We start from the raw sequence: 115343 nt of genomic DNA on the forward strand, positions 1-115343 counted from the left end.
GCGATGAATTATGAGCCAATGGGAAGAAGCTTAAGGGTGAACCACAAGCCTGTTTGCGCGATGCCAAGCCCGACAACCCATTTAATCAGTACAAACTTCATGTCCGACATTTCTTGCCGTAATCCGGCTGCCATTTTCTCAAGTTTGGCGTCGAAGCGTTGCTCCATGCCCGCAAACTTGGCATCCATATCCTTGCGCAGATCGCCGATTTCATGGCGTAGTTCCGTGCCGAGCTTGTCCAGATCAGCCTTGGTCGCTACCTCCAAAGACTCATGTGATTTACGTACAGCCCAGGATATCGCTCTGGCCTGTTTCTCAGGAACACCAGATTTTTCCAGCTCATCAACGAACTCAAGCGTATCGAATGCAGCGAGTGCCATAAATGCAATCTCCTTCAAGAAAATTCTAGCACGACGTTTGATCGCCGTCCTTCATGAGCGGCGGAATATTCTTGTTGGGAGGGTGACGCCTTGAGCGCCGCGCTGTACAAAGAGTTCGTGTTGCGCAACGGCGGCGTCTGGGCGGCCTTGATCGAGTTCGTGAAGACGCATGCCAAAGCCTGCGTCGATCAGGGCGCGCCGCTGCGGGTCATTGTCACCGCCGAGGAACGCAAGCGGAACGCGGAACAAAACCGCTACTACTGGAGCGCGGTGCTGCGCCTTCAACCGAAATCTTCGTTCAGCTTCAGCTCCAGTTTAGGGCGGCTACAGCAAGACGTGGATGCGCGGGTCTGCCAGTACAATGAGCAACGCCCTCATACGGGGAATTTCTGCTTTGGTAACATCCCTTTGCAGACTTTCATCGATCGCAAACCCATCGCATTTGAAAAACAACTGGATCAGGCAATGCCGACAATGGTTCTCAATTCCGTTGCGCTCTAAGTGCAGTACTGTCAGATCAAGTCCTGGCGCACACTTTGACGCAGACCAAAACACTGAGTCGAAGCCAAGCAGGGGCAATGGATAAAGGAATGCGTTTGCTGGGGCGTGTCGGTTTGCGCGCGCATGCGGATAATATCCGGGCGATTCATCGGCGAACAGCGGCAACGCACTGCGATTGCGCGCGCCGCGGGTTAGAAAGCGGTGCCGTGCAAGCCGCTGAGAAATGCTCCAGAGAGGATATGGACATGAATTCCAAGCAGATTCAAGTGATTATCGCGGATGATCATCCTGTGGTCATCGCAGGCATTACGCGGGTGCTGGAAAGTCTTCCGAATTTCAAGATTGCCGCAGCCGTCCATTCTGTGAAAGAGATGTTCGATGCGCTCGCGCAAGTCCGCTGCGATGTGTTGATCTGTGATTTTGCTTTTGATGAAGACTCTGAACCGGATGGTTTGATCATGTGCGAAAAAGTGGCGCGCCGTTTTCCGGAGGTCAAAATTATCGTCGTCTCGCAGCACGACAATCTGGCGCGGGTCAAGCGCATTATGATGTCCGGCTGTTCCGGTTTTGTCAGCAAATCCAGCGCGATTCAGGCGCTGCCGTTCGCCATTGAGGAAGTGCTGCGCGGTGCGAAATATATCGACCCTGAGACCTCAAAGGCATTGATCGGCTCTATGTTTGACGCCGGAGGCGACCGGCCGGACGGTCAACTTCTGAGCGCACGCGAAATGGAGGTCATGCGGCATTATGTGCAAGGCATGAGCGTCACGCAAATCGCGCAGCGTACCAAACGCAGCATGAAAACCATCAGCGCCCAGAAACAGAGCGCGATGAAAAAGCTCGGCGCCAAGAATGATGTGGAATTAATTGATATTTTTAAACAGATCGCTGAATAACTGCTGCAATTCACCAGACTGCGCCATTTCCGCCATAATATCCACGCCGCCGATGAACGCTGCATCGACATACAGCTGGGGAATCGTCGGCCAATTGGCAAATGCCTTCACTCCCTGACGAATTGCTTCATCTTTCAGCACGTCAACGGCGTGCATCTTCCTGACGCCGCACATCTTCAGAAGCTGGACGGCGCGGCCCGAAAATCCGCACATCGGAAACTGCGGCGTTCCTTTCATAAAAAGCACCACTGGATGCTCGGCAATCAGTTGCTGGATGCGTTGTTGTGTGTTCATAGTGAGTCAATCTCAATAAATCATTCCAGAAATCCGAAAAGGCGCTCATGCACGCCGCCGCTTACACGCTCAATCCCCGCCAAATCGCGCGTTGAGCGTATCCGCGTAAAACCCTGCGCAAACAATGCCGCGCGCACCGCATCTGCCTGATCATAGCCGTGTTCCAGCCATAGCGCGCCGCCTTTCTTGAGATATCTATGCGCGCCCGCAATCACTGTTTCAAGCGCAGTCAAACCATGCGCGCTATCCGTCAGCGCGCTGCGCGGTTCAAAGCGCAGATCGCCTTTACATAGATGGGGATCATCCGCCGCCAAATAAGGCGGATTGCTGACAATCACATCGAACTGGATATTAAGACCGGTTAAAGCTTGATACCAGACGCCGGCGATGAAGCGCAGCGCCCCGCCGCGGCGGGCGCCGGACAACAGGCGCTGCGCGTTCAGCGCAGCCAGCGCGAGCGCGCGATGCGAATCGTCTGTTGCGATGATCGATGCCTCTGGACGCTGAGACGCAATTGCGACGGCAATCACGCCACTGCCGGTGCCCAAATCCAGTACGCGCGGGGCCTCTATCATTTCGATGGCATGAAGCGCGCACTCAACCAGCAATTCTGTTTCCGGGCGCGGAATCAGTACATCGGGCGTGATCTGAAAATCAAGCCCGAAAAATTCACGCTTTCCGACCAGATAGGCCATCGGTTCTCCGTGATCGCGCCGCTGCTCCAGACGCCGGAAGGTATCGGCCTGCGTTGGCTCAAGCTTCTCATGCGCGCGCGTCATCAGCTCGGTGCGCCGCCAACCCAGTGCATGCGCGAGCAGAATGCGCGCCTCCATCGCTTCCAATGCGGACGCACGCAGCAAATCATCCGCTGTGACGCCCTTATTCATCCTCATTGGCTGCGAGCAATTCCGCCTGGTGTTCGCTCACAAGCGCGTCGATCAGTTCATCGAGTGCGCCGTCGAGAATGGCATCCAGTTTGTACAGTGTCAGATGGATGCGATGGTCGGTCATCCGGCCTTGCGGGAAGTTATAGGTGCGGATGCGCTCGGAGCGGTCGCCGGAGCCGATCAAGCGCTTGCGCGTCGCGGAAATCTCAGCGTTCTGTTCCTGTATTCTCCGGTCCTTCAACCGCGCGGCGAGCACTTGCAGCGCGCGCTCCCGGTTGCGATGCTGCGAACGGTCATCCTGGCATTCAACGACCAGCCCCGTTGGCAAATGCGTAATGCGCACCGCCGAATCGGTTTTATTGACGTGCTGGCCGCCTGCGCCGGACGCGCGGAAGGTATCGACCCGCAGATCGGCCGGATTCATATCCACTTCGCCGATTTGATCTGCTTCCGACAATACCGCAACGGTACAGGCCGAGGTATGGATACGCCCTTGCGCCTCGGTTTCCGGCACGCGCTGCACGCGATGCCCGCCTGATTCAAATTTTAGACGCGAATACGCGCCATGCCCGGCAATACGCGCAATGACTTCTTTATAACCGCCCGTTTCAGACAGACTTTCAGAAAGAATTTCGACCTGCCAGCGCTGACGTTCGGCATAGCGCAGATACATCCGCAGCAACACGCCCGCAAACAGCGCGCTTTCCTCACCGCCGGTGCCAGCGCGGATTTCGAGGAAAATGTTGCGCGCGTCGTCTGGGTCTTTGGGCAGGAGCAGCGTCTGCAACTGGGCTTCAAGCTGCGCCATCCGGTCGCGCGCCTTGCGCGCCTCGTCTGCGGCAAAATCGCGCAATGCGGGGTCGTCCAGCATGCCGCGCGCCGTCTGTTCGTCGGCGTGCGCTTGCTGCCATTGCGCATAGTGTTCAACCAGCGGCGCCAGTTCGGCGTGCTCGCGCATTAGAGCGCGATACAGATCAAGCTTTGATGTGATATCTTCCTGGCTGAGCGTCTGGTTCAGTTCATCGAGCCGCTGCGCGAGCTGCTCGAGTTTGCGCTGCATATTTTGCTTCATCAGGCGGATATCCCGAACAACTGCACAAGACGCGCGCGTTCTTCATCCTGCGCCTGGGTTAAAGCGCGGGTTGGCGCATGCAGTAAAGTATGGGTCAGCCTGTATGAAAAGGCTTCAAGAACGGCCTTGGGGTCTTCTCCGCACGCCAGTCTTTGTTGCGCGCGAGCGAGCGCGGCAGATCGCAGACGATGCGCCTCCTCATGCAGTTTACAAATCGCCGGCGCGCCGCGGCGCGCATCCAGCCAGCGCATAAAGCGTTCGACGCGCGTCTCAATAATCGCTTCCGCCTGTATGGCCGCTGTTTGGCGCTGCGTATGCGCTTTCTGTACGACTGCGCCCAAATCATCCAGGGTATACAGAAACACATCCTGCAATTGTGCGACTTCCGCCTCGATATCGCGCGGCATCGCAAGATCAACCATCAATACCGGCCGCCGTTTGCGCGCGCGGAGCGCGCGTTCGACCGCCCCTAAACCAATGATCGGTAAAACGCTTGCAGTGCACGACACCACGATATCGAACTCGTGAAGCCGCGCGGGCAGACTGGCAAGTGCAATCGCCCTCCCGTTCGTGCGTTCAGCCAGTTTCAGACTGCGTTCAATTGTGCGATTGGCAATGACGAGCGCATGCGGGCGTTGCGCGGCAAAATGCGCCGCGCACACTTCAATCATGCTACCTGCGCCAATCAGCAATACGCGCTGGCTCGATAGCCGCTCAAAAATGCGCTGCGCAAGTCGTACCGCAGCGGATGCGATGGAAACAGAATGCGCGCCGATTTGGGTTTGTCCGCGCACCGCTTTTGCGGCTGAAAAACTATGCTGGAACAAGCGGTTCAAATAGGCGCCAAGCGCGCCCGCATCCAGCGCAGCGCGCGCCGCCGCTTTCAACTGGCCGAGAATCTGCGTCTCTCCCAATACCATCGAATCCAGTCCGGAGGCGACGCGGAAGACATGGCGGACTGCACTGGAATGCGGAAGCGTGTACAGATGCGGCGTCAATTCACTGAAAGGAATCTGGCGGCAGGCGGATAGCCAGCGCGCGGCGCACTGCGCATATCCGGCATCCATTGAAGCCTGCATGGATGATGCGTTGCCCGTCAGCGCAGCGCCGTAAATTTCAGTCCGGTGACAGGTAGACAAAATGGCCGTTTCAGCGGGCAGCCCCGCATGTGGGTTGGATAAGCCGTTCGAGCCCCAGGTTGCGTTGAGCGCTTGCAATGCGGATTTGATTTGCTCTAGAGGAAACACAACCCGTTCGCGCAGCGCAACCGGCGCAGTGCGATAGTTAATGCCGATAGCGAACAATTGCATGGAAGAGGAAAAGCCCCGCCTTAAAAACAGCCCGTCATTATAGGCCTGACATTCAAAGGGTGCGGAGCATAAATTACGATGTAACCCTAGCGTATATTCCCTTAAGTTGTTGATTTGAACTTCTTTCTACTGTCATATGCATGTCATCAAACACCTCTGCCGCGCAAGTAAACTCGGACCGAACATTCTGGCCCAGCAATCTGTTACACCAGACCTTGGCGGATGATAAAGCATGTTCTCCAGGGTTAAGCTCGCATGCAACATTGAGCAAGGCCACAACATAGCAGCGCAGCGGAACAAGCGATTCCCCTTCTGCGCCGAACATATAGTTGGAAGAATATTTTGTAAACAATATGGCGAGACTAAAGAATAAGTATGACTGGTTTTTCCTATCGCTGATGTTAATGTCTTTAAACGAATCGGTATAATGCGTAATAATCTGATGTTGGTGTTCAGGCGTAATTTTAATGCGCGTGTCGATGCCTTTTTTGCCTGCGCCTTCCCATAAAGAACCAAAAATGTTTTGCAAGGCTTCGGTATGCTGAGAATCAGTCAGATTCGTAATGCGCCAATAGGCATGGAACGCAATCTGAAAAATTTCCAAATAGTGCACCCGCGATGTTCCGGGATTCCGGTTGACTTTTCCCCAGGGTAGAATTTCTAGGAACTTCTGGGTCACTGAAAGATCAGCCTGCGAATATATTTTATCCAGCAACGGATAATCTTTTAAAAACAAAGCCATATTTTCTGGTATAAAAGATTTATATTCATCGATCTTTCTTTCGAAAAAGAAAGCGTTTCCCCACTTTTTCTCCTTGTTTCCAAGAATATTGCTTTGATAGTATTTCTCATCAGAAATAATTCCAGTGCTCTGGTTTTTGGAAATAAAGACGAAATAATGTGGATCAGTGAAGTAGCCAACGGGATATTGAACCCCTTCTTGTTCTTCACTCCATACCCTCACAAGGTCAAGTTGCTTAACCAATGTTGGGGGCAGCGCTTTGTAGTAAAGTTCTCTCAATGCCTCCGCTTTATGACTAAGCGCAAATGCTTCTGGAGTCAATGCGGCTTGCGCCGATTCCGGGTTCATGCGCTTTTCATTTTCAAAACGCGCGTATTCTGCATGATATAACAATTGGTTGATGCCGCAGCTATGTTCAATCGCCCAGCCAGGGCTTTTTCTGATTTCGGTGTGTGCATACGCCAATAAGAAATCAAGCTTTTTTGGATTCCCGCTGAAATTTAATAGGGTATCTTCAGCGGAATTCATTTCGTACGGAGTCAGAAAGGAATTAATACGGGAAGAGAGTCCATTATTTTGAAAATAAATTGGGTTGCGCAATAGAATATCCTTAAATGACGCATAAGTGCCTGTAATATCCTCTCCAGACGCATTTATTTCAATCAGTTTTTGAATCACCTGGTCCATCAGGCTGAATTTAACTTCGGCATATTGATTATCAATGGAATCGATGGATTGGAGAAGAGTCAAACCTATCCAATCATGGGAATGTTCCAGCTGTTCTTCTCTATACGCTTTGCACTTAAATTGTATGAGCTGAGTCTCGCTTAACGCGATAGATGAGTCTGCAAGCTTAGCCGTAGATAAATCCGTATCGAACAAAAAAACATTCTGCAACTTGGCACCGGACAGATTTGTATAGTTCAGCTTTGCATGGACGAGTTTGATATCATCAAATGAGGACGAAACCAGATTGGCATCGTCTAATGTGCAACGCTTCAGGTCGATTGTTCTCCCTTCAGTGAAGGACATATCAGCGCCTGTCAGGTTCGAAGAAGTAAATTGCACCTCATATAAAAAGGCATTTTTCATCACAATCCTGGACAGGTCATTGCCTCGTAACTGCACCTTCTCCATTCTGGCCCCAGAAAAGTCCAACTCTGGTAATTGCACATTATTCATTTCCCAGTCTTTTAGAGTGGCCTCCCGTAGATCCATTAAGCAAAATGCGCGCGCTGCCGCCTGCGGTATATGAAATGAATCAAATACATCAGAGATCGATAGAGGGAATTCATCCAATATATTGAGTATGATCTCAGGGGCTTGGCTTAATAAATGCCTTTCTAGAGCATGCGCAGCCTCAAAATCATTGGAATTTCCGTCAGCTAAACTGGGTTTAAATAAGGCCAGCAATTCGTCGCGGATCGCAGAAGAGAATTGTGTATCACACATTAATCGAGTTTCCAGATAGCGTTTCAGCGCATTGGGATCAATGTGAAATTCATTTTGTTCATTGGAAAATGGAGTGTAAGGAAAGCGTCCAGAACTATTGTTGTTTTGGATATTGATCATTTCACGCGCATTTGGATATTTTCTAAAAACAATTTCAATGCAGCGAATGGTTTTGCATAATTCTGTTTTCTGCTCAATACTCATCCTTCGGATCCACGGATCCAGATTTTTATTTTTATCGAAAAGAGCGCCAAATGTGGAATCATAAATATAATGAATGCTACTGGATATATTCAGCATGATAAAAATATTAATTTTTAAACAGAAAAGACAATTTTTTTAGGGCGCTCGGAATGTCAGCATTCACCCGCTGCGCAACCTCGCCGTAGCGCGCGACGATATTGAATCGCTTCGGCAATATGCGTTGCATCGGGTTGCTCAGCCGCGGCGAGATCAGCGATGGTGCGGGCAACCTTGAGCACGCGGTAATAAGTGCGCGCGGACCATCCGAAGCGCGTCCCCGCTTTATGCAATAGCGCTTTGCCAGAAGCATCGGGCTGGCACAGGCGCTCTATTTGAGCGTGGGCGAGCGCGCGGTTGGAACAGTGTTGGCGCTTTATCTGGCGCGCATAAGCTGCCCGAACCCGCGCGGCAACCACAGCGCTGGATTCAGCAGCTGGGCGGTTCATCAGCTCAGCGGGCGCAAGCGCTGGCACTTCGATTTGCAGATCGATCCGTTCCAATAAAGGACCGGAGAGTTTGCGCTGGTAGCGCGCAACCACATCAGGGGCGCAGCGGCACCGTCCTCTGGAATCTCCAAGCCAGCCGCACGGGCACGGGTTCATTGCGGCGACCAGCTGGCACGCCGCCGGGAATTCAGCGCGGCGTGCGGCGCGCGAAATGATAATGAAGCCTGTTTCCAGCGGTTCGCGCAGCATTTCAAGCACGCGCCGGTCGAATTCGGTGAGTTCATCCAGAAATAGTACACCATGATGGGCGAGCGTAATTTCGCCTGGATGCGGAGGATTGCCTCCGCCCGCCAGCGCGGCGGCGCTGGCGCAGTGATGCGGCGCTCTAAAGGGGCGGCGCTTCCATTGCGCGGGCGTAAAACCAGCGGCGCTGCTGCTCAGTAATGCGGCGGAAGTCAGCGCTTCTTCATCGGTCATCGGCGGCAAGATGCCCGGCAGACGCATCGCCAGCATCGATTTTCCAGCGCCTGGCGGGCCGATCATCAATAGGTGATGCGCGCCTGCGGCAGCGATTTCAAGCGCGCGCTTGGCGGCGCTTTGCCCGATGATTTCGGCCAGATCAGGCAATGGTCCAGCCGGTGCGGATGCAGCCGGCGCAACCGGCTGCAATCTCTTGTCTGGAACGCCGGATAGATGGGCGCACAAGGTGGGAAGATCGGGCGCGCCGAAGACCGCAATGCCAGGAATCAGCGCCGCTTCAGCCGCATTGGTCAGCGGCAGATACAATTCCGGCGGGGTCGTATGCGAATCTGAATCAGAACGGTGTTGGAACTGACGGGCCAGGCCGCAAGCCATTGCGAATGCGCCGCGAATCGGGCGCAGCGCGCCGGTGAACGATAATTCGCCCGCAAATTCTCTTGCGTGCAGCGTATCCAGTGGCAATTGTCCACTGGCCGCCAGAATGCCAAGCGCAATCGGGAGGTCGAAATGACCAGATTCTTTGGGCAAATCGGCGGGCGCAAGGTTGACAGTAATACGGCGCAGCGGGAATTCAAAATGGCAGTTCTGAAGTGCGGCGCGCACGCGCTCCCGGCTTTCTCGAACTTCGGGATCGGGTAACCCAACCACTGAAAACGACGGCAACCCATTCGCAAGATGCGCTTCGACCGTCACTTCGGGAGCGCTTGCCACCGTCAACGCCCGGCTGCGTACAATGGCAATCGACATTTAGACGCGCTCATTTTGTGGAACGATGCGCCTCCTCCTCAAATTGAGCCAGACGACGTTCAAGCGCTTCGAGTTTTGCGCGGGTGCGTAACAGGATTTGTGTCTGAATATCAAACGCTTCGCGGCTGACGAATCCATAGCTTGAGATGCGCTGCGTCAACCTTGCTTTCAGATTCTGTTTAATCTCCTGCGTTGGCTCTTTGAAGAGACCCGCGACAGATTGCATATTTTGAAAGGCTTTATGTATATTCATGGTGCACCCTGCTTAAAAGCTGAGCCCAAAACACTCTAGCATAAAGGTCTGAACCCGTTTTACAGAATATGGATAGATTCGCCGTCCGGGAGAGGGCGGCAGAAAATTTTTAAGCTGCCTGCGTACGGATGGCTTGTTTGGTGCGCTGAATCCGAATCACGTCCGGATTATTGCGTGCGCGGCGCATCACTCGCGCCAGGTGCGCCCGATCCTGAACCTGAATAAGCAGGCGTAAAACAGCCGATTCATGGACAAAATCTTCATCCATCGAGATATGCGTAATATTGGCGCCGGCTGAGGTGATATCTGCGGTAATGCGCGCAAGGATTCCCTTTGATTGATGTACAAGCGCGTTGACCCGGACGTCGAACAAGCGGCCAGGCGCGGGCGTCCAGCTGACATCAATCCACTGGTTGGGATCGCGCCGGTGAATCTGCTGCGCAACGCGACAATCAGTGGTATGAATGGCCATTCCTAAACCCGCGCCGATACATCCGATAATTTCATCGCCTGGAATGGGAGAGCAGCATTTCGACCATTGCACTGACATTCCTTCTGTGCCGCTGATGGGTACGCGATCAGGCATTTGTCCACCCGCGGCTTGCTCATCCCCCTGCGCATGATTGCTGAGCAAGCATTTGAGCCGCGTCGCGAAAACGGCAGCGGCGCCCCGGCCTAAACCAATATCCGCAAAAATTTCTTTGACATCCCGATGGCCGGTTTCGGCCAGGAGCTTTTTCCAGATATTCGGCGGCAACTGCGCGAGCGATAAATGATGGCGTTCAAGCGCCTGATTCACAAGAGATTGTCCCAACTGGATGGATTCATCAAAGCGCATCGTTTTTAAATAATGGCGAATGGCTGTACGCGCTTTGCGGGTGCGCACGAAACTGAGCCAGGTCGGATTTGGCTTGGCCTCAGGCGCGCGGATGACTTCGACAATATCGCCGCTCTGTAATTCTGTGCGCAATGGAAGTTTTTCGTGGTTGATTTTGACTGCGACGCATTGATTCCCCAGTTCGCTGTGCACCGAGTAGGCAAAATCAAGCGCGGTTGCGCCGCGCGGCAACGATATAATTTCTGCATTCGCGGTAAAAACATATACCGCATCCGGAAACAGATCGATCTTGACATGCTCAAGGAACTCGCTGGCATCGCCCGCCTCAAGCTGGATATCCAGCAATGACTTCAGCCATAAGTGCGCGCGCTGCTGCATATCGCTCAAGCGTTCTCCATCGCCCTTGTAAATCCAGTGCGCGGCAACGCCCGCTTCGGCGATGGCGTGCATTTTCCGGGTCCGGAGCTGAAATTCGATCGGCATGCCGAACGGGCCGACCAGCGTCGTATGCAAGGATTGATAACCGTTGATTTTCGGCACCGCAATATAGTCTTTGATTTTTCCCGGGACCGGTTTGTACAGAGCGTGCAGCGCGCCCATGCATAAATAGCATTCGAGTGGCGCCTTAACTACAATCCGGACGCCGTACACGTCCAGAACTTGCGAAAACGACCGTTGCTTGTCTCGCATTTTTTTGTAAATGCTATAAATTGTTTTTTCGCGTCCGGTGACTTCGCAATCGATCTGCGCACTGGATAACGCTTGTTTGACGGCTTCCAGAACTTTGCGAATCACCTCGCAGCGATTGCCGCGCGCCGCCCTGACCGCTTTTTCAAGCGTCGCGTAACGATAGGGATAAAGGTGCGCAAAACTCGCATCCTGCAATTCCAGATAGGCCGCATTCAATCCAAGCCGATGCGCAATCGGCGCATAAATATCCAGCGTCTCGCGCGCAACGCGCAGGCGTTTTGCCTCCGGCACCGCGCCGAGCGTGCGCATATTGTGTAAACGGTCGGCGAGCTTGACGAGCATCACGCGCACATCGCGGGCCATCGCCAGCATCATTTTTCGGAAATTTTCCGCCTGCGCGTCTTTGCAGCGGCGCAGCTCCACTTTGTCGAGCTTCGATACGCCATCGACCAGCTCAGCCACTTTCGCTCCAAAACGCCCGGCCAGCTCCTCCTTTGTGACATCCTGATCTTCAATGACATCATGCAGCAGCGCCGCCATAATGGGTTGCGCGTCCAGATGCCAATGCGCGCAAATCTCTGCGACTGCGAGCGGATGGGTGATATAGGGCTCGCCGCTTTGCCGGTACTGGCTCAGGTGCGCTTGATCGCTGAACTGGAAAGCCGCCTCGACCGCTTCGATTTCGGATTTTTTTAAATACGCAGAGAGGATTTTTGTAAGCGGCGCAAGTGAAACGACTGCCGCTTTACGCGGCAGTTCAGGCGCTGCGGTGGGGCCAAACAGATGCCGTGCAGAGGGTTCGCCGGCAGTGCGAATGGAAGCGCGCGGCAAACGCCGCGGCTTTAATCCTGAAAACACGGGCGAGGAAGCATGGCGCATACTGCCTCCCAAGAAGGTGAGCGTATTTTTCAGTCGATTTTCCACTGGGGCGAGCGCCAAGCGATGCAGGGAAAATCACCGCAAAAATGCGCTAGAAATTATTTCAAATTGGCGCTTTCTGCAAAATTTCAATTCCGATCTGACCGCTTGCGATTTCATGCAGCGCCATCACCGCGGATTTGTGATGACTATTGGTTTTGGATTCAAGGCCCTTCATGATCTGGCGCGCGCGCATGGATGCCACCAGAATCAGATCGAAAGGGTTAGGAATACGGCGCAGGCAGTCTTCAACAGTGATACGGGCCATCGTAGATTTAACGGTAATAATTTTTAAAAAGGTTACAAAAAACAGCTTCCTGAGAATTGGCATTTTACCGCTCGGCGGCAATACCCAGCGCAGCAAGTAACCCGGCTTCACGCCGTTGCACCGATGCGAGGCGCAACCGCGCCGCGGTCACAATACTATGCAGTTGACACAGCGCATCTTCCAAGCGGTCGTTGACAATGACGAAATCACACTCCTGCACGTGCAGCATTTCACGGCGCGCCGCGCGCAGACGGCGTTCAATGACTCCGGGCGTATCCTGGCCGCGTTTGTAAAGCCGCTCTTTGAGCGCTTCCAGAGAAGGCGGCAGGATAAAAACGCCGACTGCATCGGGAAACTCTTGTCGCACATTCCACGCGCCCTGCCAGTCAATTTCGAGCACGATATCCTGACCGCGCCTCAACTGTTCTTCAATCCAGAGGCGTGAGCTCGCATAATAATGACCGTGCACCTCTGCGCTCTCTATGAACTCACCGCGCGCGCAACGCGCCCTAAATTCTTCCAGACGGATAAAGTAATATTCGCGTCCATTCACTTCGCCCGGACGCGGCGCGCGTGTGGTATACGAAACCGATAAATGGAGTTGCCGGTCTTTCTGGAGCAGGGCGTTGACCAGCGTTGATTTGCCCGCTCCGGAAGGCGCAACGATGATGAATACATTGCCAGTCATGCTGCCGGCACTCATGGCGCACGATCGACGCGGAGATAGAGTTGAAAACGCTCATCGCGATCCGCGGGCCGGTGACCTTCCCAAATGGGTTGCCAGACCTGCGGAGAAAGACTAGAGCATTTTTCAGTCGATTGGCCCAAGGAGCGAGCGCGAAGACAGTATGCACAATACGGCGAGCGCGAAGCGACACAGGGAAAATCACTGAAAAATGCTCTAGATGCAGGCGCATTGCGCGCGCTTTGACGCAAGGCGGTATCGCAGGCTGGATTGTCGAAAGAAAAGCGCATCCGGCCAAAATAGGCGAAGGATGCAAGCTGCGCATCACCGAGCCGCACTGGCCGGATGCAATGATAGCCGGCGGGCAAATGCGCTGAGATGCGCGCCGCAACCTCCCGGTATGTGCGTCCGTAATTGACAAATGGCAGCCATAAGGTCGTCAGCAATACCCACATCAACGTTGTGCCCGCGCTGGACAGGACAACGCTGCGCCAGAGCGCTTTGGGATGGCAGGCCAGGCGCCAGCGTACAAGCAGCATCCAGCAGCCGGTTGCGCATAGGGCAATCACGCATGCCGATGCATTGAAATGCGCTTGAAAACCCGGCACAAGACGGCCCAGATTACGGGCAAGCGGCGGCGGAAAGCCGGTTTGCGCCGCAAGCCAGACCATCCAGACAAAAGCAGACAGTCCTGTAAAGCTGAGAATCGCAAACCAGTCCATCGCATTCATCGCGCCGCGCTTAAGCGTCGGCAGGCCAAAGGCCGCGAGTATGGACAAGGCGGGCAAAAGCAGCAGAAACAGCCGGTTTGTCTGCGCTGTCTGCAGACCGATCAGCGCCAGTAGCGGCAGAATAACCGACAATGGCAGCGCAATATGCGGCGCGCGGCGCAGCCCCGGCCAGCAATACCAGGACCACGCGGCCAGGGGCCAGGCTGGCCAGGCGAACAGCGGCAGATTTTTAAGGGCATAGATGAGCGCGCGGGCGGAAAAAGCGTTGAAGCGCTCCACGCCGCCGGCGCTCCAGGCGCGCAAATAATGGTGTGTGTTTTCTGGAAAAGCAGACCAGGCCGCGCCGAGCCAAAGGACCATCACGCCGAGCGCAATCGCAATCCCAAGCCTGAATGAAAATGCTGGGCGAAATTCTCGCGTAAACAGCATCCACAAAAGGCTGCCAGCCAGCAGCGCAACAGCAAGCGGCGGACTGGAAGCAAGCGCGAGCAGCCCCAGTGCGCCCCCCCACCAGAGCGCGCCCTGTACTGGACAGTCGAGGCTGCGCACCCATCCGTAGAGCCACATTGAAACGCACGCAAATTGCATGACTTCGGGCGTCGTTTCATGGCCACGTTCCGCAAGACCGAAACAGGCAAGCAGAATCAGCAGCGCGCCATCGGCAATCGTCCGGCCATAATCACGCGGCGCGGGTTCGCCGCCAAACGCATATTTGAAGGGTTGCACCTCGGACCGGCGCCCAAGCAGATCAGCGCTGTACCAGACAAAGGCGCAGCCGATGCAGAACAGGAGCGCCGTTGCAATGCGCGCGGCGTCCGCGGGCGTCAGCCAGAATGCGAAGAGGCGTATGCTGGCGGCGCCCGGCCAGTAGCCAAGCGGCCCGCTGCCAGTGATGGCTTTTCCCAGCAGATTGGGAAACAGCCAGTCGTGCCAGCCGCCTTCCGCGAGCGTCCACATGACGCCAAATCCAGCGGCGTCTTCATTTTTCCACGGGTCGCGTCCCCACAGTCCGGATAAGGCATACACAACACAGATCGCGCGCAGCATCCAGCGCGGCAACACCGGCGTTACGGAAGCAGTGAGGCGGACAATGGCCGGCTTCATGCGCGCTTTGCCAGACGCAGGCGGGCAGGCCCTTTAACTGCGCCTGAAGCCAGCATGGTGCCAACCAGAATAATGGCGCATCCAAGGATCATTTTCAGCGTCACCCGCTCGCAGAGGAAGCACACGCCCCAGAGCGTGCCGAATATCGGCACAAGAAAAATGGACGACATCGCATAGGCGGCCCCAGCGCGTTTGACGAGCCGGAAATAAAGCATGAAACCGATCCCGGTGCACAATATGCCGAGCGCGCCAACGGCATACCACGCTGCAGCGGAAACGGGCCGCGCGGGCCAGAATAAAAGGGCGAGTGGTAATAAAACCGCCGAAGCGGACAAATGTCCGCCGAAGGCAACAACGCCTGGCAACACATGCGCCAACCGCTGCTTTGCGTAGTTCGCAGCAAATCCATAACACAATGTCGCGCCCAGCGTTGCAATGATGGCCGCCCATGCTGAGAGACCGTGCGCGCCGCCTTTGCCATCCCAAACCAAGGCGGCGACGCCGGCCAACCCAATCAATAATCCCGCGGCCTGAAGCCAGGTCAGCGGAACGCGCAGCCATACATACGCAATCAGCGCGCCCCAAAGCGGGGCCGTTGCATTCAGAATCGACTCAAAGCCGGCGCTCAGGCTCAGCATCGCATAGGCGAACAGGCAGAATGGCATAGCAGAGTTGGTCATGCCGACGACGAAGAGCGGCTTGACATGCTGGGCCAGTTGCGTGCGCGCGGTGGTCGAACACAAGACTGGCGAGAGCACCAGCGCAGCGATCGCAACGCGCAGCGCGGCGAGCGCAAACGGCCCGAATTCGGGCGCGCCAATACGCATAAAAAGAAAGGACGCGCCCCAAATGGCGCCGACCAGCGCGCGCTCGATAAAGTTCATCTGGACTTCGCCTTTTCCTCTCCGGCATTCTCCGCAGCCTGATGACGGATGGAGCCAGCGCATACATCGCCTTCCTCAGCGCCGCTTTGCCATTCCTTCAGCGTTGCAGTGCGCGCGCGCGTCAATGCCTCTAAATAACCATTCCTGCACATTGAGAATGAAGAGCCATAGGCATCGGGCGCTTCGGGATATTTCATTTTGATCTGGGTCTCCCGGAATCGAATCCAGGCGCGTTGCGCGCGCCTGAGTGCGTTAAGGAAGACTGGATCGTCCCGATACTGTTTTCGGATGTCCAGATACAGTTGATTCAATTCACGATCCGGCGCGCGCGCCTTGGATGCCGCGCATTGCGTCATCTCGGCCTGGTTTCGCGCGGTTTCCATGCAGTCTTTGGGTTCTAGAGCATTTTTCAGTGATTTTCCCGGTGTCGCTTCGCGCTCGCCGTATGAGCTCGCTGCGGGGTCGCCTCCATCGCTTCGCGACGGAGACCTGCTCCGCCCGCATCGATCTCCATACTGTCTTCGCGCTCGCACCAGTGGCAAATCGACTGAAAAATGCGCTCGCTTTTGTTCCGGTTGCGATTCATTTGCCCAGGCCGCATTGCATAACACAGCGGAGCAAAGCAGTAAGGTTGGCAATTTTATTGGATTCCCCTAATCAGTTTGTAGAAAGTATGCGCATGATCGCCCGCGCCACGGTATCGATATTTTCTGTATTCAGCGCCGCCAGACAAATGCGGCCGGTACTGAGCGCGTAAATGCCGAATTCGTTGCGCAGACGCTCAACCTGCGGCGCGGTCAATCCAGAGTATGAAAACATGCCGCGCTGGCGGCGGATAAACTCAAAACGGTCTGCCGCGCCGAGCTCAGTCAGCTTGTCCGCCAGCGCGTTGCGCATCTGATTGAGCCGCGCGCGCATGGCTTCAAGCTCCTCAATCCACTGCGCGCGCAGTTGCGCGCAGTTCAAAACCATTGCCGCGAGCGCAGCGCCATAGATGGGCGGATTGGAAAAATTGGTCCGGATCACGCGCTTTAACCGCGACAGCACGCGCGCGGCTTCGTCTGCATTTGAAGCCACAATCGAAAACGCGCCGACCCGTTCTCCATATAATGAAAACGATTTGGAAAATGAGCTGGCGATAAAACAGACGATACCGGCGGCGGCGAACCTCCGTACCGCGCGCGCGTCCGCCTCAACGCCCGCGCCAAAACCTTGATAGGCAATATCGATAAACGGGATGAGTTCACGCTGCCGGACCATCTGCACAATGCACTCCCATTGCGCATCGCTTAAATCGACGCCGGTCGGGTTATGGCAGCAGGCATGAAAGACCGCCACTGTGCCCGGCGCCATGCGCTGCAATGCCTCGCTTAAGCCATCGAATTGCACGCCATGCGTCGTTGCGTCATAGTAGGCGTATTCGCTGACTTCAAACCCTGCCGCTTCAAACAGCGCGCGGTGGTTTTCCCAGCTGGGAGCGCTGATGGCGGCTTTTGCATTTGGATTCAAAAACTTCAGAAAGTCCGCGCCGATTTTCAGCGCGCCGGTGCCGCCGAGCGCCTGCACCGTCACGATCCGGCCTTGCGCGATCTGCGCTGAATCCGCGCCGAACAGCAGCTTTTGAACCGCGGCGTTGTATGCGGCGTTGCCGTCAATCGGTTGATAATCGTGCGGCGCGGCCGCTTCAAACAGGCGTTGTTCGGCGGCGCGCACGGCGCTCAGCAAGGGCAGCCGGCCTTTATCGTCGGTATAAACGCCGACGCCAAGATTCACTTTGGACGGGCGCGGATCGGCGTTAAAAGCTTCGGTGAGCCCTAGAATCGGGTCGCGCGGCGCAAGGGTCAGCGCGGAAAAGAGTGACATGGCAGAGCTTGAAGAATAAAACGCATCATTCTAGAAGTCATTTCATAAATAGGCGAGTGGTCGTCAGGCAGGGGAGGACGGAGCGCAGGAAGCGGAGCATATAGGTAATATGTGAGCATTCCGAGCACCGCCCGACCCTGCATCACGGCCTCGCAGTCATTTATGAAATGACTTCTAATGAAAACTGCTGAATCTCATGACCTACATCCTAAGTCATTGGAAGCGTCGAAATTCGCGACCTTCGATGCTTCACCGTACCAGTTATATCAGCCTTTTCCGCCCGCCGGTGATCAACCGCAGGCGATTCATCAACTGGTTGAAGGCATTCGCTGCGGACTCTCGTTTCAGACGCTGCTGGGCGTGACCGGCTCGGGCAAAACCTACACGATGGCCAACGTCATCGCGCAGTTGGGGCGGCCTGCGCTGGTGTTTGCGCCCAACAAAACGCTTGCGGCGCAGTTGTACGCCGAGTTTCGCGAGTTCTTTCCGCGCAATGCGGTCGAGTACTTTGTTTCGTATTACGACTACTACCAGCCGGAAGCCTATGTGCCGCAGCGCGATCTATTTATTGAAAAGGATTCGTCGATCAATGCGCATATCGAGCAGATGCGCCTGTCCGCAACCAAAAGCCTGCTGGAGCGGCGCGATACGATTATCGTGGCGAGTGTGTCGGCGATTTACGGCATTGGCAATCCGTCCGAATATCACCGCATGGTGCTCACGCTGCGCGCGGGCGATGCCATCAGCCAGCGCGATGTGATTGCGCGCCTGATTGCGATGCAATATACGCGCAACGAGACGGATTTTCAGCGCGGGACGTTCCGCGTGCGCGGCGATATGATCGATATTTTTCCCGCCGAACACGCTGAAATGGGGTTGCGCGTCGATCTGTTCGACGATCAAGTCAATGCGCTGCATCTATTTGATCCGTTGACCGGTCAAATCCGGCGCGCCATCGCGCGCTTCACCGTCTATCCTTCTTCGCATTATGTGACGCCGCGCGACACCGTGCTGCGCGCCGTCGAAACGATCAAGGCCGAATTGCGCGAACGGCTGGAATTTTTTCAGCGCGAAGCCAAACTCGTCGAAGCGCAGCGGCTTGAACAGCGCACGCGCTTTGATCTGGAAATGCTGCAGGAACTTGGTTTTTGCAAAGGGATTGAACATTACTCGCGGCATTTATCCGGCGCGGCGCCCGGCGAGCCGCCGCCAACGCTGATCGATTATCTGCCGTCCAACGCCTTGATGTTTCTCGACGAATCGCATGTGTTGATCGGACAACTGAACGGGATGTACAACGGCGACCGCGCGCGCAAGGAAAATCTGGTGGAGTATGGTTTCCGGCTGCCGTGCGCGCTCGATAACCGGCCTTTGACCTTTGACGAATTTGAGCGGCGGATGCGCCAGACGGTGTTTGTATCGGCCACGCCAGCGGAGTATGAGCGGCGCGCTTCCGGTCAAACCGTTGAGCAGGTCGTTCGACCGACCGGGCTCGTCGATCCAGCGCTTGAGGTGCGGCCTGCAATCACGCAAGTGGATGATGTACTGGCTGAAATCCGCGCGCGGGCGGCGGCGAGTGAACGGACGCTGGTCACCGTGCTGACGAAAAAGCTGGCCGAACAGTTGACTGAATTTCTATCCGAACAGGGCGTTAAAGTGCGCTATCTGCATAGCGATATCGATGCCATCGAACGGGTCGAAATCATCCGTGATTTACGGCTCGGTCTATTCGATGTGCTGGTCGGGATTAATCTGATGCGTGAAGGGCTGGATATTCCAGAAGTATCGCTCGTTGCCATTCTGGATGCGGATAAGGAAGGCTTTCTGCGTTCCGAGCGTTCGCTGATTCAGACAATTGGCCGCGCTGCGCGCCATGTAAACGGTACAGCGATTTTGTACGCGGATACCGTGACCGGCTCGATGCAGCGCGCGATTGATGAGACGCAGCGGCGACGCGCTAAACAGATGGCCTATAACACCGCGCATGCGATTACGCCTAAAGGCGTGGTGAAACGTATCAAAGACATCATCGACGGCGTTTATCAGCGCAAAACCGGGCCGCGCGGCGCGCTTGAAGCGGCGCAAAACCGTATGAAATATGCGCCGCTCAGTGAAAAGCAGCTTGCGAAGGAAATCCGGACACTGGAAAAGCAGATGATGAGGCATGCTCAAAATCTCGAATTCGAGCAGGCCGCGCAGGCGCGCGATCAACTTGCGCAATTGCGGCGGCAAGCGTTTGGCGTGAATGCCGCGGAGGGCACGCCGGCCTAAAGTGTGCTGTGGAATGAACCGATGAGTATTGCTGAAAACAAAAAGGCGTTCTTCGACTATTTCATTGAAGAGCGTCTTGAAGCGGGGCTGAGTCTTGAAGGGTGGGAAGTCAAAGCCATTCGCGCGGGCCGCGCGCAGATCAAGGAAGGCTATGTAGTGATTCGCAGCGCTGAACTGTTTTTGATTGGCGCGCATATCAGCGCGTTGCCGACCGTCTCGATCCATATCCGGCCCGATCCGGTGCGCACGCGCAAACTGTTGCTGCATGCCGCGCAGATTCGCAAACTGATCGGCAGGGTTGAACGACGCGGTTACACGCTGGTGCCGCTGAATCTGCATTATGCGAAAGGGCGTATTAAGTGCGACATCGGTCTGGCAAAAGGAAAAAAACAATACGATAAACGCGCCGCCGAGAAAAAACGCGATTGGGAGAGGGAAAAAGCGCGTTTGATACGGGGTTAAGACAAACGGAAACGGGCCACATGATTACTTCGATTTCTGAAGCGATTCAGCTTTTTAATTCTGAATTTCAAAGAAACAGCCAAGTAAAAGAACTGTATACAAAGATTGAAGCGATCATTTATAAGGACAGATCGGAATGGCCTTGTTCTCAGAACGAAAAAAATGCTTTATCGAATGAGGATATCGATGAGATTAATCGTCTATTTGATAATGAGATTCTTGGGTTCAAAGGCGAGGCCCTGAAAAAACAATTCTTCAACCATTACTTTTTCAGAAGTAATGGCAGCGCTTCTAATTGGGATGAAATCACGATTTTCCCTCAACTATGTAGCTGCGCCCACATCACTGCGCTTGAGTATGCGCTGCCTTATATTGAAAATATCGATGCTCCAACCCAAAAATTCAAATGGTCGCCTTTGATGATGGCCATGATGGACGCGTTCATGACGGACTCGTTTGAAAAAATGGAGCTTCTCATAGACTATGGCGCAAATGTTCAATATGTCAGTCCGGAAAGCTTTCTATCGCTTCCGCTTCTTTGTGTGCTGATAAAAGCGGAGTGGCCTGAGAAATGTGAAAAAATGTACGCCTTCCTTGTGCAGCATGGGGCCAGAATCATTAGCCCGACTTTTTTGAAGGCGGTGGAAGCGTTTGAAGACCCACAATCAAGGGATACAAAACTCTGGGGACTTAGAACAACATTGACTGCGCGGTTCAATCTGGAGCCGGATCATCTTGCTCAATTCGGGCGGGAGGTGAAAGAAAAAGCGGCGGAAGAATTGCGCGAAAAGCTATATATGTGTCTGAACAATGGCGAGTATTTGAAACTCTTTAAGGCCGTCGAAGATTTGCAATCGGCAGGCCCAAAAGCAGCGGAAGTCGTCAATTTTGAATTCAAGAAAGGCGGCACCCCTTTTATATATGCGTGCACCCTCTTTAAGGGCATGATCGTCGAGTACGAAGAAGACGAAGCGCTGCTTAAGGACGTGTGCAACCATGTTTTAAAAGCGCTGGTCGACTGCGGCGCTGAATTTCATGAAGATTGCGCGGCATATCAAATCTTTGATTCGGTAGACCCGTCCTTGCAAAACAAGTTGAAGGGATATTGCCAAACGCTGATAGAGCACGTCATGCTCAGAGAAAAAGCGCTCACGCAAAAAGCATTTGCGGAAGCATTCGTCTAGTCGCGGAATAGGGATAGCTTAAAGTAAATGAGCGCATTTTTCAGTGAGATTGCCACTGGCGCGAGCGCGAAGCGACATAGGGCAAGCCACTGAAAAATGCGCTAATTCATGAACATTCCGCCATTCACATGCAATATTGCGCCGGTAATATAGCCCGCCTGCGCGGACGCCAGAAAAGCCACTGAATGCGCGACGTCTTCCGGAAGGCCAAAGCGACCCACCGGTATTTGCGCAATCAATGCATTGCGCTGTTCGTCCGTCAGCGCGCGCGTCATATCCGTATCGATAAAACCCGGTGCAACACAATTCACCGTAATTCCGCGGCCCCCCACTTCGCGCGCCAGGGCGCGCGTCATTCCCGTCACCCCCGCCTTTGCAGCCGCATAATTCGCCTGACCCGCATTGCCCGCCGCGCCAACGACAGAAGTGATATTCATCATGCGCCCATAACGCGCCTTGAGCATCGGACGCAGCGCCGCCCGCGAGAGCCGGAACACGGAGTTCAGATTGGTGTTGATGACCGCATCCCAATCTTCGTCTTTCATCCGCATCATCAACTGATCTTGCGTGATTCCCGCGTTATTCACCAGAATATGCAGTCCGCCGAACTCCTGCGCAATCGCTTCAACAAAGGCATTCAGCGCAACATCGTTGACGTCCAGAATTCGCCCGCAGCCTGCAAGACCGTGCGCAGCTAGGTCTTCGCCAATGGACATCGCGCCGCTTTGCCGGGTTGCGGTGCCAACCACTACCGCGCCCGCGCGGGCAAGGGTTAACGCAATCGCGCGGCCAATTCCGCGGGACGCGCCCGTCACCAATGCAATCTGTCCAGTCAGCGTGTGAACCATACGGCCATCTCCATTCAAAAGTATAAAAAGATGGTATAAATATTGCCAATTGGTTTTATTTTACTTGAAAAGCATTTTTTGATGCTCCGGCTAGCGCCTGGTGATGCGCCATTCTATAGACAGTCTCCGCCTTTTAACGTTAAAGGCTGCCAAAATTCACTGAAAATCATCGAAAATGTCTATTCCAGAGCTATTGAGGAACCATCGCAGGGTAGCCGGTCCATTGCTGGCGCTGCACGGCCCTAATTTAAACCTGTTGGGCGAGCGGGAACCCCATCTGTACGGCCGGGTTACACTGGCTGAACTGGATCAATATTTGATTCAACATGCCCGCGCGGCGGGCGCAAGCTTGCGCGCTTTTGCTGGACTGACCCATACCAGTATTGCATTGCGCGATGCGCTCGATGATTGCGCATCAGGAGCGGAGAACAGGCATCAGGGATCAGAAGACAATGGATTTACGCAAGCTTAAAACTTTAATCGACCTTGTTGCGGCATCGGGTATTTCCGAACTGGAAATGAGCGAAGGCGAAGATAAAGTGCGGATTGTCAAGGATGCGCTGCCGGCCGCGCCATTCACACCCGCCCAGACGCCGCCTCATGCCGTCAGCGCATCAGATGCGCATGAATCCGCCAGCGCGCCGCCTGAGCAGGCGCCGCCTCAAGGACACGTACTGACATCGCCAATGGTCGGCACTTTCTATCGGGCGCCGTCACCGGAAGCCGCGCCTTTCGTCCAGGTCGGCGACCCTGTAGAAAAAGGCCAAACCATTGGTATTATCGAAGCGATGAAACTGCTCAATGAGATTGAGGCGGATGAGGCCGGCATTGTGAAAGAGTTTCTGGTTGAGAATGGGCAGGCGGTTGAGTATGGCCAGCCGTTGCTCAGAATAAGCGCTTAAATAAAATCCAAATGTTTGAAAAAATTCTGATTGCCAACCGCGGCGAAATTGCATTGCGCATCCAGCGCGCCTGCCGTGAGCTGGGCGTGAAGACAGTGATGATTTACTCACAGGCCGATCAGGAAGCGAAATATGTGCGGCTTGCCGACGAGGCTGTCTGCATTGGCCCCGCGCCGTCCGCTTCATCGTACTTGAATATGCCGGCGATTATCAGCGCCGCCGAGGTCAGCGACGCTGAAGCGGTTCACCCGGGTTACGGTTTTTTATCCGAAAACGCGAATTTTGCCGAACGCGTCGAACAATCCGGTTTTATCTTTATCGGGCCGCGTCCGGAAACCATCCGGCTGATGGGCGACAAAGTGACCGCCAAGCAGACGATGCTGAAAGCAGGGGTGCCCTGCGTGCCGGGCTCCGAGGGCGTCTTGCCCGAAGAGCCCAAAGAAATTATTCAAATCGCGCGCCGTATCGGTTATCCCGTCATCATCAAGGCGGCGGGGGGAGGAGGAGGACGCGGGATGCGCGTCGTGCACACTGAAGCAGCGCTGCTGGGCGCGGTCAATATGACGCGCGAAGAAGCGCAGCGCGCCTTTGACAATGCGCAGGTCTATATGGAGAAGTTTCTTGAAAACCCGCGCCATATTGAAATCCAGGTCCTCGCGGACACTTTTAAAAATACGCTCTGGCTCGGCGAACGCGATTGCTCGATGCAACGGCGTCACCAGAAAATCATTGAAGAAGCGCCCGCGCCGCATATTCCGCATCGCCAGATTGAACGCATCGGCCTGCGCTGCGCCGACGCATGCAGAAAAATGGGCTATCGCGGCGCAGGCACCTTCGAGTTTTTATATGAAAAGGGTGAGTTCTATTTTATTGAAATGAATACCCGTCTACAGGTTGAGCATCCGGTCACTGAAATGATTTCGGGCATTGATCTGGTGCAAGTGCAAATCCGGATTGCCGCGGGTGAAAAATTAGGTCTCAAGCAGCGTGATGTGGTATTCAGGGGCCATGCCATTGAATGCCGCATCAACGCGGAGGATGCCGCTACCTTCTCCCCCTCGCCTGGGCGCATTACCGCCTGGCATACGCCTGGGGGGCCGGGTATCCGGGTCGATTCGCACGCCTATAACCAGTATTTCGTGCCGCCGCACTATGATTCAATGATCGGCAAATTGATTGCGCATGGCGCAACGCGCGAACAAGCGATCCAGCGCATGCGCATCGCGCTCTCTGAAATGGTCGTGGAAGGGATCCAGACGAATATCCCGCTGCATCGTGATTTAATGCTCGACGCAAAATTTGTTGAAGGCGGTACCGGCATTCATTACCTTGAAAACCGGCTTGCCGCGCAGCAGGGGGGGTCCCCGGAAAAGTGAGCGCGCCAAGCTATAATCTTTTGTCCTAACCTGTTGTCATTCTTTGGAGCACAGTATGAAAACAATAAACCGGATGAATCGCATTGCACTCGCTGCATTACTTGCCGCTGCGGCTGGATTACAGGGCTGCATGCCGAGCACTTCAGCCGATGTATATACGGCGCAACAGGCGCAAAGGGAGCAAAGCGTGCGTATGGGAACAGTTGAGTCAATACGCCCGGTCAAGATTCAGGCAAATGGCGGAAAACCCAGCGGAGTCGGCACGGTCGGCGGCGCCTTGGCAGGCGGCGTTGCGGGCAGCACGATTGGCGGCGGAAGGGGATCCACTCTGGCCGCGGTTGGAGGCGCACTTGCGGGCGCGGCATTGGGCACTGTGGCCGAAAGCCAGCTTGGAGTCCGTAATGGCGTCGAGATTACGGTGCGGCTGGACGACGGGACGCTGCGCGCGGTCACGCAGGAAGTGACCAAAGAAGTGTTCCGCGTTGGAGAGCGCGTCCGCTTGTTAACTGCGAATGGCGTGACGCGCGTCACCCACTAGAGCATTTTTCAGCGGCTTGCACCGCGTCGCTTCGCCGTTCGGTATGTTCGGGATGTAAGCTATCCCTCGTTCCTCTCTCCTGGCGAGGAGAGAGGAAAGGGGCAGCACAAAAGTAAAACATGGCTCAGGGACGCGCGTTGGTTGGAAAAGGCCAGGCGGAAGCGGGATTGAGCACTGTTTTGACCGCTGACGCGGCGGCTTTCTTAACCGGCGCGGTTTTCTGAACAACGGCTTTTTTTGCAACGGACTTCTTCACGGCGGCCTGTTTTGTCGGCGCTTTTTTCACGGCTGCGGTTTTTTTCTCAGCGACCTTCTTGACCGGAGTTTTTTTGACAGCGGCTGTTTTAGCTGCTGTCACTGTTTTTAACACTGTTTTCTTCACAGGCGCTTTCTTTACCGCAACCGTTTTTTTAGCTGCGGTTTTCGCCGGTGCAGCTACCGCTTTTTTTACAGCAGGTTTCTTCTTGGCAATGGCCATTACCTTCTCCTTCAGTGTTCAGATAAAAATCCAGCAACTGTTTTTTCTTCTTTTAAAAACCTGCAAAAAAACTTGAGCGCATTTTTCAAATGGGTTTTAATCCCAGTTTAACGCTCCGCCTGTCTGATATTCAATCACGCGCGTCTCAAAAAAGTTGCGCTCTTTTTTCAGATCAATCATCTCGCTCATCCACGGAAAAGGATTTTCTTCATCCTCTGCAAAGAGAAGCGAGATGCCGATCTGCCGGCAGCGCCGGTTGCAAATAAAGCGCAGATATTTTTTGAACATCAGTGCATTCAATCCCAGTACGCCGCGCGGCATCGTATCTTCCGCATAACGGTATTCGAGATCGACCGCCTGACTGAACAGTTCACGTATCTCAGCGCGGAAATGGGGCGTCCACAAATGCGGATTTTCCAGCTTGATCTGGTTGATGAGATCGATGCCAAAATTGCAATGCAGCGATTCATCGCGCAGGATGTACTGATACTGCTCGGCGGCGCCGGTCATTTTGTTCTGCCGCCCTAACGCCAGAATCTGCGTAAAACCGACATAGAAAAACAAACCTTCCATCATGCACGCGAACACGATCAACGATCTTAATAACGCTTGATCTGCGTCCGGCGCGCCCGTTTTGAACATCGGATCCGTTAAGGTATGGATAAAAGGAATTAAAAACGCGTCTTTATCGCGAATCGATTCGATCTCATGATAGGCATTAAATGTTTCGCCTTCATCCAGGCCAAGCGATTCCGCAATATATTGATAGGCATGTGTATGGATGGCTTCTTCAAAAGCCTGGCGCAATAGATACTGGCGGCATTCGGGCGCGGTGATATGGCGGTAGGTGCCGAGCACAATATTGTTGGCCGCCAGCGAATCCGCGGTCACAAAAAAACCGAGGTTGCGTTTGACAATACGGCGCTCGTCTTCCGTTAAGCCATACGGGTTTTTCCATAGCGCGATATCGCGGGACATATTGATTTCCTGCGGCATCCAGTGGTTCGCGCAACCGGCCAGATACTTCTCCCACGCCCATTTATATTTGAACGGCACGAGCTGGTTGACATCTGTTTTGCCATTGATGATGCGCTTATCGGCGACGTTAATGCGCGCCGGCGTCTGTTCTTCCTGCTTTTCTTTCAAAGTCTGCGCCTGATGCGCGAATTCCTTTAAAGTGTCCGACTGACTCTTCCGATTCTGATTTAGATTCAACATCCTACTACCCTCAATTGCAGCCGGTTTTTTTTTACCCTGTATTGCCCGCTACTGGCACACCTCGCATGCTTCAAAATTTACATCGTCCGGGCGCAATGCGCAAACTTGCGGCGCACTGTGCGCTGAAGATTCAGACGACATCGCAACCGCGTTGAGCGCGCCATGCGCGACGGTCGATTTCTCGATATGCGTGGCTGCCATCGTGCGCAAATAATAGGTCGTCTTCAATCCGCGCCGCCATGCGAGTCTGTAAATTTCATCGAGCTTTTTGCCCGACGCGCCGGCCATATAAATATTGAGCGACTGAGACTGATCAATCCACTTTTGGCGGCGCGCGGCGGCTTCAACGAGCCATTTGGGATCGATCTCGAACGCGGTGGCATATAAGTCACGCAAGTCTGCCGGCACCCGGTCGATGCGCGCGAGCATGCCGTCGAAATATTTCAGATCGGCGATCATCACTGCGTCCCACAGGTCGCGCGCTTTTAGATCGCGCACCAGATATTCGTTGACAACGGTAAATTCGCCGGACAGATTGGATTTCACAAACAGGTTTTGATAAGTCGGCTCGATGCAAGCCGAAACGCCGACGATATTGGAAATCGTCGCAGTCGGCGCAATCGCAACGCAATTGGAATTGCGCATCCCATACCGCGCAATGCGGCGGCGCAATGCTTCCCAGTCCAGTGTGCCCGATTCGTCCACTTCGACATGACCGCCGCGCGCCTGCGCCAGCAATGCCAGCGTATCTTGCGGCAGAATGCCGCGCGACCATAATGAACCGTCGTAACTCGAATAGCGGCCGCGCTCTTGCGCCAGTTCGGTTGAGGCCCAATACGCGTAGTAGCACACCGCTTCCATCGAACGGTCGGCAAACTCAACCGCCACCTCCGACGCATAGGGAATGCGCAGCGCATGCAAACAATCCTGAAATCCCATAATCCCTAGACCGACGGGCCGATGCTTCAGGTTGGAATCGCGCGCTTTGGCGACCGCGTAGTAATTGATATCAATCACATTGTCGAGCATGCGCAGCGCGGTTTGAATCGTCTTTTTCAGTTTGTCATGATCAAGCCGCAAAGCGCCGTTGTCCGCAGCGCGCAGATGCGCGACCAGATTGATGGAGCCTAAATTGCAGACAGCGATCTCGGAATCATTCGTATTCAGCGTGATCTCCGTGCACAGGTTCGACGAGTGCACCACGCCGACATGCTGCTGCGGCGAGCGGATATTGCACGGGTCTTTGAAGGTGACCCACGGATGACCCGTTTCAAATAACATACCGAGCATCTTGCGCCATAGCTGCGCGGCGGGCATTTTCTTGAACAGTTTGATTTCGCCGCGCGCTGCCTTTTCTTCGTAATCCAGATAAGCGGCTTCAAAATCGGCGCCGTATTTCTCGTGCAGATCAGGGCAATCGGATGGCGAGAATAGCGTCCATTGCGCATCGGCGAGCACGCGTTTCATAAACAGATCGGGAATCCAGTTAGCGGTATTCATATCGTGCGCGCGGCGGCGGTCATCGCCGGTGTTCTTGCGCAGTTCAAGGAATTCTTCGATATCGAGATGCCAGGTTTCCAAATACGCGCAGACCGCGCCCTTGCGCTTGCCGCCTTGATTGACGGCGACCGCTGTGTCATTCACCACTTTCAGAAAGGGCACAACACCCTGAGATTTGCCGTTTGTCCCCTGGATATGCGCGCCGAGCGCGCGCACGCGCGTCCAGTCGTTCCCCAGACCGCCAGCGAACTTCGACAGCAGCGCGTTCTCTTTCAGCGCTTCGTAAATGCCTTCCAGATCATCCGCGACCGTCGTCAAATAGCACGACGACAATTGCGAACGGCGCGTCCCGGCGTTAAACAGCGTCGGCGTCGAACTCATAAAGTCGAAGCGCGATAACAGATGATAGAACTCGACTGCGCGCGCATTGCGGTCCGCCTCATTCAGCGCTAGCCCCATCGCAACGCGCATTAGAAAAGTTTGCGGCAATTCAAGCCGGGCGCCGTCAATATGGAGAAAGTAGCGGTCATAAAGCGTTTGCAGTCCCAGATAACTGAATTGCAGATCGCGCGCGGCAACGAGCGCTTGCCCGAGCATCGCCAGGTCAAACTGGAGCAGTTTTTCATCGAGTAATCCGGCCCTGACGCCGCGCTGCACAAAAACCGGAAAATAGCGCGCATAGCGCGCGGCCATCTGCGCATGCGTGACTTCTTTGCCCAGCGCTTCGCGGCGCAGAATATGGAGCAGAATGCGCGCCGCGGCCCGGCTGTACGCGGGCTCTTGTTCGATCAGCGTGCGCGCCGCGAGAATCGCACTGTCATATATTTGCTTCAGCGGCGCCCCCTCGTACAGATTTTTGAGCGTCTGCTCGATGATCGGCTCCGGCTTTACCGCCGCGCCCAGTCCTTCACACGCCTGCGCAATCAGCGCGGTCAGCGCGTCCAGATCGAGCGGACGCCTGACCCCATCATCCAGCACATGGAGCTCCGCTTTTGGCGCAGCGGTAGCGCTTGCCTGCCGCGCCTGCGCGCGTTGTTCCCGATACAGCACATAGGCGCGCGCAACATGGTGTTCGCCCGCGCGCATTAACGCCAGTTCGACTTGATCCTGAATATCTTCGATGTGGAAGGTCCCGCCATGCGGACGGCTGCGTATCAGTGCGTTCACCACGTTCCGGGTCAATTGATGGACCGTCTTGCGCACGCGCGCCGACGCCGCGCTTTGCTCGCCGTGGACAGCCAGCATCGCCTTGGTCATTGCAACGGAGATTTTGGACGGCTCGAACATCACCACCGCGCCATTGCGGCGAATCACGGTGTAATCGTCCAGCGCTGGCGACGCTGCATTCAAAGCGGCGCGTTCACTCATTGACGCGCTAAGCGCACTTTCATGGGCTGGCATAAAAACTCCTGCGATTGCTTAATGGATTTCACCGATTTCTATAGGGTATTAAAAAGACTATATTTTCCTTGCGGGAGCATGATGGGTGACACCCTTAGAACCTGTTCACGATCTGTGACGAGCGCCCGTCAGCCAAGGAGGACGGAGCGCAGGAAGCGGAGCATATATGAAATATGTGAGCATTCCGAGCACCGCCCGACGCAGGCTCACGGGCGCGCAGTAAGATCGTGAATAGGTTCTTAGAGCCGCATTCTCAAAGGAGACTGGACATACGCACCAAAATTTTTCTGCAACCTTCTTTTAAATGGAGGAGATTATGCTACCGGCAATCCACCTTGCAGAATTGTCTACTTTATCCACACGCGCTTTTAATGCCTTTTCTTCACTATCTCGCGCCCACTCGACCCTTCACCATGAAAGAGCGTTCCATCGGCTTTCTGAGGTCGCCCAGCAGTTTGTATCGGGCGCTTCTGAAATGCCCTTCATTATGAAGATTCCGCCATCGTTCCGTTTGACCAAGGTCACACAGACGGACTTCGCGCAAGCGCTCACAACAGAACCTCTCTTGAGTCGATATTTCAATACGCAGGAAGAATCGAGCGCAATCTCTTCAATGAAAAAACAATGGCTGCAAGACACCGCCCATGTGGTCAATCAACGCATTTCAGACATGCCATCGGAAGACCGCGGCATCGAACTCTCTTTCCGGTTCCGGAAAGCGTATGGCGACAAAATACATCATATTGCGTTAGGTACGCTGTGGCGCGGCAACGGCAGCGGTTTGCAGTTTGGCGTAGTGCATCAAGAAGCCATTCCTTTTAAAAGAAATACAGAAACCATTCACCAATCGCTGATTTTTAACCATTTTGATACAGGCGCTTATTTTCGAGACGCTCGCTCTCCTGTGCAAAATTCGCTCGAAAAATATGGACCGCCCGATGTGATGATCAGAACCTGTTCTCATCCTGAAAATATACTGGTCAGTCAGTGGCTCAGCAGTGAGAATTGCATACATCCCTATGGCTACCGCGGCAAGCAATGCGAGGGGGGATTCCATGAGTTGTCCTGCTTTTCAGTCACTCGGACCTTCCAAAAGATTGTGCGCGGCAATGAGGTTTGTATGGATACCCGGCCTCATGTACCGGATATGATCAAAGAGGTTGTGACAGACCTTTTTGGAACAGAGAGCTATGAAAAATTGAGGCAGTTTGAGTTCAAGGGACGAAAAATAGATATTGAAGATCCGCTTCTATCCGAAAAAGAGTTCTATTACGCCTTTATCAGCGCGACTTCAAGATGGGGGGACAATGAAAAATGGGATGTCAGTCCTATAACGCCCGCACAAGAAACTGTTGGGACGGATAGACTCCAGTTGTCAAGATGAACGACCGCTCATTCATCCGGTCCGACCCTGAGTCGCCGCCTGCGCCGGGCCGTTATTGCCAGCTTTTCAGCGAAGTGGCCCAGATGTTAGGCGCACCGCCGGTTCCAGCCGATGCGGTGACGAAAATCTGGTCCATTGGCACGGACGGCCATTTGTTTTCCATCGTCGCAAAAGACGAATCCGCGCCGCCTGGCATCATCGTCATTCAGGATTTTGGAGAAGTGAGCGAGGCCGCCGATTCATTGTGTATCCGTATGCACCATGTCAATTTCAGAAATACGCTGGACGGCGGTCCGTTGCACAATGCGCTGTTTTCAATCGACCCGCGCACCCAGTCCGCAGTGCTGATTCAGACGCTTGTCCTGGATGAATTAAATGGTCCGTTACTCATCCGCGCCCTGCAAAAACTGGCTGATTTTGGTCATCGCTTCAGGATGGATGCTGATCGCATGACAGATGATACTCCGATCAAAGGTGATCTGAGCGCTCTGCTTTAGAACCTGCTCACGATTTTACTGCGGTTTCCTAATGGCTCTAGGTGTTGTAGCCGCAGGCGTTCAAACCCAACGCCTGCGCGCATTGATGGATCAGCGCCGGACCTCGATAAATGAATCCTGTATACAACTGCACAAGAGACGCGCCTGCCGCGCATTTGGCGCGCGCGTCGTCGGCTGAAAAAATACCGCCCGCGCCGATCACCGGAATCTCATGACCGAGCGCCGCAAAAAGCGCGCGAATCACGCGCGTCGACGGTTCAAATAACGGTTTTCCAGACAATCCGCCCGCTTCATCCGCATGCGGCAAGCCAGTCACTGCGGCGCGCGCGCTTGTCGTATTCGTCGCAATCACGCCGTCAACGCGATGCCGCAGCAGCGTATCCGCAATGATGCGGATTTGCGCGTCGTCGAGATCGGGCGCGATTTTCAGCGCCAGCGGAACGTTTTTGCGATGTTGATCGGCCAGGCGTCGCCGCCTGTCTTGCAACGCGGCCAATAGCGCATCCAACGGCGCTTTGTCTTGCAGTTGACGCAAACCCTGTGTATTCGGCGACGAAATATTGACCGTCACATAATGCGCGACCGGATACACGCGCTCCAGACAATACAGATAATCGCGCGCAGCGTGTTCGAGCGGCGTATCGGCGTTTTTTCCGATGTTCACGCCAATGACGCCTTGATAACGCGCGGCCCGAATGCGTTGAACTAATGCATCGACGCCGCCGTTGTTAAACCCCATCCGGTTAATCAACGCGCCCGCATCCGGCAAACGGAACAGGCGCGGACGCGGCTGGCCGGACTGTGCGCGCGGCGTTACCGTGCCCACTTCGATAAAACCGAAACCCAGCGCCGCCAGTCCGTCGATACAGAGACCGTCTTTGTCGAGTCCGGCGGCAAGTCCAACCGCATTGTCAAAACGCAATCCCATCACCGTGCGTGGCGCGTGAACGGTCGATGTCTCTAAACGCTGCATGATGCAGCTTCGTTGCGCGGCGCGCAGAGCAGACAATGTCAAATGATGCGCCGTTTCAGCGTCGAGATGGAATAAAAACGGCCGTATCCACGGATAAAGGTTCACTCTGTTTCCATTACAAAAAGCCGTCGATACTCCGCCAGCGCATAGCGGTCGGTCATCCCCGCGATGTAATGCGCGATTTTGCGCGCCTGAGCGTGCATATCCATCGTCTGAATCTGGTAATCCGGCGGCAATAGGCGGGGATCGTGCTGAAATGCGTTAAATAATTGACGGATGATCTGCTGCGCTTTGCTCGTCATCCGCATCACACGGTAATGACGATACAGGTTTTTGAACAGGAACTGTTTGAGTTGCCGCTGCTGCGCGGCTATCGCATCACTGTGCGCCACCAGCGGCGGCGCGCGGCGGACATCGTCCGGATGCGCGGGGGCAACGCGCGCGATATTGCGCGCGGTCGCCGTGATCAGATCGATAATCAGCGTATGAATGATGCGCCTGACTGTCTCGGCCACCCGCCGCCGTCCGCGCAGCGCCGGCCAGGCGCGCACCGCTTCGCGGCGATGCGCGCGCCACAGCTCGACCGCTTCCAGTTGCTCCAGCGTCAGCAAGCCGGAGCGCACGCCGTCGTCGATATCGTGATTGTTATACGCAATCGCATCCGCGAAATTCGCGATTTGCGCCTCCAGCGTCGGCTGCGCGCCGTTCAAGAAGCGCGCGCCGATATCGCCCAGCCGCCGCGCGTTCTCGCGTGAACAATGTTTCAGAATACCTTCGCGCGTTTCAAAGCAAAGATTGAGTCCGTTAAAACCGCCGTACCGCTCTTCGAGTTCATCGACCACCATCAGACTTTGCAGATTGTGTTCAAAGCCGCCGTATTCGCGCATGCATGTGTTGAGCGCGTCTTGCCCGGCATGGCCGAACGGCGTATGACCGAGATCGTGCGCGAGCGAAATCGCTTCGACGAGCGTTTCATTCACGCGCAGATTGCGCGCGACCGAACGCGCAATTTGCGCCACTTCCAGGCTATGCGTGAGCCGGGTCCGGAACAGATCGCCTTCATGATTGATAAAAACCTGCGTTTTGTATTCCAGCCGTCGGAACGCAGCGCAATGAATAATCCGGTCACGGTCACGCTGGAATTCGGTGCGCGCCCACGCGGCTGGCTCCGGCCGCTGCCTGCCGCGCGATTGAGACGAGCGCGCCGCATACGGCGCCAGATGCGCCTCTTCAAGCGCGGTTAAATCAGGCAGATCAGAATATTCCTGTATCATGGGTCAGAGTATTGATGACTGTTGGAACAGGCGACTTCAGAGCCAAATGCTCGAAACTCCTGATATTGTGTCTGAAAAACTGCCCTATTTGCGCACAGAATACTCGCGCGCTTCCCTCTCTAAAACCGAAGTCGATGCAGACCCCCTGCGTCAATTCAAACGTTGGTTCGCGCAGGCGTTCGAGGCGGGGATTGCTGAACCGAACGTGATGACGCTTGCAACCGTCGGCGAAAATGGACGCCCTTCAGCGCGTATTGTGCTGGTTAAAGAAATTGATGCGCGCAGTTTGATCTTTTTTACGCATTATGAAAGCCGTAAAGGCCGTGAACTTGCACATACGCCTTACGCAAGCCTGCTTTTTCATTGGATGAAACTGGAACGGCAAGTGCGTATTGAAGGCGCTGTCGAGAAAATGGAGGCTGCCTACAACGATACCTACTTTGAATCGCGGCCGCTCACGTCGAGAATCAGCGCCTGGGCTTCGCAGCAGAGCGCTGTTATTCAAAGCCGCGCCGAATTAGAGGCGCGCTTTACGCACTTTGCCAAGCGGTTTGGCGAACATCCGCCGCGTCCGCCGAATTGGGGCGGCTACCGGTTAATTCCTGATGTCGTCGAGTTTTGGCAAGGCCGCCCCTCACGTCTGCACGACCGTATTCAATATACACGGACCACAGGCGCAGATTGGAAAATCGTGCGCCTCTCCCCTTAGGAATTTCTATATTTACAAAATAGTGTTTGCTCTTTAGAATCGCACATCTTTTAGGGTTTGTGCACGTAAACGATATGCAGAATTCTTGCGCATAAAAGCGTGAAATAGGGTGATGCGCCGAGCTGGCCATCTCAACCCTAGAGCATTTTTCAATGAGTTTGCGATCAGTTCATAGGACTTCATGGCAAGCTAAATGAAAAATGCTCTGGAAGAGGGGGTATAGCTCAGATGGGAGAGCGCTTGCATGGCATGCAAGAGGTCAGCGGTTCGATCCCGCTTACCTCCACCATTCTTGTCCCCTTCGTCTAGAGGCCCAGGACACCACCCTTTCACGGTGGGTACAGGGGTTCGAATCCCCTAGGGGACGCCATCCTTGGACTGGAGTGGTAGTTCAGTTGGTTAGAATACCGGCCTGTCACGCCGGGGGTCGCGGGTTCGAGCCCCGTCCACTCCGCCAATAAAATCAGTAGGTATCATTGCCTTGTTGCCTTTTCTGGACGTTCCGCTTGAATACATGCGAAACGATTTCATTGAGTTGGCGAAACGTTCATCGAATTTTTAACGCTTCCTGCATCCCAAATCTTGAGCCGCAGCTTATCAAGACACAATGGGATACATCGCCTCAAGCGGGCGCGTCTGCCACTGTTCCACTTCCGCCCGCACTTCATCGGTGAGGGCCGAAATGTATACTGATCAATTCTGTTATGGATAGCGGACTCTTCCATGCTTGATTTCATTCGCAACCATAAGGGCCTGATGATGGTCTGTCTGGTTTTATTTATCGTGCCAGGTCTGGGACTGGTCGGTATCCAGGGATTTCACAGTTTTTTTAGCCAGGACGCGAATGTTGCGCGCGTGAATGGCCAGCCGATCAGCCGCCAGGAGTATGAGGCGACGCTGCGCGATGTGCTTAATCAAATTCAGCAAATCTCAGGCAAGGCGCCGGACCGGGCGGAAATGTCCGAGATACGCACCCATGTGCTGGATCAACTGATTCAGCAACGCTTGATCTCTGCTGAAGCGCGGCGCGAGCGTCTGATCGTATCGGACCAGGCAGTCCGCCGGACGATTCTGAGTATTCCAGCAATTGCGTCGCTGATCCAGTCCGACGGGTCAATAGATGCTCAGCAATACCGGAAATTACTTGCGGCGCAAGGCTTAACGCCGGAGCAGTTGGATGCGCGCGTGCGGCACAGTTTAGCCTCCATGCAGATCGTTCAGAGCGTTGCCAACAGCGCATTTGTGACAGAAGGCGCGTCGCGCCGTCTGAACGCCTTGCTTGAACGGCAGTGGAAGATACAAGTCCGCACATTTCGCCCTGCAGACTATGAGGCGCGAGCGCAACAAATACCTTTGGACGATGCTCAGCTCAAGAAATACTACGATGCGCACTTGAGCGAGTTTGAAGTGCCGGAGATGGCGACGATTGATTATGTTGTCTTGAGCCCGGAAGCGCTCGCCGCATCGTTTTCGCCTTCTGAAACGGCGCTTGAAAAAGCGTATCAGGACAAAATTGTCAACAACCGCAGCGGCGATCAAATTCGCGCCCGCCATATCCTGATTGCGCTGCCGTCCAAACCCGCATCCGAGGCGCGCAATAAGGCGCTGGCAGAGGCGCGCGCCATGCTGGCCCAGGTGCGCGCTCAACCGGAACGCTTTGCGGAAATGGCGCGCGCGCATTCCCAAGACCCAGGTTCTGCAAAGCAAGGCGGCGACCTGGGTTATTTTAGCGCTGGCATGATGGTCAAACCCTTTGAGGAAGCGGCCTTTAAGCTGAAGAAGGATGAAATCAGCGATTTGGTCGAGTCGGAATTTGGCTATCACATCATTCAGGTCACGGATATCAAGCCAGCAACGCCCCCGGCATTGAGCGCAGTGAAGCCTCGTTTAATTGCTGAGCTAAAAAAACAGTACGGCGTACAGCATTTTTCCGAAGCGGCCGAGCGTTTTTCTGATCTAGTTTACAAACAGGAAGGCCGCCTGAATTCTGCGGCGGAGCCATTCGGGTTGAAGATTCAAACCGCAAAAGTCAGGCGTGAGCCAGAGGCATCATTGAGTGCAACGGATCCGTTGAATCATCCGAAATTTCTTGAAGCCGTCTTTTCCAGCCAGGAAGTATTGAACGGCACATCCAACACCGCAGCAGTGGATATAGGCGGCAGCGTTTTAATCGCGGCGCATGTGAGCCATCATCAACCCGCCTTCAGACAGCCATTTGAATCAGTGAAACCACATATCCGACAAAAAATCTTCTCTTTGCGCGCCATGCAGGCAGCCCGCGTAGAAGGGAAATCACAACTCAACATACTGCGCAACACGCGCGCCATACAGGGCTTTTCCGCGCCATTTGAAGTGTCGCGCATAAACCCGCAAGGCGTGCCGGAAACCGCGCTGAACGCGCTCTTTAAAACAGGCGCGCAACCATTCCCGCAATATGTGGGCGTTGAACTGGGGGATGATTCAGACGGCGGATACGCAATTTACCGGATCAACGCTGTTCGCACCCCATCCCCGGATACGCAAAAAATCAAAACGATGCAACAGCAACTGGCGCAACTGAAACTTGAGTGGGACGCATATCTTGCGTCGCTGCGCGCGCGTTCAAGCGTAAAAATTTATGCGCTGCCGGAGCTACATCCCTAGGGGGTGTATGGTCCGGTGTGGTGATTAAGTTTTAGCGCAAGCCGGCAATGTAATCAGCCACTGCCCTGATTTCTGGTTCCAGCAAACGCTTCGCAATGGTTTGCATCGTGAGGTTGTTATGGCGCGCGCCGCTTTGGAACGCTTTGAGTTGCTCAATCGTGTAATCCTGCCATTGTCCAGCCAGGCGCGGGTATTGCACTGGAATTCCAGCGCCCGTTGCGCTGTGACATGCAGCGCACGCAGGTACCCTGCGTTCTTGAATGCCGCGGCGCCAAATTTTCTGGCCAAGTTCAATATCCTCTGGATGCTGCGCAAAAGCGGTCGATACAGGCTGCACAGCAAAATACGCAGCAACATCCTGCATATCTTGGCCGGATAACGCTGCCGCAAAGCCCGCCATCACTGGACTGCTGCGTTCAGGCGCGGTTTCATTGGGTTTGGTTCTATAGTCAGCGAGTTGTTTATAAAGATACTGTGCATGTTGCGCTGCCAGCTTTGGCGCAACACTCACCGCGCCGCGGCCGTCGTTCTGATGACAGGCAGCGCACACTTGCACCGCAATCGCCTGGCCGCGTTCGAGATCGGCGTTTGCCCACCCGCTTTGTATGCTCCATCCGCATACGCTCCATCCAATCCCTGCTATCAACACACGCAATGCGCGTCTGGATATCCGTGGCTGACTCATTGCAATACCCCGTTCAAAAATGCTCTAGCCTCGATTCAGCGGTCCTTTGAGCTTTTTGTTGCGCACAAGTTAACTGCTTTTGCGCACAATTCCATTATGGAAGCATTGTCTCGCAGAGAGAACTCCCGTGCGCTCACTGTATGGTCCCAGAATGTGGCGGGATGGATGGGATTCTAAAGTTCAGAATGCGTTCAGACTTTCATCGATTGCAAACCCGTTGCATTTGAAAAACAACTGGATCAGGCAATGCCAACAATTGCTTCCAATTCCGTTAAGTCTTGGTTAATACACTTCTACTGCAGCTTGATTTTGACATCTACCCCGGCAGATAAATTCAATCTCATCAATGCATCCACTGTTTTATCGGTCGGGTCAACAATATCGACCAGTCTTTGATGTGTGCGAATTTCAAGTTGGTCGCGCGCAGTTTTATTCACATGCGGCGAGCTCAGGATATCAAAGCGCTGAATTTGGGTAGGCAATGGCACGGGGCCCTCGATAATTGCGCCTGTGCGTTTTGCGGTATCCACAATTTCGGCCGCGGATTGATCGATCAAACGGTGGTCAAGCGCCTTTAAGCGAATCCGGATTTTCTGCTTTTGCATTTATTGTCCTTTAAAGAGCGGGCAACAGATATGCTGCCAAACAAAATAAGTTAGAGCATTTTTCAGCGAGATTGCCACTGGCGCGAGCGCGAAGCGACACAGGGCAAGCTGCTGAAAAATGCTCTAGAAGTCATTTCGGAGTGACTTCTATCTGCCTTTTGCACAAATAATCGCCTCAGCCACATGACGCGGCGCTTCAGCATAATGCTTGAATTCCATTGTATAAGTGGCGCGCCCCTGAGTCAGCGAGCGCAGCGAGGTGGAGTATCCGAACATTTCCGCAAGCGGAACTTCGGCGCGCACCTGTTTGCCTCCGCCCGCCATATCGTCCATGCCTTGCAAAATGCCGCGTCTCGATGACAAATCGCCCATGACATTCCCCATAAATTCTTCCGGTGTCTCCACTTCAACCGCCATCATCGGCTCAAGCAGCACCGGATGCGCGCGCCGCATCCCTTCCTTAAACGCAATCGAGCCCGCGATCTTGAAGGCGTTTTCATTTGAATCCACTTCGTGATAGGAACCGAAGAATAAAGTCACTTTGACGTCAACCACTGGATAGCCTGCCAGCACCCCAGATTTCAATGTTTCCTGAATGCCTTTATCCACCGCCGGAATATATTCGCGCGGCACTACCCCGCCCTTGATCTCATCAACAAATTCATAACCTTTGCCCTGCTCCTGCGGCTCCAGCTTGAGCGCCACGTGACCGTATTGGCCACGTCCGCCCGACTGTTTGATGAATTTGCCCTCAACCTCTTTGCATATGGAGCGTATCGTTTCCCGATAGGCGACCTGCGGTTTTCCGACCGATGCTTCAACACTGAATTCACGTTTCATCCGGTCAACCAGAATTTCGAGATGCAGCTCACCCATTCCCGAAATAATGGTTTGCCCCGACTCCTCATCGGTCTTTACTCGAAATGAAGGGTCTTCTTGCGCCAACCGGGAAAGCGCAAGGCTCATTTTCTCCTGATCGGCTTTTGTTTTGGGCTCAACCGCCTGGGAAATCACCGGCTCTGGAAACTCCATTCGCTCCAGTACAATGATATGGTTTGGATCGCAGAGCGTATCGCCGGTAGTGACTTCCTTGAGTCCGACCGCTGCGGCGATATCGCCAGCGTAAACTTCCTTGATTTCATCGCGCTGGTTGGCGTGCATTTGCACGATCCGCCCCAAACGCTCTTTCTTCTGTTTGACGGGGTTATAGAGGGTATCGCCCGAACGGACAACGCCTGAATATACGCGGAAGAAGATCAGTTGACCCACGAAGGGGTCGGCCATAATTTTGAATGCGAGCGCAGAGAATTTTTCGTTATCCGCAGCCAAACGCTCAACGCGTTCTCCATTTTCGAGTTCACCCTGAACGGGCGGAATATCCACCGGCGACGGCAGATAATCGATCACGGCATCGAGCATCGCCTGCACGCCTTTGTTTTTGAAGGCGCTACCGCAGAGCATCGGTACAATCTCGCCCGCAATGGTGCGCGCGCGCAATGCGCTTTTGATTTCCTGCTCGGTCAATTCCTCTCCGTCTAAATATTTATCCATCAATGCTTCGGATGATTCAGCGGCGGCTTCAAGCATTTTTTCACGCCATTCATCCGTTACCCCTGCAAGCGCCGCCGGAATCTCCTGATATTCAAATTTTGTCCCCTGGCTGGCTTCATCCCAGATGATCGCGCGCATCCTCACCAGATCAATCACGCCTTTAAAATTTTCCTCTGCGCCGATGGGCACTTGAATGGGCACCGGATTTGCTTTTAGACGCGAGCGCATCTGCTCAAAGACTTTAAAGAAATTCGCGCCGGTGCGATCCATCTTATTGACAAAGGCAAGACGCGGCACTTTATATTTATTCGCCTGCCGCCAAACCGTCTCGGACTGCGGCTGCACTCCACCGACTGCGCAATACACCATGCACGCGCCATCGAGCACGCGCATTGAACGTTCGACCTCGATCGTAAAATCGACGTGCCCCGGCGTATCAATAATATTGATGCGGTGTTCGGGATAGTTATTGGCTAACCCTTTCCAGAAGGTTGTCGTTGCCGCTGATGTGATGGTAATGCCGCGTTCCTGCTCCTGCGCCATCCAGTCCATCGTCGCAGCGCCTTCATGCACTTCGCCAATCTTGTGATTGACGCCGGTATAAAACAGGATGCGTTCGGTCGTCGTCGTTTTTCCGGCATCGATATGCGCACTGATGCCAATATTGCGATAACGCTGAATAGGCGTCTTACGAGCCACTTTAATCCTCTACCACTTTAAGAAAAAGAGACTTACTGCGGAAGTCCGGCAATATTCGGCTAGAGCATTTTTCAGTCGATTTGCCCGAGGAGCGAGCGCGAAGCGACATAGGAAAAATCAGTGAAAAACGCTCTGGCTTAAAAACGGAAATGGGAAAAGGCCTTATTCGCTTCAGCCATCCGGTGCACTTCATCGCGTTTTTTCATCGCGCCGCCCCGGCCTTCAAACGCTTCCATCAATTCAGCCGCCAGCCGTATCGCCATTGATTTTTCGCTGCGTTTCTTGGCCGCTTCGCGCAGCCAGCGCATCGATAGCGCCATCCGGCGCGACGGGCGGACTTCAATGGGGACTTGGTAATTCGCGCCGCCGACGCGCCGCCCCTTCACCTCAACAACAGGTTTTACGTTATTCAACGCAACGCTGAACACTTCGACCGGGTCCTGATGATTCTTGATCCGGATGTGTTCAAACGCGCCATATACAATGCGTTCTGCAATGGCTTTTTTGCCGGAAAGCATCAGCACATTCATGAATTTTGCAACCTCGACACTGCCAAATTTCGGATCCGGCAATATTTCCCGTTTTGGCACTTCCCGACGACGCGGCATTGGTTCTCCTTCCGTTATGTCTTGGCGCGTTTCGCACCGTATTTGGAGCGCGCCTGCTTGCGATCCTTCACACCCTGCGTATCCAGCGCGCCGCGCACCATGTGGTAGCGCACGCCCGGCAAATCCTTCACGCGACCGCCGCGGATCAGCACAACCGAGTGCTCCTGCAAATTATGGCCTTCGCCGCCAATATAAGAAATGACCTCAAAACCGTTTGTCAATCTCACCTTCGCCACTTTGCGCAGCGCTGAATTCGGCTTTTTGGGCGTTGTCGTATAGACCCGCGTGCAGACGCCCCTTCTTTGCGGACAGTTTTCCAAGGCCGGACTTTTGCTTTTCAAGGGCGCGCGCGCGCCGCCCTTTACGGACCAACTGATTGATGGTTGGCGATTGAGTTATCCTGAAAAATGCTCTAAGCGCAAGAACTTGCTGAAAATAAAACCGTGTATATTAATTCTGAAAGTGAATGCGGGTCAATCATTGATTGAATATATCTCAGAACCTGTTCATGATCTTACTGCGCGCCCGTGAGCCTGCGTCGGGCGGTGCTCGGAATCCTCACATATTACGTATATGCTCCGGTTCCTGCGCTTCGTCCTCCTTGGCTGACAGGCGCTCGCTACAGATCGTGAACAGGTTCTCATAAAATTGGCGAAAAAAGCCGTGCAACGTGCATCATCGCGCGCCGCCAGGCGGGCGCGCCGCTAAACTCAGTCAACCTGACAGCAATCGCACGCTTAAAATCCGTCTCCAGCATTGCGGCCACTTCAGCCGCAAAGGCGGTATCGCAGGTGAGCACCATCAGCTCGAAATTCAGCCTGAATGAACGGTTGTCGAGATTCGCGCTGCCGATTGCGGCAGCGTGATCGTCAACCAGCGCCACCTTTTGATGCATAAAGCCGGGCGTGTATCGAAAAATCTGAATGCCGGCTCGGATGGCATCATGGGCATATAAGGTTGAGGCTTGGAAGACCATATATTGATCGCGCCGGGCGGGCAGCAGAATGCGGACTTCAACGCCGCGCATGACGGCAAGCCGCAGCGCCGCGAATACCGCCTCGTCCGGCACAAAATAGGGCGTTGCAATCCAGAGGCGCCGGCGCGCTGCGTGGATAATCTGCACAAAAAACAGTGAGTATGTTTCCTGAGTATCGGCCGGGCCGCTTGCCATTACCAGACACCTCATACCAGCGCCGGTTTGCGCGGGCTCAGGCGCCATTTGCCTGACCTGCGGCAAACGCTGGGCCGCCCAGTACCAGTCTTCAATAAAAGCGAATTGAACATCGATCACCGCGGGGCCCTTCACTTCGATATGCGTATCGCGCCACGGTGATAACGGCGGTTTTGCGCCCAGATACTCATCGCCGATGTTATGGCCGCCTACGAAGGCGGCTTTGCCATCGACAATCACGATCTTGCGATGGTTACGGAAATTGAGCTGGAAACGGTTAATGAAGCGGCGCGTTGCAAACTCGCGCGCTTCGACGCCGCCCGCGCGCAACGCTTCAATATAATGGCGCGGCAGATCATAGCTGCCAATCCCATCATATAAAAAATAGACGCGAACGCCCTTCGCCGCCCGTTCAATCAGCGCCTCCTTGAGTTTTCGCCCCAGGGCATCATCACGCACCACAAAGAATTGCACAATCACGTATTCCGTTGCGCGCGCGATCGCCTCAAAAATCGCTGCAAAGGTATGCTTGCCATTGATCAATGCGCGCACCTGATTGCCGTGCGTAAAAGGCGCCTCAGCCAGCGCTGACAAAGCGCGGCTGACCGATTCGCCGAGCGCGTCGGAATGCGTGGCGGCAGGATTGCGCGCCGTTCCCGATGGAGGGTGGCTTGCGCGCCGCCAGGCGTGTCTGTGCATTTTCTGCTGGGCAAAGCGCCGCCGGTCCACATAACCGGCAAAGCGGCTGCTCCCCAAAAAAAGATAGGGAACGAGTGTTAAATAGGGAATGGTGATTAAAGAGACTGCCCAGGCGACCGCGCCTTGTGAGGTGCGCGCAGTGCGAATGGCATGAAAGGCGGCGATGAGTCCCAGCGTATGCGCCAGGGCAATCAGAGTGCCAAGCCGTAATAGGTTAAACGGCATGATGCCCGCTCGTTACAATTTGTGAACAGGTCTAAGCAAGTCATTAATGGCTGTTTTGGCGCGCGTTTTTGCATCGATCTTCTTCACAATCACCGCTGCATACAGGCTGTAGCAGCCATCCGCCGATGGAAGACTGCCGGGGACAATCACCGAACCCGGTGGCACATAACCGGTGAACACTTCTTTGCTGGCGCGGTCGAAAATCCTGGTGCTCTGACTCAGAAGCACGCCGGTCGAAAGCACCGAGTTTTCGCCGACAATCACCCCTTCAAGAACGGTCGAGCCTGCGCCAATAAAGCAGTTGTCCTCAATAATGACGGGATTGGCCTGCACGGGTTCAAGCACGCCGCCAATAACCGCGTTGCTCGAGAGATGCACGCTTTTGCCGATCTGCGCGCACGAGCCGACCGTCGCCCAGGAATCGATCATTGTATTTTCATCGATATATGCCCCTATATTGACAAAGGACGGCATGAGTACAACCCGCCTGCCAATGAATGCGCCGCGCCGCGCGATTGCCGGCGGCACGACGCGGAAACCGCCCGCAGCAAAATCGCCCGCCGTGTAATCCGCAAATTTACTTGCGGCCTTGTCATAAAAAGAGGTATATCCGCCTGCCTCCATCCGCGTATTCTCTTCAATCACAAAGGAGAGCAGAATGGCTTTTTTTATCCACTGGTGCACTATCCACTTCCCCGTCAGCGCTTCCTGATCAGGGGTATCCGAAGATTTTGATGCAACGCGCAATGCGCCGCAGTCGAGCTGGTTGAGTACCGTCTGGATTGCGGCGCGGATTTCAGCGCTTGCAGTGTGCGCGGACAGCTCGGCGCGGCGCGTCCAGGCATGCTCAATAATGGTTTGTAGCGGCTCAGTCATTTTGGATGGGTTGCACGGGTGAATAGGTTCTAAGCGCCGCGTATCTGAATCCGCTCAACCACAAAACGCCAAAATAAAGCGCAGCGGTCGTGATCAAACTGGCCGCAAGCAAGAACATTCTGATCATGGGCGTTTGACCGAGTGCAATCCAGTCCGCATATCTCCGGAATCCCAATAGGACTGCGGTCAGCGCGCCACAGGCGAGAACAAGCTGAACAAGAAATTTGGTCCAGCCTGGCGCAGGCTGATAAAACCCTCTCTTACGTAAACCTATCAATAGCAGCAGCGCATTGATGGACGCTCCAATGCCAATCGACAACGAAAGTCCCGCATGCGCGAGATAGGGGACAAAGAACAGATTGCATGCCTGGGTGATGCCCAATACGAGCAGCGCGATCTGGACGGGTGTTTTAATATCCTGTTTGGCGTAAAAGCCAGGCGCGAGAATCTTGATCAGAATCAGGCCAACCAGTCCCGCTCCATACGCTGCGAGCGCGCGGCTGACCATCGCCACATCCAGCGCATCAAAGCGGCCATAGTGATAGAGCACGGCAACCAGCGGTTCGGCATAGATGAACAGTGCAATCGCGCTTGGCGTTGCCAATAAAAGGGTGAGCCTTAAACCCCAGTCGATCAAAGCCGAATATTCCTTCGGACTGCTCACTGCATGCGCTTTGGCCAGATTTGGCAGCAGAACCGTACCGAGCGCGACGCCTAATAAGGCGCTGGGGAATTCCATGAGCCGGTCCGCGTATGAAAGCCATGTCACGCTCCCTGGCGCTAATCTTGACGCAATATTCGTATTAATGATCAGGCTCAGTTGCGAAACCGAGACCGCAAATGCCGCGGGCGCCATCTTCATCAAAATGCGTTTGACGCCCCGGTGCGCCAGCGCTTTTAATGGATTCATCCCAATTTTAGGCAGCATCCGCAGTCGGGCGAGCGCGGGTATCTGAACCGCAAGCTGCAGAATTCCGCCGACGATCACCGCGTAGGCCAGTGCATAAACCGGCATCTGCAAATGCGGCGCAATCCATAGGGATGCAACGATAAAACTGAGGTTCAGTAATACCGGCGCGCTCGCCGGCAGTGAAAAATGCTGATAGGTATTCAGCACGCCCGATGCCAGCGCAGTCAGCGAAATCAGCGCAATATAGGGAAACATCACGCGCGTCATCCAGACCGCGGCGGAAAACGCGACGGCATCCTGCTGAAGTCCGGTCGCTACGGCGAGAACAATCCATGCCGCGCCCGCAACGCCGATGATGCAGAGCAATGCCAGCGCCCATGTCAATACCGTGGCCGTCGCATCGATCAATGCCTTGGTGGCGTTTTGACCATATTGGTTTTTAAATTCCGCCAGCACCGGCACAAAGGCCTGAGAAAACGCCCCCTCCGCGCACAGACGGCGCAGTAAATTCGGGATGCGGAATGCGATATTAAATGCGTCGGTCGTCAGATTCGCGCCAAAGGCGCGCGCAATCAGCGTTTCCCGCATTAAGCCGGTGATGCGAGAGAGCAGCGTAAAACCGCTGACGGTCAACAAAGCGCCGAACAGATCAAGGCGGGGACGCATGTATTTTTCCGCGGGCCTTGGTGCGCTTTCCATCCAGATGAATGATTCTGAACTGTTGAATCGTCCTCAATCGTCCCCTTTTATCTCTTCAGATAAGGACTGGCTGGAAAAGTGGCTTGCAGCACACGTTCTGCATCATGGGCAAGTTGCGACTCTCCCAGCGCCTGATAAGACAGGATCAGGAGTCGTAATGCTTCTTCAGCGGCGGGCGCATTCTCAAACTGCTCAAGCGCCGCCTGCGCACGGTTCGCCGCAGCGATGTAAGCGCCGCGCCGGTAATAATAATCAGCCACATGCACTTCATGCGCGGCCAGCATATTCACGATATAGCGCATCCGCTGAGCGGCATCCATCGCATACGGACTGCTCGGATAATACTTGACAACAGCTTTAAAGGCCTGATAAGCATCGCGCGCAGTGTACGGATCGCGCTCGCTGATATCTTGATGGCTCAACCGGCCAAGCAGGCTCAGCTCATCGTTGGAATTGATCAACCCTTTCAAATAAAACGCATAATCCAGCCTCTGATGGGCTGGATATTGCCGGATAAAACGCTCGATGAATTGCAGCGCAGCCGTATTCTGCTTGTCTTTCCAGTTGCAATACGCAGCATTCAGTTGAGCCTGCTGGGCATAACGATCCAGCGCGGCGCGCCCCTCAAGCATTCCGAAATATTTCGCGCACAGCCCCCAATCATGCTCGGAGAGCGCTTGCTGCGCATGTTCGTATAATTTCTCATCTGACCAAGTGGACGCTTCTTTGAGTTTGTCTGAAAGAAAGCTGCATCCTGAGATCATAATCGCAGCCACGGCCAGCGCCATTTTCCTGAGGGTATGTCCTAACACTAACACTTGCGTATCCTGATGATGACTCACTCTGACGCGAATGATTATAGTCGAAGCGCTCTCTCTCACGCGCCCGCGCCGCGGGTTGCGCACATTCCTCGCGCGTTGGCGGGCGAGCGTCTGGACAAAGCGCTGGCCCGTCTGTTCCCCGATTATTCACGCAACCGCCTGCAACACTGGATTGAAGCCGGCCGCGTGCAAATAAACGGCGCTCCGGCCCGTCTGCGCCAGCCTGCGCTTGAATCCGCAACGGTTGTGATCCATCCCGAACGAGCGCCGGATGTGCGCGCTTTCACTGCCGAACCCGTGCCGCTGGATATTCTTTATGAAGACGAGGCGCTCGTCATCATTCACAAAGCCGCTGGCTATGTCGTACATCCGGCCGCGGGCAACTGGGGCGGCACCCTGCTCAATGGCGTGCTGCACCGTTACGGTCAGGCCGCGGCGGGCATTCCGCGCGCGGGCATTGTGCATCGTCTGGACAAAGACACTTCAGGCGTAATGGTCATTGCGCGAACGCTGACCGCCTATACGCATTTGATCCGTCAGCTTCAGGCGCGCACTATGAAGCGCCGTTATCTGGCCTTTGCGCTTGGGACGCTTGCGCGGCAAGAAGGCGCCATCGATGCCCCTCTTGGACGCCATCCGCGCAACCGTATTCAGCATGCCGTTGTTACCGGCGCGGCAGGCAAGCCCGCGCGCACCCATTACCGGGTGCTCGCAATGGCGAACAAAGCGGGCCCATCCATCAGCGCCGTGCAATGCGATCTGGAAACCGGACGCACGCATCAGATTCGCGTGCACCTCGCGCATCTTGGCCATCCGCTGATTGGCGACCCAGTATATGGCGACGCACGGGCGCGGCATTGCGCCGCATCCTTTACGCGCCAGGCCTTACATGCGGTGCGGCTTGAATTGACGCATCCGCTCACCGGCCAGCGGTGTATCTGGTCAGCGCCGCTTCCCGAAGATATGGCAATGCTCGCGCAAACGCTTGGATTGCCGCCCGCGCTTGCAACGCTCCATCTCTCTGACCAGACTCCAAAAACAAATAGGGAAGTGAATGGCCTTTGATGAATCGTCATCGCCGCCGCTCTCGGCAGTGGATGTCATCATTCCAGAGTGGCCGCATGTACCGCGCGTGCGCGCCCTCTTTACAACGCGCGCTGGCGGTGTCAGCGCGCCGCCTTATGGACAATGGCGTAACGGACATGCGCTGCCTGGCGGCTTAAATCTCGCTTTTCACACCGGCGATAATCCGCAGTGCGTGACCGAGAACCGCGCGCGCCTGGCCGCTTTCTACTGGCACGCGTCCCGCATGGCTGAAACAGATCCATCATGTCCAGGTCATCCGCGCAGAGACTGCGTTGGATCAAAATGGCGCGCCGTATGCAGATGCCAGTGTGGCCACTCAACCACATATGGCATGCGTAATCACTAGCGCTGATTGCCCCGCCGTATTGATCTGCGACCGTGCAGGCCGCGCTGTTGGCGCAGCGCACGCGGGATGGCGGGGCTTATCGGCTGGCGTGCTTGAGCGCACGGCCGCTGAAGTCGCAGTTGCCGCCGGCGCAGACTGTACGCTGACCGCCTTCCTCGGCCCCGCCATCCAGCCGCGCGCATTTGAAGTCGGCGATGATGTATACGATACATTCATGGCCTCGGCGCAACCGGACGAATATCGCGCAACTGCCGCCGCCTTTCATCCTTGCGCCGCCGCGCCCGGAAAATATCGGGCCGATCTTTATTCTCTGGCGCGCGTGCGGCTGGCACGCGCGGGCATTACGCATATCATCAGCGGCGGCGCGTGGTGCACCTTTTCGGAGCCAGAGCGCTTTTATTCATATCGGCGCGACCATCCGAAAAACGGAAATCAGGCGGCGATGATCTGGCTAACGGATGCGGGGAATACGAAAAATGACAGAATGCAGCCAGTCTCCTTATAATCCTGCCCTGCGGCACTGTTGCAAACCGCTTTTCTCCCTTCCCCGCCTGCGTTATCCGCGGTCTGGCTATATTTCAGGCAGGGCCGGATTGCCGAGAGCCTGTTCATGATCTATAACAAGCGCCCGTAGCTCAGTGGATAGAGCGTTGGTCTCCGAAGCCGAAGGTCGCTGGTTCGATCCCAGCCGGGCGCACCCATAAAAGTTTGAATTTGGTGAACCAAGCGAAAAGAAGACTATTGACGACCACGTCGAGATTGATGCGCATTATTACAGCGTGCCACACCGCCTGGCCCGCAGATGGTCGAGGCCCGCATCACTCGACATACTTTCTCCATGATTTTGATGTATTAGTATTCATGAAATAATTTTAAGCAATAGTAGTGAATAGAAACGGTCAAAAGCTGTGTATAAGTGTATTTTTTCTTTCAGATTAACGGTTTTATCCATGTATAGGTTCTGTATAAATTTTGTACATTGGGAGGAAAACAAGGGACAGTTTTTATAAATAGCGTGGAATTTCAAGGCACCGAATATTTAGAGCCAGAGTTTTAAACAGCTTAACCACATTCATCTCCAGCGGTCGGGGTAGCGACTGCGCCAGGATGTTTGGCAATACCTATGCAAATAACGACCCGTCTGTCGGCTGTACGAAAAAATGCCCGAAGTCGAGCGTCTTGTACTCAACCAGCCGCTGGTGATCTTGCGGGATTACCATATANNNNAAANACTGCTAAGGAAGGACTGCATAAAGCGTGGGCTGTATGCTTGAGAGGATTCCTCTATTGCAAGGATATCCGATGACGCCCATCAATCCAGGCCCGAACCTGTCACGTAAGCGCACACGCAAACAAGTCTTACTAGCACTTTTTGCAGCAGTGGTTCAGTCTGTCGGGTGCGGCGATGGAAGAAGCGCTGTGTGATCTGCCGCTGTACCGTGTATTTTCGGGTTATGACGCTCTTTGCCTTGGCTAATTATGCAGTCTTTCCCTAAATGAATTTATCTTCTCTATGAGCAATACACTCCTGCTTGCGCTTGATACATCGACTGAGTATTGTTCGGTCGCGCTGGCGGTTTTTCCGTCTAGAGCATTTTTCAGTGGCTTGCCCGGCGTCACTTCGCCGTTCCGTGTATTCGGGCTGGCCAATCTTTTTATCAGACATGAAAACACCGATATAGTATCAAGTGAGCGTCTGTTGCCGATGGTACGCGAAGTATTCGACGAAGCGCGGCGCGATTTGAGTGACTGCGCCGCGATTGCGTTTGGCGCTGGACCTGGCGCGTTCACGGGCATACGCACGGCTGCGGGCGCAGCGCAAGGACTCGCTTTTGCATTGCAGATTCCGATGATACCAGTCAATACGCTACTGGCGTGCGCGCAGGCCGCGCACATGCATCGTTCAGCCGCAACGCGCGTGCTCGCCGCGCTTGACGCGCGGATGGACGAAGTCTATTGGGGCGTGTTTGAATGGGAAGAAGCGCGCGCCAATTGGCGTACTGTGCAAGCGGCTACGGTGAGCGCGCCTGAACAGGCAGGGGCAGCGGGCGTTTTCACGCTTGCGGGCAATGCGGCCGCAGTATTTGGCGCGCGGCTGGCGGCGCGAGCGAGTGCCGCATCGATTGACCCGCGCGCGTTGCCGCACGCCGCCCCGATCGCCCGTCTGGGTTGGCAACGCTTGTGCGCAGGATATGCCGTACCGGCGATGGATGCGCAGCCGGAATATGTACGCAACCGCGTTGCGTTCAAGACCGTGGAACGCATCGCAAAACTTTGATTAAATCGTATGTCACTTCCTCTCAATGATCGGTTCGATGAACTGCATGCGCCTGATATCGCCAGAGATTCAATATGCCGCGGCCTGATCCATTCATACTTGAGGAAATTGGCTTAACGCCGATTTGGATGAAACGTGGAGTAGATGCCTCTCAGGCTGAATCATCCGTTGTTGAAAAAACTTCTGTGCCTATTGAGCAACTTGACTGGGGTGCATTAGCCGCGCGCGTTGCGCACTGTACGCGTTGCAGACTTTGCGAGCAGCGCACCCAAACCGTGTTTGGCGTCGGCGATTCAAACGCTGACTGGATGCTGGTGGGTGAAGCGCCAGGCGCGAATGAAGATCGCCTGGGCGAGCCTTTTGTTGGTCAGGCGGGACGCTTGTTGGACAATATGCTGCGCGCCGTTGGACTGGCGCGCGGCCAGAATGTCTACATTGCAAATGTCATCAAATGCCGTCCGCCGGGCAACCGCGACCCGCAGCCCGATGAAGTGGCGCAGTGCGAACCTTATTTGCGGCGGCAGATTGCACTCATCCGGCCGAAACTGATTCTTGCGCTTGGGCGCTTCGCTGCGCAAAGTCTGCTAAAAACCCAGGCAAGCCTTTCGTCACTGCGCACGCGCATCCATCGTTACGAAGATGTGCCCGTCATCGTCACCTACCATCCCGCTTATTTGCTGCGCAATCTGGCGGATAAAAGCAAAGCGTGGGCGGATTTGTGTCTCGCGCAGCGGACTTATCGGGATATCTCAGAAATGCGCTAGTTCAGACTGAAGCGCTCGGTCGGCTCAAGCACGTGCGCTAAAGCGGCGCGCGCCGTCAGCCCTATTTTTCTGGAGACGCGATCAAATAGATTTTCCTGAATCGAGTAATCGATGATCTCTTCTGTTTTTAGGATTTCACGCGCCACATAATACGCATCGCCGAAACCGTCCGCCAGTCCAAGCGCGACGCTCTGCTGGCCTGTCCAAATCAGGCCTGAAAATATCTCTGGGGGCTCCTTCAGGCGGTCTCCCCGTCCTTGACGCACGGCTTCGATAAATTGAGCATGAATCTGATCCAGCATGGTTTGCAAATATTGCGCATGCGCCGCATCTAAAGGCAAGAATGGGTCGTTCAGCGCTTTATTCCGGCCTGCCGTAAGCAGACGGCGCTCAATACCCAGCTTGTCCATCAGACCTGTAAAACCAAAATTATCCGACCGGACACCAATGGAACCGATGAGACTGGCCTTGTCCACAAAGATTTTATCCGCCGCCACCGCGATATAATAGGCGCCCGAAGCGCATAAATCTTCCGCGGCTGCATAGACCGGCTTCTTTGGATATTTAGCGCGTAGACGGCGGATTTCATCGTTGACCATGCCCGCTTGAACTGGACTTCCGCCTGGACTGTTGATTTTTAGAATAATACCCACTGCATCACGATTTGAAAATGCCGCCTTGAGTGCGGCATTCAGCCTTTCAGCGTTGGTTTGCTGATCCGCTGCGATTTCCCCATCCAGTACGATGAGCGCTGCATGCGCGCCTCGCGCCAGCGCTTTGTCGTTTGAAAACGCAATCAGATACCAAGCCATCAATCCGGAAATAAGCAGAAAAAACAGGCGGAAGAAAATTTTCCAGCGTCTGGATGCGCGTTGCTCGCGAACCGCGGCCAATACCGCTTTTTCGAGCAGAGCGCGTTCCCAATGCGGCGCTTGCAGCGCATTTGCGTCCGGAGAGGCGCGGCCCGAAATAGAAGCTTGGTCTGTCATGGAAAGGCCATTGTAGGATTAAAGGTGCAACTGAAAGTATAACCGCATGCTGTTTTTCATTTTTGAACGGGACTGATACAAATCCTTGACAATGAAAGGATCTGTATCGATAATTATCGGTTTATCGTGGAGGGGTGCCCGAGTGGTTAAAGGGGGCAGACTGTAAATCTGTTGGCTTGCGCCTACGTTGGTTCGAATCCAACCCCCTCCACCATTTCAGAGGGCTGCAGCATATTGTCGCTGAAAAAGCGGTGATGAGCGCGGGCGTAGCTCAATGGTAGAGCAGAAGCCTTCCAAGCTTATGACGAGGGTTCGATTCCCTTCGCCCGCTCCAGTCTGTGGGAAAGGCGCTGTCCGCGAAGCTGCCCATGTGGCTCAGTGGTAGAGCACTCCCTTGGTAAGGGAGAGGTCGGCAGTTCAATCCTGCCCATGGGCACCCTGTTTCGGAATAAAGTCATGTTCGTTGCGCGCGGCGCAATCCATAACCATTGCCTGTTTAGGAGTCGAGAATGGCCAAAAGCAAGTTTGAGCGTAGCAAGCCGCATATAAACGTCGGGACAGTGGGGCACGTGGATCACGGTAAAACAACGCTCACGGCGGCGATTACCACTGTATTGTCGAAGAAATTCGGCGGCGAGGCAAAAGCATACGCCCAGATTGATGCAGCGCCGGAAGAAAAAGCGCGCGGTATTACGATTAATACCGCGCACGTCGAATATGAAACCGAGCAACGCCATTATGCGCACGTTGATTGCCCCGGTCACGCGGATTATGTGAAAAACATGATTACGGGCGCTGCCCAGATGGACGGCGCAATCCTGGTCGTTTCAGCCGCGGACGGCCCAATGCCGCAGACGCGCGAACATATTCTGCTGGCGCGCCAGGTTGGCGTGCCTTATATCGTTGTCTTCCTAAATAAATGCGATATGGTCGACGATGAGGAATTGCTCGAACTGGTTGAAATGGAAGTGCGCGAGCTGCTGTCAAAATATGACTTTCCGGGAGACGATGTTCCAATGATCAAAGGGTCAGCCAAACTTGCGCTCGAAGGAGATACCGGTGAGTTGGGCGAACAGGCAATTATAAAGCTGGCGGATGCGCTGGATTCGTACATCCCCACGCCGGAACGCGCAATCGACGGTCCATTCTTGATGCCGATTGAAGACGTGTTCTCAATCTCAGGCCGGGGCACGGTGGTCACGGGCCGCGTTGAGAGCGGCGTAATTAAGGTGGGCGAAGAAATAGAAATTGTTGGCATCCGGCCAACGTCCAAGACCACCTGCACAGGCGTTGAAATGTTCCGTAAACTGCTCGACCAGGGTCAGGCGGGCGATAATGTGGGGGTTTTGTTGCGGGGCACCAAGCGTGAAGACGTTGAGCGCGGCCAGGTTCTGGCGAAACCGGGTACGGCCAAAGCCTACACGCGCTTTACCGCTGAAGTCTACGTGCTATCAAAAGAAGAAGGCGGGCGCCATACTCCATTTTTCAGCAATTACCGCCCACAGTTTTATTTCCGTACCACGGATGTCACAGGCTCAATTGAATTGCCAAAAGATAAGGAAATGGTGATGCCGGGCGATAATGTATCGATAACGGTCCAATTGCTTCAGCCCATTGCGATGAAAGAAGGTTTGCGCTTTGCCATTCGTGAAGGAGGGCGTACCGTTGGCGCAGGCGTGGTGACAAAAATTATTGAGTAGGGCTCGATGCGGGCGGAGCAGGTTCCGTCGCGCGTCGCGCGATGGATGCGACCCCGTAGCGAGCCCCAGCCCGACCTCAGTTTCGGTTTCACAATCTGATCAATATGAAGTCGGGTTGAGATCGATGCGGGCGGAGCAAAAGAGAAAGGGGTATAGCTCAACTGGCAGAGCATCGGTCTCCAAAACCGAAGGTTGGGGGTTCGATTCCCTCTGCCCCTGCCCCAGAGCATTTTTCAGTGGTTTGCTCGGTGTCGCTTCGCGCTCGCTCTTTTGGCGCTCTCACTGAATGACTTAAAAACGATCCAATCTATGGGGAATCCTTCCTCTTCCGGGGCAGTCCATACAACAGGCGGCAAAGCAATGCTTGTATTGGCGGCGCTCCTTGCTCTGCTTGGAATCTTTGGCTTTTATACGCTGAGTAGTCAAGGCGCGTTAATGCGCACAGCCTCGCTTGCAGGCGGATTGATCGCCGGGGGAGGGGTCGCGCTATTTTCGCCCGCTGGTAAAGAATTTATCGGTTTTACCAAGGATTCCTGGCGTGAAGTCCGTAAGGTTGTTTGGCCAACGCGCCAAGAAGCCGGGCAGACAACGCTGGTTGTGTTTGGCTTTGTGCTCGTGATGGCCATTTATCTTTGGTTAACCGACAAGACGATCGAATGGGCTGTTTTTTCGCTGTTTTTGGGCTGGAAATGAGATGAGCGAAACACCCTCTCCTCAGGCCGCTGGCATTAAGCGCTGGTATGTTGTGCATGTGTATTCCGGTATGGAAAAGAGTGTGCTGCGCGCATTGCGGGAGCGTATCGAACGGGCCGGCATGCAAGATCAATTTGGAGAGGTTCTGGCGCCCACTGAAGAGGTGGTTGAAATCAAGGGCGGGCAGAAATCGGTGACCGAGCGCCGGTTTTTTCCAGGCTATGTGTTAGTCGAAATGGCAATGAACGACGAAACATGGCATCTCGTCAAAAATACGCCCAAGGTCACAGGCTTTGTCGGCGGCGCGCGTCATCATCCAACGCCGGTTTCCAAGCAGGAAGTTGAAAAAATCATGTTGCAGATGAAAGAGGGCGTTGAAAAACCGCGCCCGAAAACCTTATTTGAGGTGGGTGAAATCGTCCGTGTGAAAGAAGGACCTTTTACGGATTTCAACGGGAGCGTGGAAGAAGTCAATTATGACAAATCGCGCGTTCGCGTGTCTGTGACGATTTTTGGCCGCGCAACGCCCGTGGACTTGGAATTCAGTCAACTCGCAAAGCTATAAGCCTCTGTTCAAAATCTACCGTGAGTGTCCATTCTAAAAGTCCATCTCAATATTAAGTCAATATCCTTCAATATGGCAAAAAAAATTAGCGGCTTCATCAAACTGCAAATTCCCGCGGGTAAAGCCAATCCATCGCCGCCGGTCGGCCCGGCGCTTGGCCAGCGCGGCCTGAATATTATGGAATTCTGCAAGGCGTTTAACGCGCAGACGCAGAATATGGAGCCGGGTCTGCCTGTTCCAGTCGTCATTACCGCATTTTCAGATAAAAGCTTTAGCTTTATCCTCAAGACGCCGCCTGCGTCCGTATTGATCAAGAAAGCGGCCAAAACTGATAAAGGCTCGCCTAAACCGCATACAGATAAGGTGGGATCAATGACGCGCGCCCAAGCGGAAGAAATCGCAAAAATCAAAATGCCTGATTTAACCGCTGCCGATCTTGAGGCCGCGGTGCGCACAATCGCGGGCAGCGCCCGTTCGATGGGAATTACAGTGGAGGGCATGTAATGGTCAGACTTCCAAAACGGAGGCGCGCATTTGCCAATCAGATCGAACGCGCCAGACAATATCCGTTGGATGAAGCGCTAGCACAAGTGAAAGCATGCGCGACCGCTAAATTTGACGAGTCTATTGATGTTGCGGTGCAGTTAGGCGTCGACGCAAAAAAATCCGATCAAATGGTGCGCGGCTCGGTGGTATTGCCGGCAGGCACTGGAAAATCCGTGCGCGTGGCCGTCTTCGCTCAGGGTGAAAAGGCAGATCAGGCGCGCGCCGCGGGCGCTGACGTAGTGGGAATGGAGGATTTGGTTGAACAGATCAAGGCGGGCGATCTGAACTTTGATGTTGTGATTGCCTCGCCCGATACAATGCGCATTGTGGGCGCCTTAGGGCAAATTCTTGGTCCGCGCGGCCTGATGCCGAATCCGAAAGTGGGCACTGTGGCCCAGGATATTGCAGCCGCGGTTAAAAATGCAAAAGCCGGGCAAGTGCAATTCCGTATTGATAAGGCGGGCATTGTGCACGCAACGATTGGCCGCGCCTCGTTTGAAGCGTCCGCGTTGCGCTCCAATCTAATTGCATTGACCGATGCGTTGCAGCGGCTAAAACCAGCAACAAGCAAGGGTTTATATCTGCGCAAGATTGCTTTGTCCAGCACGATGGGTATAGGTATCCGCGTTGATCAAAGTACATTGGCGGGTTCTTAGAACCTGCACACTGCCCACGCAGCAGATTTTTGGACGGGTTTTTTTAAAGCCTTTATGGGCGGTCAGCCTTATTGACCGGCCATCAAAGACCGTTGGCGGAAGCTGTATAGCCTCCTTAATCGACCAGCCAACGCAGATGGCGTTCCCGGCCAAGGAGATCACTCCTTATCCCGGACGCTGTGGCGAGTTGTTATATGTCAATTTGGAGATTGAACTGTGCCGCTGAGTAAAGCAGACAAGCAGGCGGTTGTAGCCGAGGTGAGCTCGGTTCTTGCACAAGCGCAAACTATGGTGCTGGCTGAATACCGTGGCGTTGCGGTGGATGAACTGACGCAACTGCGCAACAAGGCGCGGGCGCAACATGTCGCGTTGCGGGTATTGAAAAATACCCTTGCGCGCCGCGCTGTAGAGAATACGCCATTTGCACCGTTAGCAGAGCAGATGGTGGGCCCTTTGATCTATAGCATTTCTGAAGACCCTGTCGCTGCAGCAAAAGTCGTGAATGATTTTGCCAAAAGCAATGACAAATTTGTCATTCGCACAGGGATGAATGAAGGCAAGGTGATGGATTTGCCCTCCATCCAGGCGTTGGCAAATATCCCAGGCCGTGAGGAATTGCTGGCCAGATTATTAGGGGTGATGCTGGCGCCCGTTTCCGGTTTTGCGCGCGCATTGGCTGCTTTATCTGCGCAACAAGGCGAACAGACTGTCTAGAACATTTTTCAGCGGCTTGCACGGTGTCGCTTCGCGCTCGCCGTATGAGCTCTCTGAAAAACGTTCTAAGAAGAGCCCGTTGAATCATTTAGGAGTATTTGAATGGCAATCGCAAAAGAAGAAATTCTTGACGCAGTGGGTGCAATGTCCGTGCTGGAGCTGAACGCACTGGTCAAGGCATTTGAGGAAAAATTTGGCGTATCAGCAACTGCGCTGGCAGTGGCCGCGCCGGCTGGCGGCGCCGCTGCGCCCGCTGCTGAGGAACAGACCGAATTCACAGTAGTTTTGCTTGAAGCGGGCGGCAACAAGGTAGCGGTCATTAAGGCGGTGCGTGAAATCACGAGTCTGGGGTTAAAGGAAGCCAAAGATCTGGTGGACGGCGCGCCCAAGCCCATTAAAGAGAATGCGCCTAAAGCGGAAGCTGAGGAAATAAAGAAAAAACTGGAAGCGGCAGGCGCAAAAGCCGAACTTAAGTAAAGAGTAGTGCTTTTAGGTGATTTACAGTGTTGCGGGTTCCGCATTCTTAGGATGCGTTCAGGACATCGCACGCATTCATCTGCAGGTGCACAGCGCGCTTAGAGCATTTTTCAGTGGCTTGCCCTGTGTCGCTTCGCGCTTGCGCCAGTGGCAATCTCACTGAAAAATGCTCTAAATGCGTTCTTGGAATTTGGAGACCCTATGCATTATTCCTTTACTGAGAAAAAGCGATTCCGCAAGAATTTTGCAAAACGCCAAAGTATTCATCCAGTTCCATTCCTTCTGACAACACAGCTTGAATCATTTAATGATTTCTTGCAAGCGGATGTTGCGCCTGAGCGGCGCAAGCCGGCTGGGCTGCAGGGGGCGTTTCTGTCCATTTTTCCGATTGTGTCGAATAATGGGTTTGCGCGGCTCGAATTCGTTCGCTATACCCTGTCGCATCCGGCCTTTGACATCAAAGAATGCCAACAGCGCGGTTTAACCTATTGCTCTGCATTGCGCGCAAAGGTACGTCTCATACTGCTTGATCGCGAATCTCCAAACAAACCGGTCATCAAGGAAGTTCGCGAACAAGAGGTTTATATGGGCGAAATTCCACTGATGACGCCGTCCGGCTCCTTCGTGATTAACGGCACCGAACGAGTGATTGTGTCACAGCTTCATCGTTCTCCGGGCGTCTTTTTTGAGCACGACAAGGGCAAGACGCATAGTTCCGGAAAATTGCTTTTTTCCGCGCGGATTATTCCATACCGCGGTTCATGGCTTGATTTCGAGTTCGACCCCAAAGATATTCTTTACTTCCGCATTGACCGCCGTCGGAAAATGCCGGCCACTATTCTGCTCAAAGCGATTGGACTTTCGCCCGAGCAGATTCTGACGCATTTTTTCGTCTCCGATGCCTGCACATTGATGAGCGAAGGCGCTCAGGTCAAATTTGTTGCAGACCGCTGGCGTGGCGAGTTGGCGCGCTTTGATATTCGGGATCGAGATGGGAATGTCGTCGTTCCAAAAGACAAGCGGATCAATGCCAAACATATCCGCGCGCTTGAGGCCAGTCGCGCCAGAGTACTCTCGGTGCCTGAAGAGTATCTGCTGGGCCGCATTCTGGCAAAAGATATTGTAGATGTCCACACAGGCGAAGTGCTGGCGAGCGCGAACGAAGAAATGACGGAAACTCTGCTCGAAAAACTGCGTGCTGCCAAGATTAAAACGATCTACACCCTGTACACCAATGATCTGAATTGCGGCCCTTATATTTCCCAGACGCTGCGCATTGACGAGACCGTGAGCCAGATGAGCGCGCGGATTGCGATCTACCGGATGATGCGGCCCGGCGAGCCGCCGACTGCAGAGGCAGTCGAAGCGCTTTTCAATCGCCTGTTTTATAGCGCAGAGAGCTATGACCTCTCCAAAGTGGGCCGGATGAAATTTAATCGCCGGGTTGGCCGTGAAGAACGCAAAGGCGCGATGACGCTGAATGACAGCGACATTCTGGCGGTGATCAAAATTCTGGTTGATTTGCGCAATGGCAAGGGCGAGATCGATGATATCGATCATTTAGGCAACCGCCGCGTGCGTTGTGTTGGAGAGCTTGCGGAGATGCAATTCCGCGCAGGTCTTTCGCGCGTCGAGCGGGCGGTGCGCGAACGGCTCGGTCAGGCCGAGAGCGAAAATCTGATGCCCTATGATCTGATTAACTCGAAGCCGATTTCATCGGCGATCCGCGAGTTCTTCAGTTCATCGCAACTGTCGCAGTTCATGGATCAAACCAATCCGCTCTCCGAGATTACCCACAAACGCCGTATTTCCGCCCTTGGCCCGGGCGGACTGACGCGCGAACGCGCTGGTTTTGAAGTGCGTGATGTGCATCCGACGCATTATGGCCGCGTGTGCCCGATTGAAACGCCGGAAGGCCCCAATATCGGTTTGATCAATTCTCTGGCGCTCTATGCGCGTCTGAATGAATATGGTTTTCTGGAAACGCCGTACCGCAAGGTCGCGCGCGGCAAAGTCACGGATACAGTGGAATATTTATCCGCGATTGACGAAGGCCGTTATGTGATTGCGCAGGCGAATGCAACGGTTGCCGAGGATGGCGCACTCACCGATGAACTGGTTTCAGTGCGTGAAATGGGCGAGACCCGGATGGTCGCGCCGGAACAGGTTCAGTATATGGACGTTGCTCCATCGCAAATTGTGTCGGTTGCCGCATCGCTGATCCCATTTCTTGAGCATGACGATGCGAACCGCGCATTAATGGGTTCCAATATGCAGCGTCAAGCGGTGCCGTGTCTGCAGCCCGAAAAAGCGCTGGTCGGCACGGGTATCGAGCGTACCGTTGCGGTGGATTCGGGCACAACCGTGCAGGCGGATCGCGGCGGCGTGATCGATTACGTCGATGCCAGACGGATTGTGATTCGCGTGAACGATGAAGAGGCAGAGGCAGGCGATACCGGCGTCGATATCTATAACCTGGTCAAATATACGCGCTCAAATCAAAACACCAATATTAACCAACGGCCGATTGTCAAAGTCGGCGATAAAGTCGCGCGCGGCGATGTGATGGCCGATGGCGCCTCAACCGATCTCGGCGAGCTTGCGCTCGGCCAGAATATGCGGGTCGCCTTTATGCCGTGGAATGGCTACAACTTTGAAGACTCAATCCTGATTTCCGAAAAAGTCGTTGCCGAAGATCGCTACACATCCATCCATATCGAAGAGCTGCATATTGTTGCGCGGGATACCAAGCTGGGCGCAGAAGAAATTACCTGCGATATCCCGAATCTGGCGGAGACGCAGTTGGCCCGTCTGGATGCATCCGGCATTGTGCATATCGGCGCTGAAGTCAACGCAGGCGATGTGCTGGTCGGTAAAGTCACTCCGAAGGGCGAAACGCAGTTGGCGCCCGAAGAAAAGTTGCTGCGCGCCATCTTTGGCGAAAAAGCATCGGATGTCAAAGATAGCTCGTTACGCGTGCCGTCCGGAATGAACGGCATTGTGATTGACGTGCAAGTGTTTACCCGCGAAGGAATTGAACGGGATGCGCGCGCGCAGAGCATTATTGATGAAGAACTCAAGCGGTATCGCCTGGATCTGAACGATCAATTAAGGATTGTCCAGAGAGATGTGTTTGAGCGTCTGAAGAAAATGCTCACAGGCAAGATTGCAAATGGCGGCCCGCGCAGGCTCGCCAAAGGCGCGAAGATCAGTGGCGCTTATTTGTCTGAATTAGACCCCCACCGATGGTTCGATATTCGTCTGGCGGACGAAGACGCAGCGACACAGCTTGAAGCGAGTAAAGAATTGATTGCGCAAAGACGCCATCAATTTGATCTTGCATTTGAAGAAAAGCGTAAAAAATTGACCCAAGGCGATGAACTGCCGCCCGGCGTGTTGAAAATGGTCAAGGTGTATCTGGCCGTCAAACGCCGTTTGCAGCCCGGCGACAAAATGGCGGGTCGGCATGGCAATAAAGGCGTGGTATCCAAAATCGTGCCCGTCGAAGATATGCCCTATATGGCCGATGGCACCCCGGTCGATATTGTGCTGAACCCGCTCGGCGTGCCGTCGCGGATGAATGTCGGCCAGATTTTGGAAACGCATTTAGGCTGGGCGGCCAAAGGACTTGGAGAGCGCATCGGTGAGATGCTGCGCACAGCAGCGCAGGCAAAGGAATTGCGCGTTTTTCTGAAAAAGATTTATAGCAGCCGCGAGGGCGAAAGCGTCGAGATAGTCGATCAGTTCAGCGATGCTGAAGTCCTTGAGCTGGCGCAGAATCTTCAGGAAGGTGTGCCGTTTGCAACCCCGGTATTTGACGGAGCGCGCGAGCATGAAATCGCCTATGCGCTCAAACTGGCCTATCCAGATGATATCGCCCGGCGTTTGGGCATGACACCGTCGCGGCAGCAAATCATTTTATATGACGGGCGCACGGGCGAAGCCTTTGAGCGGCCTGTGACGGTCGGCTATATGCATATGCTGAAACTGCATCATATGATCGACGAGAAGATGCACGCCCGTTCAACCGGTCCGTATTCACTGGTCACGCAACAGCCGCTCGGAGGTAAGGCGCAGTTTGGCGGTCAACGCTTTGGCGAAATGGAAGTCTGGGCGCTGGAGGCCTATGGCGCATCGTATGTGCTGCAGGAGATGCTGACCGTTAAATCAGACGATGTGACTGGCCGCACTAAAGTCTATGAAAATCTTGTTCATGGAGATCACACGATTGACGCCAGCATGCCCGAATCGTTCAATGTGCTGGTCAAGGAAATACGCTCGCTAGGGATCGATATTGATTTAGATAGAAATTAGAGCTTTTTTCAGTGATTTGCCCTGTGTCGCTTCGCGCTCGCCGTATTATTCATACTGTCTTCGCGCTTGCTTCTTGGGCAAATCACTGAAAAAAGTTCTAATGCAACCTCACTGAAAAATGCTCTAGAGAGCCGCGCCTACGGAGAAATTAAATGAAAGCCCTGCTCGATCTCTTCAAACAAGTCCAGAAGGATGAAGCGTTCGACGCCATCAAAATCAGTCTGGCATCGCCGGAAAAGATCCGTTCCTGGTCCTATGGAGAAGTCAAAAAGCCGGAAACGATCAACTACCGTACCCTTAAGCCTGAACGCGATGGCCTGTTCTGCGCCAAGATTTTCGGGCCGATGAAAGATTACGAATGCCTGTGCGGCAAATACAAACGTCTGAAGCATCGCGGCGTGATCTGCGAGAAATGTGGGGTCGAAGTCATATTCACCAAAGTGCGCCGCGAACGGATGGGGCATATCGAACTCGCGTCGCCTGTCTCGCATATCTGGTTTCTGAAATCGCTCCCGTCGCGTCTGGGCATGGTGCTTGATATGACGCTGCGCGATATTGAGCGCGTGTTGTATTTTGAAGCGTACGTAGTGATTGAGCCTGGCATGACGCCGCTGAAGAGGGGGCAGATCATGACCGAGGAGGATTATCACAACAAATTTGAAGAATATGGCGAAGAATTCCAGGCTGAGATGGGCGCGCATGGCATTCGCGAATTGCTGCGCACGATTGATATTGATGCGCAAGTCGAGCAGTTGCGCGAGGATTTAAAAACGACCGGTTCTGAAGTCAAAATCAAAAAATACGCCAAGCGCCTGAAAATTCTTGAAGCCTTTCAGCGTTCAGGCATTAAGCCGACATGGATGATTCTTGAGGTGCTGCCGGTGCTGCCGCCTAATTTAAGGCCGCTGGTGCCGCTCGATGGCGGGCGTTTTGCCACTTCGGATTTGAATGATTTGTATCGCCGCGTGATTAACCGGAACAATCGTTTGAAGCGTCTTCTGGAATTGAAGGCGCCCGAGATTATCGTGCGCAACGAAAAACGGATGCTTCAGGAAGCGGTCGATTCGCTGCTTGATAATGGCCGCCGCGGCAAGGCAATGACCGGCGCAAATAAGCGTCCATTGAAATCGCTCGCTGATATGATCAAAGGGAAGGGCGGACGTTTCCGTCAGAACCTGCTCGGCAAGCGCGTCGATTATTCAGGCCGTTCGGTGATTGTGGTTGGCCCGACGTTGAAGCTGCATCAATGCGGTTTACCTAAATTGATGGCGCTTGAACTGTTCAAACCCTTTATTTTTCATAAATTGGCTTTGATGAATATTGCGACGACGATCAAAGCGGCGAAAAAAGAAGTCGATGCGCAAACCCCGATCGTTTGGGACATCCTTGAAGAAGTGATTCGCGAGCATCCGGTGCTTTTGAACCGCGCGCCGACATTGCACCGTTTGGGGATTCAAGCATTTGAGCCGGTGCTGATCGAAGGCAAGGCGATCCAATTGCATCCGCTCGTATGCGCGGCCTTTAACGCCGACTTCGATGGCGACCAGATGGCGGTGCACGTGCCTTTGTCTCTGGAGGCGCAACTGGAAGCGCGCATCCTGATGCTCGCCTCAAATAATGTGCTATTCCCGGCGAGCGGCGACCCGGCCATTGTGCCATCCCAGGACATCGTGCTGGGCCTGTATTACGCCACCCGGGAGAAAATCAACGGCGCGGGCGAAGGCATGATCTTCGCGGATGTCGATGAAGCGCAGCGCGCCTATGAGAACAGGCAGATTGAATTGAACTCAAAAATCAGCGTGCGCATTGTTGAACAAATTGCGAATCCGGAGACTTCCCCCGATGCGCCGAAATTTATCCCGCAGCGCACCCTGTACCCAACAACGGCTGGACGTGCGATGCTGTCCCGGATTCTGCCGCCGGGTTTGCCATTTTCGGAGATGAACCGGGCGCTGAAGAAAAAAGAAATTTCACGCCTGATCAATACGGCCTTCCACGCATGCGGTTTACATGAGACGGTGATCTTTGCGGATAGGCTGATGCAGGCCGGGTTCAAACTGGCCACTCAGGCGGGCATTTCAATCTGTGTGGACGATATGCTCGTGCCGCCGCAAAAAGAAGCCATCGTGCGTGCCGCCGCGCAAAAAGTAAAGGAATACGACCGTCAATATATGTCCGGTCTGGTGACCGCCCAGGAGCGCTACAACAACGTGGTCGATATTTGGTCAGCCACGTCGGAAGCGGTTGGAAAGGCGATGATGGAGCAACTCTCCAGCGAGGAAGCGGTCAATCGTGATGGCCGGAAGGTCACGCAGGAATCATTTAATTCAATTTATATGATGGCCGATTCGGGCGCGCGCGGCTCCGCCGTTCAAATACGCCAGTTGGCGGGCATGCGCGGACTGATGACCAAGCCCGACGGCTCGATCATTGAAACGCCGATTACCGCGAATTTCCGCGAGGGCCTGAATGTTGCGCAATATTTTATTTCCACGCACGGCGCCCGCAAGGGTCTGGCCGATACGGCGCTTAAAACGGCGAATTCGGGTTATCTAACGCGCCGTCTGGTGGATGTCACGCAAGACCTGGTCATTATCGAAAATGATTGCGGTACTTCAGACGGTATGGCGATGAAAGCGATTGTCGAAGGCGGCGAAGTGATTGAGGCGTTGCACGAGCGCATTCTGGGCCGCACTGTCGCAGTGGATGTGGTTGATCCGGATACGCAACAAATCCTGTTTGAGGCAGGCGCTTTGTTTGATGAAGCGGCGGTGAATGAAATTGAACGCGCGGGCATTGACGAAGTCATGGTGCGCACGCCCCTCAATTGCAAGACGCGCTATGGCTTGTGCGCAAAATGCTATGGCCGCGATCTGGGCCGCGGCGCACTGGTTAATGTGGGTGAAGCGGTCGGCGTGATTGCCGCGCAGTCCATTGGCGAACCGGGTACACAGTTGACGATGCGCACCTTCCATATCGGCGGCGCCGCATCGCGCGCGGCGGCGGCATCGAATATTGAAGTGAAATCAAACGGCGCAGTGCGCTTTAGCGCAACGATGCGTTACGTCACCAATGCGAAGGGCGAGCAGGTTGTCATCTCGCGCTCAGGAGAAATTCTGATTACCGATGAACAGGGACGCGAGCGCGAGCGCCATAAGATTCCCTACGGCGCAACCTTGTTTCATCTGGACGGCGCGCCCGTTAAGGCGGGCGCGCAGTTGGCGGCCTGGGATCCATTGACGCGGCCGATCATTACCGAATACGGCGGCGCCGTGAAATTTGAAAATGTTGAGGAAGGCGTTACCGTTGCACGGCAGATCGATGAAGTCACCGGCCTGTCAACCCTGGTCGTGATTGATCCGAAGCGCCGCGCCCAGGCGGCCAGAAGTATGCGTCCGCAAGTCAGGCTGCTTGATGCGGCGGGCGCTGAAGTCAAGATTCCGGGCACCGATCATCCAGTCACGATTGGATTCCAGATTGGAGCGCTCATTACGGTCAGGGACGGGCAAACCGTAGAGGTCGGAGAAGTACTGGCGCGGATTCCCATTGAATCGCACAAGACGCGCGATATCACCGGCGGGCTGCCGCGCGTGGCTGAACTGTTTGAAGCGCGCTCGCCGAAGAATGCTGGCGTGCTGGTCGAAGTGACCGGAACCGTTTCGTTTGGCAAGGAAACGAAAGGCAAGCAGCGCCTGATCATTACGGACCTGGACGGCAATCTGCATGAATTCCTGATTGCCAAGGATAAACAGATACTGGTTCACGATGGCCAGGTGGTCAATAAAGGCGAAACCATTGTCGATGGGCCGGTCGAGCCGCATGACATTCTGCGGCTGCAAGGCATTGCCGCGCTCGCGCGCTATATCGTGAATGAAGTGCAGGAGGTTTATCGCTTGCAAGGCGTGAAGATCAACGATAAGCATATTGAAGTCATCATCCGCCAGATGCTGCGCCGCGTGCAGGTAGTGGACGCGGGCGATACATGTTTTATTCCGGGCGAACAGGTCGAGCGTTCAGAGCTGCTCGATGAAAACGATCGAGCCACGGAAGCGGGCAAACAGCCGGCAAGCTATGAAAATATATTGCTTGGCATTACCAAAGCTTCGCTATCGACTGATTCATTTATTTCAGCCGCTTCGTTCCAGGAAACAACGCGGGTGTTGACCGAAGCGGCGATTATGGGCAAGCGCGACAATCTGCGCGGCCTGAAAGAAAACGTGATTGTTGGCCGGTTGACGCCATCGGGCACTGGGCTCGCGTATCACAAAGCGCGTAAAAACAGACGATTATCAGATCAGGCGCGCTCCGGTATGTCCGCTGAAGAGGAGGCCGGCGAGTTTATGCCGGTCAATGAGACGGAGTTTTCCGAGAACCTGTCTGCAAACTAAAACATTTTTCAGCGAGATTGCACAAGGTTTTTTCCCGTCTTGCATGGATCATTTTGCTTGGCATCACGGCAGCCATGCTGACGCTGCGTTTGGCGGCGCTGCCCCATCTGGACAGGTTTCGCCCCTGGATTGAGCAAAGGGCGGCGCACATGCTGGGCGCGCAGGTATCGCTGGGCGCATTATCCGGACGCTGGCATTGGCGCGCGCTACGGCCTGAGATTGAAATTTCCGATTTAAATCTGCGCGACGCAGCAGGCCGGCCAGGCTTATCCATTCCACATGCGATTGCAACCCTCTCATGGCGCACACTGTGGGAATTCAGGCCGGTTTTTGAGGCGGTACACATCAGTGCGCCGGCTATTGTAGCGCGCCGCGCCGCCGATGGCCGCATCTGGATCGCAGGCATACCGCTGAATGCCCGCGCACAGGGCGAGAACGCATTCATCGCTGCGCTGCTCGCTCAGGCTAAGCTCACAATACGCGGCGGTATGCTGTGTTGGCGGGACGAAGCGCTTGCCGCGCCGCCGCTGGTTTTAAATGAGGTTCAGCTGAGCCTGTCAAACAAGGGCGATTGGCATCGTTTGGAGGGAAGCGCTGGAACCCCTGAAAAATCCGGATTGCTTAAGCTCAGCGCGCGTATCCAGCGCCGCCGTTTTGCTTCTTCGGGAGACCCGATTCATTGGAAAGGAAAGTTTGAGCTTGTTGCCCGCGCGCTCGATCTTGCATCGATCGCACGCAGCGTTCACTTGCCCATTCAGATCGAACAGGGAAGCTTGAGCGGACGCCTTCGAGCCGAATTCAACGCGATGCAAATCCATTCGGCGCGTGGCGAACTCGACGGCAAAGCGCTTAGAGTGCGCTTTAAACCCAATTTGTCTTGGCTTGAATTGCCTTCATTGGCGTTTTCCTATCACATTAGACCGATCAAGGACACGCTTCTGTCGCAACTGAGCCGCTTGTCCATTGAGACGCCTCGCCGGCGCTTTTCCGCCGAACGTTTGAATATTCGTTATCGCTCGCGATCATTCAATCGGGGCGGCTCTATTGCGTTATGGCCAAGCAATTTAAGTTTGAGACAAGGAAGCAGCCGCGAAGACAGTATAAATAATACGGCGAGCGGCGATGACGCGGTATCAAACTTAAATTGCTTGGCTATAGAAGGGGACGCCGCCGATCTGGGCTTAGCCGCTGAACTGATGCCCGCACTGCCTGCGCCGCGCACATTCACAGATGCGTTGGCGCGCTTTAAACCGCATGGCGTGCTGCGCGATTATGCCTTTGAGTGGATGCGTGACCATGATTCTTCCCGGCAAGGCGCACCCTTGCCCCGTTACCGGATTAGCGCGCGATTGGAAAAAGTCGGCATTGCGGCGCAGCCGCCAGGCAAGCGGCTGAAAACTGCTCCAGGCTGGCCAGGCTTTGATCAACTTTCAGGAACAATAAAAGCCGATCAGAGGCGCGGAGTGCTGATATTGAATGCGGCGCAGGCATCGGTCACGCTGGGCGGCGTATTCGACGATTCAACGCTCGCGTTCGATACGCTCAAAGGCCGCGTGCACTGGGAGATCGAACAGCGCGCCGGCGCGCCGGCGCATATTCATGTGCGAGTTCCGCGTTTGCGCTTTGCCAACGTTGATGCAGCGGGCGCGGTGCGCGCAATCTATCAGCGTCGTGCAGGCACTGGACGGGGTACGCTGGATTTATCGGCTGCCTTTGACCGTTTTCTCATCGCGCGCGCGCCGCGTTATTTACCGAGCCGGCTGAACGCAGCATTGCGCGCTTATCTGAGCCATGCGCTCAAAGGCGGGATTGCGCGCCGGGCAATATTGAATATACGCGGCGATCTGGATCATTTTCCGTTTCAGCATCCGCGCGCTTCCGGCGTGTTTCAAATCGTTGCGCCGTTTGAGAATGGGCGCTTTGATCCGTCTCCACATATTGAAAGCGGCTTAGAGCATTTTTCAGTGAGATTGCACAAGGAGCGAGCGCGAAGACAGTATGGGGATCGATGCGGGCGGAGCAGGTCTCCATCGCGCAGCGATGGAGGCGACCCCGCAGCGATCCCGAATACACGGAACGGCGAAGCGACACAGGGCAAGCCATTGAAAAATGCTCTAGCTAAAACATGGCCTGCGCTGGACAGTATTCAGGGCGTTTTCAAAATGGACGGTCGCCAGTTGGGCTTTGATATTGACCGGGCGCGCTACCGGAATATTGTGTTAACGGATATTCAGGGACGTATCGGGAATTTATCCAGAAAAACGGACGATCTCATCATCGATGGCCGCGCGCGCGGCCCGCTGGCCGATCTGCTGCATTATGTCAATGCCAGTCCCGTGGCGGGCTGGCTGGGCGGTTTGACCGAGACGCTCGATGCCCGCGGGCAGGCCATGCTGGCGCTGCGGATGCAGGTGCCGCGCATTGCGCACACGCCTATCCGTACTTCGGGCGCCTTGACTTTTATTGGCAACACCCTTATCCGGGATGCGCTGCCGCCGCTCACGGCCATCCACGGCCTGCTGAACTTCACTGAACACGACTGGACGCTTCAACAGGCGCGCGCGTATTTTCTCGGCGGCGCAATCACGGGCGCGGGAGGGAAGAAGCCGGAAGGCTCGACCGAGTTGAGCTTTGAAGGAACGTTTTCGGCTTCCGCGCTGCGCGATGCAACGCACGGGCCGCTTAATGCCTTAGCGCAGCGTTTAACAGGCGCGGCGCCTTACCGAATCAAGGTAAACGCGCTGCCGCATGCCGCGCCGCGTTTTGCCGTGAGCTCCGATCTCAGTGGACTGCAAATTGATCTGCCTGCGCCACTGGGCAAAACAGCGCAGACATCCATGCCGGCTCAGGCGGTCTGGGACAGTGGATTTCCCAAACTGTCTGAGGAGGCGGGTATGGAGCGCCGCTGGAACGCTTCTTCCGAAAGGCGCCGGATTCATCTGCGTGAATTCCAGCTTGGCCCGCTGATGGCGCATTATGTGCCGCAAGACGACGGTACGGGCGCGGCAGTGCGCGGTCATATCCAGTTGAACGAAAGCGTGCCTGTTACGCCTTCGCCTCAGTTACAGGAAGAGGGCATTACCGCCCGGATTCAGCTTGACGCATTGAATCTCGACGCCTGGTATACCGCTGTCAGGCCCGTGTTCCGCGCAATTGAGGATACGGGTCAACCCGATCTGTTGAGCGTCTATTGGCCTAACCGTATTCAGGCAAAGATCAGCGCATTGACATTGGGCCGCCGACATTGGCAGAACTTGATGCTGGACGCTGTGCGCCGGGCGCCGCAACCTGAAGATACGCCTGCGCGCGCGTCTATATGGCAGATTGACGCATTGCGCGTTGACAATCCCGATGCGCAGATGCAGGCGCATGGATATTGGCGCACAGGCGCGCCGGATTCTCCAGATACACCGGGTGGCGCAGATCAGACAAACAAGATCGCTCTGGATTTCAGTCTGAGGCTTCACGACGCGGGCGCATTGCTGACCCGTCTGGGCTTGCCAAATACCGTGCACGGCGGCGCTGGCGTTCTGACGGGCCGCCTGGGCTGGCAAGGCAAGGCGCGCTTGTTCAAATACTCGGATTTGAATGGCTCGCTCACGCTGGATGTCCGGAATGGACGCATTCTGCCGCTCGATCCCGGCCTGAGCCGGCTACTGGGACTTTTTTCGGTGCAAAACTGGGCGCGTTTTTTGACTTTGAGCGAGCGCGGCGCATTCGGTCCTGGCCTGGATTTTGACCGGATTCATGCGACCGGAACGATTCACCGCGGCATTCTGCAAAGCGGTCATTTTGAAATGGACGGTCAGAATGCGCGTATCAGCGTTCAAGGCAGAATCGATCTCGCTGCGCGCACACAGGATTTGCGGGTCACGCTTCTACCGGTATTCAAGGCGGACGCCGCCGCGCTGGCGGCGGTCGCGATTCATCCTTTCATTGGAATGGGCGGCTATGTTGTACAGTGGGCATTACTGCCGCCGCTTGCCAATTATTTCATGCGTCAATATGCGGTTACCGGCACATGGCGTCAGCCGAGCGTTCAGTCTATGCCCCTTTCATATGAATATTAAACTCCCTGATTTTTGCCCCTTAGACACCGCCAAAGCCTGTCTGCTCGCGCCGTATGGCCTGGATGAAGCGGCTTTGCAGCGTACCCTTGCGGAAGTGATGTTGCCCCGCATTGACTATGCGGATCTGTATTTCCAGACGACACGCAGCGAAGCGTGGAGTTTGGAGGAAGGCATCGTTAAATCGGGCAGTTTCGGCATCGACCAGGGCGTCGGCGTGCGGGCAATCTCTGGAGAGCGGAGCGCATTCGCATATTCAAATGATCTATCGCTGACCGCATTGCATCAAGCGGCGCAAACTGTGCGCGCGATTGGCGCGCACGGCGGCCAACCGGTTCAGATCAGCGCCCGGAGCGTAAAAAACAGAAAGCGCGGCGACCCTCCGCGCGATCTGTATCGGAATGCCGATCCGCTGACTTCGCTGGCGGCAAGCGCGAAAGTGGCGCTGCTTGAGCGCATCGAGCAAATGGCGCGCACGCGCGATCCGCGCATTACGCAAGTGATGGCCAGCCTTTCCGGGGAATACGACGTAGTATTGATTGCGCGCGGCGATGGCGGGTTGGCGGCGGACGCGCGCCCGCTGGTGCGCGTTTCGGTCACGGTGATTGCGCAGCAGAATGGCCGCCGTGAAACGGGCAGCGCGGGCGGCGGCGGACGCTTTGATTACGGTTATTTCAGTGATGCCGTGCTCGCGCATTATGTGGACGAAGCGGTCAATATTGCGCTGACAAACCTGGAAGCGCAGCCCGCGCCTGCGGGCGCCATGACCGTTGTTCTCGGGCCGGGCTGGCCGGGCGTCCTGTTGCATGAGGCCGTGGGACACGGGCTTGAAGGCGATTTCAACCGTAAAGGCTTCTCCGCTTTTTCAGGCCGCATGGGTCAACGGATAGCTGCGAAAGGGGTGACGGTGGTTGACGACGGCACGCTGCCGAACCGGCGCGGCTCGCTGAATATCGATGATGAAGGCACGCCGACGCAATGCACAACGCTGATTGAAGACGGGATTTTGACCGGCTATTTACAAGATACGCTGAATGCGCGGCTGATGAAAATGCCGTTAACCGGCAATGCGCGCCGTGAATCCTATTGCACGCTGCCGCTACCGCGGATGACGAATACCTATATGCTGAACGGCGATCAAAGTCCGGAGGAAATGATTGCGTCGGTCAAAAACGGCCTGTATGCGGTCAATTTTGACGGCGGGCAGGTCGATATTACAAACGGCCAGTTTGTTTTTTCGGCGGCGCTGGCCTACCGGATTGAGAATGGCAGAATAACCGCTCCGGTCAAAGGCGCGACGCTGAGCGGCAGCGGCCCTGAAGCATTGAAGCGAATCCGTATGATTGGCAACGATATGGCGCTCGATGCAGGCGTTGGCGTATGCGGCAAGGAAGGGCAGAGCGTTCCGGTCGGCGTGGGCCAGCCGACGTTGAGGCTGGATAGGATGATTGTCGGCGGCACCATTTAGAACCTATTCAAAATCTTACTGCGCGCCTGTGAGCCTGCGTCGGGCGGTGCTCGGAATCCTCACATATATCACAATATGCTCCGGTTCCTGCGCTCCGTCCTCCTTGGCTGACAGGCGCTCGTGACAGATTTTGAACAGGTTCTTAGAGGCTTTTTCAGCGGTTTGTACCGAATAATTCTCGATCAAATCCGATAGAAATTCGCCGCTTCTGCTCGCCAGCGGCGTTCAAAAAAGGGCATCGGCATCCGTTGAAGCATCGATTGTCACAAGCTCGGACAACCTGCCGTTGCGGATATCATACACCCAGCCATGCAAAAGAAGAGGATGCGCGGATTGCCGCGCGCGCTGGACCACGCTGCTTCTATACAGATTGCGCACTTGCTCAAGCACATTCAGTTCAACAAGACGGTTGACGCGTATCGCCTCGTCTTTCAGAGGATCGATTTCATCAGAATGATAGCGGTAGAGTTCCCGCAGCGGCTTCAGCTTACGATTGACGTACAGCAATTCTTCGCGTTCCGGCGCCATCGAAGCGCGCACGCCGCCGCAACCGTGATGACCGCATACAATGATATGTCTGATCTTCAGCTCGATGAGCGCATATTGCACAATGCTCATGACATTCAGATCGGATTCGCTCACCAGATTCGCGATGTTGCGATGCACAAACAAGTCGCCCGGCTGAGCGCTGATCGTATATTCCGCCGGCACGCGGCTATCGGCGCATCCAATCCAGAGCGCAGCCGGACTTTGGCCATTTATATTGCGCAGAAAAAAATCCGGATCGCGCGCCACCATTTCCCGCGCCCAGGCCTGATTCTTCAGCAACATTCGCTCCGATGTTTCCATAGAGTATTTTTCAGGAATTTCGCACAGCGGCGCTGGTCGGCGCAGCGCCCCTTGCCGCACCTAAATATTTGTATTTCAACCAGGCAGTGCGCGCGTTCATCGCGGCAATCGCCCAGCCAGTCCACCCATCCAGGAAACCCAGACGCCATATGAAAGTGCGCCACCATGCCCACCCGCCATGCAGCAACGCCTTGCAAAAGCCGCCGCGGATGCCGGCGCGATGCAGTTCCTGCGCGCCGGCGCGCGCATAACGCTGCACTTTTTCATTGACCTCGCGCTGTGACCGGTAACTGTAGTGTTCAAGCGGCTGCGTCAGATGTCCGATGCTTCCCTCCACCCTGACATGCTCATGAACCGCGTGTTCGCTGAAACGGGCCTGACCGCGGCGAAACAATTGCACGACATCATCCGGCGTCCAGCCCGAATGGCGCACCCATCGCCCGCAGAATTGCGTGCGGCGCGGTATGGCATAAGCGGTATAGCCTTCGTTGCGCACGGCGCGCGCGATTTCAGCGCATAGAGCCGGCGTCGCGCGCTCGTCCGCATCCAGCGACAGAATCCATGCAAACTGCGCGCGCGCCAACGCGCGGTTTTTCTGCGGCCCGAAACCAGGCCAACCGGTGTTTTGCATCACGCGTGCACCGTGCGCACGCGCGAGCGCTTGCGTTTCATCTTCACTTCCGCAGTCCAGCACAATGATTTCAGAGGCAATGCTTTTTATGGAATCGATGCACTCAGTGATGTGATGTGCTTCGTTGAGCGTGATGATGATGACACTCAGCCGCAGCTTCCCAGGCACGTGATTCATAGCGCATTTTTCAATGATTTGCACGGTGCAGCGATGCGTTCGCCGTATGGCTTCTCGCCGCAGTTTGTGGACGGGTTCCGGGAGCAGCCCGCGCAACCCAGCAAGATGCCGCTAAGCAGCACCAATAAATATCCTTCAGAAAAATCAAGCAGCAAGGAATTCGCTAGACAGCCCGCCGCGAATATAAACAGCCAGCAGCCCAGCAGATGGCGTGCCGGAGCCGCAAGACGCGCCGCCGCGCGCGCAATCTGAATCAGAAGACAGATCAATAATCCCAATCCAAGCAGACCGAGTTCAGCAGCCATCAATAAATACTGATTATGCGGGTTTGCCGTTATGGCGCCGCGCGCACCCTCATTTCCAGCGTTCATCTTCTCAAACTCCCGGCGGATACTGGCGACGCCATAACCAAACAGCGGGCGTTGGGCAAACAATACAAGGCTCTTGCGCGTCCATTCAATCCGCAGTCCGGCAGAAGTGGCTTCATTGCGCTGCTGGTAAGCCGCGATTTCAGCGCCCATTTGGGTGAGACGGCTCCCCTTTAGATAAATGAGCGCGCCGATTAAAAATGCGCAGGATACGCCGAAGATACAGGCGCGCCAAAGCGCACGCCGTTCCAGAGCATTTTTCAGCGGCTTGCACGGTGTCGCTTCGCGCTCGTCGTATGAGCTCGCCGAAAAATGCTCTGGCGGGCTGCGCTCAGGCCGCGCCAAACGATATGTTTGATAGAGTGTCAGGAGAATGGTAATCAGTTGCGCGGTACGGCTTTGCAGCATCACGAAGATATGGATAAGCGTAACCAGCGCCAGCGCATAAAGCGCCGCTTTGACAGTTTTGCGCCGCGCCGATGCCGCCATATCCATCGACATATTGAAGAGTAAAGCTGAAAAAAGCCCCGCCGTAATATGGTTCTTGAACACCCAGGCATGAGTAATCAGCGCGGTTGCATCGTACAGGGTGCCGATTGAGGTCAGATTGAAGTAATTTGTAATGGAGAGCAGCAGGCTTGCCGTCAGGCTCGCGAACAGTCCTGAACGGGCCGCCCCGCTCCAGTCCACGCCTTGAAAGGCAATCAACAGCAGCGGAATAAACAGAAGTTTCCGGTATTTCACCAGCCATAACATGCTTTCAGAAAACGGCGCGGCGCTATAGCACATGCTCAATGCAAGCGCCGCAAAAAGCAGCAAGGCAAGCCTTCCCGCGGGGTGGCGCGCCACCTGATATCCCCGCCGCCATGTTTGTTTGGCCAGCAGCGTCGCGCCTGCGAAGAGCAGCATCGAAACATTGGTGATGGCGGTTGAAAACGGCAAGAACCAGAGTGCAATGAGCGCAAATAAACGCGCGGTGCAAAGCAGGCTTGGATCGGGAAATTTTTTAACGCAGATCATTGACCTGCTGCGGCGAAATGGGCGCGCCGCGATTACCCCATGAAGTCCGGATATAGGTCACCACGGCGGCGATTTCCTGATCGGAGAGTAGCTGCGCGAACGGCGGCATGCCATATGGACGCGGATTGCCCGCCGTCGATGGCGGATAGCCGCCTTCCAGCACCATCCGGATTGGATTGACCGCGGAGTGCATCTGGATTGACTGATTATTGGCGAGCGGCGGCCAGTGCGGCGGACGCCCCAAGCCATTCTCTTCATGGCAGACGGCGCAGAGCTGCGTATAAATTTTCCTGCCATCCGCGCGCAGCTTTTCGCCCAGTGGTTTCGATACCTTGTATTGCACCGGCTGAGGCGGTTCTTTGTTCTGGGGCAGGGCCTTTAGATACGTCGACATCGCGCGGATATCGGTATCCGACAGATACTGCAAACTGTTATGGACCACCTCGGACATCGGGCCGAATACCGCGCCGCGTTGCGAGATGCCAGTTTTCAGAAGACCGGTGATATCGTCAAGCGTCCAGCCGGCTAAACCGGCCTCGCTCGATGTCAGGGAGGGCGCATACCAGTTTTGCAATGGAATCAGGCCGCCTGAAAAGGAGGCTTTTTTATTTTCTCCGCCAAGCAGATTGATACTGGTATGACACATACTGCAATGTCCCAGCCCTTCAACGAGATAAGCGCCGCGATTCCACTGCGCGGATTGCGCTGGGTCGGGCCTGAATTCGCCTTTGGAAAAAAAACAGCAGACGCCAGCCAATTAACAAGGGGCGGAAGCTGAACGGAAACTGCATTTCGTTGGGGCGGTTGGGCTGGTGAACGGCTGCTTGGGAACGCAGGTAGGCATAAATCGCGTCCGAATCAGCGCGCGCAACGCGGGTATAACTTGGAAATGGAAAGGCTGGATAGAGAAGACGGCCATCTTTACCGCGCCCGGCGTGCATCGCCCGGTAAAAATCTTCAGCGCTCCATGCGCCAATGCCGGTCTCATCATCTGGCGTGATGTTCGGCGTATACAGGGTGCCGAATGGCGTTGGCATCGCCAGTCCGCCGGCGAACGGCTGGCCGCCGCGCGTGGTATGGCATGCAATGCAATCGCCTGCGCGCGCCAGATATTCACCGCGTCGGATCAGTTCGGCGCGCCTGGCCGGATCGGAGGGCATCACAAATGCCTGTCTGTTCGCCAACGGCGCTTGACGATCAAAACGTCCAAATAGCGCCACCGTCACCGCACCGCCGGCGACGATCAAAACAGCCAGTATGATGAACAGAATCCTGCGTGACATACGGTCCCTCAATGCGGCGCGCTACCGCATTGCAGCGGCAATTGAACAGAGCCCGCGGGCGCGGGCGCAAGATCGGGGTTGTACGGCTGCATCGAAAGCCAATACGCGGTCGCGCTAATATCCTCGTCGGACAAACGGGCCGAGATGGCCTGCATACAATCCGGCGAGGCCGCGCGCCGCGCGCCCGAACGCCATGCGCCCAGCTGCGCGCGGATGTAATCGGCTGAGAGTCCTAACAGACCGGGAATGGACGGTTGCATGCCCGCCAGGGTTTGATGGTGGCAGGCGATACAGGCGGGGATGCCTTTTTCCGCATCGCCCTTTTGCGCAAGCATCCGGCCGCGCGCTAAGCGCGATGGCGTGGCGGATGCGGAAACAGAGGATTCGAAAGGCGCAAAGGGCGCGCGCGGCGGACGCAGTTTTGAATAATAAACAGCGATTTCATCCAGATAATCATCGGATAAATATGCGACCAAATCGTTCATCGGCGGATAATTGCGCCGGCCTTCGCGGAAATTCCTGATCTGCTCGGCCAGATAACCGGCTGGCTTACCCGCCAGGCGCGGAAAATAATCATTGTGCGTTCCTTCGCCTTGTTGACCGTGGCATATGGCGCACGCTTTGACGCGCGCGGCCATCGTATCCGGCGCCTTCGGCTGCGCCGCGCGTGTCTGAGCCGCGCAGAAGGCGCAGAACGCGACAGCGCCGCAGAACGCGAAATACGCGAGCAGCGCGCGGAACAGGCTTGTTGCAAAGCCTCTGGACTTCATCCTGAGATTGGAGAAATAAAGGAGATGTGTTTTATACAGAACATTGTAACGGTTCTCCTGAACACGTAGAATGACAGTTTATGCAGGCATGCAGATGCGCCGACGTGGTGGAACTGGTAGACACGCTATCTTGAGGGGGTAGTGGCGCAAGCCGTATGAGTTCGAGTCTCATCGTCGGTACCACGGATATTTTGCAAACAGAATCCGCTCGCTTTCCCTGAAAGCGTACTCTGAACAGGCGTCGTTAACCATCCGGCGGAATACCCGCGCAGCGCGTCCATCGCCAGAATCGCAGTTGTTTCTGGGAAGGCCGAATGCGCAATTTACTGACGGAATGGATGCGCCGGCGTGCGGTTGGGATCGATCTCCATCCTTGCGCGGTGCGCGCGCTTGTATTAAGTCGCAGTGTGTTTAAGCCGCACCGGGTTCAGATTGAGCGCATGGGGATGAGCGCATTGCCCGAAGGTGCGGTCAACGGCGCGGAATTGGCCAATCCGGACGCCGTCTGTACGGCGCTCACGGAGGCGGTCTTTGCCGGGCAACGCCCATCTAAACAGCCAGATGCACCGAAAACCTGTGCAGCGCACATTGCGGCGGCGCTGCCGCAGGGCGCCGTAGTGGAATATTCAGCCTCCGTTTCTGCGCTCGCTGCCGGCTTGGCTTTAGCACACTCATCCACAACTTCGCTCGATGCGCTCGAGCCTGCGGTACTGACCGAGTCCGAGCGCAGGCTCGGCATTGAGGCGGCTGAACTATGCGCAGACTGGCAGCGCGCCGCGCCGGAACAGCGGCCTGGCCAATTGAGGATTGTGGCCGCGCCGCGCCATTATATCGATGCGCGGCTGGACGCGCTGGCGCGCGCTGGCCTGCGGTTGAATACCGTTGAGCTGGATTGCGCGGCGGCGCGGCGCGCCTGTTGTTTTGCGGCGCAACGCCAGCCGGATGTACAGGCGGAGAATTCGCTCTATGGCGCGGTGTGGATTGGGCATCAAAGCGTGCAGATATGGAGTTTGCGCGGATACAGCGTTCAGCATGAACAGTGTATTTCCCGCGAGAGTTTATCTCATGCGGCTCTGGCTGATGCGCTGCGCGTCTGCGCGCAAAAACGCCCGCTTGCGCGCGTGCTGGCCGCGGGCGAACTCGATGCATCCGGCGCGGCGGAACAAATGCTGGCCGGGCTCGGTGAAGCGCTGCGTTGCCCAGTCAGTGCGCTGAATCTGGCCGCTTGCTGCGGCGCTCCATCGAATACGCTGCTTCAACCACATACCGCCAATGACGATGCGGCATTTGCTGTTGCATTCGGATTGGCGTTGCGTGGAGTCTTTGCATGAAGGAGCAACATTTTCTGCGCGCTGGCTTTAATCTTCTGCCGTACCGTACTGGGCGGGCGCGCCTCCGCAAAAGACGTTACTGCAGCGAACTCATCTGCGCCGCTGCGGCGGGGTTCGCATTGGCGGGCGCGGCGGGATATGGCGCAACGCGCGAGGCGGCGCGCATGGCGCAGCGGCAAAAAGCGCTTGAACGGAAACTGGCGGCGCTGCAGCCCGCGCTGGCGCAACACAAGCAGGCGCAGGCGCGTATGCAGGCGCTCACCGCATTGCAATTACAGCGCGGCGCATTCACCAAGCTGCTGAGCGCATTGGCGGGCGCGGCGATGCCAGAAGTGCAGTTGGCAGAGCTGAATTACGAAGCGGAAACCGGCGCGCTGGCGGGCGTCGCATCCAGTCCAAGGGCGCTCGGACATTGGCTGGATACGCTTAAACGCATGCCCTGTTTCAGCGCCGTTGAACTGATCGATCTGCAGCGCCGCAAGGGAACAGATACCGCGGACTTGACTTTCCGGGCGCGGCTTCAATGGACTCAACCAACACTCACGAAGACGCAGGATGCAGCGGCGGCGTGCAGCCCATCGCAACAGAGCTGGTCATGATGCGAATGCGGACATTTATCGCCGCTTATGCGCATTCCATCGACGCCTGGACGCTCGCGCACCGGTGCGGCGCGATCACGTTGACGGCTGCATTGGCTTTAGCCGCCGGCTGGCATTTTCAGCCGGTTTCGAGCGCGGCACAGTTGAGCGCGCAGCACACAGCCATTGAAGCGCTCAAAGCGCGCATTCGATCCGCGGAGCAATTCACGCTGCCGCAGCGCGCATTGAACGTATCCGGTCAACCTGCTGCGCTACCGGATGATGCAGGTCTGTTACAGATGTTCGCTCCGGCGCTGGATGTCAAGAATCTGAAACTGGACGCATTTGAACCGGGAGAATCCGTGCAAGCGCCTCATTGGCGCGAGCGGCGCGTCCAGTTGCGCTTAAGCGGCGCATTTGGCGCGCTCGCCGAATGCGCTGCCCGGCTTGCAACATTGCCCTTGCCGGTTGCGCCGGTGACGGCGCAGTTGCGCACTCAGGCGAATCGCCGTTCGCTTGAGCTCACGCTGCGCTTGATCGGCACGCGCGCTGCAGATCCTCTTCCTTCGGAGAAAACAGTCCGTTCAGCGCAAGCGTCTTTGCCCGATCCATTTCTGCTCGCCGGCGCTTCTCCACAGGACGCGCCGGGGGCGAGCCTCCTGTTCATTGGCGTGCTGCAGCGCGGACGAGCGCGCGCAGCGCTGGTGCAATCGCCCGCGGGAATCAGGCTGTTGCACACCGGCGATGTTTTTGAGGGACTGAAGGTTCGGCGTATCGATGACGCCGCCTTGTTTCTGTCTGACGGCGCGGCGGTTCAGCGCACGTTGGCGCTGGGCGCGCCGGATTCTGCGCGGCAAAAATCGCCGCAACCGACGCTTGGGACAAAACCATGAAAAATGCCCTGGTTTTGATCACCCTCATCATTGCAATGGAGGCAGTCGCCTCGGAAGCTGCGCTCAAACCGCCGTTGCCGATGATATTGAGCGCGCGCGCCGAAAACAAGGGAAAAACAGAGCGCGCGGATCGCATCCCCGCGTTGCCCGAAGGTTCTCTGGTTCCGCTTGCGCCGCCTGAGCGGCTTTCGGGCGTACCGGGCAAAACCTCCGGCGCGCGCACGGATGAAGGCGAACCGATCAGTCTTGAATTCCATCATGCGGAATTAACGGCCGTCCTTCAGGCTTTTGCGGACTTTACCGGTTTAAACATCATTGCCAGCGAGCGGGTGCGTGGCGCGGTCTCGCTGCGGCTGGATAAAGTCCCGTGGCGGCGCGCTTTTGATGCCTTGCTGGACTCGCAGGGACTGGCGATGCAGCGTCACGGCAATGTGATCTGGGTCGCGCCCGCTGAAGAACTGGCCATGCGCGAACGCCAGCGCCTTGAAACGCACGCGCGCGCCGCCGGATTGGAACCGCTGGCCAGCCGGCTCTTCGAGTTGAATTACCAGCGCGCCGAAGAAGTGCGCAAACTGCTGACCGGCGCGGGCGCGCAGCGGGTATTGTCAAAACGCGGCGCGGCAATTGCCGATCCGCGCACGAACCAGTTGTTCGTTACCGATCTGGCCGCGCGGATCGAACAGATTCAGGACATGCTCAAGGCGATTGACCGACCCTTGCGGCAAGTGGCGATCGAAGCGCGGATTGTCGAAGCGGAAGAGGGTTTTGCGCGCGCGCTGGGCGCGCGTCTTTCGATGTTGGGTGCGTCAAAGACAAAGGTCTCGCGCGGACTGCTCGGCGCGCAGGATGGCGCGCTCTATGATTTACCCGCCGGTCCGCTTGGACTGAACGCGGCGACGGTCGGATGGACATTGTTCGGCGTCGGCGCCAATCGCGTGCTCGCATTGGAACTGAGCGCACTCGAAGCGGATGGGCGCGGGCGGATATTATCGAGTCCGCGCGTCGTCACCGCGGATCGCGTGAAAGCGCTGGTTGAACAGGGCACTGAATTGCCGTATCAGGCTAAAGTCGGTACGGGCGTATCGGGCGTGCAGTTCCGGCGCGCTGGACTGAAACTGGAAGTTACGCCGAATATCACGCCGGACGGTCATGTGATGTTGGATGTCGATATCACCAAGGATAGCGTCGGTGCGCAAACCATTTCCGGCCCGGCCATCAACACGAAACATGTGCAGACTCAGGTGCAGGTTGAAGACGGCGGCACGGTCTCCATCGGAGGGATTTTTATGCAGGATGAGCGCGTGGATGTGACGGGCGTACCGTGGCTCAGACAACTTCCGTTGATCGGCGCTTTGTTTCGCCATAGCAAGCGCGCCCGCAATAAAAGCGAATTGTTGGTGTTTATTACTCCGAATATCGTCGCCAAAAATCCTTAGAACCTATCACAAATCTACTGCGCGGGCGCCATGCTGCGTCGGAAGGTAGCAGGAATCCTCACATATGATGTATATGCTCTTAGAGTTTGCAAAAACCATTGTGCAAAACAACTCTCCTGAAAATATACAAATTCCGTCCAATATTTTCCTGATTGGTTTGATGGGGGCGGGCAAGACAACGATTGGACGCGCGCTGACCGTCAACCGTACTGATTGCGCTGGGCGGCGGCGTGGTTGGCGATATGACCGGATTCGCGGCGGCCTGTTATATGCGCGGCGCGCGCGTCTGGCGCGATTAATCCAGGCGGCGCGCCTGCCGGTGCGCGCGCCTGCATTGGGCGCTGACCGCTATATCGATTTGATGCGCAGCGACAAGAAAGTCAAGGCGGGTCAAATTCACTGTATCGTGCTTAAAAACTTGGGCACAGCGTATCTCATCCCCGTTTCTTTGATCGATCTTAAGAATTGTCTAGAAGTCATTTCATAAATGGCTGCGAGGCCGTGATTGCCGAGTCGGGCGCTGCTCGTCAGGGATATAGACCGCGCATTTCGCGTGCCATCAAAATGCGTGTGCACGCCACAATATAGGCCGCCGTGCGCACTGAGACCCGATGCTCTTGAGCCATTTGCCATATGGCTGCGAATGCCTCGCACATGATCTGCTCAAGGCGGCGATTAATTTCGGTTTCAGTCCAGAAAAAACTTGAAAAGTCTTGCACCCATTCGAAATAGGAAACAGTGACTCCCCCCGCATTTGCAATCACGTCTGGAATCACAAGAATGCCATTCGCATTCAGAATATCGTCGGCTGTTGGCGTCGTCGGGCCGTTGGCGGCTTCTACGATAATCCTGGTCCGGATATGCGGCGCGTTTTTTTCGGTAATTTGTTCTTCAAGCGCGGCGGGAATCAGAAGGTCCGTTTCAAGTCTCCAAAACTCTTCGCTATTGAGCGTCTGCACACCTTCAAAGCCCGCAATGCCGCCATGTTGCGCGGCATGCATCAGGAGTTTTGCGGTATCGAGTCCGGTGGGCTGGTAAAGCGTCCCTGTATGATCCTGGATCGCAATCACTTTTGCGCCCGCTTCGCTGAACAGCCGCGCCGCAACGCTTCCTACATTGCCGAATCCTTGTATCGCAATGCGCGCGCCCGCCGCAATATCGATCCCTTTCCGGCGCGCCGCTTCACACCCTACGACAAAGATGCCGCGCCCGGTCGCTTCCCTGCGGCCCAGGCTGCCGCCAAGCGCAACTGGCTTGCCTGTGACAGCGCCCATCACAGTGTGCCCTTGATTCATTGAATAGGTATCCATCATCCACGCCATCACCTGTTCGTTGGTATTCACGTCTGGCGCGGGGATATCGCTATTCGGCCCGATGGCAGCGTTGATTTCGCTGGTATAGCGGCGCGTGATGCGCTCGATTTCCTTTCTTGAGAGCATATGGGGATTGACGCGCACGCCGCCTTTCGCTCCGCCGTATGGCAGATTGACGGCTGCGTTCTTGATCGACATCCAGGCGGCGAGCGCCATGACTTCGGAAAGGGTGACATCCTGATGGAAGCGCACCCCGCCTTTTCCGGGGCCGCGCGAAGTGTTGTGCTGAATGCGGTACCCCTCAAAATGCGCGATGGTGCCGTCATCCAGCTCAACCGGTATGTCGACAATCAGCGATTTTTTGGGACGTTTCAGCGTCTCAATCCAGCGGGATAATTTCCCAAGATAGGGGGCAACCCGATCGACCTGTTGCAAATAAATGCCCCACGGGCCCAGTCTATCTGATTGAAGATATGAAGGAAGCGCACTTTGCTGTAGCATAAACTTTCCAACCTACGCGTTTGTATGGGTAAACGTTGCGGCTGCGGCCTCAAGCCGCGCCAGCCCTTCGTCCATATCGGCGTCCGAAATCAACAGTGAAGGCGCAAAGCGCACAGTATCCGGCCCTGCAGTCAGCGCGAACACGCCGTGCTGAATTCCCAGCGCGATAAGTTCCTGGGCGCGATTCTTGAATGCTTCGGCCATTTGCGCGCCGACCAACAGGCCCATGCCCCGCACCTCTTTGAAGAGGCGATAGCGCGCGCCCATTTGCCGCAAGCCTTCGGCAAGGCGTGCGTGTTTTCGTTTAACGTCCGCAAACAGGGTTGGATCGTTGACCAGATCAATGACTTTTTCCGCAACCGCTGCGCCGAGCGGATTACCGCCGTAGGTGGAGCCGTGTGCGCCGACCGGAAAGTGCTGCGCAATTTCAGCGGTCGTCAGCATTGCGCTGACTGGAAAACCGTTGCCGAGCGCCTTGGCGCTGGTCAGAATATCCGGCGTTACGCCATATTCCATATAGGCGTAGAGTGCGCCGCAACGTCCAACGCCGGTCTGCACCTCATCAAAGATAAGCAGCGCATTGTGTTGCGTGCATGCGGCGCGCAGCGCGTGCAGAAATTCGCGCCGCGCGGGAATGACGCCGCCTTCGCCCTGCACCGGCTCGACGATCACCGCGCAGGCGCGCTTTGATATCGTGCGCTGCGCCGCTTCAATATCGTTGTACGGAATGTGGGTAATGCCGCCAGGCGGCGGGCCGAAGCCCTGAGCGTACTTTGGCTGGCCGCCCACCGAGACGGTCAGCAGCGTACGGCCATGAAAGGATTGATTGAACGAGATGATTTCGTATTTGTCGGCGCCAAATCGATCATGCGCAACGCGGCGCGCGAGCTTAAGCGCCGCTTCGTTGGCTTCAGTGCCGGAACTGGCAAAAAATACGCGCTCTGCAAAAGTCGCATCGACCAGTTTTTGAGCCAAACGCAATACTGGCCCATTAGTAAAATAATTGCTTAAATGCCAGACTTGGTCGGCTTGTGTATGCAGCGCGCGCAACAGTTCTGGATGCGAATGACCAAGCGCAGTCACCGCAATTCCGCCGCCCAGGTCGATATACTCGCGTCCCTCAATATCCCAAATGCGGGACGCGCGCGCTTTATGCGGAATGATCGATGATGGCGCATAAACGGGCGCCATCACTTCATCGAAGGTTTTACGCGAGATGTGGCGAGTCATCACGCAACTGTTGCTCAGGCACGCCCAGCCATTCAGCCAGCATTCTCATTTTATAGGTGTCCGGAATTGCGCGGCCACTCAACCATTTATGCGCCGTCTGCACTGAAATACCGGGGCAATATTGCTGATTAAAAAGACGCGCTAATTCTACAGCGCCATGAACAGGGCGATTGCTTTCCCTCAGCGCACACTTCAGGCGCGCTGAGAAATCAGTTTTTTCCTGAGTTGTCAACATCACTTTGTTCTCCTTTATTCTGAAAAGCTATGATAGCCCTTAAAATCTTAAATAAATATTAATTTTCCAGTTTATTTTTGTACTATAAAAGGAAGGTTGTGAAAGCGCAACTGTCAGGCAGAAACATGAGTTTTCCGGCTCTGGCTTTTTCAGTCCCGGCGCGCTTGATCTGATATTAGGCGGGTTTAATCTATCCGGATTTTCCTGTACAGTGGAATTTTCCCGTATGAATTAGGAGCAGGAAATGAATTCTGGAGTGGATTGCCTGTTAGAGTCGAACGAATCGTTAAGAGGGGCGAGCGCTGCCCTGTCTGATCTGATTGAAGAAGCTCCTTGTATTGCGCACTTAAAAGATGCCCAGACAGGGAAATATATTTACAGCAATGATCACTGGATTGAGAAACTGGGATTGAAATCAGCCAAGGATATCTATGGTCTGACTGTAGATGATTTGACAGGTACAGACGGCGTTTATACGAAGTGGAATTTCGGCCATTCTTTTTTATATTACAGGGAGGAACTGTCGAAAGAAATACACCGGCTTGAATCTCAAGCGCAAATCCAAAAGCATTGCGTAAGCAGCCGCAGGATTTATTTTACCTTTGAAGGTTCCCTGATTATATCGGATCTGATCAAACGGCCTGTCTTGGGCCGTGACAATTGGAAGATTGTTGCAATTCTGACCTATAGTCAGGACCGGACGCCTCAACAGAATTTATCCAGCCTGCTTCAGCTTTATCTCGAATATTATCCTGAGCAGCAAGCCCTCCAGCATTTACTCCTCTATCTTGATATTGAGGGCTATTTTATTGAACTTCCAACCTTGAAAGAAGTGCAAATGCTATTTGCAATGTCTCCGGATTTTGATTTCTCTGGAGTGGATAATCCTGATATTCAAAAGCTTCAGGATAAGGTAGAAACCGCGAGTTGGCACGAACTCGTGACCAGACTACGCGCTCGGCCTAGCGCATTTTTCAGTGAGATTGCCACTGGCGCGAGCCGCTGAAAAATGCTCTATACGCATGAATACAACGCGTGATCTTTTAAAGATAGGCTTAGTCGCCAACCTCTTTGAATGGTACGAGTTCGGTATTTATGGTTATCTGGCTGGCATTGTCGGCCAGATTTTTTTTAGTCCAGGCGATTCCATCAGCAGCCTCATTCAGGGTTTCGCAGTTTTTGCCATCGGCTATCTTGCAAGACTGCTAGGGAGCATTTTCTTTGGTTTTGCCGGAGATTGGGCGGGACGCGGCCGCGCGCTGAAAATATCGCTCATCATGATGGCAGCGCCAACGGTACTGATTGGCTTCTTGCCAACCTATAACACTGTGGGTGTGCTGGCTCCTGTTTTATTGCTTGTCTTAAGATTAGTGCAGGGATTCGCGATGGGGGGGGAATTACCGCTGAACGGCTGTTATGTTTTCGAAGCCTCGCCTGCCCATCATAGAAGTGTGTTGTGCAGCATGGTGATGGTCAGTATAGCGCTTGGCATGCTGCTTGCTTCGCTGGTTGCGAATCTATTATTCTGGTATTTTGATCGTGAAACCATTGTACAGTGGGCCTGGCGCCTTCCTTTTTTACTGAGCATTCCGCTGACTTTTTTCATTATCGCCATGCGGCGGGCAATTCATGATTTTCCCGTTCCGAGCACAAAGCTTGAAGGCCGCTCAATTGCAACTTCCTGTGCTGTTTTGAAAAAACCGATGCTTACAGCAGTTTCGATCATGTCATTCGCCACTGTGTTCGGTTTTGTTCTGACCATCTGGCTGCCCTCTTATCTAAACCATTTTCTGAATTATCCGCCTCGCCTGGCGCAACTGACCAATACACTTACTTTGATTGCGCTGGTCGTTTTCAAACTGGCGAGCGGCTATATGGCGCATCGCCTGGGTTATCAGCGCTTAGTCAAAATCGGTTTAATCATGACCATTCTATTCATATTTCCGCTATGGTTCAGGCTTCAAACCCTATCCTTTAGTCATGCGCTGATGACACAATTGTTGATGGCATTGCTTGCGGGCAGCGTGAGCGGAATATTAATGGAGATACTCGCGAGTCAATTCCCTTCTAGCGGGCGTTCTCTGGGTATGAATTTAGCCTATACGCTGCCAACGGTTTTGCTGGGCAGCACTTCCCCCCTGATTCTCACCCTGATGATCAACAAGACCGGTCTATTATTATTTCCCGCCTTCTACATCCTCTTCTTTGGGCTGCTGGCGCTGCCTGGCGCTCTTAGCCTATCCGCAAAAAGCCCGGAATTTCCGGCTGGGCGACTGTGAACAGGCCCTTCACGCGCTGGTTGAGCGTAGCGCTGATCATACTGGCGCTGGATCGCTTAACCAAATTCATGGTTTTACGAAACTTTATGCCGGGCGAGGCGCTGCCTGTTGCACACTTCCTCAACCTTGTACTGGCTTATAACCGCGGCGCGGCGTTCAGTTTCCTGGCGGATGCGAACGGCTGGCAACGCTGGATATTCACCGCCATTGGCCTCATTGCGGCGCTTCTGATCACGCATTTGCTCAGAAAATACCGTGACCGGACGCTTTTTTGTTTCGCATTGTCATTGATTCTGGGCGGCGCGCTTGGCAATGTGATCGATCGGCTGCTGCACGGCCATGTGATTGATTTTCTCGACTTCTATCTGCGCGGCTGGCATTGGCCGGCATTCAATCTGGCCGATAGCGCAATCAGCTGTGGCGCAGCGCTGCTTGTGCTGGACGAATTGAGACGGGCACGTCGTCCATGAACCGTCCATGAACGATCTCGCTGGAAAACATCTGTTGCTGGGGCTTAGCGGCGGCATCGCGTGTTACAAATCAGCCGAACTGACCCGTCTTCTCATCCAGGCGGGCGCAACTGTGCAGGTGGTGATGACTGATGCAGCACAGCGCTTTATCACGCCGGTGACCATGCAGGCGCTTTCCGGGCGAACGGTCTACACATCTCAGTGGGATCCGCGCATTGCGAGCCATATGGCGCATATCGATCTGGCGCGCGTGGCGGACACCTTCCTGATTGCCCCCGCGTCGGCAGATTGCATCGCCAAGCTCGCGCAGGGCCGCGCCGATGATTTATTGACAGCGCTTTGTCTGGCGCGTGATTGCCCTTTGCTGATTGCGCCCGCGATGAACCGGCAGATGTGGCGGCATCCGGCCACGCAGCGCAATATGGCGCAGTTGCGTGCGGACGGCGTGACGGTGCTCGGCCCCGCATCCGGCCCTCAAGCCTGCGGCGAAACCGGCGAAGGTCGATTGCTTGAGCCCGGTGCGCTGTGCAATGCGGTCGCGGCCTTCTTTCAGCCGAAAGTATTGCAGGATAAACGTGTACTGCTGACCGCCGGCCCGACCTTTGAGCCGCTAGATCCAATACGCGGCATCACCAACCGGTCGAGCGGCAAAATGGGTTTCGCGCTTGCGCGCGCCGCCGCCGAGGCTGGCGCTCAGGTTCAGTTAATCGCCGGCCCGGTTGCGTTGCCAACGCCGGACGGCGTTTCACGTATCGATGTGCAGACGGGGCAGCAAATGTATGAGGCGGTGATGGCGTGCATAAATGCTTGTGATATCGCATGTGATATTTTTATCGCTGTCGCCGCGGTTTCCGACTGGCGCGCTGAGCCAGTGAGCGCCGAAAAAATTAAAAAGAACGGCGAACGTGTGGCGCCGCGCTTTGCCTTCACTGAAAACCCGGACATACTGGCCGCAGTGACGCGCTTACCCAAACCGCCTTTTTGCGTGGGCTTTGCCGCCGAGTGCAACGATCTTGAGACGCGCGGACGAGAAAAGCGGCTGCTTAAAAACGTGCCGCTTTTAGTTGGAAATATTGGGCCGGATACCTTTGGAAAGGATGAGAATGAGTTGACACTGTTTGACGCTTCTGGAGTCAAACATTTACCGCGCGCGGACAAATTAACGCTTGCCCGCACGCTGGTTGAAGAAATCTCGAAAAGGCTCTAGGAAATTATTGTAAGGTTTGTAGGATGAAGATTAATTTTTTCTCCTGACGTACTGAGCGCTTCGAGACCGCACGACTGGGCCAGTTCCTGTTGCGCATTTGTATATTCCTGCTGCGCTTCTGTATATTGAGCTTCTAATGCCCTCGAATTTTTTAATGCGTTCCAATGTGCTGTGCCGATATCATCAGCCTGATCTCTTAGATTCCTAGCGCGTGTTTTAGCCAACTCAATTTCTTTAGAATTTGCCTCTTGTTGATTCTTCAGTGCTTGGTGGCGAGAGGAAAATGCTAATTTTTTCTCCATCAAAGTCTGATATACATTTGCATCATTCTGATCACTTGTTTTTGAAAAATTGAATGCGCTTTGAAGGCTATATGTGAAAGAATTTCTCTTCTCTGCGACCTCTGCGGCGGCTGAGTCAAGCTGATTCTGAACTTCTTCCATTTGCGCTGAAACGGCGCTCATTTCTTGATCAATCTTCTGTTGATCTATCTTCAGTTGCTTGTGTGTCTGCCACAGAGTGTCCTGTTCTCGTAAATTGTTTCCGAACTGGCTCCTCAACTTCTCCGACGCCGCGCGCGCATCTTTTGAAGATAAATAGAGCGCATTCTCACGACTCTTCAGATTCTCCACGCGTTGTGACAACGCCTGTCCGATTTGCTGCTGCAGCAGATTGTGAAGAGACTGCGCTTCATTTTGCAGCCGTTCCAGTTTGGCCGACTTCAGCTCTGTGAATTCTGTAATTGCGTTCAGCACTTCTAAAATCATCGCCAGCATATTGACGACAAAGGATTGGATGCGCGCGGCCATAGACGCGTCCACGGGCGCTCTCTCATTCTGAGACACTTCGCTCTGGATATTCTGAAGCGCGCACATTGCGCTATCCACTGCGTTTTCCAGTGCGTGGAGCGCGTTTTCGCTGGATGCAACTGCAACGAGGCTCAGGTCGTTTTTGAGATTGGAATAAATGGGCTGCAGCACATCTGGCTGAGAAAGCCCTGGCTCGAATTTTTCAAAAATATCGCGAACCTTCTGCGCTGCCTCATCTTTGCAGTGAATCCAGTGAATCGCCCCGCTGCTATTGTGATTGATGACTGAATAATTTACCTGAGATGTTTGTAACATTTCGAATCCTTATCTATTAATCTGACAATCGTTTTCCACCATGCCACTATCAAATATTAACCATGCAGTATCCTTAAATAAATCAGGTCAAGACCTGATTTTAGTGGCAGATACACTGCCTGGCCAGCCGGATCGGGCAGTCGCTTTTGCATTTGAAGAATGTACACGGTGCATCTTGCCGCTCCTGAATTCTCTTGTCTATGGAAGAATACGCTATCCATAGGAATTACGGCGCTTAGCGGCACTTATATAATATCCGCTGACTAAAAAACCCAGGCCATGCCAGACACACAACCCCGTCCTTTCATCAGCGTCGTGATGGGCTCAGTCTCGGACTGGACGGTGATGAAACGCGCGGTTGAAATGTTACGCCATTTCGATGTGCGGGTTGAAACACGGGTGATTTCAGCGCATCGCATGCCTGACCAGATGTTTGCTTATGCACAAAGCGCTCAGGAGCGTGGATTAGCAGCGATTATCGCGGGCGCGGGCGGCGCGGCGCATTTGCCGGGCATGCTTGCGGCGAAAACGACGGCGCCCGTCCTCGGCGTACCGATTCCTGGCCCTCATTTGCAGGGAATAGATGCACTGCATTCGATTGTCCAAATGCCCAAAGGCATCCCTGTGGCGGCTTTTGCAATTGGCGAAGCGGGCGCCGCGAATGCCGCGCTTTTTGCAATTGCGATGCTCGGCCGCGCTTTTCCTGCGCTCGCGCGCCAGCTCGATGCATTCCGGCAACAACAGACTGAAAAAGCCTGCGCAATGACACTGCCCCCTGTCTCCGCGCGCGCCGCCCAGTCAGAGTTTTAACGCCTTCATGTCAGAATCTCTTATGCCCATCCTGCCCACCGCCTGGCTGGGCATACTCGGCGGCGGCCAGTTAGGCCGCATGTTCTGTTTTGCCGCGCAGCGGCTGGGATATCGCGTTTGCGTGTTCGATCCAGACCCTCGCTGCATCGCGGGCGCTGTCGCGGATGCGCATCTGTGCGCGGATTATGAGGACGAGGCGGCGTTGGTTGAATTCGGCCAGCGGTGCGCCGCCATTTCAACCGAATTTGAAAATATTCCCGCGCATTGTCTGGAGTTTCTTGCGCGCCTCGCCTGTGTACGCCCCGGCGCGCATTGCCTTGCTATCGCGCAGGACCGCGCGGCGGAAAAGCGTTTCATTGCGGATTGTGGCGTTCTAGTTGCACCGTATCGGGTGATCGCCTCCGTATCCGCGCTGGCTGCGCTGACCCCCGCGGATTTGACCGCCGTGTTGCCCGGTATTCTGAAAACCGCCCGTCTGGGTTATGACGGCAAAGGCCAGGTTCATGTCAAAGATGCGGATGAATTGCGGCGCGCCTACGCAGCGCTTGGCCATGTCGCATGCATCATTGAAAAGCAGCTTCCCATCGCCGACGAAATCTCTGCGCTGATTGCGCGCGGCGCGGATGGCGCAACCGCGATGTACCCATTAGCGCACAATATGCATCGCAACGGCATCCTGGCGCGCACGCTTGCGCCCGCGCCCATCCCCTCAGCGCTGGCCGAACAGGCTGCGCATGCAGCGCGCGCGATTGCTGAACAACTGGATTATGTTGGCATGCTGTGCGTTGAATTCTTTATCCTGCGGGACGGCGCCCTGTTCGTGAACGAAATCGCGCCGCGTCCGCATAATTCCGGTCATTACACCATCGACGCTTGCGTAACGAGCCAGTTCGTGCAGCAAGTCCGCGCGCTGACCGGCTTGCCGCTTGGCGAGGCCCGCCAGCATTCGGCTGCAGTGATGCTGAATCTGCTTGGCGATCTCTGGTTTGTTGAAGGCGCGGAACAAACGCCGCCCTGGCATGTGGCGACCGCATTGCCGGGCGCGCATCTGCATCTATATGCCAAGCCGCAGGCACGCATCGGCCGCAAAATGGGGCATTTGACATGCACCGCGGCAACACTCGATCATGCACTTGAAAACGCGCGCCGCGCCGCGCAACAACTTGGCATTTCCCCCTTTTAAACCCATTTAATTCATTTAACCCATTCTTTGCAATGACTGTTGAGCACTGCGCGAACGGAAACGAAATTCAGCGCGCAGCCGCTTTTTTAGACGCCGGTCAACTGCTCGCTTTTCCGACGGAAACGGTTTACGGACTCGGCGCTGACGCGCAAAACCCATCTGCGATTGCGCGCGTGTACGCGCTCAAGGGCCGTCCGGCCACGCATCCTTTGATTGTGCATCTTGGGTTCAATGCCGATCCCGCTTACTGGATTCACGGCGCGATGCCGCGCGCGGCGCGCGTGTTGATCGATGCGTTCTGGCCAGGGCCGCTCACCCTTATTTTGCCGCGCGCCGCGCATATTCCCGCCGCCGTTAGCGGCGGCCAGCCTTCAATCGGTTTGCGCTGTCCCGCGCATCCCCTCGCGCAGGCATTGCTGAATGCCTTTCATCATTTAGGAAAAATCAAAGGGACGCCGCAACGGGGCATCGCCGCGCCATCCGCCAATCGTTTCGGGCGCGTGAGTCCGACCGCCGCGCAACACGTGCGCGATGAGTTCGGCGATGCAGTGCCGGTGCTCGACGGCGGCGCGTGCGCGGTCGGGATTGAATCGACGATTGTCGATCTGTCGCGCGGTTTTCCGGCGGTGTTGCGTCCCGGCTGCATTTGCGCCGCGCAGATTGCCGAAGCGCTTGGAGAAATGCCGCGCAACGAATCGGAGGCGAAGGACGGCGCGCCGCGCGTATCCGGCATGCTGCGTGCGCACTACGCGCCGCGCACGCCGCTTTTTCTGCGCACCCAAGAAGAGATCACGCGCGCGCTGGATGAAGCGCGCCAGCACGGCGAACGCATCGCCGTGCTAGGGAGGGGTAATTTTGCCGAGCGCCTAATGCAACGCGCAGCGCAATATTCCCGCGTGCATATTGTGATGGCGTCCTCTACGCCTACCGCCTACGCGCGCGGACTATACCAATTGCTGCGTCAACTCGATACGTTGGGCTGCGCGCGCATTCTGGTTGAAATTTTGCCTGAAGCGCCTGCTTGGACTGCGCTGAACGACCGCCTGAGCCGCGCCGCAGTGCTAGAGCATGTTTCAGTGAGATTGCCACTGGCGCGAGCGCGAAGACAGTATGGGGATCGATGCAGGCGGAGCAGGTCTCCATCGCGCAGCGATGGAGGCGACCCCGCAGCGAGCTCATACGGTGAGCGCGAGGCGACACAGGGCAAGCCACTGAAACATGCTCTAGTTAGCGCCGTATCATGGACAACTGACTGAATGCAAGCTCACTATAGTGCAACAGCGTTAAGCCCATCCACCGATAGCCAATAGACAGAACCACTGCGGTCGTCACGAGTTTGAAAATGAATTGCATCGTCTGGTCCTGCAATTGGGTCAGCGTTTGCAGCACGCTCACAATTAAACTGACCACTGTCACAGCCGCGACCACCGGCAGCGAAAGCAGCATGACAATCCATAATACCTGCGTGGTCAAATGGATCAGAATCGCCTCATTCATGAGTAAGACAGCATGAGTTGTGAAAGCAGTTTTTCCCAGCCGCCCATCAATACAAAAAGCAGAATCTTGAACGGCAACGCGATTGTCAGCGGGGACACCATCATCATGCCAAGCGTAAGCAGCAGGATGGACACAATCATATCAATTGCCAGAAAGGGCAGAAAAAGCAGCACGCCGATTTTGAACGCTTCAATCAACTGGCTGACGGCAAATGCCGGAATCAACACCCATAAAGAACCCGCATCGAGCCGCTCTTTGTAGTATTCGGGCCAGGTGCGTCGTCCAATCTCCATAAAAAACCTGATTTGGCGCGGCGGCGTATGCTGTTTGATAAAACGCCGGTAAGGCGAGAGCACACTGTCATCGATTTGCGCAACAGAAGCCGGAGAGCTGAAATCCACCGGGTGTTCTTTTAACGCATCACTGACCTGAAAGCCCACCGGCGCCATGATATAGGCCGTTAAAATCAGCGCGATTGCATATAAGGCCATATTCGGCGGCACTTGCTGGATGCCGAGTGCATTCCGCAACAGCGCCAGCACGACCGAGATTTTCAGGAAGGAAGTGCCCAGTATCACCAGCAACGGCAATACGGATAATAGAAAAAGAAAAACAATCAGTTGGACGGGATGATCAAGCAGATTCATTACCGTGATCCGTCCCTTCCGGTTTGAGCGCATCATCCTCTATAGGCTGCTCAACAGATTGCTCCTCTGGCTTTGAGAGATCAGCGTCCTGTTGCGGCTGAGGTTCCAAACGCATCATCTGGGTAATCTGCGCGCCGAGACGCTCGCCCACTCGAACCAGTTTTGCCGATGCGATCAGCTTTCCCTGCGCGCGGATGCCAACGTCGGGCGCGGTCTCGAAGGTTGTCTCCAGTACATCTCCGGTTTGCAGATCAGCCAGTTTAGATAACGGCGTCGTCATGCGCCCAATTTCAAACACCAGCGTAACCGGCAGGTCTCCAACCGCGGGTTCAGGTATACACTGGGCCGTGTCAGAAGCCATCCCTGGCTCTTCGTCCAAGTCCGTCATGATGCGTTCCACTTCAAAATGATTGGGGTCGATCCGGCGCGCCTGAAAAAAAAGCGCGCCGATTTTGCAAAACACTCTGCCTTCTGATAAAGGCGCTTGAACCGCTGCAAATACCACATCGCCTGCGCGCAGCCCGGCCAGTTGCCGCACCGCAAGGCGCGCAAATCCCGCGCTCGCCATCACATCGATCTGGCGCGTCTGCGCGCGCGGCTCCGGATGCGCGCTCATACTGCATGCGAATGCGTGTAGCCACGCATAGGGAAAACCGGTGAGCCTCAAATCCAGACGCCTGGGGCCGGTCTCCGTATGCTCAGAAGCGAGCGTTAATAGGATAGAGACAGGCTCAGAAACGGTTTCGGGCTGCGCCGCTGTCTCTCCGAATGCTTTAAGCGAGGGCGCAGATAATTCGTGCTGCGCGCACCAGTTGAACCACGGCGCCAAGGTCCACGCGCACGCGGCGCACTGTAACTGCGCGGTGAGCGCTGCGATCCCGGGAATGGGAAAACCCGGTTCCAGCCATTCGGTAAAAGCCGTTTCCTCAACCCATGCGTAAACGGTGTGCCCTTCTAATGTGAGTTCAATGGGCAAGAGCGGACATGCTGCTCCGCCCATTCGATTTGCCCGCAGCGAAAGCCACAAGCAAACGCCATCCGTCTGGGCGCGCCGCCCCAATCCGATGATGCCATGCAAAGCGCCAAGCTCAGCCGGCCAGACGGGCGGGTCAAAATAAGCCTCCAAATCCGCCGCCTCAGACATTTACATCGCTCTCTGGTTCAGATTGAATTTCGAACTGATCGAGTGAACGGACTTTACTGGCCACCGCGCCGCGAATCGACTCCAACGCCGTGCGCTGCTCATGGTTTGCGACGCGCACAGTCATTTTGACTTTGCCCTGCGAAGCGGCGACGATCATTTGAGCGCCCGTCAGCGGCCCTCCTGATAACACCTCGACGCGAAGCGATACACTTTCGCTGTTCACGGTCGGCTGCGAATCCGCAGGCGCTGCTGGCGAACATACCGCTTCAGTCAACGCATGCAGCACGGCGCTGATATCCGCCTGCAGAGCGTTGCCCGGCGCGGAAACGCCTGTTACGCTGCGTGCGCCTTCCGCGCGGTGCAGCTCTGCCGCGCCTATCTGGCCCGGATGGACAGGCAATGGAAACGCAGGCGCGCCCGGCGGACAATCTGGCCTTTCTGTCGCCGCGTCCTCTTCTGCGGTTTTTGCGCGCTGGCTCCGCCCTTTCAGCTCGGCCAGCAATTGCTTAAACCGCTGCTGCGCTTCCGATGCCGCCTCTGGCTGTCTCGCAGGCGCGTCCTGTGCGCGCATTGAGCCGTCGCTTTTATAGATGGAAGTTGTCATTGCTCCATAGGGTGAACGAGTTGTAATTTTTCCTGCTTTTTAATGCATTTTTTCAGCGCTTCCTCAAGTTCGGCGCGCTGTTTGTGCGAATCTTCCATTTCTTTCTGAAGGCGCTCGCCCTCTTTTTGAAACTGCAGATCGGCAGTATAAAAATGGTTGAGTTCGCTGCGCAGTTGATGTAACTGATCTGCTTTTCCGGTACAGGTTTTCTGGCTATGTTTGCGCCAGCGCTGCGCGCTCTCGACCCTTTGCCGGCGGATGTCTTCAAGCGCGCCCGTCTGCGCGCGTATCTGCGCATGGATACGGTTGATTTCAGCCCGCAGTCGGTGTTCCCGATGGTTTTTGATGGCAAGCAAGCGTGACCACATTCTTTATTCCGCCGCAGGCGCAGCCGCAACCGGCTCCTGCACGACGCGCTGGAGCGTAGCCTGGAGCCTGTCCAAATCAGCAGACTCCGCCGTCGGCTGGCACAGGAAACGCTCAATGGCGGCGCGCCGGTCCAGCGCTTCGTCGGCCTCGGCATCGAAACCCCGCTGGTATTCCCCAACGCGCACCAGCAAATCGATCTCATCATAACGCGCCAGAAGCCGGCGCAGCTTGGCCGCGTGCTGCTGCAAATCGGATGGCGCAACATGGGGCATCACGCGGCTGATGCTCGCGCGCACATCAATCGCCGGGTAATGATGCCGCTCGGCCAGCGCGCGCGACAGGATAATATGACCGTCCAGAATTGAACGCACTTCATCAGCGACCGGCTCGTTCATATTATCGCCCTCGACCAGCACCGTATAGACGCCGGTGATGGAGCCGCAGGCTGTCGGCCCGGCGCGTTCCAGAAGACGCGGCAATGCTGCAAATACGCCCGGCGGCCAACCATTCGCCGACATCGGTTCTCCAGCCGCGATTGCGAGCTGGCGCGCGGCGCGCGCGTAACGCGTGATGGAATCGAACAGTAACAGTACATCCTTGCCTTGCTCGCGGAAATATTCGGCGATGGTCGTCGCTGTGTACGCGGCTTTATAGCGTTCAAGCGCCGGTTTATCAGAGGTTGCAACGATAATGATCGCACGCGCGCGCATCGTTTCATCAAATACGCGGTCAATAAACTCACGCACTTCGCGGCCCCGCTCGCCGACCAGCGCCAGAATCACGACATCGGCCAGATTGCCGTGCATCATCATCCCAAGCAGGGTACTTTTGCCGACCCCTGCGGCGGAAAAAAGGCCGATCCGCTGCCCTTTTCCGCAAGTCAGGAGCGCATCGATTGCGCGCACGCTGAACAGCAGCGGTTCATGGACCAAGGGGCGCGCCAGCGGATCGGGCGGATTCGCCACAATCGAACGCCGGCTGCGAGCGCCAGACACTGTGGCGCTTGAGGCGCGCAGCACGCGGCCAAAACCATCGAGCACCGCGCCAATCAGATGCTCCCCAAGCTCAATTTCGAGCGGCCTGCCAAGTCGTTCGACATCCGCGCCGCACGCAATCCCCAGGGGTTCCTCAAACGGGGACAGAATCACCGTTTCTTCGTGCAGCCCAATCACTTCAGCGCGCAGGCCCTGCGCGCCGACCTGGCACAATTCGCCCAATTGCGCGCCGGGCAGGCGGGCGTGCAATACCGTTGGATTCACCCGGCGCACGGCGCCAATACTGCGCGCGCCAGAGGCGTTCATCACCGCATGCGCGTCCAGCCGCTGCGCCAGCTGCTGCGCCAGGCGCTCAAGATCAGGCAGCTTCGGCGGGCGCATTGCTTTCATCAAACAGTTCAATATTGCCCAGCACGTTCACATTGAGGTCGTCAATCAATTCCTGATTGGATAATACCGGCGTTGCAAAATAATTGCGCTCGATCATTTTGCGCAGATAGCGGCGCACATCCATCGCGGTGACCAGAACCGGACGCAATAGTTCATGGCGTTCGAGCTGCGCCTTGATCAGATTCAGAATCGGTCCGGTTTTATCGGGCGGCAGCGCGGAATACGTTCCAGCGGAGGTTTCCCGGATCGATTCGCGGATCATGGCCTCAATCCGCTCGCCAATCATCAGCGCGGAAATCTGTTGCCTGGGGCCGCCGAAGATATGGCACACGTGACGGCGCAGTGCAATCCGCACGTACTCAGTCAGCAGCACTACGTCTTTTTCTTTATGCGACCAGTTCACGATCGCTTCGCACACCGAGCGCAGATCGCGCACCGGAATCTGCTCCGCAATCAAGCGCCGCATAATCTCCGCCGCTTTGTGGAGCGGCATGGCGCGCAATACTTCGCGCACCAGCTCAGGATGTGTTTTTTCAAGCGCATCGAATAGCGCGCGCGTCTCCTGCATCCCCATAAAGTTTTCCGCATAACGCGCCAGCACCGCATCCAGCAATTCAATAATCCGCTGCTCGGCGGCATGAACGGTTAATCCCTTCTGCTTTGCGGCCTCATATTGGTCTGGCCTGAGCCATGAAAATACCCGCCCCCACGGCAGACACACTTCCGTCGCTTCCATTTCAAGCGCACGCGCGCTTGCCCATACCAATCTGGTTTGCGCGGGTACATTCAAGGACACGGCAGGCACCAGGGATAACTGGATTTCAACCGCGCCTGGCGCGTATTCAGGCTTTTCAACCAGTTCCGGCATGGCCAGATGGATGCCCAGGACATCGAATTTGATCTGGCAGAAGCGCTCCAGCGTCTCTTTCAGTCGCGCATGGTCCGCAACGCCGGGGCCCAGAAGCACGCGCAACGCGGGCGGCAGTTCCGCTTTGCCCGACGGGGGGGGCGCCTGCGCATCCTGCGCGTCGCGCGCGCCTGAGCCGCTGCGCGCGCGACGCCGCAACTGATACCAGAAACTGACAATGATCGCGGCAAGCAGGGCGAAAATAACGGTGGGGAAACCCGGCAATAACGCGAATAGTACCAACACGCCGCTGACCATCAATAATGCCCAAGGCTGCGCGACCAATTGCCTGAACATTTGGGTCGCGAGGTTTTCTTTTTCCGTTCCCTGGATACGGGTCACGATCAAGCCCGCCGCAATTGAAATCAAGAGCGCTGGAATCTGCGCAATCAAACCATCGCCGACCGACAGGATAGCGTAGGTAGAGATGGCTTGAGCCGCGCTCATCTCCTGCTGCATCACTCCGATGGCAATTCCCCCCACAATATTGACAATGACCACAATGATGCTGGCGATCGCATCTCCTTTGACGAACTTCATCGCCCCGTCCATTGCGCCGTAAAAACGGCTTTCCTTCAAAAGGAGTTCACGCGCTTGTTTGGCGTCCGTTGCAGTTAATGCGCCAGCGCGCATATCGCCGTCGATACTCATCTGCCGACCCGGCATGCCGTCCAGAGAAAAACGCGCGGAGACTTCGGCGACGCGCTCGGCGCCTTTGGTAATCACAATAAACTGGACGACGGTAATAATCGCAAAGATAATAATGCCCACCGCCACATTACCGCCCACCACAAAATTACCGAAGGCGTAAATAATCTCTCCCGCGTCCGCCTGCAACAGAATCAAACGGCTGGTGGTAATCGTCAGCGCTAGACGGTACAGCGTTGTAATCAGCAAAAGCGCGGGGAAAACAGAGAAGTCCAGCGGATTGCGCATATAAATCGCAATCATCAGCGTTAGCACTGAGAGGGTAATGTTGATTGCAATCAGCGCGTCCACAAGCAGTGTGGGCAACGGCAGAATCATCATGAACACGGCTGTAATCACAATGGTGACCAGCACAATGTCCTGCCGTTTTGAGACGGCCTGCAGCAAGGCCGTGATCATGTCATTAAAGTTTTTCATCCGTTCTTAGAGCATGGTTCAGTGGCTTGCACGGCGTCGCTTCGTTAATCGGTGGTATTCAATGAGGCTGACTCAAACAAATGGCGTAATGCATCGCATAGCTTAAGCAAATGTTCAGTCTCGACCGCGTCCCACGGTAATGCCAGCGTGCCCGTCATTGACGCATTCTGCTGATAAATCCGCACCGGCAGCCCCATAAAACGCTGCGGCGCCGCACGCCGGTACAATTCCAGGAGCTGTCGTTCGCTGTCGGCTTCCAGCGCTGTCTGCTCAATGCTGATGATCAGATGCGTCTCCTGCGGCTCGACGATAAAGCGGAACGGCTCTTCCTGCCAGGTCAGAAAATTGTCCTCCTGTTGCACCGGCGCGCGCATATTCCGGACAAATTCATCGAGGCGGGATTGTGCTGTGGAGTCCATCGTTCATTTTCTAAGAGCCTGTGCACGATCTTACTGCGCGCCCGTGAGCCTGCGTCGGGCGGTGCTCGGAATCCTCACATATAGATGTATATGCTCCGGTTCCTGCGCTGCGCCGTGCAGGGCGGAGCAGGCCTCCATCGCTTTGCGATGGAGGCGACCCCGGAGCGGCGCACTGCCCGCCGGGTTGCCGCGCGGCTTGTGGCCCGCCTTCACGGCCCGATCCCGCTTCGCGGGTCCCTCGGGCAGCGTTCCGGCGAGCCCTCCTTGGCTGACAGGCGCTCGCCACAGATCGTGAACAGGCTCTAAAGCAGCTCTTCCTCTTGTTCCGCCAGCGCAATTGTCAACTCTTTAAATGCGGTCAGAATCTGTTGGCGCTTATCATTGTCATCGTCAAAAAACGGGCCGGGCAGATAATTCCAGATTTCCTGAAAGGCGCGCGCACAACGCAGTTTCGCCGACAGATGATAAATGCCTAAGGCGCCGAAACGCAGTTCAAGACTATCCGCGTCAATCCACGCCTGCTCGGAAGTCTCAATCAGTTCCATCAGAACGGTATCGCTATCCAGATCCACCTGAGCCGCAATACCAATACCATCCGGTTGCATCAAGCGCGCCGCGGTGTCCTGACAGGTTTCGTTCAAACCCAGAAAGATCAATAAACGGCGAATATCATTCACAACTGCGGCGAGCCGCGCGCCGCGCACGGACGGGTCCGCGCCCGAAAGTTCGCATGCCACCGCGCATAAAAGCATGCGTAGCCGCATTTCACGGTCAGGCAACCGCATCAGGGATTTAAACAGCGCGCTCATGGTCCCGCCTTCATTGACCATCGTATGGTAGAGCCGCTTCATCTCATTGCACTGTTGCGGATCGTTTCCAAAGGTCAAGCATGAAAACAGGCTGAAGTGGACTTCGCCATACGCCTGCTTGAGCAGGCGCGCCAATGCTTCTTTTAACCGGCGCAGGCGAACCTCGTCAGCGCCCGCCTGCGCTGCGGCCAGTAACAGCGTGGCGGGTCCCGGCGCAAGCCGCGCCGACATCAAACGGGCCAGCGGATCGGCCTCGGCGCCTAAATCCGGAAAATGCGCGGCGAGCGTTTTGAGCACGGCGCGATCTGCTTCTCCCAGGCGGTCGGTCAATTGCTTCAGTTGCGCGCTCGCGTACTCGACCGCTTCTTCCGAGCCGTCCATGCGCTGTTTTGCGCGCCGCGTTGAACCAAAGCGGATTAAACCTTCCAGCTCAAGCAGTTCAGACGCGCGCGAGCCATCCACATCGACAAGCGCCGCGCGCGCCGCTTCCAGCGCTGAACGCCGGGCATCCAGCGCGCGTTGTTGCGCTTCCGGCGTGACCTTGTACTCACGCGCAACCGGCGTTACAGGCGGGACTGGAGCAATAAAAGGAGGATTGGACATCGTTCAATCAGTTTTAGGTCGTGTTAACAATGAATTAAGCGAGCCATTTGCAACGACAGGCGATATGACCATAGCCGAATAATACAGATCGGGTTTTTCAAAACTACAACACTGCCTCAAGAATTGCCGATTGTCACGGGCGCGCGGCCCTCGTGTGCCAACACGTCCTGGCAATCAATCTTCGATCCGTTTCCACTGCGCTTCTCGTAAATAGCACTTATAGCTCATCATTTAAAATTTTTTAGTGTTTCCCTTTCAAACAAAAGTTCAGACTTGGTTTTGCTTAATTGTTAACGCGGCCAGAGGATATCCTGCTAATTTCTTCATTTTCGTCGTTATAATTAAACTCTACCTTGCTTTGGATAACAATTTCATCCATAACTTTTTGTAATTGGTTAGCTTTGAGTACGATGTCGAAGGCAGCTACAAGATCTTCAATGTTGATAATCTCTTCAACAGCTTCCATATAGGAATTAACGACAGCTTCAATTTTATACTTGGCCACAGCTTGTGCGCGAATAGCATTGCGTATTTGATTTTTGGACTCATTAGATTTAACCACAAAGGTAATTGGAAAGCGCTGCACCTTGTCAATATCAAGGAAATATTTATTAACATCGACTGTTTCTGTAACCTGGAAGAAGCGCCCTAAGGGCCTCATCACAAAATCAATTCCACCATCGTTGGCGTTTGTTCGCCCGGTCTTATAGAGAATAAGCCACCTTTCAGCAACTGAATTCTTTGTACCGCCAATCCATACAGTCTCTTGACCGTACTTCGCCTTGAGAACCGCATAACTTACGATTTCAAAGATGCGTGCGTCAACATTCGGCTGTAACTGTTGGATTACAAAATCGACTGCTCTATTGGGATTTTGTTTCCCGAGTTCTGAAATTTGGCGGCAAGCTTCAAGGAAACCCTCGAAAGCTGCTTTTTTTGCAGCAACATATGCGTCTATTATTTCGATAATTGCGTAAGCAATATTATATGTATGATTAGTCCCATCTTTTCGACGTATCGTAACATGAAGAAGGTCTTCTTGAATCCAGTACCGTTGTGTTGTCAGGTCACGCACAATCAATGGTTTTTTAATGACCGGATAGAACTTTTCAAATTCGTCGTTTAGACGTGCATTGAGTGCATGGTTTTGAAACTTTGCACCGAATGGAAGCTCGCGCTGCCGCCTAAACAGATCAGAGAACTTCGCGCCTTGGTATTTTGAGTAGGGTATTTCTGCTTTACCTTTAGCAAAACCCTTCTGTATGTAATCCTCAACCACAACATATAGCGCATAGTGATTAGCAAAGGCACCACGCGCTTTTGATCCCTGGTTTGCAGATTTGGTTTTGTTATTCAAATAGCCAAGAACTGGGCTAGCCTGGAAAACATCTTCTGCATAATCGCCATAATGGCGTCTCAGAATATCAAGAATGTTCGGGGTAAATGAGTGCTGTATGATTTCAAATTTGAGCATTGAAAAGTCCTGATTGCTTTTCTTCTCTAATTCTGTCAGCTATATTTTTATCGTTTCTACGCACAAAAATTTTATCCATAGCGCGCAGTTTTTCTCCTTGGAAATGGCTTGCAATACCAAGCCGACGAAGACCAATCTTGATGTAGTCAAGCTGAAGCTCGATACCAATCGAGCGGCGACTGAGTTGTTGCGCTACGGCACATGTTGTAAATACACCGCCAAAAGGGTCAAGTATACAATCACCCACATTTGTGCTTGCCTTGATAATGCGCTTCAGAAGTGCCTCTGGTTTCTGGCTGGGGTGCTGTTCATATTCAGGCATACGATAGCGAACGCGAGGGATATACCAGATATTTCCAGGAGTTTTCGTTGATTTATACGGTGTTGGCACTTCTTTACGGTAGTCAATAAGTTTTCGGACAGCGCCTGTTCGCGTTTCAACTTCAATTTCTGTAGCGTTAAAAGTATAACTTTTTGGATTCTTGACGCAGAAAAGGATTGGCTCGTACAAAGAGCCGAAGTATGTGCGAGCCTGAACGCCTGAGCTATCGTAGTGCCATACGATGCGAGAAAGAATAGTTAGGCGGTTACGTAGCCAGAGATCCAAATAAGGCATAGCTTGTGTGCTGGCCATAACGTAAAGGCTGCCAGAAGACTTGAGCTTTTGGATACATATTTCCAGCCATTGAAAACACCACTCCGTGTAGTCCTTTTCGGATGGCCAGGAATCTTTGAATCTCCCAAACTTTTTGCCGATATTATAGGGGGGGTCGGCAAATACGAGATCAATTGAGTTGTCTGGAAGTGAGGGGAGTACTTCTAGGCAATCACCATGAAAAATTGTGGTATCGCCCTTTGTGTACTTATCAAAGGAACACTTCATTGCTTTTATAGGCTTAATAAGTCAGTCAACTGGATCAAACACTTTCGACATATCTCTACCTTAGATAGGAACCGAAGACCCCTTTAATGCCGACAAAACCTGTTCCCAGTGCCGCGCAAGATCGAATTCAATCCGTAAAAACTCCATTTCAAGAATCGCCTGTCCTTGAGCCAGAGCCGGGTCTGCACTGTAGTCAATCGCTTCAGGCAAGCCCTCCTGCGCTAAACGCGCCGCCAGCGCGTCACGGTCATCGGGATGCAAGCGGATGCGGGACGGAAGGGGTTGTGCACGGTCGCGCACCTGGACAGTCAGCCAATGGGCCAGCTGCTCAAGCCGATCCTGATGATCAATCCATTCGCGCAACACGGCTGTCAATAGATGACGCACGCGCGCCTCCATCCGATCCACAAGCGCGGATTCAAAGCGCGCCTCTTCAACCAGCCACTGTAGACCTTGTTGAACCCATTCGTCGCGCGTCTGACGGATCAACGCTTCTTTTTCAGTCTCGCCGAGATGGGCCGCCTCCGCGCGAATCTGCATTGCCTCTTCGTGCGCTTCGCACAATATCGTCTGCGCCTGAGTCTGCGCGCGGCCCAGAACGGCCTGGGCGCGCTCAAGCAATGAACACACATCTGCATGCAAAATGGCTTCTGATGTGCTTAGGCCGTTCAGAGACTCAACGGGTACATTAAAGGGGTTTTCTTCAGCGCGCATGGGCGAATATTGTACGGATGGAGCGGCTGCTTGCGGTCAGGAGTTTCGCACAGCCGCGCTGGCTGCGTTTTTAAAGCCTGTTTTATTGAAAATAGGGCATTTCTCAGCGGGATTGCAACTGGCGCGAGCGCATCGCTGCGCCCCGCAAGCTGCTGAAGAATGCTCTAGGTGTTTATAGAAAACGAGCCAGGCGGAACAGCATCTTCAGTCCAAACAATGCCGGCGTTTTATTTAATGGCACCGTGTTAAAAATGCCTGGCGCAAACAGGATTTCAAGCGCGCGCAAGGCATGGTTGGAGTGCGCTGTCTGCCTGTTGGGCAAGGCGCCTGCAAGCGCTGCTGCACCATGCATCCACGCGACTTCGATCAGTTGCTCTGGTTCAACTAAGGTTGCCCGCGTATCCCGCGCATAAAAACCTTCGGGCGCGCGCGCTGTTGAGAACATATTCAATTGAGCGCAAGACACCGCATCTAGATAGGGTTGAACCACCTTGAGATAGGATTTAAGTACCCAATATTCAGGCTGCGCAAGACGTAATAAACCCAGCGCAAGCAGTAAAGCGGGCAGTCTTTCCGAAAGACTCAGCACATGCGATTCAAGCGGCGTCAAGGCGCAGGGCGCAACCGCTGCCGGAAATTTCCGGCGCGCCACAATGGCTTGATCGATCCAGCGCCGGCAGTGGGGGATGGTGCAATATACGGGCTGACATGCGTCCAGCTCCAACATTTTCCACCACAACGGATGCATCGACGCGCCCGGACGCCATATCAGCGTATAAAGGCGCGCTATATTGGGTTCAATAGAAGTCATTTAGCCTTTCGCCTATTTATGAAATGACTTCTAGTCGATGTCCGCCCGCTCGTTTGATCATGATGCACGGCGCGCGTTCCAGATTGAAAAGCCGGCGGCAACAACCAGCAGGGCAAATACGGCAGCAGCCAGTCCGCCAAACCATAATGGATGCTGAACCAAGCGCACCCACCATGACTGCATTGCCTGCTGCGCCTGTGAGGGCGTATAACGATAGCTCGCCGGCGCCATGACCACGCTGATATGATCATCCTGAATTCCCGCGACCCCTTGACGGACAAGATCCCGTATTTGCCCCTGCCAAGTGGAAAGGTTCATCGCTGGCGAATATTTGATGAACACTGAAGCGGTTGGCCGCACCGTCTCAATGCCTAGGCTATCTGCCGGCTCTGCGCCAATCGACACGCGCGCCACAATCACGCCATCGATATTCATCAACATGGATTCAAGACGCTGTTCCTTCAGATAATTCATCTTCGCCTTTTCCTGCTCAGGCGATGAAATAAATTGATTGGAGGGGAAAACATCCATCACCGATGCGTATTTGGGACGCGGATAGCCGTTTTGCCGCAACACTTCGACCGCCTGAATAAACTGCGTTTTTTCGACCTGCAGCGTTAATGCGCCCGCCTTATTTTGCTGTTTGGCCGCACTGATTCGGTTCATCATCAGCAACGCCAGCATCTGATTCGCTTCAGATTCGGTCAAGTCGGAATAAAGCGTCACTTTGCAACCGGCCAACAGCGCGCTCAATAGCAGCAAGTAAACGACTAGAGCATTTTTCAGTGATTTTCCCAAGGAGCGAGCGCGAAGCGACACAGGGAAAATCACTGAAAAATGCTCTACAAAGCGCATTGTTATGCCATTGATGTCAGTTTATTAATACCCTGCGTAATCCCATTCGTGATTTTTGTCAGCAGTTCCAGCTTCAGGGTAGCCATCGCCACTTCGCCCTGCACTTTGAGCGCCGCTGCAGGATCTTGCGCAGCGCTCAAAGTGTCTGACCGGAAACGCTTTTTAATCTCCTGCTCCTGAGACTGAAGCGCGCCAAGCAGCGCCGTATCCGATGGCGGCGCAACAGCGCCCGCCTGAATGGGGGAACCCGGCATTTTTTGCAGCATTTCGCTGGATTGCTGCAGCCTGGCCGCATTCATCCATTGCGCAAAATCGCTGATCTGGCGAGCGCTCGGCGCTGCTGCAGCGGACTGCGGCGCTGTTTCAGACAGCATTTTAGGCAGCAAGGCGGGCGATACATTCAGATTCGAAATATCAATAGTCATAAGAATTCCTTGATTCTTAAAAAGAATTAACCCATCCAGGCGCGCCTTTTGCGTTCCATCTCTTCAAGATATTCAACAATGGTTTGGCGCAGCACACGCGCATCTTCATTGTCGATGCCTTTCAGGGCATTTAATGCACTGCGCGGTTTTTTTAAACCAAAACGGATCATCGCCGTTGTCAAAGCCTTCGTCTCACGATCCAGACCAAGCGCTGGCAGCGCATTCAGCAAACCCTGAGCGGGCATTGTCAAACCATAATTGGGCGCCGCAATGGCCGCTTCGACCAGAAGCCGTTTAATCTCTTGTTGAAGAACAGCGCTCACCCTGACCCTGCCTCTCTCCCGGAGGAATAGGGGAAATGTCTACCCAATACGCTGAATAATCGACTGACATCTATCTACATACACTTTCACGATAGAACTGGGTAGATTGCTGAGTACCGACAGCTGTCCTAAAAATAGCTGAAACTGGGACATGACCGCTGGATTGGAAAGATCGCCCGTATCGATCAGGTTCTGGACTTTTTGCGTAAGCGCCTCTACCTGTTCGTTTGTCTTTGCCATAATCTGCTCAATCAGCGATGCATTACTGTCCATAGTCCCTCATTCTCATTCTATTTTATAGCCAAGCGCATTTCATCTGATACGGCGGCTTCAAAGCTCGCCGTATTTGTATACTGTCTCCGCGGCTGCTTCCTTGTCTCAGATGAAATGCGCTTGGCTATGGTATACAGATTCCAGCTTCTATCAGCTTTAAAGAGTAACATATTTTGTAAAGAGAAGAACCACAACAGTTTGCGTTGATTTCAAGAATCAAGCTTATACTTTCTGTGCTGATCACATTGATGGGGCACCACTTAGGAGTCGCTTGTGAACTCGAATCATGCAGAAGCGCGCACGGTCACACAAAGAACCTGTACTGTCTTGATTGTGGATGACCATCATCTGATGCGCGAAGGGCTGCGCACTCTGCTTGATGATGTTCCAAACTTGAAGATCATTGCTGAAGCGGAAAATGGGCAAGATGCGGTTGCGCTCTGCCATACGCATCATCCGTCCATTGTACTGATGGATTTGAGTCTGCCTGAGCTGGACGGAATTGAAGCGATTCTGCAGATTCATAAGGGTGTGCCAAACACTAAAATTCTAGCGCTCACGGCCAGTGCTACAGAAGTGCGCGCAGCCGACGCGCTGAATGCCGGCGCTCTTGGCTATGTTCTGAAACGCAGCAGCAAGAAAGAGCTGTTGCAAGCGATGGATATCGTGTTTCACGGCAATCTGTATCTGGACCCAGCCTTGAACGAGCGGCAAGTCATTGCGCTCATGGCCGGTACCGAAGAAAGCCGGCGTTTTGCGCTCACCCGGCGGGAAAAGCAAGTGCTCAAGCTGATTGCGCAGGGAGATCGCAACCGCGAGATTGCGAACAAACTGACCATCAGTCTCAAAACCGTGGAAACGCACCGGCTGAATCTGATGCACAAACTGGATGCGCATAATGCGGCCAAATTAACGTGCAGGGCGTATCGGCTTGGGGTGCTTGATAACGATGTGTAGAAGTCATTTCATCAATGGCTGTGAGGCTGTGATTGCCGAGTCGGGCGGCGCTGCTGAAAAAGCGACGCTATACAAGCCGCTGAAAAATGCTTTAAATGGTTCGGCGTATCCGCCTGTTCATCCGCAGTAGATAACTCTCGCTCTCTTTAGGCAATGCAATGCGCCAGTTTGCGCCGTGCTGCGCAACCGCTTCGTCGATATTGCGCGGTCCCCAGTTATAGGCGGCGATGACCTTATCCCAATCTCTCTGATATTTGTGCGCCAGTTGCGCGAGATAAGCAAACCCGCCGCGAATATTGTCACGCACATCAAACGGGTTCACTTTAAGTTCGCGCGCGGTCTCCGGCATCAGTTGCATGATACCAAGCGCGCCTTTAGGCGAAGTCAGAATACGGCCCTGCGCATCCGTATGCCGTCCGCGCGATTCAATCCAGATCACCGTCTGCGCCAGGTGCAAAGGAATCTGATACTGCTGACTCACGGCTGCAATATAGCCTTCCCCGATGCTTTGCGCGCTCAGTTCAAGCGCTTTGATGCTCCAATAACCGGCATGATCGGGAAAGCCCAGCCAAGCCGAGATCCGGCTTGCCGAGCGAAATAGCGTTGAAAGAATGCCCGCTTTGGTTTCAGAAGCAGAGGAAGCCGCGCCCGGCGCAGCGTCATGAACAACAGGCGCCGCATCCGCGCGCGCGCGCTCTTTGTCTCCGGATGAAAAGTTGAGCTTCCAGGCGCGTAAACCAGGGAGTTGGCTCAGTTGGCGGCTCACGGAAAACCAGCGCTGATCGCCTGGATCACCCAGATCGGGAGCCGTCGTAATCACCACCGCGTCCGGCGTGGCTCCAGACTCCACTCGTGCATTTGGATAGCCATTTCGATGCAGTACCCAGGCAACGCTGCGGCGCAACTCATCTGCGCAAACCGTCTGATTCTGGTAGGCAATATCGCTCTGTTCCAACTGTTCCAAGAATGGCGCAAGCTTGGCCGTGTCCTCGCACCTCCCGGAAAGCGTGACGATGCCCATTTCATCGCGCGCAACGCGCCCCTGAAATCCCGCCCCGGCGCGCAAGGCCGCTGAATACTGCTGCACGTCGAATGATTGAGCGGGCAAAGATTCCAGCGCCCTTTGCCATCGCCATGCCACAGCGCATAGCGCCAGTGCGCCGCAACTTGTCAGAAACGCGGCGCACAGGAGAATACGCCGCCGCATCTTCGCTTTCATCATGAATCTGCGCGATCCAATTGCGGCTGAGCCTTGATCAAGAAGAGCCGCACCACATTGTGCGTGCTATCCCTTTTACTGCGGAACAAATGGCCTAATACCGGAATATCTCCGAGGAGCGGGATTTTATTTTCCCCCTGTCTTTGCGCATTCTGCACAAAGCCGCCTAACAACAGGCTTTGGCCCGCCTCTAAAGTCGCTTGTGTGGAAATCTCAGAATTCTTGATTTGCGGCAATCCTTCCCGGCTGCCTTCAACGGGTTTAAGCTGACTGCCATCCTGGATATTGAGCGTTAACATGATCTGTTGTTGCTCGTTCTCATTTTCAATCAGGCGCGGCGTCACGCGCAGCAGCGAACCGGTCACGACCGATTCCAGTTTGACCGCCTTTTCTCCCTCCAGTTTGGTATAAAAAGTAATATTGTTATCCAGCACCGCCTGCATATTGTTCAGCGTCACCACCGAGGGGCGCGATAGAATTTTTGCTTTGGAATTCTGTTGCAGCGCATTGAGCCGCACCAGAAAGCTCGGCGTATCGCTCAATATCGTGCTGAACATGCCCATGCCCTCTTTTTTCGCCGGATTGCTGTTAAAGCTCACCGAGCCGAAACGGCCCAGATTTGCGGCGGCGGACCAATCGACGCCCAGCTCGCTCAAATTGGATGCATCTACATCAATAATCGCGACCGATATTTCAATCTGAACTGGCCGCTGATCCAGTTGCTCAATCAGCTTTGCATACAGCGGCATATTCACCTTCCGGTCGCGCACGACCACCGCGTTCTGTCTTGAGTCCGCTGAAAATGAGGGCAAGACATTGGTCATCAGATTTGCGGGCATCACGGGCCCGGCTGCCTCGCCAGACATATTTTCGCCCGCTGGAGAACGGCTTTGGATCATGTCGCGCAACACGCTGACCACGCCCGGTATCCGCACTTGCTGACCGCGATAGGCATAGGCGCTATCCGCAGCGGAGGCAAAACGCAGCGGGAAAATCTGTACCGTTTCCTGATTCTGCGCCTGATCAAGCACTTTCTCATCCAGATTTTTCGCCAGTTCCGTCACCCGATCGATACATTTCGGTACACCAAAGACTTCAAGCGCATTGAATTGCCCCACTTTGCGCAGCGCGCAGTATTGCTGCGCTGCGATGCCGCCATGCGTCAAATAATGAATCAGACGGTCCGTCCCCAAATAGCGCGGCGTAATAATCTGGCTCTTTACCTCGTCTCCCTTATAGACATAGAGCGCCTGGCCATCGTAATACGTCGCGAGATTGAACAATTGCGCAAAGCGGCGCAGAATCGCGTCCGGCATCTCGTTGCGAATCGTGCCAGTGAAATAGTCTTCCACCTGCGCGCTGACAATAATGGGAACGCCATAATTCGCGCCGATGTCCTGCAGCGTCTCGGAGACCTTTGCGCCGCGCGTGGCCATGAAATACGGCGGCCCTTTCCAGGGAAGGCGCGTTTGCGTCCAGCCGGCGCGCATCGCTACGCAGCACAACACGGCGGCGCCTAATATTCCAATGCTTTTCACCACACTTTTTTCCTGCATTTCTAGGCAAATTGCGCTGCTTGAGACGTATGACGCATATTGCGGTGACTGCTACGGCGCGACACTTTAAAACATCGGTGATATAAAAAACGCATGATGTAGACCATATTGTCGAGCGCGGCAAAAACCGCGTCCGGCGTCTGCACCGCTTCCGGATCAAAGCGCTTCCAGAGCAACCAGAAACAGCCCTCATGCTGCAAACCCAAATCCAGCGCAAAAGCGCTGGATGCCAATAATAAAGAGAGGCGATGCGCTTGCTGAATCTGCGCGGGCGGCGGATTGTCCGCCTGACCGCCGCGCCCGGAGTTACACGGAAACGCAAGCGCAAATACGGCGCCTAATGCGCACCGCTGGGCGCGCCCGGCAGCGCCGCGGAACAGAAATTCGACGCGCTGCGCGCTGGCTTTTTCAATACTGAGATAAGGCACTCGCTGGAAATACAGCGAGAAATCATCTATGTGCATCATGTATCAAGTGCAACTGCGAATTATAATAGACTCAGAAGTTTCGCGCAGCCGCGCTGGTCGGCGCAGCGCCCCTTGCCGTACTGGCTAAGAAGCCTGTAGAAATGACGCGAATCGACTTTCACACCCATGTGGGCATTGATGCCCAACGGCTGAATTATGCGTGCCGCCTGGCGCGCAAGGTGTACGCCGCGGGTGAAACGCTGTGCGTCATTGCCGATGATGACTTGTTGCGCGCCTTTGATGCGCAACTGTGGACATTTTCCGCGCTGGATTTCATCCCGCATTGCCGAGCGGAGGACGCGCACGCGACGGCAACGCCGATCATTCTGGGCGCGCATGGCGTTGATGCGTCCGCGCAACAGATTTTACTGAACCTTGGAACGGAGATACCGCCGGATTTCGTGCGCTTCACCAGGCTGCTTGAAGTTGTCGGAGCAGAAGAAGCACAGCTTCACGCCGCGCGCGCGCGTTACCGCTTTTACCGGGACCGCGGTTATCCCATTCATATGTATCAATATTCTGCATGACTCTGACTCGCGCACGCCGCAATATTGCCATCATCGCGCATGTCGATCATGGCAAAACCACCCTGGTCGATCAAATGCTCCGCCAGTCTGGTGCATTCCGGGAGAATCAAACGGTCGCCGAGCGCGTGATGGATTCCAATGCCCTGGAAAAAGAACGCGGCATTACGATTCTCGCCAAGAACTGCGCGATTGAATACCTTGGCACGCATATCAATATTGTCGATACGCCTGGCCATGCCGATTTTGGCGGCGAAGTCGAGCGCGTCCTGTCGATGGTCGATAGCGTGCTGCTGCTGGTGGATGCGGTCGAAGGGCCGATGCCGCAAACCCGTTTTGTGACCAAAAAAGCGCTCGCGCAAGGCTTGCAGTCGATTGTCGTTGTCAACAAGATCGACCGGCCCGGCGCGCGCGCCGACTGGGTGATCAACCAGACTTTTGATCTATTCGACAAACTGGGCGCATCCGAGCAGCAGCTTGATTTTCCGGTCATTTACGCCTCTGGCCTGCACGGTTACGCAGGCCATGATGCACGCGTGCGCACAGGCACCTTACAACCTTTGTTTGAAGCCATCCTGCAATATGTCCCTGTGCGCACTGCGGACCCAAACGGGCCGTTGCAATTGCAAATCGCCGCGCTGGACTATTCGAGCTATGTTGGACGCATCGGCATCGGCCGCATCTCGCGCGGCGCGCTGAACAAAGGCCAAACCGTTGCGCTGCGCTTTGGCCCAGGCGGCGACGTATTGCCGCGCAAAATCAACCAGATTCACCAGTTCAAAGGACTGGAGCGCGTCGAAGTCGAGCGTGCGCAGGCGGGCGATATCGTGTTGGTTAACGGCATTGAAGAGATCGGCATTGGCGCAACCCTGTGTGATCTGTCAAATCCGGAAGCGCTGCCGATGATCGCGATCGACGAACCCACATTGACCATGAATTTTTGCGTGAATACCTCGCCGCTCGCGGGCCGCGAAGGCAAATTCGTCACCAGCCGGCAATTGCGCGAGCGATTAATGCGCGAACTGAATCACAATGTGGCATTGCGCGTCAAAGACACCGAGGACGAGACGGTTTTTGAAGTCTCTGGCCGCGGCGAACTGCATCTAACGATTCTGATCGAAAATATGCGGCGCGAAGGCTATGAACTGGCGGTTTCGCGTCCCCGCGTTGTCATGCGTGAAATCAACGGTATTCAGCACGAGCCATTTGAACTGCTGACCGTCGATATCGAAGACGCGCATCAGGGCGGCGTGATGGAAGAAATAGGCCGGCGCAAAGGCGAGCTGCTCGATATGGCCTCGGATGCGCAGGGGCGAATCCGTCTTGAGTACCGGATTGCGGCGCGCGGCCTGATCGGCCTGCAAAGCGTCTTTATGACGCTCACGCGCGGCACCGGACTGATGAGCCATATTTTTGACGCCTACGCGCCCGTTGCCGCAAATAGCGGCGGCATCGGCGCACGCCGTAACGGCGCGCTGATTTCCCAGGATGACGGCGCGGCGGTTGCATACGCGCTCTGGAAACTGCAGGAACGCGGACGGATGTTTGTACATCCGGGCGATACCCTGTATGAAGGCATGATCATCGGCATTCACAGCCGCGAAAATGATCTCGTGGTAAATCCGGTGCGTGAAAAGAAACTGACGAATATCCGCGCCGCCGGGAAAGATGAACACATCGATCTGGTTCCGCCGGTTCCGCTCTCCCTTGAATATGCGGCTGAATTTGTCGATGATGACGAGCTTGTCGAAGTGACGCCGCAGTCCATCCGGTTGCGCAAACGTTTCCTGAAGGAGCACGAACGCCGCCGCGCACAACGGTCTGTTTAACAATACCTGCCACAATGTCTGACATATTCAGCCACTTTAGCCATTTTGGCCTGCATGACGATCTTTTGAAGTCCATTGCCGAGCAGGGTTACGCGGTGCCAACACCGATTCAGGTGCATGCGATTCCGGCGGCACTCGCCGGTCGTGATGTGATGGGCGCGGCGCAAACCGGCACCGGCAAAACCGCCGGCTTCTCCCTGCCGATTCTGCAGCGGCTGCTGCCGCTCGCCAACGCCAGCGTCTCGCCGGCGCGGCATCCGGTGCGCGCGCTGATTCTGACGCCGACGCGCGAACTCGCCGATCAGGTTGCGGCTAATATCCGCGCTTATGCCCAATACACGCTGCTGCGCAGCCTGGCCGTTTTTGGCGGCGTCGATATGAAAGCGCAAGCGGGTGAATTGCGGCGCGGCGTCGAAATTCTGGTCGCAACGCCGGGCCGTCTGCTTGATCATCTGGAACAAAAAAACCTTCAATTGGGCCAAACCGGTATACTGGTGCTTGATGAAGCGGACCGGATGCTGGATATGGGTTTTCTGCCGGATTTGCAGAAAATTCTGGCGGCGCTGCCGCGCGAGCGGCAAACGCTGCTGTTCTCCGCCACGTTTTCAGATGAAATCCGGAATCTCGCCGCATATTATTTAAACGATCCGGTCTCGATTGAAATCGAGACGCGCAATGCAACCGCCGTCAATGTGCGCCAGCTCGTATATGAAATCGACGAAAACGACAAAGCAGATGCGGCTGCCCGGCTGATTCGTTTGCGCGGGCTGAAACAGGTCATTATCTTCTGCAACAGCAAAAGCGGTGCAAGCCGGCTGACGCGGCAGCTCGCGCGTCGCGGCGTCAACGCCGCCGCCATTCATGGCGATAAAACGCAACGTGAACGCATGCAGACGCTGGATGCATTCAAGCAGGGCGCAATTGAAGCTCTGGTTGCAACGGATGTGGCGGCGCGCGGCCTGGATATCGCCGAACTGCCTGCGGTGATCAATTTCGACTTGCCTTTTAACGCCGAGGATTATGTGCATCGCATCGGCCGGACCGGACGCGCGGGCGCGCAGGGCGATGCGCTTTCATTGTGCAGCCCGTCTCAATATAAACAACTGGCTGGCATTGAAACCCTGATTCAGCGCCGCCTTGAACGCGCAGCGCTTGCGTCCGGTGGCGCACACTTTAGCCAACCGTGTTCACCTTTCCTGAAAGCGCCGGAATACAAGCCAAACACGCAGCTTGCCCCCTGTCCACCGGCAAAACGTCCGAGAGCAGCGCTTTTGGGAGGATTGATCAGGAAAACATAAGGACATTCTTAGAGCATTTTTCAGTGAGATTGCTACTTTCGCGAGCGCAAAGCGACATAGTGCAGGCCGCTGAAAAATGCGCTAGAGCCTGTTTAACAGCGCGCGCGCCGCCTGATAGCGCGGTTGCCGCGTAAGCGCGTCCCAGGACAGCGCTGCGCCGCGCGCCGCCAGGCTGCGCAGACGCGCGGAGGAATCAGAAGAAGGCGCATGCCGCACCCGGTCGAGTACTTGCTGCGTTTGATCTGGACAATTACACACAAGCGCCATATCGCAGCCGGCGTCAAGCACCGCCTGTGCGCTTTCAACGATATCTCCCATTGCGCGCGCGCCTTCCATCGATAAATCGTCGCTCAGAATGGCGCCGCTAAAACCAAGCCGCCGGCGCAGAATATCGCGCAGCCAGATCTTCGAGAAGCCGGCGGGCCACGCATCGACGGCTGAATACACCACATGCGCGGGCATCACCGCGACCAGCGCCAGATCGACCCAGACATAAGGCTGCGCATCATGCAGGAGTGTATCGAGCGCGCGGGCATCGACCGGCATCGCATGATGCGAGTCCGCCTCTACAAAGCCATGCCCCGGAAAATGTTTGC

At 55.1% G+C, this 115343-nt stretch carries 100 protein-coding genes, 9 tRNA genes and 8 pseudogenes (1 of these 117 running past the window's edge); 54 read left to right on the forward strand and 63 right to left on the reverse strand.

Features of this window, described 5'->3' with window-relative positions; translation table 11 throughout:
• Positions 1–8 precede the first annotated feature (8 nt).
• A complete protein-coding gene (locus CAGGBEG34_RS10030) occupies positions 9–380 on the reverse strand; it encodes a CCDC90 family protein (protein WP_006682378.1) in 372 nt (123 codons plus the stop codon).
• A 90-nt stretch (positions 381–470) separates the two neighbouring features.
• On the opposite strand from CAGGBEG34_RS10030, the gene CAGGBEG34_RS11590 reads away from it, so the two are divergent.
• Together CAGGBEG34_RS11590 and CAGGBEG34_RS02905 are read left to right on the forward strand one after the other, a co-directional pair.
• Positions 471–881: a NinB/YbcN family protein gene (locus tag CAGGBEG34_RS11590; RefSeq protein ID WP_006682379.1), complete on the forward strand. Its 411-nt coding sequence runs from the start codon at positions 471–473 to the stop codon at positions 879–881.
• A gap of 77 nt (positions 882–958) precedes the next feature.
• A complete protein-coding gene (locus tag CAGGBEG34_RS02905) occupies positions 959–1777 on the forward strand; it encodes a response regulator (RefSeq protein ID WP_050009296.1) in 819 nt (272 codons plus the stop codon).
• On the opposite strand, the gene grxD is transcribed toward CAGGBEG34_RS02905, so the two are convergent.
• The 14 genes from grxD to CAGGBEG34_RS02980 all read right to left on the reverse strand — a co-directional run bounded on the left by grxD (position 1745) and on the right by CAGGBEG34_RS02980 (position 17684).
• A complete protein-coding gene (gene grxD, locus CAGGBEG34_RS02910) occupies positions 1745–2071 on the reverse strand; it encodes a Grx4 family monothiol glutaredoxin (protein ID WP_006682381.1) in 327 nt (108 codons plus the stop codon). The genes CAGGBEG34_RS02905 and grxD overlap by 33 nt on opposite strands.
• Positions 2072–2091: 20 nt before the next feature.
• Complete coding sequence (gene prmC, locus CAGGBEG34_RS02915) at positions 2092–2958, reverse strand: peptide chain release factor N(5)-glutamine methyltransferase (protein ID WP_006682382.1); 867 nt, start codon at positions 2956–2958, stop codon at positions 2092–2094.
• Positions 2951–4030, reverse strand: coding sequence for a peptide chain release factor 1 (gene prfA, locus CAGGBEG34_RS02920; RefSeq protein ID WP_006682383.1), 1080 nt, complete (start codon positions 4028–4030; stop codon positions 2951–2953). The genes prmC and prfA overlap by 8 nt, the downstream gene beginning before the upstream one ends.
• Complete coding sequence (hemA, locus tag CAGGBEG34_RS02925; RefSeq protein WP_006682384.1) at positions 4030–5340, reverse strand: glutamyl-tRNA reductase; 1311 nt, start codon at positions 5338–5340, stop codon at positions 4030–4032. The genes prfA and hemA overlap by 1 nt, the downstream gene beginning before the upstream one ends.
• Positions 5341–5413: 73 nt before the next feature.
• A complete protein-coding gene (locus CAGGBEG34_RS02930) occupies positions 5414–7738 on the reverse strand; it encodes a pentapeptide repeat-containing protein (protein ID WP_158641781.1) in 2325 nt (774 codons plus the stop codon).
• A gap of 152 nt (positions 7739–7890) precedes the next feature.
• Positions 7891–9450 (reverse strand): YifB family Mg chelatase-like AAA ATPase, encoded by a 1560-nt coding sequence (locus tag CAGGBEG34_RS02935; RefSeq protein ID WP_006682386.1) that lies wholly within the window; start codon positions 9448–9450, stop codon positions 7891–7893.
• Between the two features lie 10 nt (positions 9451–9460).
• Positions 9461–9703, reverse strand: a complete 243-nt coding sequence (locus CAGGBEG34_RS02940) for an accessory factor UbiK family protein (protein ID WP_006682387.1) — start codon at positions 9701–9703, stop codon at positions 9461–9463.
• 109 nt (positions 9704–9812) lie between these two features.
• Positions 9813–12110 carry a RelA/SpoT family protein gene (locus CAGGBEG34_RS02945; protein ID WP_081463727.1) on the reverse strand — a complete coding sequence of 766 codons (2298 nt, stop codon included), beginning with the start codon at positions 12108–12110 and terminating at the stop codon, positions 9813–9815.
• A gap of 103 nt (positions 12111–12213) precedes the next feature.
• Positions 12214–12417 (reverse strand): DNA-directed RNA polymerase subunit omega, encoded by a 204-nt coding sequence (gene rpoZ, locus CAGGBEG34_RS02950; protein WP_006682389.1) that lies wholly within the window; start codon positions 12415–12417, stop codon positions 12214–12216.
• 64 nt (positions 12418–12481) lie between these two features.
• Positions 12482–13120, reverse strand: a complete 639-nt coding sequence (gene gmk, locus CAGGBEG34_RS02955) for a guanylate kinase (protein ID WP_006682390.1) — start codon at positions 13118–13120, stop codon at positions 12482–12484.
• Positions 13117–14937 (reverse strand): ArnT family glycosyltransferase, encoded by a 1821-nt coding sequence (locus CAGGBEG34_RS10980; protein ID WP_006682391.1) that lies wholly within the window; start codon positions 14935–14937, stop codon positions 13117–13119. Before CAGGBEG34_RS10980 ends, gmk begins: the two co-directional genes overlap by 4 nt.
• The gene (locus tag CAGGBEG34_RS02965) at positions 14934–15821 is read right to left on the reverse strand and encodes a DMT family transporter (RefSeq protein ID WP_006682392.1); all 888 of its coding nucleotides are present in this window, start codon (positions 15819–15821) and stop codon (positions 14934–14936) included. The genes CAGGBEG34_RS10980 and CAGGBEG34_RS02965 overlap by 4 nt, the downstream gene beginning before the upstream one ends.
• A complete protein-coding gene (locus CAGGBEG34_RS10035; RefSeq protein WP_158641782.1) occupies positions 15818–16459 on the reverse strand; it encodes a lysozyme inhibitor LprI family protein in 642 nt (213 codons plus the stop codon). The genes CAGGBEG34_RS02965 and CAGGBEG34_RS10035 overlap by 4 nt, the downstream gene beginning before the upstream one ends.
• Before the next feature lie 19 nt (positions 16460–16478).
• The gene (locus CAGGBEG34_RS02980) at positions 16479–17684 is read right to left on the reverse strand and encodes an amino acid aminotransferase (RefSeq protein ID WP_006682394.1); all 1206 of its coding nucleotides are present in this window, start codon (positions 17682–17684) and stop codon (positions 16479–16481) included.
• Between the two features lie 177 nt (positions 17685–17861).
• On the opposite strand from CAGGBEG34_RS02980, the gene uvrB reads away from it, so the two are divergent.
• From uvrB to CAGGBEG34_RS02995, 3 genes are read left to right on the forward strand one after another with little or no spacing between them, the layout of a single operon-like run.
• Positions 17862–19955: an excinuclease ABC subunit UvrB gene (uvrB, locus tag CAGGBEG34_RS02985; protein ID WP_006682395.1), complete on the forward strand. Its 2094-nt coding sequence runs from the start codon at positions 17862–17864 to the stop codon at positions 19953–19955.
• Positions 19956–19976: 21 nt separating this feature from the next.
• Positions 19977–20417, forward strand: coding sequence for an SsrA-binding protein SmpB (gene smpB, locus CAGGBEG34_RS02990; protein ID WP_006682396.1), 441 nt, complete (start codon positions 19977–19979; stop codon positions 20415–20417).
• A 20-nt stretch (positions 20418–20437) separates the two neighbouring features.
• On the forward strand, positions 20438–21601 hold the full coding sequence (locus CAGGBEG34_RS02995; protein ID WP_006682397.1) for a hypothetical protein: 1164 nt from the start codon (positions 20438–20440) through the stop codon (positions 21599–21601).
• Positions 21602–21702: 101 nt separating this feature from the next.
• Here CAGGBEG34_RS02995 and fabG read toward each other — a convergent pair whose 3' ends face one another.
• Positions 21703–22449 carry a 3-oxoacyl-ACP reductase FabG gene (gene fabG / locus CAGGBEG34_RS03000; protein ID WP_006682398.1) on the reverse strand — a complete coding sequence of 249 codons (747 nt, stop codon included), beginning with the start codon at positions 22447–22449 and terminating at the stop codon, positions 21703–21705.
• A gap of 175 nt (positions 22450–22624) precedes the next feature.
• On the opposite strand from fabG, the pseudogene CAGGBEG34_RS11595 reads away from it, so the two are divergent.
• The 4 genes and pseudogenes from CAGGBEG34_RS11595 to CAGGBEG34_RS03020 all read left to right on the forward strand — a co-directional run.
• A pseudogene (locus CAGGBEG34_RS11595) lies at positions 22625–22852 on the forward strand (type II 3-dehydroquinate dehydratase); the annotation flags it as partial.
• Between the two features lie 49 nt (positions 22853–22901).
• Positions 22902–23351 carry an acetyl-CoA carboxylase biotin carboxyl carrier protein gene (accB, locus tag CAGGBEG34_RS03010; protein WP_006682399.1) on the forward strand — a complete coding sequence of 150 codons (450 nt, stop codon included), beginning with the start codon at positions 22902–22904 and terminating at the stop codon, positions 23349–23351.
• Positions 23352–23362: 11 nt separating this feature from the next.
• Entirely contained in the window at positions 23363–24727 is a 1365-nt protein-coding gene (gene accC, locus CAGGBEG34_RS03015; RefSeq protein ID WP_006682400.1) for an acetyl-CoA carboxylase biotin carboxylase subunit, read from the forward strand.
• A gap of 55 nt (positions 24728–24782) precedes the next feature.
• The gene (locus CAGGBEG34_RS03020; protein WP_006682401.1) at positions 24783–25265 is read left to right on the forward strand and encodes an outer membrane lipoprotein; all 483 of its coding nucleotides are present in this window, start codon (positions 24783–24785) and stop codon (positions 25263–25265) included.
• Between the two features lie 124 nt (positions 25266–25389).
• Here CAGGBEG34_RS03020 and CAGGBEG34_RS03025 read toward each other — a convergent pair whose 3' ends face one another.
• From CAGGBEG34_RS03025 to CAGGBEG34_RS03035, 3 genes are all read right to left on the reverse strand, one after another.
• Entirely contained in the window at positions 25390–25743 is a 354-nt protein-coding gene (locus CAGGBEG34_RS03025) for a hypothetical protein (protein ID WP_042687902.1), read from the reverse strand.
• A gap of 96 nt (positions 25744–25839) precedes the next feature.
• Positions 25840–26961 (reverse strand): ribonucleotide-diphosphate reductase subunit beta, encoded by a 1122-nt coding sequence (locus tag CAGGBEG34_RS03030; RefSeq protein WP_006682402.1) that lies wholly within the window; start codon positions 26959–26961, stop codon positions 25840–25842.
• A gap of 48 nt (positions 26962–27009) precedes the next feature.
• The gene (locus tag CAGGBEG34_RS03035; RefSeq protein ID WP_006682403.1) at positions 27010–29862 is read right to left on the reverse strand and encodes a ribonucleoside-diphosphate reductase subunit alpha; all 2853 of its coding nucleotides are present in this window, start codon (positions 29860–29862) and stop codon (positions 27010–27012) included.
• A gap of 316 nt (positions 29863–30178) precedes the next feature.
• Here CAGGBEG34_RS03035 and CAGGBEG34_RS03040 point away from each other — a divergent pair, with 316 nt between their 5' ends.
• Positions 30179–31246, forward strand: a complete 1068-nt coding sequence (locus tag CAGGBEG34_RS03040) for a hypothetical protein (RefSeq protein ID WP_006682404.1) — start codon at positions 30179–30181, stop codon at positions 31244–31246.
• On the forward strand, positions 31243–31743 hold the full coding sequence (locus CAGGBEG34_RS03045; RefSeq protein ID WP_006682405.1) for a type III secretion system chaperone family protein: 501 nt from the start codon (positions 31243–31245) through the stop codon (positions 31741–31743). The genes CAGGBEG34_RS03040 and CAGGBEG34_RS03045 overlap by 4 nt, the downstream gene beginning before the upstream one ends.
• A 37-nt stretch (positions 31744–31780) precedes the next feature.
• On the opposite strand, the gene CAGGBEG34_RS03050 is transcribed toward CAGGBEG34_RS03045, so the two are convergent.
• Both CAGGBEG34_RS03050 and CAGGBEG34_RS03055 read right to left on the reverse strand, forming a co-directional pair.
• Positions 31781–32821 (reverse strand): quinone-dependent dihydroorotate dehydrogenase, encoded by a 1041-nt coding sequence (locus CAGGBEG34_RS03050; RefSeq protein WP_006682406.1) that lies wholly within the window; start codon positions 32819–32821, stop codon positions 31781–31783.
• Entirely contained in the window at positions 32818–33990 is a 1173-nt protein-coding gene (locus CAGGBEG34_RS03055) for a deoxyguanosinetriphosphate triphosphohydrolase (RefSeq protein ID WP_006682407.1), read from the reverse strand. The genes CAGGBEG34_RS03050 and CAGGBEG34_RS03055 overlap by 4 nt, the downstream gene beginning before the upstream one ends.
• Before the next feature lie 46 nt (positions 33991–34036).
• Here CAGGBEG34_RS03055 and pdxH point away from each other — a divergent pair, with 46 nt between their 5' ends.
• The 4 genes from pdxH (at position 34037) to CAGGBEG34_RS03075 (ending at position 35156) form a co-directional block, all read left to right on the forward strand.
• On the forward strand, positions 34037–34699 hold the full coding sequence (gene pdxH, locus CAGGBEG34_RS03060; protein ID WP_042687911.1) for a pyridoxamine 5'-phosphate oxidase: 663 nt from the start codon (positions 34037–34039) through the stop codon (positions 34697–34699).
• Between the two features lie 213 nt (positions 34700–34912).
• Positions 34913–34988: transfer RNA gene (locus CAGGBEG34_RS03065), tRNA-Ala, on the forward strand.
• A 5-nt stretch (positions 34989–34993) separates the two neighbouring features.
• Positions 34994–35069 (forward strand) — tRNA-Glu (locus tag CAGGBEG34_RS03070).
• A 10-nt stretch (positions 35070–35079) separates the two neighbouring features.
• Positions 35080–35156 (forward strand) — tRNA-Asp (locus tag CAGGBEG34_RS03075).
• 97 nt (positions 35157–35253) lie between these two features.
• Here the strand turns inward: CAGGBEG34_RS03075 and CAGGBEG34_RS11600 are convergent.
• Positions 35254–35386 (reverse strand): annotated as a pseudogene (locus tag CAGGBEG34_RS11600) (transposase); the annotation flags it as partial.
• Positions 35387–35422: 36 nt separating this feature from the next.
• On the opposite strand from CAGGBEG34_RS11600, the gene CAGGBEG34_RS03080 reads away from it, so the two are divergent.
• Positions 35423–37342 (forward strand): SurA N-terminal domain-containing protein, encoded by a 1920-nt coding sequence (locus tag CAGGBEG34_RS03080; RefSeq protein ID WP_006682409.1) that lies wholly within the window; start codon positions 35423–35425, stop codon positions 37340–37342.
• A 31-nt stretch (positions 37343–37373) separates the two neighbouring features.
• On the opposite strand, the gene CAGGBEG34_RS03085 is transcribed toward CAGGBEG34_RS03080, so the two are convergent.
• The 9 genes and pseudogenes from CAGGBEG34_RS03085 to CAGGBEG34_RS03125 form a co-directional block, all read right to left on the reverse strand.
• Entirely contained in the window at positions 37374–38027 is a 654-nt protein-coding gene (locus CAGGBEG34_RS03085; RefSeq protein ID WP_006682410.1) for a c-type cytochrome, read from the reverse strand.
• Between the two features lie 293 nt (positions 38028–38320).
• The gene (rpsJ, locus tag CAGGBEG34_RS03090; RefSeq protein WP_006682411.1) at positions 38321–38632 is read right to left on the reverse strand and encodes a 30S ribosomal protein S10; all 312 of its coding nucleotides are present in this window, start codon (positions 38630–38632) and stop codon (positions 38321–38323) included.
• Positions 38633–38779: 147 nt separating this feature from the next.
• Positions 38780–40882 (reverse strand): elongation factor G, encoded by a 2103-nt coding sequence (gene fusA, locus CAGGBEG34_RS03095; protein ID WP_006682412.1) that lies wholly within the window; start codon positions 40880–40882, stop codon positions 38780–38782.
• A 137-nt stretch (positions 40883–41019) separates the two neighbouring features.
• Complete coding sequence (rpsG, locus tag CAGGBEG34_RS03100) at positions 41020–41490, reverse strand: 30S ribosomal protein S7 (RefSeq protein WP_006682413.1); 471 nt, start codon at positions 41488–41490, stop codon at positions 41020–41022.
• Between the two features lie 14 nt (positions 41491–41504).
• Positions 41505–41889: pseudogene (gene rpsL / locus CAGGBEG34_RS03105) on the reverse strand (30S ribosomal protein S12).
• Between the two features lie 241 nt (positions 41890–42130).
• Entirely contained in the window at positions 42131–43585 is a 1455-nt protein-coding gene (gene cls / locus CAGGBEG34_RS03110; RefSeq protein WP_006682415.1) for a cardiolipin synthase, read from the reverse strand.
• A 12-nt stretch (positions 43586–43597) separates the two neighbouring features.
• Positions 43598–44461, reverse strand: coding sequence for a 2,3,4,5-tetrahydropyridine-2,6-dicarboxylate N-succinyltransferase (gene dapD, locus CAGGBEG34_RS03115; RefSeq protein WP_006682416.1), 864 nt, complete (start codon positions 44459–44461; stop codon positions 43598–43600).
• Positions 44454–46070: a murein biosynthesis integral membrane protein MurJ gene (gene murJ / locus CAGGBEG34_RS03120; RefSeq protein ID WP_006682417.1), complete on the reverse strand. Its 1617-nt coding sequence runs from the start codon at positions 46068–46070 to the stop codon at positions 44454–44456. The genes dapD and murJ overlap by 8 nt, the downstream gene beginning before the upstream one ends.
• 47 nt (positions 46071–46117) lie before the next feature.
• Positions 46118–46858 carry an outer membrane protein assembly factor BamD gene (locus CAGGBEG34_RS03125; protein WP_042687914.1) on the reverse strand — a complete coding sequence of 247 codons (741 nt, stop codon included), beginning with the start codon at positions 46856–46858 and terminating at the stop codon, positions 46118–46120.
• Positions 46859–46903: 45 nt separating this feature from the next.
• Here CAGGBEG34_RS03125 and CAGGBEG34_RS03130 point away from each other — a divergent pair, with 45 nt between their 5' ends.
• The 6 genes and pseudogenes from CAGGBEG34_RS03130 to CAGGBEG34_RS03150 form a co-directional block, all read left to right on the forward strand.
• On the forward strand, positions 46904–47956 hold the full coding sequence (locus CAGGBEG34_RS03130) for an RluA family pseudouridine synthase (protein ID WP_006682419.1): 1053 nt from the start codon (positions 46904–46906) through the stop codon (positions 47954–47956).
• Positions 47946–48828: pseudogene (pgeF, locus tag CAGGBEG34_RS03135) on the forward strand (peptidoglycan editing factor PgeF). The gene CAGGBEG34_RS03130 and the pseudogene pgeF overlap by 11 nt, the downstream one beginning before the upstream one ends.
• 119 nt (positions 48829–48947) lie before the next feature.
• Positions 48948–49020, forward strand: a tRNA-Arg gene (locus CAGGBEG34_RS03140).
• Positions 49021–49063: 43 nt separating this feature from the next.
• A pseudogene (locus CAGGBEG34_RS12105) lies at positions 49064–49152 on the forward strand (Mu transposase domain-containing protein); the annotation flags it as partial.
• Positions 49153–49836: 684 nt separating this feature from the next.
• Positions 49837–50601: a tRNA (adenosine(37)-N6)-threonylcarbamoyltransferase complex dimerization subunit type 1 TsaB gene (gene tsaB / locus CAGGBEG34_RS03145; RefSeq protein WP_006682421.1), complete on the forward strand. Its 765-nt coding sequence runs from the start codon at positions 49837–49839 to the stop codon at positions 50599–50601.
• A gap of 194 nt (positions 50602–50795) precedes the next feature.
• Positions 50796–51365: pseudogene (locus CAGGBEG34_RS03150) on the forward strand (uracil-DNA glycosylase); the annotation flags it as partial.
• Here CAGGBEG34_RS03150 and CAGGBEG34_RS03155 read toward each other — a convergent pair.
• Entirely contained in the window at positions 51362–52354 is a 993-nt protein-coding gene (locus CAGGBEG34_RS03155) for a S49 family peptidase (RefSeq protein WP_006682422.1), read from the reverse strand. The pseudogene CAGGBEG34_RS03150 and the gene CAGGBEG34_RS03155 sit on opposite strands and share 4 nt — an antisense overlap.
• Before the next feature lie 128 nt (positions 52355–52482).
• On the opposite strand from CAGGBEG34_RS03155, the gene CAGGBEG34_RS03160 reads away from it, so the two are divergent.
• The 15 genes from CAGGBEG34_RS03160 (at position 52483) to tldD (ending at position 71942) form a co-directional block, all read left to right on the forward strand.
• Positions 52483–52568, forward strand: a tRNA-Tyr gene (locus CAGGBEG34_RS03160).
• 46 nt (positions 52569–52614) lie between these two features.
• Positions 52615–52688: transfer RNA gene (locus tag CAGGBEG34_RS03165), tRNA-Gly, on the forward strand.
• Between the two features lie 30 nt (positions 52689–52718).
• Positions 52719–52790: transfer RNA gene (locus CAGGBEG34_RS03170), tRNA-Thr, on the forward strand.
• A gap of 73 nt (positions 52791–52863) precedes the next feature.
• The gene (gene tuf / locus CAGGBEG34_RS03175; RefSeq protein WP_006682423.1) at positions 52864–54054 is read left to right on the forward strand and encodes an elongation factor Tu; all 1191 of its coding nucleotides are present in this window, start codon (positions 52864–52866) and stop codon (positions 54052–54054) included.
• Between the two features lie 146 nt (positions 54055–54200).
• Positions 54201–54273, forward strand: a tRNA-Trp gene (locus CAGGBEG34_RS03180).
• Between the two features lie 90 nt (positions 54274–54363).
• Positions 54364–54747 (forward strand): preprotein translocase subunit SecE, encoded by a 384-nt coding sequence (gene secE, locus CAGGBEG34_RS03185; protein WP_042687968.1) that lies wholly within the window; start codon positions 54364–54366, stop codon positions 54745–54747.
• 1 nt (position 54748) lies between these two features.
• Positions 54749–55312: a transcription termination/antitermination protein NusG gene (gene nusG, locus CAGGBEG34_RS03190; protein WP_006682425.1), complete on the forward strand. Its 564-nt coding sequence runs from the start codon at positions 54749–54751 to the stop codon at positions 55310–55312.
• A 72-nt stretch (positions 55313–55384) separates the two neighbouring features.
• Complete coding sequence (gene rplK / locus CAGGBEG34_RS03195) at positions 55385–55816, forward strand: 50S ribosomal protein L11 (RefSeq protein WP_006682426.1); 432 nt, start codon at positions 55385–55387, stop codon at positions 55814–55816.
• A complete protein-coding gene (gene rplA / locus CAGGBEG34_RS03200; protein WP_006682427.1) occupies positions 55816–56514 on the forward strand; it encodes a 50S ribosomal protein L1 in 699 nt (232 codons plus the stop codon). The genes rplK and rplA overlap by 1 nt, the downstream gene beginning before the upstream one ends.
• Positions 56515–56730: 216 nt before the next feature.
• Positions 56731–57228: a 50S ribosomal protein L10 gene (gene rplJ / locus CAGGBEG34_RS03205; RefSeq protein ID WP_006682428.1), complete on the forward strand. Its 498-nt coding sequence runs from the start codon at positions 56731–56733 to the stop codon at positions 57226–57228.
• A gap of 102 nt (positions 57229–57330) precedes the next feature.
• A complete protein-coding gene (gene rplL / locus CAGGBEG34_RS03210) occupies positions 57331–57705 on the forward strand; it encodes a 50S ribosomal protein L7/L12 (RefSeq protein ID WP_006682429.1) in 375 nt (124 codons plus the stop codon).
• 201 nt (positions 57706–57906) lie between these two features.
• The gene (rpoB, locus tag CAGGBEG34_RS03215; RefSeq protein ID WP_006682430.1) at positions 57907–62019 is read left to right on the forward strand and encodes a DNA-directed RNA polymerase subunit beta; all 4113 of its coding nucleotides are present in this window, start codon (positions 57907–57909) and stop codon (positions 62017–62019) included.
• A gap of 152 nt (positions 62020–62171) precedes the next feature.
• Positions 62172–66407 carry a DNA-directed RNA polymerase subunit beta' gene (rpoC, locus tag CAGGBEG34_RS03220; RefSeq protein WP_006682431.1) on the forward strand — a complete coding sequence of 1412 codons (4236 nt, stop codon included), beginning with the start codon at positions 62172–62174 and terminating at the stop codon, positions 66405–66407.
• 17 nt (positions 66408–66424) lie between these two features.
• Positions 66425–70477 carry a YhdP family phospholipid transporter gene (locus CAGGBEG34_RS03225; RefSeq protein WP_006682432.1) on the forward strand — a complete coding sequence of 1351 codons (4053 nt, stop codon included), beginning with the start codon at positions 66425–66427 and terminating at the stop codon, positions 70475–70477.
• Positions 70467–71942, forward strand: coding sequence for a metalloprotease TldD (gene tldD, locus CAGGBEG34_RS03230; protein WP_006682433.1), 1476 nt, complete (start codon positions 70467–70469; stop codon positions 71940–71942). The genes CAGGBEG34_RS03225 and tldD overlap by 11 nt, the downstream gene beginning before the upstream one ends.
• Before the next feature lie 225 nt (positions 71943–72167).
• Here the strand turns inward: tldD and CAGGBEG34_RS03235 are convergent, their stop codons facing one another.
• From CAGGBEG34_RS03235 to CAGGBEG34_RS03255, 5 genes and pseudogenes are all read right to left on the reverse strand, one after another.
• Positions 72168–72773, reverse strand: a complete 606-nt coding sequence (locus tag CAGGBEG34_RS03235; protein ID WP_238984947.1) for a carbonic anhydrase — start codon at positions 72771–72773, stop codon at positions 72168–72170.
• Between the two features lie 28 nt (positions 72774–72801).
• Positions 72802–73590: a glycosyltransferase family 2 protein gene (locus tag CAGGBEG34_RS03240; protein WP_006682435.1), complete on the reverse strand. Its 789-nt coding sequence runs from the start codon at positions 73588–73590 to the stop codon at positions 72802–72804.
• A 5-nt stretch (positions 73591–73595) separates the two neighbouring features.
• The gene (locus CAGGBEG34_RS03245; protein ID WP_006682436.1) at positions 73596–74987 is read right to left on the reverse strand and encodes an O-antigen ligase family protein; all 1392 of its coding nucleotides are present in this window, start codon (positions 74985–74987) and stop codon (positions 73596–73598) included.
• Positions 74974–76270 (reverse strand): annotated as a pseudogene (locus tag CAGGBEG34_RS03250) (c-type cytochrome). The gene CAGGBEG34_RS03245 and the pseudogene CAGGBEG34_RS03250 overlap by 14 nt, the downstream one beginning before the upstream one ends.
• Positions 76271–76278: 8 nt before the next feature.
• Entirely contained in the window at positions 76279–77040 is a 762-nt protein-coding gene (locus CAGGBEG34_RS03255) for a c-type cytochrome (RefSeq protein WP_006682437.1), read from the reverse strand.
• Positions 77041–77138: 98 nt separating this feature from the next.
• Here CAGGBEG34_RS03255 and CAGGBEG34_RS03260 point away from each other — a divergent pair.
• From CAGGBEG34_RS03260 to CAGGBEG34_RS12315, 6 genes are all read left to right on the forward strand, one after another.
• A tRNA-Leu gene (locus CAGGBEG34_RS03260) sits at positions 77139–77223 on the forward strand.
• 131 nt (positions 77224–77354) lie between these two features.
• Positions 77355–78371, forward strand: a complete 1017-nt coding sequence (gene pilM, locus CAGGBEG34_RS03265; RefSeq protein ID WP_006682438.1) for a type IV pilus biogenesis protein PilM — start codon at positions 77355–77357, stop codon at positions 78369–78371.
• Entirely contained in the window at positions 78368–78970 is a 603-nt protein-coding gene (locus tag CAGGBEG34_RS09590) for a PilN domain-containing protein (RefSeq protein WP_006682439.1), read from the forward strand. The genes pilM and CAGGBEG34_RS09590 overlap by 4 nt, the downstream gene beginning before the upstream one ends.
• Complete coding sequence (locus CAGGBEG34_RS03275) at positions 78895–79842, forward strand: hypothetical protein (RefSeq protein ID WP_158641783.1); 948 nt, start codon at positions 78895–78897, stop codon at positions 79840–79842. Before CAGGBEG34_RS09590 ends, CAGGBEG34_RS03275 begins: the two co-directional genes overlap by 76 nt.
• A complete protein-coding gene (locus CAGGBEG34_RS03280) occupies positions 79839–81278 on the forward strand; it encodes a type IV pilus secretin PilQ (protein WP_081463726.1) in 1440 nt (479 codons plus the stop codon). Before CAGGBEG34_RS03275 ends, CAGGBEG34_RS03280 begins: the two co-directional genes overlap by 4 nt.
• Before the next feature lie 64 nt (positions 81279–81342).
• Entirely contained in the window at positions 81343–81765 is a 423-nt protein-coding gene (locus CAGGBEG34_RS12315; RefSeq protein WP_042687919.1) for a hypothetical protein, read from the forward strand.
• Between the two features lie 40 nt (positions 81766–81805).
• On the opposite strand, the gene CAGGBEG34_RS03290 is transcribed toward CAGGBEG34_RS12315, so the two are convergent.
• From CAGGBEG34_RS03290 to CAGGBEG34_RS03300, 3 genes are read right to left on the reverse strand one after another with little or no spacing between them, the layout of a single operon-like run.
• Positions 81806–83092, reverse strand: a complete 1287-nt coding sequence (locus CAGGBEG34_RS03290) for a Glu/Leu/Phe/Val family dehydrogenase (RefSeq protein ID WP_006682441.1) — start codon at positions 83090–83092, stop codon at positions 81806–81808.
• Between the two features lie 12 nt (positions 83093–83104).
• On the reverse strand, positions 83105–84322 hold the full coding sequence (locus tag CAGGBEG34_RS03295; RefSeq protein WP_006682442.1) for an acetylornithine/succinyldiaminopimelate transaminase: 1218 nt from the start codon (positions 84320–84322) through the stop codon (positions 83105–83107).
• Positions 84300–84557 carry a transcriptional regulator gene (locus tag CAGGBEG34_RS03300; protein WP_006682443.1) on the reverse strand — a complete coding sequence of 86 codons (258 nt, stop codon included), beginning with the start codon at positions 84555–84557 and terminating at the stop codon, positions 84300–84302. Before CAGGBEG34_RS03300 ends, CAGGBEG34_RS03295 begins: the two co-directional genes overlap by 23 nt.
• Positions 84558–84801: 244 nt before the next feature.
• Here CAGGBEG34_RS03300 and CAGGBEG34_RS03305 point away from each other — a divergent pair, with 244 nt between their 5' ends.
• The 4 genes from CAGGBEG34_RS03305 to coaBC are packed head-to-tail and all read left to right on the forward strand — an operon-like array spanning position 84802 to position 88513.
• A complete protein-coding gene (locus CAGGBEG34_RS03305) occupies positions 84802–85563 on the forward strand; it encodes a hypothetical protein (RefSeq protein WP_006682444.1) in 762 nt (253 codons plus the stop codon).
• Between the two features lie 16 nt (positions 85564–85579).
• On the forward strand, positions 85580–86836 hold the full coding sequence (locus tag CAGGBEG34_RS03310; protein ID WP_006682445.1) for an MFS transporter: 1257 nt from the start codon (positions 85580–85582) through the stop codon (positions 86834–86836).
• Positions 86833–87306, forward strand: coding sequence for a signal peptidase II (gene lspA / locus CAGGBEG34_RS03315; protein ID WP_006682446.1), 474 nt, complete (start codon positions 86833–86835; stop codon positions 87304–87306). Before CAGGBEG34_RS03310 ends, lspA begins: the two co-directional genes overlap by 4 nt.
• Positions 87307–87313: 7 nt before the next feature.
• On the forward strand, positions 87314–88513 hold the full coding sequence (coaBC, locus tag CAGGBEG34_RS03320) for a bifunctional phosphopantothenoylcysteine decarboxylase/phosphopantothenate--cysteine ligase CoaBC (protein WP_006682447.1): 1200 nt from the start codon (positions 87314–87316) through the stop codon (positions 88511–88513).
• Here coaBC and CAGGBEG34_RS03325 read toward each other — a convergent pair.
• On the reverse strand, positions 88510–89322 hold the full coding sequence (locus tag CAGGBEG34_RS03325; RefSeq protein ID WP_158641784.1) for a coiled-coil domain-containing protein: 813 nt from the start codon (positions 89320–89322) through the stop codon (positions 88510–88512). The two genes, coaBC and CAGGBEG34_RS03325, sit on opposite strands and share 4 nt — an antisense overlap.
• A 594-nt stretch (positions 89323–89916) precedes the next feature.
• Between CAGGBEG34_RS03325 and purE the strand changes: the two genes are divergently transcribed.
• From purE to CAGGBEG34_RS03340, 3 genes and pseudogenes are all read left to right on the forward strand, one after another.
• Complete coding sequence (gene purE / locus CAGGBEG34_RS03330) at positions 89917–90447, forward strand: 5-(carboxyamino)imidazole ribonucleotide mutase (protein WP_042687925.1); 531 nt, start codon at positions 89917–89919, stop codon at positions 90445–90447.
• Positions 90448–90454: 7 nt separating this feature from the next.
• Positions 90455–91630, forward strand: coding sequence for a 5-(carboxyamino)imidazole ribonucleotide synthase (locus CAGGBEG34_RS03335; protein WP_042687928.1), 1176 nt, complete (start codon positions 90455–90457; stop codon positions 91628–91630).
• A gap of 32 nt (positions 91631–91662) precedes the next feature.
• Positions 91663–92688 (forward strand): annotated as a pseudogene (locus CAGGBEG34_RS03340) (L-threonylcarbamoyladenylate synthase); the annotation flags it as partial.
• Positions 92689–92857: 169 nt separating this feature from the next.
• On the opposite strand, the gene sctS reads toward CAGGBEG34_RS03340, so the two are convergent.
• The 18 genes from sctS to sctF form a co-directional block, all read right to left on the reverse strand.
• Positions 92858–93127, reverse strand: a complete 270-nt coding sequence (gene sctS, locus CAGGBEG34_RS03345; RefSeq protein ID WP_006682452.1) for a type III secretion system export apparatus subunit SctS — start codon at positions 93125–93127, stop codon at positions 92858–92860.
• Positions 93124–93774: a type III secretion system export apparatus subunit SctR gene (sctR, locus tag CAGGBEG34_RS03350; protein ID WP_006682453.1), complete on the reverse strand. Its 651-nt coding sequence runs from the start codon at positions 93772–93774 to the stop codon at positions 93124–93126. Before sctR ends, sctS begins: the two co-directional genes overlap by 4 nt.
• Complete coding sequence (gene sctQ, locus CAGGBEG34_RS03355) at positions 93761–94918, reverse strand: type III secretion system cytoplasmic ring protein SctQ (protein ID WP_006682454.1); 1158 nt, start codon at positions 94916–94918, stop codon at positions 93761–93763. The genes sctR and sctQ overlap by 14 nt, the downstream gene beginning before the upstream one ends.
• Entirely contained in the window at positions 94911–95522 is a 612-nt protein-coding gene (locus CAGGBEG34_RS03360) for a hypothetical protein (protein WP_006682455.1), read from the reverse strand. The genes sctQ and CAGGBEG34_RS03360 overlap by 8 nt, the downstream gene beginning before the upstream one ends.
• Entirely contained in the window at positions 95519–95890 is a 372-nt protein-coding gene (locus tag CAGGBEG34_RS03365; RefSeq protein ID WP_006682456.1) for a hypothetical protein, read from the reverse strand. Before CAGGBEG34_RS03365 ends, CAGGBEG34_RS03360 begins: the two co-directional genes overlap by 4 nt.
• Before the next feature lie 3 nt (positions 95891–95893).
• Positions 95894–97276 (reverse strand): FliI/YscN family ATPase, encoded by a 1383-nt coding sequence (locus tag CAGGBEG34_RS03370; RefSeq protein WP_238984948.1) that lies wholly within the window; start codon positions 97274–97276, stop codon positions 95894–95896.
• Complete coding sequence (gene sctV, locus CAGGBEG34_RS03375) at positions 97245–99308, reverse strand: type III secretion system export apparatus subunit SctV (RefSeq protein ID WP_042687934.1); 2064 nt, start codon at positions 99306–99308, stop codon at positions 97245–97247. The genes CAGGBEG34_RS03370 and sctV overlap by 32 nt, the downstream gene beginning before the upstream one ends.
• 44 nt (positions 99309–99352) lie before the next feature.
• Positions 99353–99727, reverse strand: coding sequence for a hypothetical protein (locus CAGGBEG34_RS03380; protein WP_006682459.1), 375 nt, complete (start codon positions 99725–99727; stop codon positions 99353–99355).
• A 30-nt stretch (positions 99728–99757) separates the two neighbouring features.
• The gene (locus tag CAGGBEG34_RS03385) at positions 99758–99940 is read right to left on the reverse strand and encodes a hypothetical protein (protein ID WP_006682460.1); all 183 of its coding nucleotides are present in this window, start codon (positions 99938–99940) and stop codon (positions 99758–99760) included.
• Between the two features lie 89 nt (positions 99941–100029).
• On the reverse strand, positions 100030–101139 hold the full coding sequence (locus tag CAGGBEG34_RS03390; RefSeq protein WP_006682461.1) for an HrpJ domain-containing protein: 1110 nt from the start codon (positions 101137–101139) through the stop codon (positions 100030–100032).
• 283 nt (positions 101140–101422) lie between these two features.
• The gene (locus tag CAGGBEG34_RS03395; RefSeq protein ID WP_006682462.1) at positions 101423–102613 is read right to left on the reverse strand and encodes a hypothetical protein; all 1191 of its coding nucleotides are present in this window, start codon (positions 102611–102613) and stop codon (positions 101423–101425) included.
• Positions 102600–103496 (reverse strand): adenine-specific DNA-methyltransferase, encoded by an 897-nt coding sequence (gene yhdJ, locus CAGGBEG34_RS03400; protein ID WP_006682463.1) that lies wholly within the window; start codon positions 103494–103496, stop codon positions 102600–102602. Before yhdJ ends, CAGGBEG34_RS03395 begins: the two co-directional genes overlap by 14 nt.
• 60 nt (positions 103497–103556) lie before the next feature.
• A complete protein-coding gene (locus tag CAGGBEG34_RS03405; RefSeq protein WP_006682464.1) occupies positions 103557–104210 on the reverse strand; it encodes a FliH/SctL family protein in 654 nt (217 codons plus the stop codon).
• 172 nt (positions 104211–104382) lie between these two features.
• Positions 104383–105021 carry a type III secretion system domain-containing protein gene (locus CAGGBEG34_RS09595; protein ID WP_006682465.1) on the reverse strand — a complete coding sequence of 213 codons (639 nt, stop codon included), beginning with the start codon at positions 105019–105021 and terminating at the stop codon, positions 104383–104385.
• Positions 105022–105078: 57 nt separating this feature from the next.
• Entirely contained in the window at positions 105079–105876 is a 798-nt protein-coding gene (sctJ, locus tag CAGGBEG34_RS03420) for a type III secretion system inner membrane ring lipoprotein SctJ (protein ID WP_102033268.1), read from the reverse strand.
• Positions 105877–105878: 2 nt separating this feature from the next.
• Complete coding sequence (locus tag CAGGBEG34_RS03425) at positions 105879–106301, reverse strand: hypothetical protein (protein WP_006682467.1); 423 nt, start codon at positions 106299–106301, stop codon at positions 105879–105881.
• 26 nt (positions 106302–106327) lie between these two features.
• The gene (locus CAGGBEG34_RS03430; protein ID WP_006682468.1) at positions 106328–106624 is read right to left on the reverse strand and encodes an EscG/YscG/SsaH family type III secretion system needle protein co-chaperone; all 297 of its coding nucleotides are present in this window, start codon (positions 106622–106624) and stop codon (positions 106328–106330) included.
• Between the two features lie 39 nt (positions 106625–106663).
• Complete coding sequence (gene sctF, locus CAGGBEG34_RS03435; protein WP_006682469.1) at positions 106664–106897, reverse strand: type III secretion system needle filament subunit SctF; 234 nt, start codon at positions 106895–106897, stop codon at positions 106664–106666.
• Between the two features lie 273 nt (positions 106898–107170).
• Here sctF and CAGGBEG34_RS03440 point away from each other — a divergent pair, with 273 nt between their 5' ends.
• Positions 107171–107854: a response regulator gene (locus tag CAGGBEG34_RS03440; protein WP_006682470.1), complete on the forward strand. Its 684-nt coding sequence runs from the start codon at positions 107171–107173 to the stop codon at positions 107852–107854.
• A 91-nt stretch (positions 107855–107945) separates the two neighbouring features.
• Here CAGGBEG34_RS03440 and CAGGBEG34_RS09600 read toward each other — a convergent pair whose 3' ends face one another.
• Genes CAGGBEG34_RS09600 through CAGGBEG34_RS03455 form a run of 3 tightly spaced genes read right to left on the reverse strand, consistent with a single transcriptional unit; the run spans position 107946 to position 111096 of the window.
• Positions 107946–109076 (reverse strand): transglycosylase SLT domain-containing protein, encoded by a 1131-nt coding sequence (locus tag CAGGBEG34_RS09600; protein WP_006682471.1) that lies wholly within the window; start codon positions 109074–109076, stop codon positions 107946–107948.
• Positions 109073–110629: an EscC/YscC/HrcC family type III secretion system outer membrane ring protein gene (locus CAGGBEG34_RS03450; RefSeq protein ID WP_006682472.1), complete on the reverse strand. Its 1557-nt coding sequence runs from the start codon at positions 110627–110629 to the stop codon at positions 109073–109075. Before CAGGBEG34_RS03450 ends, CAGGBEG34_RS09600 begins: the two co-directional genes overlap by 4 nt.
• A 2-nt stretch (positions 110630–110631) precedes the next feature.
• Complete coding sequence (locus CAGGBEG34_RS03455; RefSeq protein WP_042687941.1) at positions 110632–111096, reverse strand: hypothetical protein; 465 nt, start codon at positions 111094–111096, stop codon at positions 110632–110634.
• Between the two features lie 101 nt (positions 111097–111197).
• Here CAGGBEG34_RS03455 and CAGGBEG34_RS03460 point away from each other — a divergent pair, with 101 nt between their 5' ends.
• Genes CAGGBEG34_RS03460 through CAGGBEG34_RS03470 form a run of 3 tightly spaced genes read left to right on the forward strand, consistent with a single transcriptional unit; the run spans position 111198 to position 114747 of the window.
• Positions 111198–111623, forward strand: coding sequence for a DNA polymerase III subunit chi (locus CAGGBEG34_RS03460; RefSeq protein WP_006682474.1), 426 nt, complete (start codon positions 111198–111200; stop codon positions 111621–111623).
• A gap of 2 nt (positions 111624–111625) precedes the next feature.
• Positions 111626–113449: a translational GTPase TypA gene (gene typA, locus CAGGBEG34_RS03465; RefSeq protein WP_042687988.1), complete on the forward strand. Its 1824-nt coding sequence runs from the start codon at positions 111626–111628 to the stop codon at positions 113447–113449.
• A 14-nt stretch (positions 113450–113463) separates the two neighbouring features.
• Positions 113464–114747 (forward strand): DEAD/DEAH box helicase, encoded by a 1284-nt coding sequence (locus CAGGBEG34_RS03470; protein WP_006682476.1) that lies wholly within the window; start codon positions 113464–113466, stop codon positions 114745–114747.
• Positions 114748–114828: 81 nt separating this feature from the next.
• Here CAGGBEG34_RS03470 and nagZ read toward each other — a convergent pair whose 3' ends face one another.
• Positions 114829–115343: the 3' portion of a beta-N-acetylhexosaminidase gene (gene nagZ, locus CAGGBEG34_RS03475; protein ID WP_006682477.1), read on the reverse strand. 514 nt of this gene lie beyond the right edge of the window; 515 of the gene's 1029 nt are visible here — the last part of the coding sequence; the start codon falls outside the window, past its right edge; it ends in the stop codon at positions 114829–114831.

It is taken from the genome of Candidatus Glomeribacter gigasporarum BEG34, from assembly GCF_000227585.1.
Lineage (GTDB): Bacteria > Pseudomonadota > Gammaproteobacteria > Burkholderiales > Burkholderiaceae > Glomeribacter > Glomeribacter gigasporarum_B.

What these genes read in the sequence shown, in the direction of transcription:
- CAGGBEG34_RS03455 (WP_042687941.1), bottom strand. Translation starts at nt 111,096, where the DNA reads ATGATGCACATAGATGATTTCTCGCTGTATTTCCAGCGAGTGCCTTAT.
- CAGGBEG34_RS03085 (WP_006682410.1), bottom strand. Translation starts at nt 38,027, where the DNA reads ATGAGTCAGCCACGGATATCCAGACGCGCATTGCGTGTGTTGATAGCA.
- CAGGBEG34_RS10030 (WP_006682378.1), bottom strand. Translation starts at nt 380, where the DNA reads ATGGCACTCGCTGCATTCGATACGCTTGAGTTCGTTGATGAGCTGGAA.
- rpsG (WP_006682413.1), bottom strand. Translation starts at nt 41,490, where the DNA reads ATGCCGCGTCGTCGGGAAGTGCCAAAACGGGAAATATTGCCGGATCCG.
- purE (WP_042687925.1), top strand. Translation starts at nt 89,917, where the DNA reads ATGCCAGACACACAACCCCGTCCTTTCATCAGCGTCGTGATGGGCTCA.
- CAGGBEG34_RS03245 (WP_006682436.1), bottom strand. Translation starts at nt 74,987, where the DNA reads ATGATCTGCGTTAAAAAATTTCCCGATCCAAGCCTGCTTTGCACCGCG.
- gmk (WP_006682390.1), bottom strand. Translation starts at nt 13,120, where the DNA reads ATGAGTGCCGGCAGCATGACTGGCAATGTATTCATCATCGTTGCGCCT.
- CAGGBEG34_RS03360 (WP_006682455.1), bottom strand. Translation starts at nt 95,522, where the DNA reads ATGACAACTTCCATCTATAAAAGCGACGGCTCAATGCGCGCACAGGAC.
- CAGGBEG34_RS03335 (WP_042687928.1), top strand. Translation starts at nt 90,455, where the DNA reads ATGTCAGAATCTCTTATGCCCATCCTGCCCACCGCCTGGCTGGGCATA.
- tldD (WP_006682433.1), top strand. Translation starts at nt 70,467, where the DNA reads ATGAATATTAAACTCCCTGATTTTTGCCCCTTAGACACCGCCAAAGCC.
- pdxH (WP_042687911.1), top strand. Translation starts at nt 34,037, where the DNA reads ATGCTCGAAACTCCTGATATTGTGTCTGAAAAACTGCCCTATTTGCGC.
- CAGGBEG34_RS03450 (WP_006682472.1), bottom strand. Translation starts at nt 110,629, where the DNA reads ATGCAGGAAAAAAGTGTGGTGAAAAGCATTGGAATATTAGGCGCCGCC.
- CAGGBEG34_RS03300 (WP_006682443.1), bottom strand. Translation starts at nt 84,557, where the DNA reads ATGTTGACAACTCAGGAAAAAACTGATTTCTCAGCGCGCCTGAAGTGT.
- CAGGBEG34_RS02965 (WP_006682392.1), bottom strand. Translation starts at nt 15,821, where the DNA reads ATGAACTTTATCGAGCGCGCGCTGGTCGGCGCCATTTGGGGCGCGTCC.
- secE (WP_042687968.1), top strand. Translation starts at nt 54,364, where the DNA reads ATGGGGAATCCTTCCTCTTCCGGGGCAGTCCATACAACAGGCGGCAAA.
- CAGGBEG34_RS02995 (WP_006682397.1), top strand. Translation starts at nt 20,438, where the DNA reads ATGATTACTTCGATTTCTGAAGCGATTCAGCTTTTTAATTCTGAATTT.
- CAGGBEG34_RS03020 (WP_006682401.1), top strand. Translation starts at nt 24,783, where the DNA reads ATGAAAACAATAAACCGGATGAATCGCATTGCACTCGCTGCATTACTT.
- smpB (WP_006682396.1), top strand. Translation starts at nt 19,977, where the DNA reads ATGAGTATTGCTGAAAACAAAAAGGCGTTCTTCGACTATTTCATTGAA.
- tsaB (WP_006682421.1), top strand. Translation starts at nt 49,837, where the DNA reads ATGAGCAATACACTCCTGCTTGCGCTTGATACATCGACTGAGTATTGT.
- rplL (WP_006682429.1), top strand. Translation starts at nt 57,331, where the DNA reads ATGGCAATCGCAAAAGAAGAAATTCTTGACGCAGTGGGTGCAATGTCC.
- CAGGBEG34_RS03310 (WP_006682445.1), top strand. Translation starts at nt 85,580, where the DNA reads ATGAATACAACGCGTGATCTTTTAAAGATAGGCTTAGTCGCCAACCTC.
- CAGGBEG34_RS02945 (WP_081463727.1), bottom strand. Translation starts at nt 12,110, where the DNA reads ATGCGCCATGCTTCCTCGCCCGTGTTTTCAGGATTAAAGCCGCGGCGT.
- CAGGBEG34_RS03155 (WP_006682422.1), bottom strand. Translation starts at nt 52,354, where the DNA reads ATGACAGACCAAGCTTCTATTTCGGGCCGCGCCTCTCCGGACGCAAAT.
- rpoZ (WP_006682389.1), bottom strand. Translation starts at nt 12,417, where the DNA reads ATGGCCCGTATCACTGTTGAAGACTGCCTGCGCCGTATTCCTAACCCT.
- rpoC (WP_006682431.1), top strand. Translation starts at nt 62,172, where the DNA reads ATGAAAGCCCTGCTCGATCTCTTCAAACAAGTCCAGAAGGATGAAGCG.
- CAGGBEG34_RS03125 (WP_042687914.1), bottom strand. Translation starts at nt 46,858, where the DNA reads ATGGCGCTGGCCGTGGCTGCGATTATGATCTCAGGATGCAGCTTTCTT.
- CAGGBEG34_RS03425 (WP_006682467.1), bottom strand. Translation starts at nt 106,301, where the DNA reads ATGACTATTGATATTTCGAATCTGAATGTATCGCCCGCCTTGCTGCCT.
- rpsJ (WP_006682411.1), bottom strand. Translation starts at nt 38,632, where the DNA reads ATGCAAAAGCAGAAAATCCGGATTCGCTTAAAGGCGCTTGACCACCGT.
- CAGGBEG34_RS03365 (WP_006682456.1), bottom strand. Translation starts at nt 95,890, where the DNA reads ATGTGGTCACGCTTGCTTGCCATCAAAAACCATCGGGAACACCGACTG.
- CAGGBEG34_RS02930 (WP_158641781.1), bottom strand. Translation starts at nt 7,738, where the DNA reads ATGAGTATTGAGCAGAAAACAGAATTATGCAAAACCATTCGCTGCATT.
- sctV (WP_042687934.1), bottom strand. Translation starts at nt 99,308, where the DNA reads ATGAAAAACTTTAATGACATGATCACGGCCTTGCTGCAGGCCGTCTCA.
- CAGGBEG34_RS03055 (WP_006682407.1), bottom strand. Translation starts at nt 33,990, where the DNA reads ATGATACAGGAATATTCTGATCTGCCTGATTTAACCGCGCTTGAAGAG.
- CAGGBEG34_RS09600 (WP_006682471.1), bottom strand. Translation starts at nt 109,076, where the DNA reads ATGATGAAAGCGAAGATGCGGCGGCGTATTCTCCTGTGCGCCGCGTTT.
- sctF (WP_006682469.1), bottom strand. Translation starts at nt 106,897, where the DNA reads ATGGACAGTAATGCATCGCTGATTGAGCAGATTATGGCAAAGACAAAC.
- grxD (WP_006682381.1), bottom strand. Translation starts at nt 2,071, where the DNA reads ATGAACACACAACAACGCATCCAGCAACTGATTGCCGAGCATCCAGTG.
- CAGGBEG34_RS09590 (WP_006682439.1), top strand. Translation starts at nt 78,368, where the DNA reads ATGAAGGAGCAACATTTTCTGCGCGCTGGCTTTAATCTTCTGCCGTAC.
- nusG (WP_006682425.1), top strand. Translation starts at nt 54,749, where the DNA reads ATGAGCGAAACACCCTCTCCTCAGGCCGCTGGCATTAAGCGCTGGTAT.
- hemA (WP_006682384.1), bottom strand. Translation starts at nt 5,340, where the DNA reads ATGCAATTGTTCGCTATCGGCATTAACTATCGCACTGCGCCGGTTGCG.
- murJ (WP_006682417.1), bottom strand. Translation starts at nt 46,070, where the DNA reads ATGGAAAGCGCACCAAGGCCCGCGGAAAAATACATGCGTCCCCGCCTT.
- CAGGBEG34_RS03405 (WP_006682464.1), bottom strand. Translation starts at nt 104,210, where the DNA reads ATGCGCGCTGAAGAAAACCCCTTTAATGTACCCGTTGAGTCTCTGAAC.
- CAGGBEG34_RS09595 (WP_006682465.1), bottom strand. Translation starts at nt 105,021, where the DNA reads ATGACTTCTATTGAACCCAATATAGCGCGCCTTTATACGCTGATATGG.
- pilM (WP_006682438.1), top strand. Translation starts at nt 77,355, where the DNA reads ATGCGCAATTTACTGACGGAATGGATGCGCCGGCGTGCGGTTGGGATC.
- CAGGBEG34_RS03025 (WP_042687902.1), bottom strand. Translation starts at nt 25,743, where the DNA reads ATGGCCATTGCCAAGAAGAAACCTGCTGTAAAAAAAGCGGTAGCTGCA.
- CAGGBEG34_RS02935 (WP_006682386.1), bottom strand. Translation starts at nt 9,450, where the DNA reads ATGTCGATTGCCATTGTACGCAGCCGGGCGTTGACGGTGGCAAGCGCT.
- CAGGBEG34_RS03080 (WP_006682409.1), top strand. Translation starts at nt 35,423, where the DNA reads ATGCTTGATTTCATTCGCAACCATAAGGGCCTGATGATGGTCTGTCTG.
- CAGGBEG34_RS03040 (WP_006682404.1), top strand. Translation starts at nt 30,179, where the DNA reads ATGCTACCGGCAATCCACCTTGCAGAATTGTCTACTTTATCCACACGC.
- CAGGBEG34_RS03390 (WP_006682461.1), bottom strand. Translation starts at nt 101,139, where the DNA reads ATGTCCAATCCTCCTTTTATTGCTCCAGTCCCGCCTGTAACGCCGGTT.
- CAGGBEG34_RS12315 (WP_042687919.1), top strand. Translation starts at nt 81,343, where the DNA reads ATGATGTATATGCTCTTAGAGTTTGCAAAAACCATTGTGCAAAACAAC.
- CAGGBEG34_RS03370 (WP_238984948.1), bottom strand. Translation starts at nt 97,276, where the DNA reads ATGAAAGCAATGCGCCCGCCGAAGCTGCCTGATCTTGAGCGCCTGGCG.
- CAGGBEG34_RS03460 (WP_006682474.1), top strand. Translation starts at nt 111,198, where the DNA reads ATGACGCGAATCGACTTTCACACCCATGTGGGCATTGATGCCCAACGG.
- rplK (WP_006682426.1), top strand. Translation starts at nt 55,385, where the DNA reads ATGGCAAAAAAAATTAGCGGCTTCATCAAACTGCAAATTCCCGCGGGT.
- CAGGBEG34_RS03470 (WP_006682476.1), top strand. Translation starts at nt 113,464, where the DNA reads ATGTCTGACATATTCAGCCACTTTAGCCATTTTGGCCTGCATGACGAT.
- CAGGBEG34_RS03045 (WP_006682405.1), top strand. Translation starts at nt 31,243, where the DNA reads ATGAACGACCGCTCATTCATCCGGTCCGACCCTGAGTCGCCGCCTGCG.
- dapD (WP_006682416.1), bottom strand. Translation starts at nt 44,461, where the DNA reads ATGACTGAGCCGCTACAAACCATTATTGAGCATGCCTGGACGCGCCGC.
- CAGGBEG34_RS02905 (WP_050009296.1), top strand. Translation starts at nt 959, where the DNA reads ATGGATAAAGGAATGCGTTTGCTGGGGCGTGTCGGTTTGCGCGCGCAT.
- fabG (WP_006682398.1), bottom strand. Translation starts at nt 22,449, where the DNA reads ATGGTTCACACGCTGACTGGACAGATTGCATTGGTGACGGGCGCGTCC.
- CAGGBEG34_RS03130 (WP_006682419.1), top strand. Translation starts at nt 46,904, where the DNA reads ATGACTCACTCTGACGCGAATGATTATAGTCGAAGCGCTCTCTCTCAC.
- CAGGBEG34_RS03380 (WP_006682459.1), bottom strand. Translation starts at nt 99,727, where the DNA reads ATGGACTCCACAGCACAATCCCGCCTCGATGAATTTGTCCGGAATATG.
- sctS (WP_006682452.1), bottom strand. Translation starts at nt 93,127, where the DNA reads ATGAATGAGGCGATTCTGATCCATTTGACCACGCAGGTATTATGGATT.
- CAGGBEG34_RS03030 (WP_006682402.1), bottom strand. Translation starts at nt 26,961, where the DNA reads ATGTTGAATCTAAATCAGAATCGGAAGAGTCAGTCGGACACTTTAAAG.
- prfA (WP_006682383.1), bottom strand. Translation starts at nt 4,030, where the DNA reads ATGAAGCAAAATATGCAGCGCAAACTCGAGCAGCTCGCGCAGCGGCTC.
- CAGGBEG34_RS03255 (WP_006682437.1), bottom strand. Translation starts at nt 77,040, where the DNA reads ATGAAGTCCAGAGGCTTTGCAACAAGCCTGTTCCGCGCGCTGCTCGCG.
- uvrB (WP_006682395.1), top strand. Translation starts at nt 17,862, where the DNA reads ATGAAAACTGCTGAATCTCATGACCTACATCCTAAGTCATTGGAAGCG.
- CAGGBEG34_RS03290 (WP_006682441.1), bottom strand. Translation starts at nt 83,092, where the DNA reads ATGCTACAGCAAAGTGCGCTTCCTTCATATCTTCAATCAGATAGACTG.
- rplA (WP_006682427.1), top strand. Translation starts at nt 55,816, where the DNA reads ATGGTCAGACTTCCAAAACGGAGGCGCGCATTTGCCAATCAGATCGAA.
- tuf (WP_006682423.1), top strand. Translation starts at nt 52,864, where the DNA reads ATGGCCAAAAGCAAGTTTGAGCGTAGCAAGCCGCATATAAACGTCGGG.
- CAGGBEG34_RS03035 (WP_006682403.1), bottom strand. Translation starts at nt 29,862, where the DNA reads ATGCCAGCCCATGAAAGTGCGCTTAGCGCGTCAATGAGTGAACGCGCC.
- coaBC (WP_006682447.1), top strand. Translation starts at nt 87,314, where the DNA reads ATGAACGATCTCGCTGGAAAACATCTGTTGCTGGGGCTTAGCGGCGGC.
- rpoB (WP_006682430.1), top strand. Translation starts at nt 57,907, where the DNA reads ATGCATTATTCCTTTACTGAGAAAAAGCGATTCCGCAAGAATTTTGCA.
- CAGGBEG34_RS02980 (WP_006682394.1), bottom strand. Translation starts at nt 17,684, where the DNA reads ATGTCACTCTTTTCCGCGCTGACCCTTGCGCCGCGCGACCCGATTCTA.
- sctQ (WP_006682454.1), bottom strand. Translation starts at nt 94,918, where the DNA reads ATGTCTGAGGCGGCGGATTTGGAGGCTTATTTTGACCCGCCCGTCTGG.
- prmC (WP_006682382.1), bottom strand. Translation starts at nt 2,958, where the DNA reads ATGAATAAGGGCGTCACAGCGGATGATTTGCTGCGTGCGTCCGCATTG.
- CAGGBEG34_RS03280 (WP_081463726.1), top strand. Translation starts at nt 79,839, where the DNA reads ATGAAAAATGCCCTGGTTTTGATCACCCTCATCATTGCAATGGAGGCA.
- accC (WP_006682400.1), top strand. Translation starts at nt 23,363, where the DNA reads ATGTTTGAAAAAATTCTGATTGCCAACCGCGGCGAAATTGCATTGCGC.
- CAGGBEG34_RS03325 (WP_158641784.1), bottom strand. Translation starts at nt 89,322, where the DNA reads ATGGCCGCGCGCATCCAATCCTTTGTCGTCAATATGCTGGCGATGATT.
- sctJ (WP_102033268.1), bottom strand. Translation starts at nt 105,876, where the DNA reads ATGCGCTTTGTAGAGCATTTTTCAGTGATTTTCCCTGTGTCGCTTCGC.
- CAGGBEG34_RS03395 (WP_006682462.1), bottom strand. Translation starts at nt 102,613, where the DNA reads ATGCTCAAATTTGAAATCATACAGCACTCATTTACCCCGAACATTCTT.
- CAGGBEG34_RS10980 (WP_006682391.1), bottom strand. Translation starts at nt 14,937, where the DNA reads ATGAAGCCGGCCATTGTCCGCCTCACTGCTTCCGTAACGCCGGTGTTG.
- yhdJ (WP_006682463.1), bottom strand. Translation starts at nt 103,496, where the DNA reads ATGAAGTGTTCCTTTGATAAGTACACAAAGGGCGATACCACAATTTTT.
- sctR (WP_006682453.1), bottom strand. Translation starts at nt 93,774, where the DNA reads ATGAATCTGCTTGATCATCCCGTCCAACTGATTGTTTTTCTTTTTCTA.
- CAGGBEG34_RS02940 (WP_006682387.1), bottom strand. Translation starts at nt 9,703, where the DNA reads ATGAATATACATAAAGCCTTTCAAAATATGCAATCTGTCGCGGGTCTC.
- CAGGBEG34_RS03235 (WP_238984947.1), bottom strand. Translation starts at nt 72,773, where the DNA reads ATGTTGCTGAAGAATCAGGCCTGGGCGCGGGAAATGGTGGCGCGCGAT.
- CAGGBEG34_RS03305 (WP_006682444.1), top strand. Translation starts at nt 84,802, where the DNA reads ATGAATTCTGGAGTGGATTGCCTGTTAGAGTCGAACGAATCGTTAAGA.
- CAGGBEG34_RS03275 (WP_158641783.1), top strand. Translation starts at nt 78,895, where the DNA reads ATGGACTCAACCAACACTCACGAAGACGCAGGATGCAGCGGCGGCGTG.
- cls (WP_006682415.1), bottom strand. Translation starts at nt 43,585, where the DNA reads ATGCCGTTTAACCTATTACGGCTTGGCACTCTGATTGCCCTGGCGCAT.
- accB (WP_006682399.1), top strand. Translation starts at nt 22,902, where the DNA reads ATGGATTTACGCAAGCTTAAAACTTTAATCGACCTTGTTGCGGCATCG.
- CAGGBEG34_RS03295 (WP_006682442.1), bottom strand. Translation starts at nt 84,322, where the DNA reads ATGACTCGCCACATCTCGCGTAAAACCTTCGATGAAGTGATGGCGCCC.